This is a genomic window from Pseudoalteromonas sp. SCSIO 43095 (genome assembly GCF_023650455.1).
In the GTDB taxonomy this organism is placed as follows: domain Bacteria; phylum Pseudomonadota; class Gammaproteobacteria; order Enterobacterales; family Alteromonadaceae; genus Pseudoalteromonas; species Pseudoalteromonas tetraodonis.
Genome location: NZ_CP087995.1, coordinates 2,364,530 through 2,479,872, shown reverse-complemented (window position 1 = coordinate 2,479,872; position 115,343 = coordinate 2,364,530). Strand labels below are relative to the sequence as shown.

The window sequence follows — 115,343 nt, the reverse complement described above, 5'->3', positions numbered from 1 at the left end:
TTAGCTTAGCTTGAGTAACCGCGTTATTAATTCCTCCACAGGCCGCTATGTGGTTTTCTTTAATTAAAAACGCATCAAACAAACCAATTCGGTGGTTTGCACCGCCGCCACACTTAACTGCATATTTTTGCAGCGCTCTAAGCCCTGGAATAGTTTTACGGGTATCGAGCAGTTGCGTGCTAGTACCGCTTAACTCTTTTACATAATGCGCTGTAGTTGTGGCTGTGCCTGAAAGCGTTTGTACAAAGTTAAGTGCGGTGCGCTCGGCTGTTAAAATAGCGCGAGCAGACCCAGAGGCAGTAAACAGCGTGCTATTGGCACTGACAAAGTCGCCATCGTTCACGCATATATTTACAACCACACTTGGGTCGACTTGTTTAAACACTTCAATAATTAGGTCTTTACCACAAAAAATGCAGTCTTCACGGGTGATCACTTTCGCATTGGCTTGCTCTGCTTGCGGAATAAGCTGTGCGGTAATATCGCCTTGTTCAGCGCTTTGATAATTTAGGTCTTCATTAAGCGCTAAGGTAACAAGTTGGCTAATTAGGGTATGCGAAATAGACATGAAAAAGCTCATAATAGATAATTAATTAACTAAATTTTACTCTGTTTAATTACTAAATAGAAGCGGCTAACAACTAAACTAATAATTAACACGTTAATCATATTGTATCGTTTAGTATTACGCTATCTTTATGGGCTTAAATCTATTAGCATCTTGATATACATCAATTTTGGTTGATTAACCTGAGCGCTAGATAATAAATGTATCTCAAGCTGCTATTTTGAGTAAACACTGTGTTGAATATATTTACAATAGTGTTTTAATTTTTTCGGCAACGGGCAACGGGCAACGGGCAACGGGCAACGGGCAACGGGCAACGGGCAACGGGCAACGGGCAACGGGCTTGACACCAATCCCTACCATTTTACTCAAAGAGCATTTGACATTGGGCATATAAATTTAAATCAAATAGTATGAAAATAGATTCTTTAGGCGTTATAAATAATATTAGCCAGCGGGCGTGTAGCCACTTTGACGAGCGACCTGCTCAGTGCGATATTTCGCTGTTGGTTATTCATAATATTTCATTGCCCGCAGGGCAGTTTAACACTCCGTACGTTGATGATTTATTTATGGGGTGTATTGATTGTAATGCGCACCCTAGCTTTAGTGACCTAGAGGGGCTTAAGGTGTCAGCGCATTGTTTTATTAAGCGCTGCGGCGAAGTTATACAGTATGTGCCTTTTGAAAAACGTGCATGGCATGCGGGGCGCTCCTGCTTTGCTGGGCAACAAAATTGTAATGATTTTAGTATAGGTATCGAGCTTGAAGGCACAGATACAACTAACTATACCGATGCGCAATATCAAAGTTTAGCTGCATTGGCGCAGGCTATTATGCAGCGCTACCCAAAAATAACAGCCAGTAATATAGTTGGGCATTGCGATATAGCCCCTGGGCGAAAAACCGACCCTGGAGCGAGTTTTAACTGGCGTAAGTTTTTTAACCTAATTAAATAACTAGGGTCTGTTGACCTTTCAAGGTTAAATTTGCAGCAGTCTGTTTGGTATTTAGGCAAGGCAGCGCCTATGTGGTGTGGTTATTCCCCATAAATAGGCGCTAACGTAGCATCAATGCCAAACAGGCGCTGCCCTTCGGGTTCTGCCTAGGGACGATTTACTCTTTGTTGCTCGGTTTTGACTTAGCCCACTAGGTTACAAACCTCGCGCCGCGATTAAATCGCCCCTAGTTTGAACAAATTATAATCCGCAAAGGTCAACAGACCCTAAATTAAGCGAGTAACAACATGATTTTGGTTTCAATAATAATAGCACTGATACTTGAGCGTTTAGGTGCTCGCTCTGCGCATTGGCAAATGAGTTATTACGCTAATGGCTACTTAACTCGCTCTGTTAATTTATTGACCAATAAAGGGTTATTTGGCACGGCTACGGGGTTCTTAATTTGGTTATTACTGCCTGTGATTGCTGTTGGGTGTGTGTATTTTTTATCTGACTTTGCACTTTGGCAACTTGTTTTTAATGTGGCGGTGTTACTCGTTTGTTTTGGTTGTGCTAAGCAACGTGCTTTATATAAATCGTATTTAAATGCACTGACCCGAGGGGATCAAACCGCTGCGTCTTTGTATGCTTTGCAATTAGGGCAAAAACGCACAGAGGAGCAACAAGGCGGCGAAACCTTAGGGCAAACGCTAGCTTGGGTTAATTTCAGGTTTTATTGCGCGGTTATATTTTGGTTTGTGGTATTGGGCGTTGCTGGTGCTGTTTTTTATGCATTAGTACGTACCTTTGCCGACTTAGTCAGTGACAACCGCGATGAAGTTATTGCTAAGCATTTTAAACTTATCCACCGTTTACTATTTTGGCTTGATTGGCTCCCAGCGCGTATTACCAGTTTTGGCTATTTAGTGATTGGTAACTTTAATAAAGGGACTAGCTGTTGGCTGCATTACGTGTTTGACTTTTCAAGCCCTAATCGCAAGGTGGTTACTTATACGGCGCTAGCGGCTGAACAAGTTGAAGAGCGCTACTATGGTTGCACCTTTGAAGCCACCTGTATGATCAAACTGGTTAAGCGAAATGTACTTTTTTACTTAGTGTTAATTGCTTTAATGACTTTATTTGGTGGTTTAAGTTAAAGAGCAGGGGTTAGGTGTTAGGTAGAGATTAAGTCAAGCAATGTGTTTAGCTTGGCAGCTGGCGGGCTGCGAGCAGCGGGGAATGGGGGGATGGGCTTAAAACCTTTAACCTTTAACCTTTAACCTTTAACCTTTAACCTTTAACCTTTAACCTTTAACCTTTAACCTTTAACCTTTAACCTTTAACCTTTAACCTTTAACCTTTAACCTAGACCCTAGACCCTAAACATGCGCGAGGTAAATTCTCACTTACAATATAAAAGTATGTTTATATTAGGTGCTATGTTTTATCCTACTGCCGAACCCCGAACCCCGAACCCCGAACCCCGAACCCCGAACCCCGAACCCCGAACCCCGAACCCCGAACCCCGAACCCCGAACCCCGAACCCCGAAAATTAAAATTAGCTGGTCTGACCATTTGTTTTTCATCTTATTAACCTTTCTTTATCCTCTGCATTCTGTGTATTATTTGAACTTTGTTTAAATTACCTTACGCTGGCCTTACGGCTTTAAAACTGCTGTAAATTGACAGTAATTACGGTTTTTGATAACGTATGGCAAAATTTGGTATGACCAATTTACCTTTTGGTCAGGTCATTCAGTTAAAAGCCTTATTTAATGGGCTGTTAGCATTTATACAACGCGGACGTTGATTGATGTCTTTAAAAATTAAAGCGGCAAAATTATCTGATGTTATTTTACAACAACTTGAGAACATGATTCTTGAGGGGTCGTTAGCACCAGGAGAAAAGTTACCACCGGAGCGTGAACTCGCTAAGCAATTTGAAGTGTCGCGTCCGTCGTTGCGTGAAGCCATTCAAAAGCTTGAGGCAAAAGGGCTCGTAACCCGTCGTCAAGGTGGTGGAACGTATGTAAAAAATCAATTGGAAGAGGGGCTGACTGATCCGTTGTTTGATTTGATCAGTAAACACCCCGAATCGCAATTTGATTTATTAGAATTTCGTCATGCGCTAGAGGGAATTGCGGCTTATTACGCAGCACTTCGCGGAACAAGCAACGATTTTGCAAAAGTAAAACAGAGCTTTGATCAGATTGCATTAGCTAAAGATGAATTAAAGCAAAAAGCCAAAGCGATTAATGACTTTCATTTTTGCATTGCTGAGGCGTCTCATAACGTAGTGTTACTGCATTTAGTAAGAGGGATGCAAAGCTTACTTGAGCAGAATGTTTTACAAAATTTAACGGTGTTACTTAAAAAGTCAGATATAAGCAGCCAATTAGCCGAGCACAGGCGTTTATTAATGGATGCAGTGATTGACGGTAATCCTGAACAAGCTCGTTTAGCGAGTAATGCGCATTTAGCCTATATTGAAGAAGCATTGCTTGAAGCGGGTAAAGAGCATTCGCGAATTGAACGTAGTTTAAGACGCACCAAACAAAATTAAGCAAGTACATTCACTGTTAACTTGATTCAACAGTGAAGTATTCAATACATAAAATTAGTATTTTAAACATAAGGAAACCTCCATATGTCTGAAGTCAATAAAATTGACGTAGACGCGCTAGAAACACAAGAGTGGTTACAAGCTCTTGAATCGGTTGTGCGCGAAGAAGGTGTTGAACGAGCTCAGTTTTTACTTGAGCAAGTGTTAGAGCAAGCCCGTTTAGACGGTGTTGATATGCCAACAGGCATTAACACAAACTACGTTAATACGATTCCGGTTGATCAAGAACCTGCCTACCCTGGTGATGTAAATCTTGAGCGCCGTATTCGTTCAATTATTCGCTGGAACGCGATTATGATTGTATTGCGTGCATCGAAAAAAGATCTCGACTTAGGCGGCCATATGGCGTCTTACCAATCGTCTGCTGCATTTTATGAAGTATGTTTTAACCATTTCTTCAAAGCGCCAAATGACGTTGATGGCGGCGATTTAGTCTATTACCAAGGTCACATTTCTCCGGGTATTTATGCGCGTGCATTTGTTGAAGGGCGTTTAAGCGCTGAGCAGCTTGATAATTTCCGTCAGGAAGTAGACGGTAAAGGCTTACCTTCTTACCCTCACCCTAAATTAATGCCTGAGTTTTGGCAGTTCCCAACGGTATCTATGGGCTTAGGTCCAATTTCTTCAATTTACCAAGCACGATTCTTAAAATATTTAGATGGCCGTGGCTTAAAAGACACTAAAAACCAACGTGTATATGCGTTTTTAGGTGACGGTGAAATGGATGAGCCAGAATCACGTGGTGCTATTTCTTTTGCTGCCCGTGAAAAGCTAGACAACTTATGTTACTTAGTTAACTGTAATCTACAGCGCTTAGATGGCCCTGTAATGGGTAATGGTAAAATCATTCAAGAGCTAGAAGGGCTATTTAAAGGCGCTGGCTGGAATGTTATTAAACTTGTTTGGGGCAGCGGTTGGGATATTCTGCTTGCTAAAGACACCACAGGTAAATTACTACAGTTAATGAACGAAACTGTTGATGGTGATTACCAAACATATAAAGCAAAAGATGGCGCGTACGTACGTGAGCACTTCTTTGGTCGTTACCCTGAAACTGCAGCACTTGTTGCTGATATGACCGATGAAGAAATTTTCGCCCTTAAGCGCGGTGGTCATGAGCCTTCAAAGCTGTTTGCCGCTTTCAAAAAAGCAGAAGAAACGAAAGGTCGTCCAACCGTGATCCTTGCTAAAACTGTAAAAGGTTACGGCATGGGTGAAGCGGCTGAAGGTAAAAACATTGCGCACCAAGTTAAGAAAATGGATATGTCGCATGTGGCTCACTTACGCTCTCGTTTAGGCTTAGATGATTTAGTATCAGAAGAGCAATTAAAAGAGCTACCCTACTTAGAGCTTGAAAAAGATTCTCCAGAGTACAAGTATCTACATGCGCGTCGTGAGGCATTACAAGGTTACACGCCAACACGTATTGCTAAGTTCTCTGAAAAGTTACAGTTACCAGAAGTTGATGCGTTCAAGCCGTTACTTGAAGAGCAAAAGCGTGATATTTCAACCACTATGGGCTTTGTACGTGCTCTTAATATTTTATTAAAAGATAAAGGCATTGGTAAAAATATTGTGCCAATTATTGCCGATGAAGCGCGTACTTTTGGTATGGAAGGTTTATTCCGTCAAATCGGTATTTACAACCCACATGGCCAAAATTACACCCCTCAAGACCGTGATATTGTTTCTTACTACAAAGAAGCAACCTCAGGACAAGTACTACAAGAAGGTATTAACGAGCTAGGTGCAATGTCGTCATGGGTTGCTGCTGCAACATCATACAGCACCAACGACTTACCGATGATCCCATTCTACATTTACTACTCTATGTTTGGTTTCCAACGTGTTGGTGACATGGCATGGATGGCTGGGGATCAACAAGCACGTGGTTTCTTATTAGGTGCTACAGCGGGTCGTACAACGCTAAATGGCGAAGGCTTACAACATGAAGATGGCCACAGCCACATTCTTGCAAACACAGTACCTAACTGTATTTCTTACGATCCTACTTATGCATTTGAAGTAGCGGTTATTGTGCAAGACGGTATTCGTCGTATGTACGGTGAAAACCAAGAAAACATTTACTACTACCTAACGCTTATGAACGAAAACTACCATCAGCCGGCAATGCCAGAAGGCGCTGAGGAAGGAATTCGTAAAGGTATTTACAAGCTTGAAAGCTACGAAGGTAAAAAAGCCAACGTACAGCTATTAAGCTCAGGTACTATCATGACGGAAGTACGCAAAGCAGCGGCCATTTTAAGTGATGATTACGGTATTGCATCAGATGTTTACTCTGTAACGTCATTCAATGAGCTTACCCGTGATGGCCAAGATGTTGAGCGCTTCAACATGCTTAACCCAGAAAGCGAGCAAAAAACAGCTTACATTACGAGCGTATTAAACGATTCAGTCACTGTTGCTGCAACGGATTACATGAAAAACTACGCAGAACAAGCGCGTTCATTTATCCCAAGCAATAACTACAAAGTATTGGGTACAGATGGTTACGGTCGTTCAGACAGCCGTGAAAACCTACGTCGTCACTTTGAAGTTAACGCAAGCTACGTGGTAGTTGCGACATTATCTGAACTTGCTAAACGTGGTGAAGTTGAAAAGTCAGTGGTTGTTGAAGCAATTAAAAAGTTCAACATCGACACTAACAAACTTAATCCACTGTACGCATAAGAGGTTTGCAATGAGTATTGAAATTAAAGTACCTGATATCGGTGGCGATGAAGTAGAAGTAACCGAAATACTAGTGAGTGTTGGCGATAAAGTTGAAGTTGACCAATCACTATTAAGTGTTGAAGGCGATAAAGCTGCGATGGAAGTACCTGCTGCGCAAGCAGGTACAGTAAAAGAAATTAAAGTAAGCGAAGGCGACACGGTAACAACCGGTTCGTTAATTATGATTTTTGAAGGCGAAGAAACTGGTTCACAAAGTGAGCCCGAAGCGCCGGCTAAAGCTGAAGCTGCTGCACCTGCAGAAGCTTCAGGTTCTGACACTCAAGAAGTGACTGTGCCAGATATTGGTGACGACGAAGTTGAAGTAACTGAAATTATGGTTGCGGTTGGCGATAGCGTAGAAGAAGAGCAATCTATCTTAAACGTTGAAGGCGACAAAGCGGCAATGGAAGTACCAGCACCCTTTGCCGGCACTGTAAAAGAAATTAAAGTAAATACTGGTGACAAAGTGAAAACGGGCTCATTAGTATTTGTTTTTGAAGTGGCGGGTGGTGATAACCAAAGCGCTCCAGCAGCTGACTCAAAAGCACAAGAGAAGTCTGCTGAACAGGTATCGGCATCAAGCACTAAAGAAGTTAGCGTGCCTGATATTGGTGACGACGAAGTTGAAGTAACCGAAGTTATGGTTGCGGTTGGCGATAGCGTAGAAGAAGAGCAATCTATCTTAAACGTTGAAGGCGACAAAGCTGCAATGGAAGTACCAGCACCGTTTGCAGGTACTGTAAAAGAAATTAAAGTAGCGACTGGCGATAAAGTTAAAACGGGCTCATTGATTTTTGTATTTGAAGTAGCAGGTAGCACGCCAAGTGACGCGCCTGCAAAACAAGACGAGGCAAAGGCTGAATCTAAGCCTGCAGCTCAAGCAGAGTCAAAACCAACTGCTGCGCCTGAAAAAGCAAGTGCTGAGAGCTTTGAAAACAACAGCGCTTATGCTCATGCATCGCCAGTTGTTCGTCGTTTAGCACGTGAGTTTGGTATTAACCTTGCCAACGTTAAAGGCACGGGCCGTAAAAACCGTGTTGTTAAAGAAGACGTGCAAAACTATGTTAAGCAACTGGTTAAGCAAGTTGAGTCTGGTCAAGTGCCTGCAGCTAAAGGCAATGCCGGTGGCGGTGAGCTTGGATTAATTGCGTGGCCAAAAGTTGATTTTGCTAAGTTTGGTGAAATTGAAGAGAAAAAACTCTCTCGTATTCAAAAGCTGTCAGGTAAAAACTTACACCGTAACTGGGTACAAATTCCACATGTTACCCAGTTTGATGAAGCGGATATCACGAGCCTTGAGCAGTTCCGTAAAGAGCAAAACGCGCTTAACGAGAAGAAAAAGCTAGGTGTTAAAATTACGCCACTCGTGTTTGTAATGAAAGCAGCAGCCAAAGCGCTTGCTGAGTTCCCTACATTCAACTCATCGCTTTCAGAGGATGGCGAAAGCTTAATCCTTAAAAAGTACATCAACATTGGTGTAGCGGTTGATACGCCAAATGGCTTAGTTGTGCCAGTGTTCAAAGATGTTGATAAAAAAGGCATTATTGAACTCTCTCGCGAACTTATGGATATTTCTAAAAAGGCGCGTGATGGCAAGTTAAGTTCATCAGATATGCAAGGTGGTTGTTTTACTATTTCAAGCCTAGGTGGTATTGGTGGTACGGCATTTACGCCGATTGTGAATGCACCTGAGGTGGCTATTTTAGGTGTGTCTAAATCTGAAATGAAGCCTAAGTGGAATGGTAAAGAGTTTGAGCCTAAGCTAATGGTTCCACTTTCAATGTCTTACGATCATAGAGTAATTGACGGTGCACTTGCTGCACGCTTTACTGTTACTCTTGCAAGTTACATGAGTGATATACGCCAGTTAGTGATGTGATCACTACAGAGTGAGTAAAATCAAATCCCAGCCAGTTGTTTTTAGCTGGGATTTTTATCATTTGCAATGATACAATATTTGCACAAATGCCCTTTTCTGCCTTGCAGAAACATGGCAGTTAAATTTTGGGGCTGTGTCCCGTTCAAACAATAAAGGTAATAGCATGAGCAACGAATTAAAAACTCAAGTTGTTGTACTAGGCGGTGGTCCTGGTGGTTACTCTGCGGCTTTTCGCGCTGCTGACTTGGGCTTAGAAGTTACATTAGTAGAATCTCGCGAGACATTAGGCGGTGTATGTCTTAATGTTGGTTGTATTCCTTCTAAAGCACTTTTACACGTAGCTAAAGTGATTGATGATGCTGCAGAAATGTCATCTCACGGCGTTACTTTTGGCGCACCAAAAATTGACTTAGATGAAGTTCGTTCTTGGAAAGAGTCTGTTGTTAGCCAGCTTACAGGTGGCTTAGACGGCATGGCTAAAATGCGTAAAGTAAAAGTTGTATCTGGTTACGGTAAATTTACTGGTAGCAACACTTTAGATGTTGAAGGCGCTGACGGTAAAACAACCATTACCTTTGATAACGCAATTATTGCTGCGGGTTCTAAACCTGTAAACTTACCTTTCATCCCAGAAGATGATCGTGTTATTGATTCAACGGGCGCGCTAGAACTTAAAGATGTTCCTGAAAAACTACTTGTTTTAGGTGGTGGTATTATCGGTCTAGAAATGGGTACGGTTTACCGTGCACTAGGTTCTGCAATTGACGTTGTAGAATTTGCAGACCAGCTTGTTCCTGCTGCTGATAAAGACATCATTAAAATTTACCAAAAGCATGTTAAAGACAAGTTTAACGTGATGCTTTCAACTAAAGTCACTGGCGTTGAAGCAAAAGACGACGGATTATATGTTACTTTTGAAGGCAAAAATGCACCAGCAGAGCCAGTACGTTACGACAAAGTACTTGTTGCTGTAGGTCGTACACCAAATGGTAACATGTTAGACGCTGATAAAGCGGGTGTGAATGTTGATGAGCGTGGTTTTATTAACGTTGATAAGCAATTACGTACTAACGTAGAACATATTTTTGCAATTGGTGACTTAGTGGGTCAGCCTATGCTTGCGCATAAAGCGGTTCATGAAGGTCATGTTGCTGCTGAAGTTATCTCTGGTCAAAAACATTACTTTGATCCTAAATGTATTCCTTCAATTGCTTACACTGACCCTGAAATTGCATGGGCGGGTGTAACTGAAAAAGAAGCGAAAGAGCAAGGTTTAAGCATTGAAACAGCTGTATTCCCTTGGGCTGCATCGGGTCGTGCAATTGCCTCTTCACGTACTGAAGGTTCTACTAAGCTTATTTTTGATAAAGAAAGCGGCCGTATTATCGGTGGTGCTATGATTGGTATTAACGCAGGCGAAATGCTGGGCGAAATCGGTTTAGGTATTGAAATGGGTGCAGATGGTGAAGACTTAGCGCTAACAATTCATGCTCACCCAACATTGAACGAATCAATCGGCCTTGCAGCTGAAATTTTTGAAGGTTCAATCACTGATTTACCAAACAAAAAAGCAGTTAAAAAGAAGAAGTAATTTCTTCTAGTTAATCGTGATAAAAAACCTAAGCCTCGGCTTGGGTTTTTTGTTTTTATAGCCTCAGCGTTTAGCAAAAGGCTACTTGTATAGCGCAGCGTCTTTATGGTGCAAAAAGGTTGAAGTATGTCGATCTGCGAGTGTCGAGCAACGAGCTTAAAACCTCAAAATTAAACCTGTGCGAGGTTAGTTCACGCCTACAATATAAAAATTATGCTTGCAAAGAGCCCCGTGTTTTATTTTACTATCTGCCCGTTGCCCGTTGCCCGCAGATATCTATTTTCTTTTATTTTAGCTACAATGCGCAGCCATCAATTTATAGGTAATAAGCCATAGTGACTCAAGGTTTCAAAAATTCAGTTTTAGCATTACGTGCCCAGCAAATAAGTGAATCTCGACGCGAGTTTAATGCCCGAGGCGGTAAGATGGACCGCTGTGAGCAATGCTTAATTGCCAAGCATTACTGTATTTGTGAGGGCGCTGAGTACGCAAGCTGCAACGCTGCGGTATGTTTACTGATGTATCATAATGAAAGTTTTAAACCGTCTAATACAGGGCGTTTAATTGCTGAAATAGTCCCTGACAATTATGCGTTTCGTTGGGATAGAACCTCCCCAGATCCTGCTTTATTAACACTATTGAATAATGATAAATATCAGCCTTTTGTGATTTTTCCGGCAGAAGATGTTGAAGCAGATAGAGTAGTAACGCAAGTAGAGCCTGTTGCAGGTAAAACGCCTTTATTTATATTCTTAGATGGTACATGGCGTGAAGCTAAAAAAATGATTCGTAAGAGTCCTTATCTAGATAATTTGCCCGTGCTTTCTATTACCGCACAAAAGCTCTCAGATTACCGATTACGTGTAGCACCCCATGCTCACCAGTTAGGTACGGCAGAAGTGGCTATTATGGTATTGGCATTGGCTGGTGAGGTTGATGCAAGTACTAAATTAGAGCAGCATTTTATCAAATTTCGCGACGCCTATTTACTCGGTAAGCGCAACAAAGGCAGGCCGGAATAAAAAGCAGGGCACGAACATTCAAAAAACTGAGTTTAATGCTTGTTCATAGTTTGAATGTATATAATCTTGGCTGAGCGTTGATTTTCAGGCAAAAGAAAAGCGCGAACCATCTCTAGTCGCGCTTGCGGAATCTTCTAACTTTGTTGCATCCTGCAATTGAACCTAATCAACTCCAATTTTTACGTTCCGTGTTATTACAATATTACTTTCTAGTTCTATGTAATATAGGCTATCCGAGCCTGTCTCCCTAAATCCTTGAAACATCCTGTACGGTAAAATCTATTACCTATCCTTATTGCACATCCGAGTGCATTCCTTTTGCTACCATTCCGTTGTGTTGCCTTAATGGCCTGTCCGTCTTATTCCCTATCCTTTAGCAACAACTTTTCCGTGTTGTTATCCATTACGCATCATCCGGATGCTATCCCTTATGCAACAATCCATTGCGATACTCATCCTGAGCCTGTCCTTAAATCCCTGTTATCCTAAAAACCAAACCTTGGAATTCGAGTAGTTAGTCCGTTTCCATTTACTCGGTAAGCGTCGTTGCTTATTTATGGGTTAATTATAGAGAGTGATTTGCAGTAAATGTAGGATAAAACCGCTTATGGTTTAGGTTCTTACAAATGAAATATTTTTAAATTATATAAAATACAATGACTTGTTATGTTTTTGTGGTGTTATACAGAGTGTTTTTACTCATTAGCTGTCATAAGCGTAAGAGATGTCTTACAGGGGTTTTCTTTTTTGGGTGTATTTATCACGAAGCGATTATATAAAGTGTGCACTTTTTAGTACATCGCGGTAAAATTAATGATAATAATTATTAGTTAGGTAAGACAATATGAAAAAAACACTCGCGTTTGTTGTTGGATTAATTGCCTCAGCACCGGCTGTTGCAACTGATGTTGTGAATATTTACTCATTTCGACAACCTTTTTTAATTAAACCTATTTTAGACGATTTTACACAGCAAACGGGCATTAAAACCAATGTGGTGTTTGCTAAAAAAGGCTTAATAGAACGTGTTAAGCGTGAAGGTAAACACAGCAAAGCCGACTTAGTTTTAACCTCAAACTTTAGTGCCTTAATTCAATTAGAAGAGCTAAATCTTACGCAAACCATCGAAAGCAAGCAGGTTAATAATAATGTCCCAGCGGCATTTCGTGATGGCGATGGCCAGTGGGTGGCGCTCACTAAGCGCGTGCGTAATGTTTACTCTTCAAAAGAGCGTTTAGGCGCATTGCCTAACCTTACCTACGAAGCGCTTGCTGAGCCGCAATACAAAGGACAAATTTGTACTCGCTCTGGCAAACACCCATATAACTTAGGCCTTGTAGCTTCTATGATTGCTCATCATGGTGAAGCACAGACGAAAACATGGCTTGAGGGTGTAAAAGCTAATTTAGCGCGTAAACCTCAAGGTAACGATCGAGCGCAAGTTAAAGCGGTTAAAGAAGGTTTATGTAATTTAGCCTTAGGTAATAGTTATTACTTGGGAAAAATGCTGCAAGACGAAGCACAAAAACCATGGGCTGAAGCCGTTCATATTAACTTTCCAAATCAAACTGACCGAGGCTCACATATAAATGTATCGGGTGCAGTTATTACTAAGCATGCTAAAAACCCTGAAAATGCCTTGAAACTCATAGAGTATATGACCGACAATAAGGCGCAAAATATGTATGCCTCGCTCAATATGGAGTATCCGGTTAAGCCAGGTGTAAAACTTTCTAGTTTGGTTGCATCATGGGGAAGCTTTAAGGAAGACAGCTTACCGCTTGATGAAATTAGCAAATATCGTCCGTTAGCCCTTAAGCTAATTGATGAGGTGAAGTTCGATCTTTAATGACTTATAAATTTCAGCTGTCGAAATGGCAGCTTATTGCGTGGTCGACGGGGTTATTGCTGTCGACCCCGTTGTTTTTCCTACTATTAGAATCTTTACAAGGCGACTCAGAGGTATTTACCCACCTGTGGAATACCGTACTGTGGGACTATATAAGTAATACCGTATTACTGGTTTTAGGTGTAGGGCTGCTTAGCTGTTTTATTGCGTTACCACTGGGTTGGCTCACCGCTTATTGTCGTTTTCCTGGCAAACAACAGTTTGAATGGGCATTGATGCTGCCTCTTGCCATGCCTACTTATATTATTGCTTATGTGTACACTGATTTACTCGACTATGCGGGGCCGGTACAAATAACTCTAAGAGAGTGGTTTGGTTGGCAGTCGCCAAGTGACTACTGGTTTTTTGATATACGCACCTTACCAGGGGCTATTGTTATGATTGCGCTGGTACTCTACCCGTATTTATATTTAATTTTTAAAACTGCACTGCGAGAACAATCTTTTAAGTTAGTCCAAGCCAGTCAGTTAATGGGGCTAAATGCATGGAAAAGCTTTTTTAAAGTCAGCCTTGTATTATCCCGTGGTGCCATTGTAGCGGCCCTTGCTTTGATCAGCATGGAAACCATGGCTGATTTTGCCACCGTAAGCTATTTTGCTGTCAGTACATTAACCACCGCCGTATACGATACCTGGTTTGGCTATTATTCATTAACTGCAGCAGCAAAAATTTCAGGGGTGATGTTACTACTGCTGTTCTTAGCATTGATCACCGAGCGTTTTAGCCGTCGTAACCAAGCGGTGTTTGAGCGTCAATCGAGCGTGAACAGTGAAGCGCTTTATATCCTCAAAGGCAAGTCTGCGTGGCTAGCAACTGGGTTTTGTAGCTTTATTTTAATTATTTCGTTTATTATTCCGATGGTTGTATTGCTCAAATATGCAGTGATGTATTTTGATCAAGCGTGGAATAGTGAGTTTTTTAGCTATGCATGGCAAAGTTTAAAAGTGGCGGCTGTAGTCAGTGTGGTGACTATTATACTGAGTGTTTTAGTGGTGTTTTATCAGCGCATTGCTAAACAAAAAAATCCATTAGTACCCGGGCGTTTGGCCAGTACGGGCTATGCGTTACCCGGCACAGTATTAGCGATAGCGGTATTGTTGCCACTCACCCTATTAGAAAATACTATTAACCGCACTTTAGCTCCTTATGATTTAGATATTGGCTTATTACTTACTGGCAGCTTACTCACTATTATTTTTGCTTATATAGTGCGGTTTTACGCCGTTGCACACGGAGCTATTGAGTCGAGCTTTTCACGCATTAGTCCCTCCCTTGATATGGCAAGCCAGTCAATGGGAAAAAGCCAAGGGCGCACATTACGCTTAGTGCACTTACCTTTATTACGCCGAGGCTTATTAACCGCCGGTTTATTGGTCTTTATCGAGTGTATGAAAGAGCTACCCGCAGCTTTGTTGTTAAGGCCTTTTGATTTTGAAAGCTTAGCAACTCATGTGTTTCAGTATGTAAGCGATGAACAATTAGAGCTGGCCTCTATATCGGCTTTGTTTATTGTGGTGGTGGGGTTTATTCCGTTATATTTTATTAACCGTTCAATGGAGCAGCGTAGCTAAATGAGTAGTTTGATTTTACAAGGCGTGAGCTATGCATATAACGGGACTAAGGTGATAGATAATTTAGATTTAACCTTAGGTAAAGACGAAATAGTGTGTTTACTCGGAGCTAGTGGCTGCGGTAAAACCACCACACTAAAAGCCATTGCAGGATTAATTGAAGCCAAACAAGGGCAAGTATTTATTGATGGTAAGCTAGTCAGTGATGCTAATACGTTTGTTTCACCTGAGCATCGTAATATTGGCATGATGTTTCAAGACTATGCGTTATTTCCGCATTTAACGGTGGCTAATAATATTGCGTTTGGGCTAAGCGGCATGAGCAAAGCAGACAAACAAGCACGCGTTAGTGAAATGCTAAAGCTGGTACATTTGGTGGGCTGCGCCGATAGGTACCCTCATCAACTCTCTGGTGGGCAACAACAACGAGTAGCGATTGCGCGCGCATTAGCTTATAAACCTAGCTTACTGTTACTTGACGAGCCATTTTCTAATATTGATACCCAAGTACGATTTGAGTTAATTGCCGACATTAGGCGCATTATTAAGGCGCAGCAAGTATCGGCTGTGTTTGTTACTCACTCAAAAGAAGAGGCGTTTGCTTTTTCAGATACACTTGCGGTTATGCACCAAGGTAAAATTGCACAGCAAGGTACGCCAGAACAGCTTTTTGCTAAACCACGTTCAAAGGAGGTTGCAGAGTTTCTGGGTCAGGGCATATACTTAAGCGCCACCGCATTAACCGCCACTGAATATCAAACGCAGTTTGGGGTGGTTGAATCAATACAGCCACAGCAGCATGGCGTGGCCAATAAGGGCGTTATTTATGTGCGTCCGCATCAACTTGAACTTGTTAGTAATAACGATACGCAACAGCAATGTGAGCGGGTTAGTATATTAAGTAGTCGCTTTATTGGCTCTGCTTATGTATACACTGTGGTTATTGCTGAACAAGAAATAGAAGTTGCAGCCCAGTATGGCCAGTCATTTGAAATTAATGAACAGGTTATAATAAAAATAAAACCGCACACGGTGAATTTTTTTGAATCGTAATTAATCGCTGTGTTTTGCTCTAAAAAGTAAGGAATAACAATGGCGCAAGCGCAATCAGGGATTTGTGCTGAAGCAAACTTACACGGTTTGCACTTATTTTTTAATGTACTTGATGGTCACGACGAACTACTTCGCGCTAAGCTTAAAAAAGTGAGCGATATTGAAGATGAGTTTAGTGATCAGTTCTCTGAATCTATGCTTTCTTGTATGGTCGCCATTGGCGCGCAATATTGGCCACACATTCTGCCTGATTATATGCCAAGTGAGCTGCGAGGCTTTCCTAATATTACCCATAGCGATTTTGTGATGAGTGCAAGGCCATGCGATTTATTTGTGCAAATCCGCTCAGACAGAGAAGATGTAAACCACCTGTTTGCATTGCAAATATTAAAACTTTTCAACCCTGATGTTGAGCTGGTGGAGCAAATTCGAAATTTTCGTTTTTTAGATGGCCGTGATTTTAATGGTTTTATTTATGCGGGCGATACTCCGCATGGTCGTCAAAAACGGGTAACGGCCCTCGTTAATAAGCCCGATAGCTTTGAAGATCAAGGCAGCTATATTCATGTTCAGCGCTATAAGCATGACTTAACGTTATGGCAGCACTTGTCGTTGCAAGAACAAGAACAAATAATGGGGCGTACTCGTCTCGACAATACCCTAATAAGCCCCGCACTTGAAAGCAGCCATGCGACCCGAAGTGAATTAAAAGATGAACAGGGGCAAGCATTATTACTAAATCAAAGTATGCCTTATGGCGACGTGTATGAGCAGGGAATGTTAATGATTATGTGCTCGGCTAAAGGGGATGCATTCGAGAAAGTGCTCAACAGCCGTTTAGGGCAGGGGGAGCATTACGATCATTGGCTTGATTTTACTCAAGCAGATATGGGCTCTGCGTTTTTTGCACCCTCAGTGCGATTTTTAAAGCAGTTATAAAACAAGCCAGTAACGGCTACGTATTAGCATAGCCGTAACAATGATAACCAAACGTGTTTAAACCGTATCAAACAAAATACGCACACGCTCTAATGTGAGGTCTATTTCTGATACTTTCGCTGGCGCAATAAAAATAGTGTCATCGCCGGCAATTGTTCCTAATACGCCATCTGCTTTACCTAATGAGTCAAGTAAACGGGCAATTAGCTGCGCAGCGCCTGGGCTGGTGCGAATAATAATCATCATTTCGTTATGCATAATGTCAATAACTAACTGGCGTAACGGGCTTTTAGCGGTTGGTACACCCATTTCGGCAGGTAAACAGTACACCATTTCTTGTTTTGCATTGCGGGTACGTACCGCGCCAAACTTACTTAACATCCGCGACACTTTACTTTGGCTAATATTATCAAAGCCTTGTTCTTTTAATGCGTCGACTATTTCGCCTTGTGAGCCAAAATTTTCTTCTTTCAAAAGTGCTTTAAAGGCTTTTACCAATGCTTCTTGTTTGTCTTGTGGTTGCATAGTGTCTAGTTAGTTATGTTGTCGATACTGCAAATTCTACACAAAAATGCATATTTATGCAGCAGTTGTTTAGGTTTTGCTGCGTTTAAACAGCAAAGTTTACAACTATGGTCGAAAATATAGTTAAAATAGGCAGGATAAATTTGTTTTTAGTCGCTAATTTCTTTATCTTATGAACCACAAATATTTCCTTCCTCAAATCACGGAGAATTCCAATGAAAGTTGCTGTATTAGGTGCTGCAGGTGGTATCGGTCAAGCGTTGTCTTTATTATTAAAAACAGGCTTACCAGCTGGTTCAGAATTATCACTATATGATGTTGCGCCAGTAGTTCCTGGTGTTGCTGTTGACCTTTCTCATATCCCAACAGATGTAAAAGTTGAAGGTTTTGGTGCAGATGCACTAGATAAAGCATTAACAGGTTGTGATATTGTTTTAATCCCAGCGGGTATGCCGCGTAAGCCAGGTATGGATCGTGCAGATTTATTTAATGTTAACGCAGGTATCATTAAAACATTAGCAGAAGGCATTGTTGCTAACTGTCCTAAAGCGCTTGTAGGTATTATCACTAATCCAGTTAACGGCACTGTACCGATTGTTGCTGAAGTATTCAAAAAAGCAGGTACTTACGATGCTAAGCGTGTATTTGGTATTACAACACTCGATGTGATCCGTTCTGAAGCGTTTATTGCTGAACTTAAAGGCGTAGACGTAGCAAGTGTTAAAGTACCAGTGATTGGTGGCCACTCAGGCACAACCATTCTACCGTTACTTTCTCAAGTTGAAGGTGTTACTTTCACTGATGAAGAAGTGGCTACACTAACTCCTCGTATCCAAAATGCAGGTACTGAAGTAGTTAATGCTAAAGCGGGCGGTGGTTCTGCAACATTATCTATGGGTGCTGCAGCAGCACGTTTTTGTATGTCTCTAGTTAAAGGCCTACAAGGTGAAGACGTTGTAGATTATGCATACGTTGCTGTTGAAAATGGCGATGCAGAGTACTTTGCACACCCAGTACGTTTAGGCAAAAATGGCGTAGAAGAAATTCTTTCTTACGGCACTTTAAGCGCATTTGAAGAGCAAGCTAAAAATGACATGCTTGAAACGCTGAAAAAAGATATCAAAGAAGGTGTTGATTTTATGGCGTAATAGCCAAAATTAACCAATAAAAAAGCCTGCGTTTGCAGGCTTTTTTATTGCTCGGAATTATCTACACAGTATTACTTAGTGGTCGCGGTCAACCGCTATTCTAGCTAAGCTAATTAGTGCTTGCTTGTAACTCGACTCCGCTAAACAATCTAAACAGGCAATTGCTTTATTAGCTTCTTGCTCGGCTTTTTCCATTGTGAACTCAAGGGCATTGGTATGTTTGAGCGCAGCCAGTATCTCGTCAAGGTGCTCCATACCATTACAGTGCTCAATAGCGTCTCTTATTAACTGTGTTTGATGCTCACTACCGTGTTGCATTGCATATATAAGAGGTAACGTCGGCTTACCTTCAGCTAAATCATCGCCAATGTTTTTACCAAGTTGGTCGGCATCAGCGTTGTAATCTAAAACATCATCCACTAACTGAAAAGCAGTACCTAAATGCATGCCATACAAATTAAGTGCCTCTAGTACAGTATCGTCTTGGTCAGTAATAATGGCCGCAAGGCCCGTCGCTGCTTCAAATAGCTTGGCGGTTTTAGAATAAATAACCTGCATATAACTGGCTTCAGTGGTATCAGGGTCGTTGCAGTTCATTAATTGTAGCACTTCACCTTCAGCAATAATGTTGGTTGCATCAGCCAGTACTTGCATTATTTGCATTTTACCAAGACCCACCATTAGCTGAAACGAGCGGGTGTAAATAAAATCACCCACCAGTACGCTAGCAGCATTACCAAACTCAGCATTTGCTGTAGGTGTGCCACGGCGCAAATTAGATTCATCTACAACATCATCATGTAAAAGCGTTGCGGTATGAATAAATTCAATGATAGTTGCTAGCGTAATGTGATCTTTGCCTTGGTAACCTAGCGCTTTAGCCGCCAAAATAGCCAACATAGGGCGAACACGTTTGCCACCGCTGTTAACAATATACAAACCAAGTTGATTAACTAACGCCACATCTGAGCGCATTTGCGCATGTATTAGTTGATTGACGTCATTCATATCGCTTTCGATTAACGCCTGGATAGCTTTTATATCCATTGATCTCCGAGCCAATTTTAATGTGTGAACGGCGCAGATTGTACAACAAAAAATGCATTAGCTCGATATTTTGTGATGATTCCTTAAAAAAACACCCTTAATTAGGTTAAATGACCTATTAACCTTGTGAATAATTGATTAAACACCCTGGTTTAATTTTGAATCACCCTTGGTGGTTAATTGAACTACATAGGCTCGCTTTGCTATTGCTAATTTATTTTCTGTAACCGTTAAAAAGCGCTTGGCAAAGGGGGATTTTAATATAAAATAGGGGAAATATTGAATTGCTCTCAATGCAGCTACTTTTTATTCATTTAATTACAAAAAGAGGCTTGCTAGTTTTTACGCATTAGCGTAAACTTCGCGCCCTATTGAAGAATATTTTAGTTGCGTCGATTTGAGGGCGCACAGACGGAGTTAATTATGTACGCGGTTTTCCAAAGTGGTGGTAAACAGCACCGTGTGACTGAAGGTCAAACAATTCGTCTTGAGAAATTAGACGTTGAAACTGGTGCAGCAGTTGAATTTGATTCAGTACTTTTAGTTGCTGATGGTGAGAAGATCGAGATTGGTGTACCGTTCGTAAACGGTGGTAAAGTAACAGCTGAGGTTGTTTCACACGGTCGCGGTGAGAAGATTAAGGTTGTTAAATTTAGACGCCGTAAGCATTCTCGTAAGCAAATGGGCCATCGTCAATGGTTCACAGAAGTTAAAATCACTGGCATTAGCGCTTAATTAGAGGTACTTAGAAATGGCACATAAAAAAGCAGCTGGTAGTACTCGTAACGGTCGCGATTCAGAAAGCAAACGCCTAGGTGTTAAGCGTTTTGGTGGCGAATCAGTTCTAGCGGGTAGCATCATTGTTCGTCAGCGTGGAACTCGTTTCCACCCAGGCGCAAACGTAGGTATCGGTAAAGACCACACTATCTTCGCAAAAGCAGATGGTAAAGTTCAGTTTGAACAAAAAGGTCCTTTAAACCGTAAATACGTAACTATCGTAGCTGAGTAATCAGTAAGGTAGTTAAAAAACCCCGCCTTTGCGGGGTTTTTTGTTTTAAGCATGTTTAAATATATACCCAAGTGTTTTTATGCTCAGTGTGCTCTATAGGCCACTTAGGTATATAATAGAGTTATTAACAAGCCAATCCCTAAAGTGAGTAATCATGAAGTTTGTAGATGAAGTAGAAATTCGCGCAGAAGCTGGTGACGGTGGCAGCGGCATCGTGTCTTTTCGTCGTGAGAAATATGTTCCAGATGGTGGACCTGATGGCGGTGACGGTGGAGACGGTGGTAGTGTTTATCTACAAGCTGATGAAAACTTAAATACCCTTATTGACTATCAATTTGAGCGTTTTCACAGAGCAGAACGCGGTACAAACGGTCAAAGCCGTAATTGTACGGGTAAGAAAGGTGAAGACCTGATCGTTAAAGTGCCTGTTGGTACACGTATTATTGATGTTGATACACAGGAATCATTAGGGGATTTAACCCAAGATGGTCAACGAATTGTGGTTGCAAAAGGCGGTTTCCATGGCTTGGGGAATGCGCGTTTTAAATCAAGTACTAATCGTGCTCCACGTCAAAAAACACTTGGCACACCGGGTGAAGTACGTAACCTTAAGTTAGAGCTAATGCTACTGGCTGATGTCGGCTTACTTGGGTTACCAAATGCAGGTAAATCAACCTTTATCCGCAGTGTGTCAGCTGCAAAACCTAAAGTAGCTGATTATCCATTTACTACGCTGATTCCTAACTTAGGGGTTGTTCGTCCTGAAGCAAACAAATCATTTGTAATTGCTGATATTCCAGGTTTGATTGAAGGCGCGTCAGAGGGAGCGGGATTAGGTATTCGCTTCTTAAAGCATTTAGAGCGTTGTCGTGTGCTTTTACACATTATAGATGTAATGCCAGTTGATGGCTCTAACCCTGTTGATAATGCATTTGCAATCATCAACGAGCTACACCAGTACAGCCCTAAGCTCGCTGAAAAGCCACGCTGGTTAGTATTTAATAAAATTGATTTATTGCCTGAAGATGAAGCCAAAGCCTTATGTGAGCAAATTGCAGAAGAGTTGGGTGAGTCTGAAAATATTTACAGTATTGCTGCAATTAATAAATTAAATACGCAGCCATTAATTCACGACATCATGACGCTACTTGATAACATGCCTAAAGAGAAGTTTGTAGAAGTGGCAGACGAAGAGGTTGAATTTAAGTGGGATACCTACCATCAAAAAGCCACTAAAGGCGATGATGATGACTGGGATGATTGGGATGAAGATGATTACGACGTAGAAGTTGTCTACGAGCGTTAATAATTGTTTATATTTAAAAGGAGCTAACGCTCCTTTTTTATTTTTTTAATAATAAAGAATTAGGTGTTTAGTGTGATAATTTCAATGATTGCAGCAATGGCAAACAACCGTGTCATTGGCTTAGATAATAAAATGCCATGGCATTTACCTGGTGACCTTCAGCACTTTAAAAAAGTAACCTCTGGTAAACCCGTTATTATGGGGCGCAAAACATTTGAATCAATAGGCCGACCGTTACCTGGGCGACGTAATATTATTATTACTCGTAATAAAGACTATCACGCATCAGGAATTGAAACAGTAACCACACCAGAAGCTGCACTTGAGCTTGTTAATGATGTTGCAGAGGTGATGATAATTGGTGGCGGAAACATCTACCAGCAGTTTTTAGCGCAGGCGCAGCGCTTGTATTTAACCTTTATAGACTTAGATGTTGAAGGAGATACACAATTTCCTGATTATAAAAGTGTTGCAAACTGGCAAATTGAAGATGAAATGTTGATGACGCCCGATGATAAAAATAAATATAGTTATAAGTTCGTAACTTTGAATAAAATTTCTTAACATTATTGCCAAAATCTGAGCGTGTTGGTACAATATTAAACAGTCGAGTACGAAAAAAGTATTGATATAAGGTATCCAGTCAATGATTAAATTACCGAAGCTAGTTGTAATTGCTGCTATTGCAGCAGGTTCGTTCGCTTATACTGCGCCTGCAAGCGCTAATGATCAGTTAGCTGTTTCAATCTGTGAATACATTGCTGGTGATGATAAAAACCGTCTGCGTAGCAAATTAAAAAGTTCACGTGTGAAAGTTCGTAATATCTATGATGCAGTTTTCTGTAATGGTAATAACTTATTGCGTCACGCTGTTGCAAGTAATGCGGTTGATACGGGTGAGTACATTGTTAAAAACTTATCAAAGAGCTCACTTGAAGATGGTGCCGATATAGCCTGGGCTGAGGCAAATCATGCAGGATCACCTTTAATCCCTATTATTAAAGACCGCGCAGGCCTTTAATTAAAAGCTTAATTTAAAAAAACCGCGTTTATACGCGGTTTTTTATTAATTACCTAAAACATCCTTCCATTGAGCTTTTATCTATCCTTCCCTCTGAGTTAGAAGTGCGCCTTTCAACACAGCTATTTTCACTAAATAAAGACATTAACGGTAAATACAGAGCTCTAGGAAAGCTCTCAGGTAACGATACTGCGCTTTTAGACAATGCACTGAGACAAATGGCGGGCTCAGCGTCATCGCTTATAAATTATGTACAAAAAGCCTCAACTCAAAGTAGCCATGCTCTAAGCTACAATAAGTTGGCGAGTGACTATTATAGTGAAGTGGTTAATTTATCTTTATCGACCTATCAACTGCTAAATGATTACCAGCCTGAAATTGAAAAAAGCCTGCAACAAAGTGTAAAAAATTTAAACTTACTCGCTGCAAAAATTGCACAGTTGCCTAATTTAGGAGTGATGAATGAGGTTGATGAATTTGCTTTATTTGTAGATGAAGAGCCAGAAGATCTGGATGCTGATATAAAAGCGGAGTTGGTGAGTTGGCCTAAACGTTATTTGCGCGATTTAAGCAGTACTTTATCACAAGCAAAGCAGCGTAATTCTGGAACGAATGAGTTACGTGAACAAATTAGCGTGTTATCAAAAACAGTGATTGAAGCAGAGCAAACATTAAAAGCGCAGCAAGATACCGTTAAACAACAAGTATTTTGGGTGTTCGGAATCGCAATAGGTGGTTTAGTAATATTAGCTTTTGGTATTTATTGGGTGCAACGTAAACAGGTTTTACAGCCTTTGAGGCAACTACGAGATGGGTTTGCATTTTTAATCGAAAGTAATGAGTTAAAAAATATTACAGTGAATAATCCTAAAACAGTTGTTAAAAATGAAAGTTTACTAGTAAATATTCAACACATAGGTGAGCAGGTTAATCATATTAACGCGCAGGCTGCTGAAAATGCATAAAATACTTATGAGGCAATGCAGCAAAGTGTTGGTTTTGCTAAAAATATGCTTAATGCGAGTTCTGATACACAGCAACGTATTGAACAAGGTATGCACAGTGTGCAAGAGTTACTGAGCGGCGTGCAAGGCCGAGGTTTTGCGGTGGTTACTGATGAAGTAAGGCAATTAGCCATGCAAACCCAAGGTTCGTTAAAAGAGATTAACGATCAGCTGGCGTTATTAAGTGAGAACTCTCAAATGGTCTACTCACAAATTAATGCGTTAACTGAGGATGCCCAATTACAAACCGAAAATGCCCAAGAGCTTCAAGCAAACTCGGAAGGGGTCGCAAATAATGCTCAGCAGACAAACACAGTTGCAGTTGAAGCAATGGAGCTTGCAAAACAGCAAAGCAATTTCCTTAGTGACTTTACTCAATCAATGCATAATAAGAAAAGCCAAGTAAATGAGTTGAGTTAGTTGGTGTCTGATATTCGCTCGCAGCTAGCGCTGCAAATGGCAACAATTAAAAAGGGATTGGGTTTAGACAGTGATGCAGTTTAATCTCGGTATAAACTCGAAACCGTAAATATTAACCTGTATGCTAAAAGTCTACGTAGTTACCCAAAGGATTTAACATGATTGATCAAGGTCAAACAATACCCGCAGTTAGTCTATCTAAGCTAACCGATGACGGTATGCAAACACTGACAAGCAATGAATTATTTGCAGATAAAAAAGTCGTGTTATTTGCAGTGCCAGGCGCTTTTACACCAACGTGTTCGAATGCTCATTTACCTGGATATATTAGCTTGGCTGATAAAATTAAGGCCAAGGGAATTGACGCTATTTATTGTGTATCGGTAAACGATGCATTTGTGATGAAAGCGTGGGGTGAGTCACAAAATGCAGAACATATAGATATGCTTGCAGACGGTGATGCTAGTTTTACTTGTGCTTTAGGGCTTGAAAAAGATACCGCAGGCTTTGGTGGAATACGCTCAAAACGATACGCGATGGTTGTTGATAATGGTGTTGTTACTGGTCTATTTGTAGAACAAGGCAAAGAGTTTGTAATAAGCAGTGCTGAAGCTGTTTTAGCCAAGCTTTAACACTGACGACTTTAATCAGAGAATAAAAAGCCGATACAGTGTATTGGCTTTTTTTATCTAAAGAGGATGTTTTATGGCTGGTATTGACCGCTTAGCGTTAAACCAGAGAATGTTTGATACGCATTAACACTTAAGTGCCATGTTCCCGCTTGAGGATTACTAAAAGTACAAGTTTCGGCGTTACCATTTTTATATGGACGACAATCATAGCTTGAGCTTGTTGGCTGGCTACCAAATTTTACAAATAAATCTGCATCACCGGTGCCGCCTGACGTTGTAACAGTAAAGCTTGCCATACCCGCCGGTACATCTAGCGTGTAATGTTTCCACTGACCTGCATTTGCTGTGATATCAGACACTGTGCCACCACCTGCTTGAGGAGTGCCTGAACCACCACCTGTTGAACCACCCGTAATGTTACCGACTAAACTCACGCCACTGTAGGCTGAATAACCACGCAGCATTACATGGTAAGTGTCGGCTGTTGGATTATCAATAGAACATTCTTCACTGTTTCCACCTTTATATGGACGACAATCATAAGTGGTTGTGGTTGGTTTACTACCTGCACGTACATACAAGTCAGCATCCCCTGTGCCACCACTCATAGTGAAAGTAACATTGGTTGCACCACTTGGTACTGTCATAGTGTAAAAGTCTTGTGCACTTGCCGCACCGCTTAAACCGGTTTTGACTTCTCCATCAACAAGTTCGTTATCACCCGTTGTTGGCGGTGTACCATCTGATGCTGCAGCAACCGCAGCGGCCGCATCAACAATACCTGTACCACAGCTGGTACACGTAGAAGAAAATGGACGAGTGGTTGTTTTTAAAATACTTTCTATTTCATCAGGAGTCGCGTTTGGTTTTGCTTGTTTGATCAGTGCAGCAACACCCGCAACATGAGGAGCCGCCATTGAGGTGCCTTGCGAAAAGCCATAACTGTCGCTTGATGGTGTTGTTGAACCTGAATTGTAAGTTGATAAAACACCTTCAGAGTCATTGGCAAAGCTTTGCGCGCCACCCGGTGCTGCCATATCAATATTACTTCCGTAATTTGAGTAATAAGCGCGGCCACCATTACGGCCAACCGATGCAACATTAACAACACCATTACAGTTACCTGGGTTGTAGTTTGCAGAATTATCGTTATCGTTACCTGCAGCAATAACAACAACTGTGCCGTTGTTACGAGCAGTATTTATGGCATTTTGCGTGGTTGAACTACATGCACCCGCACCACCTAAACTCATGTTAATTACATCAGCAGGATTAGCATTTGCTGATGTACCCGATACATTACCACCTGAGGCCCAAATGATACCGTCAGCAATATCTGAGGTTAAACCGCCACATTTACCCAATACACGCACTGGTACTACTTTGGCGTCATAAGCAACACCAGCAACGCCTTCACCGTTATTTGTTACTGCAGCGACAGTGCCTGCAACGTGAGTACCATGCCAACTAGAGCCTTGTGCACCGTTATTACCACATTCACCAGCTGCAACTGCATCCCCTGGATCGCGAGCATCGTTGTCACGGCCATTGCCATCATTGGCGACTGATAGATTAGAGATCATATCGTAGCCTGGTAAAATATTAGCGTTTAAATCAACGTGAGGGCGGTAGCCCGTATCAAGCACAGCGACAACCACACCACTGCCTGTTGCCGTATCCCAAGCTGTTGGTAAGTTAAGTCCACCGGCTTGCTCATAGTAATGCCATTGATCATCAAAACGCGGGTCATTTGGTGTCGCAAATGGTTTTAGCATTTGATCGACTTCAATATATTCAACATTACCCGAATTAACCATTTCTTGCATGAACTGCTGGGCTTCTTCGGCGTTTAGTTTTTTATCGGCACGCATTACGTGATGGTTATTGAGTGCCATTGCGCGAACATACTTAGCTTTAACTTTGCCTTTTTTTGAGGTGAAGTTTTTTACAAAGCTTTGCGCTTTTTTATTCATCATTGCTGGTGATACATCAGCGGTTGAGGTACTCATCATATCGTTGTTATTTTTATATTTAATGATGAATTGAGTCTCAAAGCCACCTTGATTTTGTAACTTGGCTGAGGTTTCTGCCATTGAAGGTGCGATTGCTTGCGCTAGGTTAGCCATGCTTGAGCTGGCAGCAAAGAGTGTACTTATTGTTAGCGCAACAGCGCATTTTTTGAATGAATTATTAGAAGTCATAATTACCCTTAGTTTTATTATTATTTGTGAAAATCCACAAAGCGGGTACAAAGGTAAATTATCTGTTAACCACTTTGAAATATTAAATACGTATGTACCTATTTCATTTAGTTATAACCGCGTATTTAGTGCGCTTTCAGTTGTTTTGTATTTGTATTTATATTATTAATAATCCTAATGTATTATATTTTTTTTGGGTTTTTTATTATTAATTAACTTTTATTGATAAATTAAAAATAATAAAAAAGGGGGGTTGACCTTTGCGGATTAAAATAAGTTCAATCTAGGAAGAGATTAACCGCGGCGCGCGATTTGTAACCTTGTGGACTAAGTAAAAATCGAGCAAAGCTTACGCATCCTGTTTACGCTCAAGATAAACACGCTCTGGCTATCTGGTTATTATTGAAACTTTGTTATAATTCACAAAAGTTTTTAAGAGATAACTAAATGACTCACGTTGATGTGATAGTGATTGGTGCCGGAGCCGCTGGTTTAATGTGTGCGGCACAAGCAGGGTATCGCGGCCGAAGCGTCACAGTACTTGATATGGGTAAAAAGCCAGGACGTAAAATTTTAATTAGTGGCGGTGGGCGTTGTAATTTTACCAATGAAAATGCAAGCCCTAGCAACTATTTATGCGCTAACCCCCATTTTGTAAAATCGTGCTTAAGTCGCTACACGCAGCACGACTTTGTAGAGCTTGTAGACCGACATGGTTTGGCATATCACCATAAGACACTCGGGCAATTATTTTGTGACAATAGCGCACAAGACATTGTTGATATTTTACTAACCGAGTGTGAGTGGGCGGGCGTTACTATTAAACTGCGCAGCGAAGTGTTAAATGTCGCTAAAACAGCCACCGGCTATAGTGTGACCACTGAACAAGAAACACTTACTTGTGGGTCGCTTGTGGTTGCATCGGGTGGGTTAACCATGCCTAAACTGGGTGCTACGCCAATCGGCTATAAAATTGCAGAGCAATTTGGCCTAAAGATATTGCCGACTATGGCTGCTCTAGTTCCCTTTACCTTACATCAGCACGATAAAGACCGTTTTGAAGGGCTTTCGGGTATTAGTATTCCTTGTGAAGTTGCAAGCGAAGATGGCACCGTATTTAAAGAGAATATTTTATTTACTCATCGTGGGCTATCTGGGCCTGCTATATTGCAAATAAGCTCATTTTGGCGAGCAGGTCAGGCGGTAACGATCAATTTACTGCCTGAACTAGATTTAAAGCAACAGCTAGCTAATTGGCGAGAAACACAAGCGCAAAAATCGTTGAAAAATAGCCTCGCGACTATCCTACCTAAGCGCTTTGTAGAAATACTCCACGCCAGTAACGCCATTCCCGATTGTAATATTAATCAACTAACGCATGGCCAAATAGATGCGCTTGCTGATTATATTCATGCGTGGCAAATTAAACCAAATGGTACCGAGGGTTACAGAACCGCAGAGGTTACTTTAGGCGGCGTAGATACCGACGAGTTGAGCTCAAAGACATTTGAGGCTAAAAAAGCTAAAGGCTTATACTTTATTGGCGAAGTGACCGATGTAACGGGTTGGCTAGGAGGCTATAATTTTCAATACGCGTGGAGCTGTGGATTTGCCGCCGGGCAGTACGCGTAGTCGTTTTTAATCAATTATAAAATTTCGCTGGAAAAAGCGTATTAACACGCCACTTCATCTTTGAGGTGGCGTTTATTCCTGCTCTGTTTATAACTTAAGCTTTTAACTCGTCTGGGTAAGTTTATACTGCTGCATTTTGCATTTTGCTATTTGGTTTTTCGGGAATAGTCATTTCTATAATTCCAGCATCAATGGCTGGCTTTAAGTAGCGCTCTCTAAAATGTTTACGGTCTTTTAATCCAAGTAAATTTGTAGCTCTTGTCGGTTTAGTGGCTTTTCGCTTTGGATAAATATATTTAACCTGAACTCTGGATAATAAATCTATCTCAAGCAGTTATTGACGCGTAATTTCGCCTTGTTTTCACTGGAAATCTCTGGCTAGAGAAAATAAATATAAATATCAATTTTGATTCAATACGTTAGTAAATCTCTTAACCAAAGTTCAGGTTACATAGTTAAAAACCCCGATATCACGCAGTGCAGTCGGGGTTTTTAACTTCTAGTGGTTACTCTTCGATAAACGCTTCACCTTCTTTCATCCACTTAGCGGCTGGTTTGCCTTTAAGGTAATGATCAAAGTACTGCATCATACGCACTGAAAAATCGACCTGATTTGGAAATTGTTTTAGGTGATGCGGTTCACCTTCATATTGTAAAAAGGTTGCGTCTTTACCTGCGCGACGAAGCGCTAAGTAATATTGCACGCCTTCATGCCATGGCACCGCATCATCTTTGTCGCCAAACATAATCAAAATAGGCGTGTTTACTTTATCGGCAAAAAAGACTGGCGAGTTTTCAATATAAAGCTCAGGTGCTTCAAATAAATTTTTACCAATACGGCTTTGCCCTGTTTCGTATTGAAATTGGCGTGCAAGTCCAGATTTTAAGCGAATGCCACTGTAAGCACTGGTCATGTTTGATACTGGCGCGCCCGATACCACTGCTTTAAACATATCAGTTTGGGTGATCATAAATGCACTTTGATAACCCGCCCAAGAGTGGCCTTGTAAGCCTATTTTATTAGCATCGGCAATACCTAAATCAATCAGCTTTTGTGTGGCGTTGATCATGGTTTGAGTTGAGGATTTACCAGGGTGACCTATTTCAAAGCGAATATCAGGTAAAAAGATGGCGTAGCCATTTGAGGTAAACATCGGGAAATTAGGGCGATGATTTAATTCCATTTTTGGAAAGTCATACATGCGCTGGCTCATGTAGCGGTAAAAGTACACCACAACAGGCACTTTATCGCCTTTTTTATAACCGGCAGGCTTGATTAATACCCCTTGTAAATCTTCACCATCAAAGCCTTTATAGCTAATGAGTTCAGGTGTTTGTCCCCAAGCAAAGTTGCTTATCTGAGGGTTAAGGTTAGTTACGCGTTGTGGTTGTTTAAAGTTAGAGTCTGTTTGATAAATGTCTGGAAATTGCTGATAGGTTTGCTCAGTAAATAAGTATTTATCGGCATTTTTGGCTTTTTTAACTACATCAAAGCGCTTATTACCTGTAAGTAATTTAGTGACTTCAAGAGTTGCTAAATTAAGTTTTGCCACTTCACTTTGCTTGCTTTGTAAATTAATTGCAGAAAGCAGGAGCGTATCATTGTTGTTAAAGCCTACTTGGTTTTTATCAAGTTTGATCACTCTGTATTGCGTATTACTTTTTTTACCATTAGTTAAGCGTTTAGCTTGCTTGGTATTGACGTTAAATGACCAAATATCGTATTTGCTGTAAACCAGTATTTCGCTGCTATCGTTCAGCCAGCCTGCAAAACCATAACCAGGCTGCTTGGATGGATAGTCGTGTTTGTCATCGGCAAACGTGGCGTTAATCGCCTTGCTGAGTACGCTCACTTTATTATTACCTAAGTTTTTAAGCTGTACTTGGTTATTATCAAAGTAAGCAGCAAACTGCCCATTGGGTGCAAGGCTCGGCCTAAATGGATAGTCGTTAATGATAGAAGTCTGTTTACCCGTGTTTATATCAACAGCAAAGTAGTCAGCAAAAAAACCGCCATACATTACTTTTTCAAGATGCGCTAAATTTGAGTAGCCTAACAATGACGTGGCACGCTCAGTATTAAGCGCCAGCTCAGGCATATTTGGCGTGCTTAACTGAACGACTTGCTGTGAGTTTACATGGTATACCGCAGTGTAATGACGATTTTTATTATTTTCATTCCATTGCTGTTCTTCGCGCGGTTTTATTTGTGCATCATTGTTGTGCCATACATTTAGCCCTTTATGGTCGCGAATTACCTCAAAGTCATACAGTGATGACTCATCTGTGTATTCTTTTTGTTTAACTTTTGCAGTGAGTTTTGGGCGGTTTTCAAAGTATAAACGTGTACCATCTTCGGCCCAAGTTAATGTCGCGGTTTTGCCCATTAACCATTCTGGGTTAGGTGATTGCACAGTGGTTAGCGTGTCGTTTTGCCACAGCGTTAATTCGTACTGACGACGACGCTTATCATCGTTTACATAGTTGCCTAAGGTAAACGCAACGGTTTTTTCGATCGGGTGCCAGGCTATTTTGCTAGCAACCACACCGGGCTCATCAATTAACACGGTGCTGGTAAAATCATCGAGTGAGAATAAAGTAATTTGATTATTGCCGCCATCAACATAGCTTTGACTCACCAATAGCTGATCGCTGGTGGCACTAATGCCATAGGTAAAGGCACTTTCAAGAGTATGAGTGCGCTTATCACTTAAGTTGATGATAACCAGCGGATAGCTTTTATCTTTTTTGTCGGCAGTAATAGTGCTATCGTTGTCGAGTTTTTTATCGTCTTCTTCAGCGTTTTCATTTTTGCGATAGACCAGCCACTGGCCGTTATTAGCTAGCACGTAATCTTTTACATTATTAAAGCTTTGCTGCTCACCGGTTTGGGTGTTCACTAATACTAAGTTATTTTTTAAGTCACTTTTTTTCTTAGTGGTTTCTTTTTCAAGCAGAGTAGGCACCTGCGTAAATGCGACCCAGTTTGCCATTTTGCTAATGGTAGGACGGGTTCCTCGTTCCACCTCAGCAATAAGCTTATTGCTATTGAGTGAGTAGACTTTCCCTGTAGCATCCCCGCGATAAGGGGTTGCACTTAAAGATAGGATTTGACCATTTTCAGAAAGCTGCGTGCCTTTTGCAGATTTAAAATCAAATACATCTTTAAATTCTAATGGCTTATTAGCTAAAGCACTGGCGCTCGTTAAGCTGGTAATAAGTGCACAGCCTACAAGAGTGAGTTGTGTTTTCATTATAGATTCTCGTTTTTTAACATTATTTTATTGTAACGAGTTTTAATAACAATTCGAGTAGATACGATAAGTGGTAGCAGGGCAGAGATGAGAAGTTAAAAATAAAAGGTAAAAGGTAAAAGGTTAGATTTTCGGGCCACGGGATGCGAGGTGTTTAGCATCGGTAAAAAATAACAGTGGAAGTGGTTAATTTAACACCTTGTTAGCATCACTAACAAGGTGTTACTTCGAATCTTATAACCAAATTTTTTGAAGCTCTAGCCATTGTTTTTCAAATTGCTCGCTAGGTCGTGCACTAAAATTACTGCGCACAAATTGGTTCATTTTACCCTCAACGTAGGCAAGCAAAAAGTTAGCTAGCGTCAGTTCATCACTTTGAAAGTTTTTACCTTCACGTAATTTACGCTCTCTAAGAATCTGTTTGAATTGGGTTTCTAGCTTTTCAAACAAGCCTTGTACACGCTCACGAAGTCGCTCTTGTTCACCCTGTAGAGCGTCGCCTGTTAATATACGGGTTATGCCTGGGTTTTTTTCAGCAAACGTTAGCAGCAGTAATAGGGTGTTGTAAACACGCGCTTTGCTTTCTTTCTCGTTATCTAAAATAAGATTAATACGTGATAGCAGCGTGTCTTCAATAAATTCAATTAACCCTTCAAACATGCGCGCCTTGCTAGGAAAATGACGATAAAGAGCGGCTTCAGATACGCCAACTTCTGCGGCAAGTTTGGCTGTTGTAATACGCTGGCCTAGGCTGGTTTCTAACATTTGTGCGAGTGCTTGCAGTATTTGCTCTTTGCGATTACTCTTTTTTGTCGCAGGCATGAACATTCCTTTTTTAATAGTTATTTTTTTCAACATAAATGTGCGATAACACAGCTTTGTGCCAAGTGTTACAGCGCGCAATACTCAATGGGGTGTTTTTGCACGTATTACAGCGATACATTAGTAATGCGCAAGCGTTAAGCTATTTTAGCGCAGTAAAATTACACTAAAAGGCCACAAGGCGTCATCATGTTAATGTTTTATTCAGTTTGTTTCCAGCCTTTTTATAATCGCTTGGCAAGCTGTTCGATCACTTTAACCGCTATTTCTATTTTACTGGTTTCAGGTAAGTCGAGTTGTTCATTTTGCCAATAAAGGGTGAGTGCGTTGCGCTCTGAATTAAAGCCTACATCACTGTGCGATACATCGTTAGCACAAATCATATCGAGGTTTTTATTGGTTAGTTTCCCCTTTGCGTAATTAGCAACGTTCTGCGTTTCTGCGGCGAAGCCGACGGTGTAAGGGCGGTTTTGTGTGAGGTTTGCGACCGCGGCTATTACATCTGGGTTTTTAACTAAGCTAAGAGTGAGTTCATCGCCTTGTTTTTTCATTTTTTGCGTGGCGATACTTGCTGCACGATAATCGGCCACAGCGGCACAACCAATAAAGGCATCTGAGTGAGGCGCATATTTGAGTGACTCATGCAGTAACTGTTCAGCACTTTCTATATTAATTAAATTAACGCCTTGCGGTGCTGTAATAGTTACCGGGCCTGAAATTAAGTTTACGTGTGCGCCGAATGATAACGCAGCTTGCGCCAGTGCATAGCCCATTTTTCCAGAGCTGTGGTTTGATATAAAACGAACAGGATCGAGAGGTTCACGAGTTGGACCTGCAGTAATTGTAATTGTTTTACCTGCCAATAGCGCAGGTTTAGCAGGCTCAGTGCATAAGCTCACTAATTCATGCGGTTCAAGCATTCGCCCAGCACCGACATCACCACAAGCTTGCTCGCCTTTGCCTGGCCCCCATATAGCAACGTTGCGTGCTTTTAAAGTGGCTAAATTAGCTTGCGTTGCAGGGTGAGCGTACATTTGCTGATTCATTGCCGGCGCTATGGCTACTTTTGCGGGGGTCGCCAGTAATAAAGTCGTGAGCAAGTCGTCAGCAATCCCTGCGGCCATTTTCGCAATAATATTGCTGGTGGCAGGGGCAACTAAAATTAAATCAGCCCATTTTGCAAATTCAATGTGCCCCATAGCGGCTTCGGCTGATGGGTCTAGCAACGAGTCAGACACCATTTCACCACTCACAGCTTGCATGGTTAGCGGGGTGATAAAATGTTTTGCTGATTCAGTCATTACAACTTTAACGTCACAACCATGGTCTTTTAAGCGTCTTACGAGTTCAGCACATTTATACGCTGCAATTCCACCGCTAATACCCAGCACTATTTTTTTATTTGTTAAATTAATCATGGTTGTTCATCAATTTTATAAAATATGGTGGCCAAAATAACAAATTTTGAGCGTGACAGCTAAAATAAAATGCGTTTTATCGCGCTAATTTTTGATTTTGCATTACAGTTATACAGTACAGTAATCTTTCAAGGATGAATCATGCAATTAACGTCATTACCTAATTCGCTCCGCCCGCGAGAAAAACTGCTAGAAAAGGGCGCAAAGGCACTCTCTGATGCTGAACTATTAGCTATATTTTTGCGCACGGGCCTACCCGGCATGAATGCCATAGAGTTGGCGCAGCATTTGATTAACGAAAATAAAACCCTGCATAATTTGTTTAATGCCAGTATGGATGAATTTTGTGCGCAAAAAGGCTTGGGAATGGCTAAATATGTTCAGCTACAAGCAGTACTTGAGCTAAGCCAGCGTTACATGCAAGAGGGCTTTGTGCGCGACGCCGTTTTTAACTCTCCACAAGCCGTTTATGACTATTTAACGCTGCAAATGCGTGGATTGCAGCAAGAGGTATTTATGGTGTTGTACCTTGATAGTCAAAATCGTTTATTAAAAGATGAAATATTATTTTACGGCACAATTAACGCAGCCAGTGTATATCCGCGTGAAGTGGTAAAGGCGGCACTGAAAAATAATGCGGCGGCGGTGATTTTTTCACATAATCACCCCAGTGGTATTGCAGAACCGAGTCAGGCCGATAAGCTCATTACCAATAAATTGTGCCAAGCACTGCAATTAGTCGACATAAATGTGTTGGATCATATTATTATTGGTGGTGAAAGTAGTGTTTCGTTTGCCGAACGGGGACTGATTTGAGTTTATCGTTTACAGATATGTGCTAAAAATGAGCGGTTTAGTGCGTTTTGGCAAATTAGTTTAATTTAAATGCAGTTTTTACTTTCCCTAAGGGCATTCGATCTTTATAATTAGCCGCTATCAAATTTACACATGAGCTGGTTGGATAAGATCAGTATTTGATCTTTGCCTGTAAAAGCTGTATAAAGAGCGCCCTTCGATTTATCTCTAGGGCACAAATACATGGCCTTAGGGAAAATTAAGCTCGAGCGAAGTTATTGGAGATATATAGACATGTCTAAAGTATGTCAAGTTACAGGTAAGCGTCCAGCGGTTGGTAACCACCGTTCACACGCGAGAAACGCGACTAAACGTCGTTTCCTACCTAACCTACAAACACACCGTTTTTGGGTTGAAAGTGAAAAACGTTTTGTAACATTACGCACTACTACTAAAGGTATGCGTATTATCGATAAAAAAGGCATTGACACGGTTCTTACAGAAATCCGTGCTCGTGGCGAAAAAGTTTAAGGAACTGAATTATGCGCGATAAGATCCGTTTAGTTTCAACTGCTGGTACTGGTTTTTTCTACACTACCGACAAGAACAAGCGTAACATGCCTGAAAAAATGGAAATCAAAAAATTCGATCCTAAGGCTCGTAAACATGTGATTTTCAAAGAAGCTAAAATCAAGTAATTTAGTTTTCTTTCAGAAATGTAAAAACCCAGCTTATGCTGGGTTTTTTGTTTTTAAAATCTGCTCTATCATCCACCGAAACCATATCACCGTAATGATACCCATTGAATTAAATCGCTAATTGGCTTTTGTTAAGCGCCACGAATTATTCCGTAGATAATGGCATCAGTTGTTTATAACTAAAAAACATAAAGAGTATGAGCATTAAATAATTTTACGGGCTAAGTCGTTGGGTATTGTGTATTTAGAGTGCGGTTATGAGCTATTTAAGTATGCCTGAAGAGGAAGAAAGAGGTTTTACGGTAACTGACTAGGGTATGAGCTGTAAGTAGCTCTAAGGCTACTTACAGCGCGATATTTATACTTTAAAGTTCTCTACTGATATTCTTAGCTCTTCGGCTAATTTAGCCACTTCTGAACTTGAAATATTCGTTTGTACAGCGCCTTCTGCTGTTTGCTCGGCAATAGCAACAATAGACTCTAAGCGCTCACTGATCTCTTGTGATACTTGTTGTTGCTCTTGTGCTGCTGTTGATATCTCTTCACTGACATTATGCGCTTGTGATACTGCAAGGGTAATTGAATCCAGTGCACTATTGGCTAAGTCACTTTGCTCAACACACGAAACCGCGCGTTCTTTACCTTTTTCCATAGCTTTAACCGCTTCTTCAGCGCCCGACTGTAGTGACTCAATCATAGATTGAATTTCTTGGGTCGACTCTTGTGTTTTACTTGCAAGTGATCTTACTTCATCAGCTACCACGGCGAAGCCTCTGCCTTGCTCGCCGGCACGCGCAGCCTCAATAGCCGCATTAAGTGCAAGTAAGTTAGTTTGCTCCGCAATACCGCGAATAACATCTAAAATACTACCAATTGATGCGCTATCTTTGTGTAGTTTATTGATAACACTTGATGCTTCGTCTACCTCGTAGGCGAGTTGCTCAATGGTTGCTTTATTTTGATTTGAAATACCTTTAACGCGCTCCGCTTCTTTATCGGCATTTTTAATTTCGCTCAGTGCTTGTTGTGCACTATTACTCACTGTTTGTGATGTGCTGCTCATTTCAGTGGTTGCGGTTGCTGCTTGCTCTACTTGCGCTTGCTGATTACTGATTGCTTTGCTTGATTCACCGGTAATTGTTGAGGTTTGCTCAGAAGCGGCTGCAAGTTGTGTTGAACGTGAAATAATACCGGTGATTAAGCTACGTAAACTATCAATTAAGGTATTACAACTTTTCGATAATTCACCAAATTCATCTTTTGCGCTGTCATCTAAGCGTTGAGTCATATCACCACTGGCAACAATATCTAGAATACGATTTACTTCCGCTAATGGCTTAATAATACGGTTAACCGTAATGATGGCTACAAGCACAGCGATAATAGTCGCAATGATCATACCTATCCATGTCCATAAATTAGCTGAGTTTACGTCACTACGTACGCCTTCTTGTAATGTAAATGCAACGCCACTGGCTTGTAATACTAATTCGTCAATTTGGCTAAGCGCTGTTTTAGTCGCTTTTTCAGACTCTGCTAATTCACGCTCGGTTGTGCTTATTGCGTCAATAAGGCGCTTTTTATTCGCTGAAAGGCTATCGTTACCTAAAATATTGCTCTCTAGGGTATCTATATAACCCTTTAAGTCATTAAACAAGCTGCTGTGACTTTGCTCTATCGCCGGCTTTATTAATGAAACGGTACGAACGACTTCTTCAAAGTAATACACTTGCTCGTTTTTGATAATATCGAGCGTGTTAAGCGTTTTAACGGTTAGCATGTCGGTGCTGCTGGTAACCACGGACATAAAGTTATTTTCTAGATTATTAGCTGCTTGATAAGCGCGTGGATGATTATCCTCTAAACCATCAATATCAATAATATCAAGCACTATAGAGTTGGCATCTTCTGCCGCGAGCTCAATGGTGTCTAGTTGCGCTTTGAGCTTTTTGTTAAGCACTAGCTGGGTGTTTTTATCTTTAAGCAGGCTGCTTATGATATTTGAAAAGCTCTGATAGGTTTTTTCAACTTCAAGGCTACTTTTGTTTAATTGTGGATCGTCTTTAACAACTTGTTGTAGTTCGCGGTGTAATTTATCAAATATTTGTTTTTGTTCTTCTATTTGAGCTTTTAATGAGGCGAGTTCTTGAGCCGATGTAATATGGAAACTAGCTTGGGCGGCTTTACTCATCAAAATAAATTCAGCTTGTAATTGTGCACTTTTGTTCAATGCAGGGAGCGATAGCTGATTAACTTTTTGAGTTGAACGATCTATATTTGCTATTTTTATTAAAGAGTTACCGCCAATAATTAAAAGTAATAAAGTGATAAATATAAAACCACCCCAAATACGTTGACTCACTGTTAGATTCATATGGTTTTCCATTCAAAAATACGTCTATTAAAACTTATCGGCGCTTTCAACAATAAGTTAAGTAATTAAAAATAATCAATTTTTACTGTTAATAGTTAGTTGCTAAATTTACCGCGAAACTTAATTACAAACCAAGCATGCATAATACAAGTCTTCGATTAGGGATAAAAAATAATGTAAGGCGTTAACACTTGTTTATTGCCTATGTTTAACTCAATTAAGAGTATTACTATTTTTTTACACAATATTGTGAATGTTTTGTAATTATGCAATTTAACATCCACTTTTAAACTTAACAGATGTATTAACTTTTTTCAGTTTATTTAGACAAAAGTTGTGATTTTTCTGAAAATTTTTGCTTACTTTGTAGTTCTATTAGTGTCATTGAGCCACCCCATACGCAACCCGTGTCTAGAGCATAAAGGTGGTTGTAGGGCGTTTTGCCTTCAAGTGCTGCCCAGTGCCCAAAAATTAGGTCATGTTGAGCGTTCATAATGGCAGGATGAGAAAACCAAGGAATTAGTGATGATGAATTTGTTGTTGCTTCTTTTGCATTAAAATCGAGCAAATTATCAGGCGTAATAAAGCGCATGCGAGTGAAATAATTAACGATGTAACGAAATTTAGCAGCATCATCAAGTTGCTCAGTCCATTTTAGCGGGTGAGGCTGATACATGTTTTTAAAATAGAACTCGGCATTGTTTTGACTGTAACACTGTTGAGCAAATTGAGCGTGTTCAATAGCATGTACGCATGACCAATCAGGGTTAAGTCCTGCATGAGAGATAAAACAATCATACTGCTCTAAATAAAGAGCTAAAGGCTGAGTTTGTAAAAACGCAATGTAGTGGGGCAGTTTACTACTGTTAAACAGTGCAGTGAGTCTGTCTTTGGGGTTAGGTGTAACATTATTTAAATAACAGGCAATCATGTGTAAGTCATGATTGCCTAATGTGACGCTAACACTGTCTTGATGTTGATAAATAAAATCAAGGCACGCTTTCGAGTTTGGACCGCGAGCGACAATATCACCCACTAAATATAAGTGATCTTTGCTAGGGTTAAAGTCGACTTGCTTTAACAATAAACTAAATTCGTCAAAGCAGCCTTGTAAATCACCTATTGCGTAGTCGGCCATTGTTACCTGTTTTTGTCAGTGTAAGATATTAGGACAGGCTAAGCGGAATACGTTTATGGGTGCTTTAAATTCAGCACCAAACTCGTTACGTAAAATGTAATGTCCCTGCATGGTGCCTACCGGTGTATCTATTATTGCACCACTGGTATATTTGTAGCTTTCACCTGGAGCTATATCTGGGGTTTCACCCACCACACCTTCGCCTTGCACTTCTACTTCTTTGCCATTGGCATCAGTAATCAGCCAATAACGGCTAAGTAGTTTTGCACTGCATAAACTGTGGTTTTTTATAGTAACGGAGTAGGCGAACACAAACTTATCTAGTTCGGGTTGCGATTGCTCTTCCACATAAAACGTTTCAACAGATACCTTTACAGGTGATCCTATATTACTATTACTGCTTGTTGTCATAAATCCAGTTAGCTATATCAATAAATTGTTGTAACGACAGGCTCTCAGCACGCAAAGTAATATCAATGCCAATGCTGGTTAATTCGTCAGCTGTTAGAAGGTTGCCAAGGCTGTTACGCAACGTTTTACGGCGCTGATTAAACGCTTCTAAACAAACGGTGTTTAATATTTTAACGCTTTTAGCGGTGCGCTGCTGTGCCTTTTTAGGGATTAAGCGAATAACCGCAGAATCGACTTTAGGTGCCGGTTTAAAGCACTCAGGCGGTACTTCTACCACAGGCATCGCATGACAATAATACTGAGTCATCACACTCAAGCGACCAAAGGTTTTACTACCTGGGCCTGCTACCATGCGCTTTACCACTTCTTTTTGCAGCATAAAGTGCATGTGCTCAATATGATCGGCAAATTCAAACAAGTGAAACAACAAAGGCGTTGAAATGTTGTACGGCAGGTTGCCGAATACTTTTAGCTTTTTGTCATCTTTAACCAGGCTTGCAAAATCAAACTTCATTGCATCGCCTTGGTTTACGGTTAATTTTGGCCCTAAAAATGGGTGTTCAATTAAACGCTGGGCTAAATCTTTATCTAGCTCAACAACCGTTAAATGGCCACTTAAATCGGCAACAGGCTCGGTAATAGCGCCTAGACCTGGGCCAATTTCTACTAAATTATCTTGCGGTTTAGGATCGATAGCGGTGACGATTTTGTCGATAATTGACTCGTCGAATAAAAAGTTTTGGCCAAAACGTTTACGGGCGCGGTGTCCTAAGTGTACTTTATCGGTCATTGATTCTGTGCTTTTTCATGGGCGAGCTTAATTGCTTCGCGGATCGCTAATTCAAAACTGCCAACATCAGCATCGCCTGTACCGGCTAAATCAAGCGCAGTACCGTGATCGACTGAGGTGCGAATAAATGGAAGGCCGAGAGTTATATTCACTGACTTACCAAATCCTTTGTATTTTAGCACAGGTAATCCCTGATCGTGATACATAGCCAGCACTGCATCGGCTTCATTTAGGTATTTATCTTGAAATAGGGTATCGGCTGGTAAAGGCCCGATTAAGTTCATCCCCTCAGCTCTTAGTAGGTCGAGCGTAGGCGTAATCGTGTCGATTTCTTCGCGGCCTAAATGGCCATCTTCACCGGCATGTGGGTTTAAGCCACAGACTAAAATACGAGGTTGCTCAATGCCAAATTTAGTTTTCAAGTCATGGTTAAGAATATTAGCGACTTTAACTAGTCGCTCTTGCGTAATAGCACGAGAGACATAAGCAAGCGGAATATGTGTGGTTACTAGGGCAACACGCAAACCTTCAGTGGCTAATAACATAACCACATCAGCTGTACCTGATTGCTGAGCAAAGTACTCAGTATGGCCACTAAAAGAAATGCCGGCTTGGTTAATAATACCCTTATGAACAGGCCCCGTAACAACGGCATCAAATGTGCCATCCATATTCTTCTCGCTGGCAATACGTAATGTATCTAACACGTATTGTCCATTGGCGTCATTAAGCACGCCAAGCTCAACGGGCTCTGCTAAATTAATTTGCTTAATATATAAGCTGCCAGCCGCTGTTGGCATTGCTTTGGCTTGTTCATCAAATTCAATTAATTTAATGTTTAAACCCAAATGCTTAGCGCGTTGTTTTAGTAGCGATGCATCTGCAATCGCTACTAGTTGTGCATCCCAGCTGTGCTGTGCCAGTTTTAATAGCAAGTCTGGGCCAATGCCTGCAGGCTCACCGGGGGTTACCGCAATTCTTAAGGTCATAATTATTCGTCTATTGGGAAAATTTCAACGTGGGCTTGTTCGCGCATTTCTTGCTGCCAGTTAAAGCTTTCTTCTTTAAATTTACGATTAAACAACATGCCATGTGCACGATTGCGTTTAGCTTGCTCTGTCTTATCTGCAACACGTTTATCTAGTAACTGCACAATGTGCCAGCCAAACTGACTTCTAAATGGTTCGCTGATTTCGTTTTTATCAAGTGATAGTAACGTATCTCTAAACGCAGGCACGTAGGTGGTTGGATCAGTCCAATCGTATTGACCGCCTTTAAGTGCTGAACCTGGGTCTTGTGAATGCTCTTTAGCAAGTTCTGCAAAGTCAGCATCGCCGGCGCGTAAATCTTTAACAAAGCCTGCTAACATAGTGCGAGCTTTTTCTTCACTTAAAATAATTGAAGGCTTAATAAGAATATGGCGAGATTTAACCTCAGTGGTTTCTACTACTTGGCGGCCACGTACGTCTTGCACTTTAATGATGTGGAAACCCGCACCGGAACGAAGTGGACCAATAATCGCATCTTTCTTTTTACCTTTTACAGCTTCTGCAAATAACGATGGCATTTCGTTAATGCCCATCCAGCCTAATTGTCCGCCTTCAAGCGCTTTTGAGCCGCTTGATGATGAAATGGCAATACGTTTAAATTCTTGGCCATCTTCCAGCAGTTCAATAACTTTGTCTGCGCGTGTTTTTGCTGAGCTAACGTCGTCTGCACTTGCACCACTTGGAATATCGATAAGTATGTGACCAATATCGTATTCTTCGGCATTTTGGCCTTGGCTATCCATAATTTTTAGTAAGTTATCAATTTCTTGGTCGCTTACATATATACGGCGGTCTACGTTTGCACGTGTAACTTGTTGCGTGGTTATCTCTTTACGAATTTCTTCGCGGTAAGCTTGAAAGCTCTCACCCGACGCTTCAATAGTACGACGCAAATCAGCAATTGTACCGCCTTGCTCTTTAGCCATGTTGGCAAGTGTTTGGTCAAGCTGGCTATCTGAAATTTCTAAGCCCATGCGCTCAGCCATCTGCATCATCAAGGTTTGATTTACTAAACGCTCAATCGCCTGAACACGTAGTGTTTCGTCTTTTGGCAGCTGTTGGTTTTGTTTTTCTGCTTGTTTTTTTACGCGATCAACAATAGTGTCTACTTCACTTTTTAAAATAACGCCTTGGTTTACAATACCAATTACTTTGTCTATTTCGACAGGGGCGGCAAATGCACTTTGGCACAAGCTGAACGTTAAAACTGCTGATGTTAATAATTTTTTTAAATTCATATTCTTTTTACTACTCTTACTAATAGTACTGTTGTAATGCTAAATACGGCTAAATTAATATAGTTATTTGTAAATTTTTACTATAAATAAAGCAGTTTAGTCATTAAGAAAATACGGCCTACGATAACCAAAAATACCTTGTTGTAATAATTTTTGAGCATCGTAACGGCTTTTACTACCAAGCCCTTTTAATACAAAATTCAAACGAATGCTCGAATCAAAAGTGGCTTGGGGTTGCCCAATTGACTGATTTAAATCAGTTTCAATTTGGCGATGGCCAGTAATTTGGAACGCCCAACAGCACGATTCATACTGTAATCCACTCAATACTTCAATACTGCGGTTATTATCAAGATCGCGATGGTAACTTGCAATAAATTGCCACTCGTCACTGATAGGGATGCTTGTAAATAAGCCCGCTTGCTCGATTGTATTTCCTGAGACATCATTTGCATAGCGATGGTTCAATTGAACCAGCTGATTATCGTCACCTTTATAGTCTAAGGTTAAATTTGACTGGATAATTTGCTTGCCATCCGTGTCGTACTGAATACCACCCGATAAATACCAGCGGCGGTGCCAATGTAACATGGTTTGCGCTGCAAACAAGGCATTGTAGTTACTACCGCTATTAAGTCCTTGCTCTGTAGGCTTGGCTGAATCACTTAAATAAAATATTTGGCCTGCGCTGAAGTTAAATACTTCTTCATTTTTCTTATCAAATAAACGCGTTGTAGCCCCTAATGTAAATTGATTAGCTGCGGCAATTCGGTCAACACTTGAAAAACGCGCATCCCTGAATAAACCAAAAAAGTCATCTTGTAACTTGGTGGTATCGTATAAGCCAATGTCAGACTGATCTTTATTAGGCGTATATAAATACTGAATTTGTGGCTCTAGAGTTTGAATACCATCGTCAATAAAAATTGAGGTGTCGCGCTCAAAGTTAAGCTGAGAATATAAGCGCACTTTAGGCAAAGTACGCGAAACATTATCGCTATACTGTGTACCCTGTAAATCACCGTCTTGTTTATAGTTAGTTTGCAATAAGCTCACTTCAGATAAAAATGACCAGGCATACTCTTTGTAATCAAAGCGTGCTTTAGGTTCGATGTGCACGCGAGTAGCTTGGTCAATTACCGCAGAGCTGTTAGTAAAATGGCTCAGCTCGCCTGAAACACTAAAATCGAAATAATCAATTTTCCAAGGGGTGGTTTGGGTAAAGCTAATTTGTGGTAACGCCGTGTATGATTCTAAGTGGTCACCGAGTACTTCAAAGTTTTGCATCTTTATATCAGTACGCCACATTTCGCCCATATGGGTTAGCGAGCCGGTACGATAAAGCTGCGTATCGGTTTTACTTGCATAGGTTGAGTTTAAATCAGTGAGGTAGTTATCATCACTAACATTGGTAATATCAATACTGGCTCGCCAGTCTTCACCAATATAACTTTTTTGTTGCCAATGAAACAAAAAACGCTCGTTAAGCTCAGGCTCTGAGTCATCTTTATTTAAATATTCTACAGCCACTAAACCTTGGTGCTCTGGGGTTAAATATCTAAATTCAGTTTGTAATTGTAGCCCCTTACGTGACATATAACGCGGGGTAATAGTGGCATCATAATTAGGGGCAATATTCCAATAATAAGGCGTAATCGTTTCTAATCCATAGCGATCTGAACTTGAAAAGCTGGGCGTTAATAAGCCTGACTTACGGCGCTCATCGAGTGGGAAAGTAAAATAAGGTAAATAGAGTACCGGCGTATCTAAAATACGTAGCACGGCATTGTAGGTTTCGCCCCAGCCTTCTTCACGTGATAAGTTTATTTCATCGGCTTCAATAGCCCACACAGGCGTATTACCTGGACACGCAGTAAAGCTTGCATTCATCAGCATTAAGCCAGACTTATCGACGGTGAGCTTTTCCGCGCCGCCTTTGCCTTGTTGTTGTGTTAGGCTATATTGTGCGCCTAATAAACTAAATGCTGAGTTATTTAAATCGGCATTTAAGCCCGAACTTTGTACGTGGCTTACATAATCGCGATAGGTAATTGGGCCAGTGGCATTAAGCAGGCCACGTTGTTTATCAATAAGTGCTGATTGTGCGGACAAACTCATGTTAACGGTGTTAATATCAACATTGCCAGTAAATTCAGCGCTTTGCGTTCCTAAAAGCTCAACGTCATCAGCGCTGATATCAACCGTTCCAAGCTCAAGGCCAGCAAGCGGTTGCCAAGCTCTGGTTTGCATTGAAGTGCCACAAAAATTGTGTGTCAGTTCAGTTTCGGCAAGCGATGGTGCGCTCAGTACGCTTAGCATCAAAATGCCCCAGGTTTTGCTCATTTATCGACCTTTATGCTCTGTGATTAGTTACAAGCTATACATAATAAAGGAAAACAATGGCAAAGTAATTAGTGAAAAATAGATAGCTTATAAAATGACACGCTTTGAGAGTTTACAACAGTTTATTAATACTCACTTTAGTGAGCAATCCTATGCGCTTAATGCAATAACTGCAGATGCCAGTTTTCGCCGTTATTATAGGTTAAACGCTGAAAATAAAAACTTTATTGTGATGGACTCCGATCCAAAAAAAGTTAACAACGTCCCTTATATTGCATTAAACAAGGTGTTTTCTGAGCAGGGGTTTTTATTGCCATCCATTATTCATAGTGACGAGCAGCAAGGTTTTTTTATTCTAAGTGATTTAGGTAGCACCCATTTAGCTGACTTGCTTGATGATGCCAATCGCAGCGAGTATTACCAGCAACTGATCAGTTTAAGTGCCAAGTGGGCAAAAACTCCAGCTGCGCCGTCAATGAATCCGTATGACCGTGACTTTATTGCATTAGAGTTGGATATTTTTAAAAATTGGCTGGTTAATGATTTTATTAGCGCAGAGCTCAGCGCTGAGCAGCAACAGACTTGGCAAACAAGTACAGCGCTGCTAATAAATACACTGCTTGAGCAACCCACAGTCACAATGCACCGCGATTATCACAGTCGGAATATTATGCGCTGCGAGCAGCAATGGGCGATTATTGATTATCAAGACGCGGTACAAGGTCCGTTATGTTATGACTTAGTCTCACTTTTAAGAGACTGCTACTTTAAATTGCCTAAAGACGAGCTGAATCATTTACTTGAGTTTGGTTACGACGAATTTAAACGCCAAGGTTTAATAGCTAACGAGTCATTTGCAGAATTTAAATATTGGTTTGATTTAACGGGTTTACAACGCCATTTAAAAGCGGCGGGTATTTTTTGTCGTTTATATTTGCGTGATGGTAAACAAGGTTACTTAGCAAACATACTCCCTACACTTGAATACGTAATAGAGGTGGCGGCACAATACCCTGAGCTTAGCGACTTATCGGCTTTGATAAAAACTAGCGTGGTGCCAAAGGTGCAACAGCGGTTAAAAGAGGAACAACCATGAAGGCGATGATATTAGCCGCTGGGCGCGGTAAACGTATGATGCCGCTCACCGCACAGTTACCTAAGCCTATGTTATGTGTAGCGGGAAAACCACTGATTGAGCATCATATTATGCGCCTAAAGGCTGCAGGTATTACTCAAATAATAATTAACCTTGCGTGGCAAGGAGATAAAATAAAAACCTATTTTGCTGATGGGCGCGCGTGGGGCGTGACTATAACCTATAGCCAAGAAGTGACGGGCGGGCTTGAAACCGCAGGCGGTATTATTCAAGCACTTCCCTTATTAGGGGAGTCATTTATTGTGATTAATGGCGATGTTTACAGTGACTATGATGTCAGTGCATTAATGCAGCTACATTTACAGCCTAAAGAGGCGCACATTGTATTGGTTGAAAACCCTGCGCATAATCCTGATGGCGATTTTACACTGAGCCACTTACCGACAAGTAGCCTGCGGTATACCTTTTCAGGCATAGGGCGCTATCAAGCTGACTTTTTTGAGGGGCTAGCCCCAGGCATTCGGCCATTAGGCCCTTTGCTACGTGAAAAATTAAATGAACATTTAGTCTCCACTGAACTCTATATTGGCCAATGGGACGATGTAGGAACGCCAGAGCGCTTATCGGCTCTTAACCAACAACTAGCGCCATAAGCTAAATATAAAACATTAGAGGTAAGTTTTAAAATGTGGGGAAAAATTCTCGGTTTCTGTTTTGGTTTTATGTTTGGCAAAATATTTGGTGCCATTTTAGGCTTATACCTAGGCCATATGTTTGATAAAAGCTTAAAAAAAGACTTTGATAAAGCTGGCGGCTTTTCTAACCTTTTTAAGGGCGATGATGTTAACGAACGCCAAGCGTTGTTTTTTTCGAGTTGCTTTGCGGTAATGGGGCATATTGCCAAGTCGAATGGCCGTGTTAGCGAAACCCACATTAAAGCAGCGACGCTGTTTATGGATGAAATGGGCTTAAAAGGCGAAGAGCGCCGTGAAGCGCAGCAGGCGTTTCAATCGGGTAAAGACAGCGACTTTTCTCTCAAAGACACGGTTTATGACTTTAAAGAACGTTTTGCTAAACGTTACGATTTACTGCAGTTATTTTTAGAAATTCAAATCCAGATGGCGTTTTCTGACGGGGTACTTGCTGCACAAGAAAAGCAATTATTACAAGAAGTTAGTAAGCAGCTAGGTGTGTCTAAAGCACACTTTGCCTTTGTATTAAAACGTTATCAAGCAGAGTTTAACTTTAGGCAGCAACAACAGCGTTTTAAACAGCAGCAAAGCCAAAGTAGCAGCTACCGTGAAGGCTCAGGGCATCATGTACCGCCAAGTAATGATATGAACCGTTCGCAAGCATTGGCCTTATTAGGGTTAAATAAAGACGCATCGCAACGTGATATTAAAGTAGCCTACCGAAAGCTCATGGCTCAGCACCATCCTGATAAGCTCGTATCGCAAGGGTTACCTAAGCATATGATGGAAGTCGCGGTTAAAAAAAGCCAAGATATTCAAGCGGCATACGAGTATTTAAAAAAGGCGGCGTAAAAACCCGTCTATTTCTTTGCTTAGCCGCGCATGTTGCTGCGGCGCATCGCGTAATCCAAACAACTGACGTTGGCGATAATCAAACTTTGCATTTCGGTTAACCCAACGCTGGCGGTTTTTAAGATTCATTAAGATGTCATTACTGTCTGTAGCAAAATAAATATCTAACAAAGCAGGGGCGACCAAAGATGTTATTTGGCTTAACTTTGCATTGCGTTTTGTATTAGGAAGGTAGCTACTTAAACTAATGAAGGCGTTTATTTTTAAGTCTGAAAATTCAGCGTAGTGCTCCAACAACACCCCAGCACTGGTGCCTTGTGCTATAACAACAATATTCTCAGACTCCATCGCAGCTTGTTGGTATAAAGCTTCGTAGCGAGCGACTAGTTTTAATTTATAGTCATCTACCACTTCAGTATTTACTTGTTCAACATAGTCAGCATGATGGGGCTGTTTTTGTGTACTGGTGTCTGGCTTAGTATTGGCGTTGGCTGTTTCATTATTTTTGCCCACAGGATCATTAATCGTTTTTGCTGCATCATCTTGAGCTGCTTGCCAATCAATATCAGGAACTGTCATTGCATAAGAGGTATACCCTTGATTATTCAGCTCTTTACGTAAAAAATTTATGCCTGCATTGTTTGTCGGCGTTGATTGCCAGTCAGGAATAAGTATTACAACACCTCTAAAGTCGGCACTTATATATTCACTGTATAAAGTTAAAAACTCAGTATCACCAGCTAAAATAGGTTTTACTTCATCACTTTGGGCTAGGCGAGAGATATCCGCATCAATATTTTTTGAAAAGGGAGGAGGAGCGATATACTCAGCACTCAGTGCTTGAAAACCGATTAACGTACAGCCAAGCACAAGAGCAGTAATAATGGCTTTAAACATCTGCGGAATAAACATAAATAAGCTTTTTATTTAAATCTTATTCATGTATCGGCGAAGCACGCTTAAAGTTTAGCTATTTACAGTAAATAGCTAAAAGATTAATCCGTGTTAAAACTCGCTCTCAGCTTCAAAAGTAAGTACTTGCTCCGTTACAGGGTGTTTGAGTTGTAGCATTTGTGCATGTAGCTGTAACCGAGGAGCAGCAGCAAGTGCGTCTTTATGGGCGTAGAGGCGATCGCCTAAAATAGGGTGGCCTAAGCTTAGCATGTGCACGCGCAGCTGATGTGAGCGCCCTGTAATAGGAGTAAGCTCTACACGGGTTGCCTGTGCTTCACGTTCAAGCACTTTAAAATGAGTGAGCGAAGGTTTGCCATTGTCATGATCAACCATTTGCTTAGGACGGTTCGGCCAGTCACAAATAAGCGGTAAGTCAACTGAGCCGGTTTCAGTTTCAAGTTGCCCGTAAACACGTGCAATATAACGTTTTGCTGTTTCGCGTTCTTGAAATTGCATACTTAAATGCCGATGAGCGGCTTTGTTCATTGCTAAGCAAAGTATGCCTGAGGTAGCCATATCTAAACGGTGAACAATTTTAGCACTAGGAAAAACACGATTGACGCGATTGATTAAACTATCGGCATGTTTTGGGTCTTTACCTGGGACGGTGAGTAACTCGCTAGGCTTATTTACAATAAGTAAATCATCATCTTGAAACAGTATAGTTAAATACGGGCTCATAGGGGGATTGTAGTTAACTAACACGGCAAACCTCAGTGATTTTGAAGTGCGCTATTTTAGTGGAGCGAGGGCAAAGGCTCAAGTAAAAAGCGCGATATAAATATCGCGCTTTTTTCAATGCACACGCTAGTTGATCTTTAACTAACGACTGACAGCTAGATTCTCTAGTGCGAAACCACAATCAAACGAATCGCATCAAGTTTTAACTGCGCTTTTTCAATATGTGCAGTTAGCTCATTGCGTTGTTTATCGTAAAAGGTAATTTCCTCTTGGCGAATGTTTGGATTAATTTGCTTCAGTGCAACTAATCGCTGTTGCTCTTCGCTTAACGATGTTTGCATTTTTACTAATGACTCGGCACGGATAACATCCAATTTTTGTTGTGCCATGTCTTTTGCGGTGTTGATCATTGGATGAACCGCACTTTGTAATGCACCAGCTAATTTACTCGCAGTTTGACGACCTACCGCAGATAGTTGCTGATTAAAGCCATCAAAACCAACATTTTCACCTAAGTTATTACTGCTCTTATCGAGTAAAATACGAATTGGCGTAGGGGGTAAAAAGCGGCCAACTTGCAGTGCTTTTGGTGCCATGGCTTCGGCAACAAATATTAGCTCAACAAAAAAGGTGCCTGGTGGTAACTTTTTGTTTTTAAGTAACGCCACCGATGAACTACCAAAATCATCATCACAAATCATATCCATAGTGCCTTGCACCATAGGGTGATCCCAACTAATAAAGTGCACATCTTCCTGAGAAAGCGCTGTATCGCGGTCAAAGGTTACTGTCATACCATCGTCTTTTAGCGATGGGAACGAAGCGTTTAACATGTGCTCAGTGGGCTTTAAAATAATGGTGTTTTCACCTTTATCTTCTTGGCTTACACCAAAGGTGTCGAACACGTTGATCATGTAGCTTGGCAGTTCAAACTGGTTGTCGAGCTTTTCAATGTCAGCCACAAGTGAATCAGCAGCACCCTGTCCCGATGAATGTAGCTCTAGCAAGCGATCTCGACCACTTTCCATTTGTTTACGTAATACTGCGTTTTTTTGTGCTACTTGCTCAAGGAGTGGATCTAGCTCATCTTCATCACAATTATGAGCTGCAATGTACTCAAGTAAATCTTCGCTGAACTCTTTATACAGCAACTGCCCAGTGGTTGATGTGCTTTCAAACGCATCTAAGCCTTCGTTATACCAACGCAGTAGTACTTCTTGTGCCGTGTTTTCGAAATAAGGCACGTGAATGTTCACATCTTGTGTTTGCCCTATACGGTCTAATCGACCAATACGTTGCTCAAGTAAATCGGGGTTGAGTGGTAAATCAAATAACACTAAGTGATGTGAGAACTGGAAGTTACGACCTTCTGAACCAATTTCTGAACACAGTAATATTTGTGCGTTATCGTATTCATCGGCAAAGAATGCCGCAGCGCGGTCACGTTCAATAATCGACATGCCCTCGTGGAACACAGAGGCTTTAATTGCTTCGCGTTCACGTAATATTTGCTCAAGGCTAATCGCTGTTTCGGCTTTAGCACAAATAAGAAGTACTTTTTCACGCTTGAGTGTTTTTAGCGTTTCAATTAACCAATCTACGCGAGGGTCAAATAATCCCCAACTTGCGCTTTCACCTTCAAATTCTTGAAATATTTTTTCAGGGAAAAGTGCACGTTGCGCAGTGAGCTCGGCATTTTGAATGCCACTCATATTACCCAGTACGGTCATTGCTGTTTTGTATTGCTTAGGTAATGCCATTGGGTAGGCATGTAATTTACGGCTAGGGTAGCCATCAATGCCACTGCGGCTATTTCTAAATAATATGCGCCCAGTGCCATGGCGATCCAGTAACATATTGAGTATTTCTTTACGTGCAGCAAGGTCGCCTTGTTGGGCTTTTTCAAGGATATCGGTGATATCTGTTTCTTTTAATAGCTCAATTAATGTGGCTTTTGCGCTGTCATCCAGTGCTTGTTCTTGTAATAGCTGATTAGCAGCTTCGGCAACGTCTTTGTAGTTTGCTTCTTCTTCTTTAAAAACGTCATAGTCGTAAAAACGATCTGGGTCGAGCAGTTGTAAACGAGCAAAATGACTACGATGACCCAGTTGATCTGGTGTTGCTGTTAATAAAATTAGCCCAGGAATATCTTGGCTCAGCTCAGCCATACGTTGGTATTCGGCACTGGGTTTATTGTTGTTAATGCTTAAATGATGCGCTTCATCGATTACTAATAAATCCCAGTCGGCCAACGTAGCTTGTTCAAACCAGCGTTTTTTCTTGGTTAAAAACTCAAGGCTAGTAAGTACCAGTTGCTCGGTATCAAATACATTGGGTGAATCAGCAAACGCTTCGTCGCAGCGTTCTTCATCAAAAATTGAAAAACGTAAATTAAAACGGCGTAGCATTTCTACTAACCATTGGTGTTGTAAGTTCTCAGGCACAACAATAAGTACACGGCTGGCACGACCGGTGATAATTTGTTGATGTAAAATCATGCCCGCTTCGATGGTTTTACCTAAGCCTACTTCATCAGAAAGCAATACCCGTGGTGCAAAACGTTTACCGACTTCTTGAGCAATATAAAGCTGATGCGGAATAAGGTTAGCGCGTTGACCGATTAAGCCTTTAAGAGGTGATTGCTGACGTTCAAACTGATGTAACCAGGTTTGATAGCGCAAAGTATACCGATCAAAACGGTCTACTTGGCCTGCAAATAAGCGGTCTTGCGGTTTATTGAACTTGATAAAGTGATCTAAAAAAGTTTCTTTTAATTGTACTTTTTCACCGTTATCAACACGCTCTCCGTGATAGCACAGTAACTCACCCTGCACTTCAATAGACTCGACTTGTAATTCCCATTCTTCAACGCTTCGGATCACATCCCCAGGATTAAATGCTACGCGGGTTACCGGTGCTTCTGCAGAAGAATAAACACGGTTTTCACCACTGGCAGGAAATAAAATACTGACCTGGCGGCCATCAATGGCAACAACGGTGCCCAATCCTAAATCTGACTCTGTGTCACTTATCCAACGCTGACCTAAGGAAAAATTCATGTATGTCTCGTCTATGAAGAAAAAGGCGGCTATGTTACCTGTTAGATAACACCACTGCAAGGCGCTATTTGCCTGACTTTTAATTAATTTTATAAGTATGAATTATTACCAACCCAAAGCGCTCATTAGTGCGTCGATTTTGTGGAAAATTCAAACTAAATGATATTTGTCATAAAACAGACTTTTATGACAAATAGACTAAACTCAAATTATATCTAAGTAATTAATCAAGTTTATTAGTAACCACTGATTAGTTTATTGGGTATAGCATAAAAATCATAAAACGTAAGGAAAGTACTATGGGAAAAGCTTCAAATTTTGATAGTAAAATGTATGTGCTAGATACCAATGTATTACTTCACGAACCCCTCGCGTATTTGTCATTCCAAGAGCACCAAGTGGTTATCCCAATGACCGTATTGGAAGAACTTGATCATATAAAAGATAGAAAACACGATGTGAGCCGCGATGCGCGAGTGGCTATTCGTGGCCTTGATGGGGTGTTGAGTCAGGCAACTCCCGAACAAATGCTACAAGGTGTGGCGCTGCCAAAGAATAAAAAAGGCGGATCGACAGGCAGCTTAATTATTGTAAACGACCATTTATTTGCCGATTCTATTTCTGGTTTGCCGGGCAATGAAAACGACCATCGTATTATTAATTGTGCGGTGCATTTACAAAACCAGCATAGCGATAAAAAAGTCATATTAGTAACTAAAGATATTAACATGCGCTTAAAAGCCAAAGGGGCGGGGCTTAAATATGTTGAAGACTATCGTACTGATCAGTTAATTGACGATATTGATTTACTCACCAGTGGTTATAAAAAAATTGAGGGCGATTTTTGGCAGCACGTCGGTCAGTGTAATACTGAGCAACACGGACGCGAAACAGTTCATCATATCCCTAAAGATTTAATTCCTGATGTGTTTTGTAATGAATATTTACTTGATGATGGCGATCAGTTTGCCGCTAGAGTTAAATCGTATGATGGTGAGCATATTACCATTAAAGATATTGGTGCAGAGCGGTTGATGCATCAAAGTGCATGGGGAATAAAACCAAAAAATATTTACCAAGCAATGGCTCTTGATGCCTTGCTCGACACGTCTATTGAGCTTGTTATTTTAACCGGCCCAGCGGGATGTGGTAAAACTTTACTGGCACTTGCGTGTGCGCTAGAAATGGTGATTGAAAAAGGTATTTACGACAAAGTCATTGTAACCCGTAATACCCCTGAAATTGCAGAATCAATTGGCTTTTTGCCTGGTACCGAGGAAGAAAAAATGGCGCCTTGGTTGGCTGCCATAACCGATACCTTAGAAGTGCTGCATAAAGGTGATGAAAACCCAATTTCGAGCCGTAATTACATTATGGAAAAAGCCAACATTCAGTTTAAGTCGGTGAATTTTATGCGCGGACGCAGTATTCAAAATGCGGTGGTGATTTTAGATGAAAGCCAAAACTTAACGGCTTCTCAGCTAAAAACTATTATTACTCGTTGTGGGGAAGGAACAAAACTAATTTGTACTGGGAATTTAGCTCAAATAGACAGTAATTATTTAACGGCGGTTACTTCGGGGCTTACCTATATTGTAGAGCGGTTTAAACATTTTGAAGGTGGTGCTACCGTAAATCTTAATGGGGTAGTACGCAGTCGACTGGCTTCGTTCGCCGAGGAAAATTTATAACTTGCGCTTAACATCTTGGCTCTATAGTCTACAGTTTTATTTTTGAGCTAATAATTAGGTAGGTCGTTGAATTTTTTACCGCTAAAACATTATCATCGCTCTGTTTTTGTGGCGTTAGCAATCCCTTTATTGGTGGCCTCTTTTTTGTGTTTGCATTTTTATGATATAAAAATGGACCGTGCAATAACAAAAAAGACCACCGATTTTAGTGCGTTATCGGCGCAGCTTGACCATGATATGCAAGCCATGGACGATTTACTTAATGCGATGTTTATAATGTATGACAAACACGCCCCACAACCAGCGAATCAGGCCTTCACAAAAAACATTAATCAATACGAGCATTATTATTATAGCCAGGTAGCACATTTTAATGGCGAAATAGTAGGAAAAGGCCAATTCAGCTATTCCGAACAGGCATTATCTCGCTGGCAAAAAGTCATGTCGCTGGCTCCGTCTTTCAACACTGCCTTAGCGCTGCTGTCGTCGCTGCATTCTGTAGCCTATGTTGATGAGCGCGGCTTTGCTTATTTAGCTCGGCGTAACAATACACAAAGTTATATTTTAACGCAGGTGCTTAATGGCGATTTTAAACCCTTACCTTCAGCGAACACACTCACTTCAAGTGCCGTTATTAAAGTAGACAATAACGCATATTTTGCAGTTGGCCGACAGCGAGAGCTTAACTCCTCAGATTATATTGTTTTAATATATGACTTACAGGCTATCTCTAGTTGGTTGAAAAAAATAACCTCAAAGCAAGGCGAGTATGTTTTTATCAACCAAGAGAATGAAATTATTGCCAGTTCACAGCAGCCAATTAATCAAGCCATAAAGTTATCGACCTATTGGCCTAATATTAAAAGCCCCTCACAAAAGAGTAATGCGCGAGCAGACTCATTATTTTTAATTCAACCTTCAAAAAAGAACCCTATTCATCTGGCGTTTCTTGCTGACAAGCACACCCTCTCAAGCGGTATCGTGTATGAAGTATTGATAGAGTTTATTTTGTTAGTCTTATTTTTATGTTTGATGTTTTACATCTTTTTTTGGTTAAGCAAACGTATATTTATCAAACCTATGACCGAGTTGATACGTTATTTAGAGCATCATAACGATGACAATAGCGGGTATTTAAATTACCAAATACCGTTAAACTGGCAACCTTGGTTTGCGCGGGTAAAAGCTATTTTTTCGAAAAATGAGCACTTAGTTATTTCTTTGCAAAATGCTAATCAAAAGTTAGATGATCAAGTGCGGCAACAATCGCAAAAGCTAAAACATAGCGACCAAGCAAAAGAGCGTCATTTAGCGTTATTAAACACAGTACTTAATAGCGTGCCTGATTTTATTTATTTTAAAAATACAGAAGGCATTTTTTTAGGCTGTAATAAAGCGTTTGAGTTGTTTATTGGAAAAACTCAAGGTGAACTCCTTGGGCAGCAAATACACAACATAAGTAACGAGTATGAACAAATTAGTTTGCTGGAATATCAAGTATTACAGCATAAAATGCAAATTCAGCAGCGCATAGATGTTGCTGAGCGAACTTATCAGTTAACCATTGCTCCCTTTTACAATGAACAGCAGCAATTATTAGGAACTATGGGGGTTGGCCGTGATATTACAGAACAACAACATACTTTGTATGCATTAAAAGAGTCTGAATCTATATTTAGAAGCGCAATTGAATTTGCCGCAAATGGGGTGTTTTTACTGTCGCTTGAGTACGCTATTTTACAAGTAAACAAAGCCGCACGAAAATTATTTTCCAAGCATGATAAATTAACCGATACTCCTTTTTATGCGCTTTTTAATAATACACAATGGAAGAAGCTTGAAGCGTTACTACAGCAATTATTAAATAATAAAAAAAGGGTGTTTCACTTAACCTTGGCTCATACCCGATTAAATGCCTGGTTACAGTTGAGTATGTCGTTAATTTGGAATGAAAATAGCCAGCCGCTTTATTATGTTATTCATATTCAAGATGTTACAGAGCTTACCAAAGCCAAAGATGATGCAGAGCGTGCCACGTTAGCTAAAAGCCGTTTTATTGCTAATTTAAGCCACGAAATACGCACCCCCCTCAATGCCGTGTTGGGGTTATTGGATATGCTCGCAGAGCACGGGTTAACGCAGCGGCAAATTCAACAAACTAGCCAAGCAAAATATGCGGCTAATAATTTGTTGCAGATGCTAAATAGTATGCTTGATTTTGCCCGCGTTGAAAGTAAAGAAGCAACACTGCAATTAGCGCCATTGTGCTTAGTTGATTTGATTGACACCTGCGAAAGTTTAATTTTACCTTTATGCCAAACAAAACAGATACAGCTAAAAATCGACATAGACTCGCAAATTTCTCCATTTTTAGTCGGCGATACAATTCGTTTGCAACAAGTATTAGGTAACTTACTTACCAATGCCGTTAAGTTTACCAATAAAGGCAGTGTGACATTAAAAATGACATTACAGCCGAGCCAGGGCGATAAAGAGCAGCGTATTTGTTTTCAGGTTATCGATACAGGAGTGGGGATTGCTCAAGCGGATCAACGCCGTTTATTTGATGCCTTTACACAAGGTGATGAATCATCTACTCGCTTGCATCAAGGGGTTGGCTTAGGGCTGGCAATTGTAAAGCATAGTGTGGCATTAATGGGAGGTGAAATTGCACTCAGTAGTGATAAAGGCCATGGCTGTCATTTTTACTTCACGCTTGATTTAGCGACAGATACCGAGAAATCAGCAAGCTTTACAGATAGACTATTACTGATCACCAGCGCGAAGAGTCAGTTGCTTAATCAGGTTATTACCGCGCATCCTTTTTTCAATAATCAAGCTCTTGAAATAGTCGTAACTGATCCTGATTGTTTGCAACAGGCGCATACCATTGTAATCGATGCTGATGACGTACCTGCCTTTCTCACGTCAGCAATAAAAGCAGTATTACACACTCGTACTACTTCACTCATCGTTATAGCGCACTCGCAACCGAGTCAGCTTTCAATAAATGACTCTTTTATTAGCCAGTATTTACCGCGCAGTGCACTGGCGCAGCGGTTACTTAGTTTAACCCCTGAAAAGTTAAAGAAAGTAACTCAATATAAAGCGGATAAACCACAGGAAGAAATAGCGGGAACCTTAGTATTAGCCATAGATGATAACCCGCTCAACCTCGATATTATTAGCAGTATATTGTGTAAAGCCGAAGTGAATGTTGTGACTGCTAGTGATGCTAAACAGGGGGTTGAATGGGTGAATATATTGCGCCCCGATTTGGTTTTAATGGATATTCAAATGCCGGGTATTGATGGCTATCAAGCAACCCAAATAATACGCCAACAGTTTGACGCCCAGCAATTGCCTATTTTTGCATTAACTGCACATTGTGAGCCTGCCGATATTGCACGCTCATTGAATAGTGGTATGAATAAACATTTAACTAAGCCCGTGGTTGCGCCTATTTTATTGGCATCGATAGCTGATTTAGGCATATCTAAGCCTTGCTTTTTTGATAAAACCTTCGCTTTGACACAGTTCAATAATGATGAGAAGCTATTGCAAAGCATGCTTACTAAGTTAGCGGTGTTAAATGAGTCATATTCAGCTGAGCTTCAAAAAGACATACCTACTATTGAAATGGTACGCTTAGTGCATAGTCTAAAAGGGATAGCAGGAAACTTAGGGTTTAACCGATTATTATTATGTGCTCAACATACTGAGCAATTATTAAAAGTGGGCGACAAGAACGCCAATGCTGCAATTAAAGAGCTGATAATACAGTTAAAACAAGTTCATATTTTTATAAAAATTTTAGATGTAAGCAATGATAAATAAAGCAAAAATATTAATTGTAGATGACGATGCGCATAACCGAATCATTTTAGAAAAAACCTTAAGCGATGAGCATGATGTTTACTTAGTGACAAGCGGTGAAGACGCGCTGGAGTTTGTTAAACACACGCAAATAGACTTAATCATTTTAGATATCATGATGCCTGGTATGAATGGTTATGAAGTGCTCGTACAGCTAAAAGAGAACAGTATAAGTCAGGCTATTCCTATTATTTTTATCTCTGCAAACAACCGTCATGAAGATGAGGCAAAGGGGCTAGAGCTCGGCGCAATGGATTATATTGGTAAGCCATTTAGTGCCGCTATTGTGAAAGTTAGAGTGCGGAACCAGCTATTAATTAAGCAAAAAAATGATTTGCTAGAAATGCTTGCCTCTATTGATGGCTTAACAGAAATACCTAATAGACGTTATTTAGATGAGAACTTAGAAAGAGAGTGGCGTAGAAGTAAGCGTAACCACTCTCCTTTGTGCGTTTTACTCATAGATATTGATCATTTTAAACGTTATAACGACTACTATGGCCACCGAGCTGGAGACGAATGTTTAAAAACAGTGGCAAAAACGTTAGCCACGCAATGTGAGCGTGGCGGTGATTTTATTGCGCGTTACGGCGGTGAAGAATTTGTGGCCGTATTACCAGAAACCAATCAGCAAGGTGCAATTGCTTTTGCCAACAAGTTACGTAACGCCGTTAATGATTTGAATATTGAACATAATGCGTCTTTAAACGCTACACACGTCACCATTAGCATCGGTATTGCTTCTAGTGAGAGTAGCCAAGCTTACACTGAAAAAGCATTGTTAGAAGAAGCTGACTCCGGTTTGTATAATGCGAAAAAGTTAGGGCGCAATCAAATTAGCGCCCAATAAATGTTGTAGTTACTTAGTTTGTCAGCATTTGCAGTGCTGAGGCACCAATACCAACTAATTTATCATTTTTAAATACCAACGGTGTGCATTCATCTTTAGTCATTTTACCATCTGAATGGATGCTGTGCGTTGCATAAAATAAGACTTGGTAAACATCCTCTTCTTTTTTTAGTAATTCGGTGAAGTCAGGTGTTTTTAGGGCTTTTAATACAGACTGATAAGAGCTATCCATTGCCAAGCCTGAAATAATTTCACGATTATTCTTATGTGTTGCCTGCCAGCTAGAAGAACTATTACCAGCCCAATGACCCTCCGCTTCGCCATCGGATACAGCAATAACACAGCCAGTTAAAAAAGGAGCGGTAAGGGCGGCGATTAAAAGTGTTTTTTTCATTTTTTATTATTCTAGATGATTAATTACAGACTTTAGAGCAAAGACTAGGCCAGTTTTTTAATCTTTAAAAATCAATTATTTATTTTTAAAGTGATTTTTTGAGTTAGTGGCTTTTTTAAGAAATAAAATTAAAAGCCACTTTTTAGTTATTTTGACTAACTTAATTTAACGGCATTAAACCAAGCGATTACGCGACTCTTGTTGACTAAATGCAGCGATATTTAAACTCACTTCTTTAACCAAGCGCGCAATAGATTCGGTACTGGCCCACGCTATATGTGGGGTTAGTAGTAAGTTATCTCCCGTGTAATTGGCCAGTGGATTGTTGTGCTCAGCAGGCTCTTTGGTTAGTACGTCAACACCTGCACCAGCAATCACATTAGTTTTTAAGGCTTGTGCTAAGTCGGCTTCGTTTATGATCCCCCCGCGCGCGGTGTTAATAATAAGCGCAGTTGGTTTCATCATTTTTAATTCATTAAGCGTAATTAAGTCACGCGTTTCATCATTAAGTGGGCAATGTACGCTGATAATATCCGCTGTTTTTATTGCGGTTTTAAAAGGCGTGCGTCCTTGGCGACACTCAGCACCTTTGCGCTCTGCAACAATGACATGAGCACCAAAGGCTTCAGCCACTTTAGATACAGCATTGCCCAGAGTTCCCCCACCAATAATGGCTAATGTTTTACCCTGAAAATCATTAAAGCTGTAATCAAGGCGACAAAACATTTCACTTTTTTGCCATGCACCTTGTTGGCAGTCCGCTTGGTAGCGATGAGTATTGCCTAATAAGTTAGTAATTAACGAAAAGGTGTGCTGCACAACCGAGGGGGTTGAATAACCAGCAACATTGGTTACCGCAATGCCTAAATCTTTCGCGGCATTTAAATCAACATTATTGGTGCCGGTAGCACTAACACAAATAAGTTTGAGTGATGTTAATTGTGCCATGGTGTCACGATTAATCACTACTTTATTGGTGATTAACACCTCTGCATTTTGGCTATGTGCTAGCACTTGCTCTGGGCTAGTTAGCTGATGCACGGTAAGCTTTCCCAGTGCTGAGATACAATCAAGTGAGGTGTTTGCCAGTGTAGCGTTATCAAGAATTGTTATGTTCACGGTGTGTCCTAATAGTGTATGTGTTAAGGGAATAATAACCCCTTTACGCGAAGTGCTTGTGATAAAAAGAGTATCATCTATTTGAATGTTATTGGGTTTATCATGTTGCGTTTACATTAGCAGTTGTAGAGCCATATTTAAATGTGGTCTGCCCACTGAAGCTTAACTGGCATGTTATTATGAGCAACTGCCTTGCTAAGTTAACTTGAATAAAGTGCTGTTAGTAAGGTCTACCCATTTAAATTAATAATTAATAGCCATAGTCTATACGTATGCGTTGTTAGCAAGACAGCTAGGCTCAGCGTTAAACTATAACGCTATGAAAACTCAGTAAATCGAACTTTAGTATTGCTAGTTTCGTATTTTTGGTTGAGTTATAATCAAAATCAGACACAGCGGGGCGTTTTAACGCGCCGTTTTTAACTTTGTAGATGCAGTAAATGATTGAATTAGAAGATAAGTACGCAGATATAAGACCTTACAATGACGATGAAGTTGCCGCCTCATTAACGCGATTAATTAACGATAATGCGTTTATTGATGTAATTGCAAAATACAATTTGCCACGCTTTATATCCGCAGTTGGGTTTTTAGCACGCGCTATAATAAAGCATCAGTTGCGCAAAAAGTGGGGCAAAGTTAAAACGGTTGAAGATGTACAAAATGAAGTGGCACATTACTTAAATATATTAATAAAACGTACCACCTCAAAAGTCACTTTTTCTGGCTTAGAAGACTTAGACCCTAATCAAGCCTATCTTTTTGTTTCAAACCACAGAGATATTGTACTTGACCCTGCACTGGTTAATTGGGGCTTATTCCAGCATAAAATGAAAACAGTGAGAATTGCGATTGGCGATAACTTGCTGCAAATTCCTTACATTACTGAGCTTATGCGCTTAAATAAAAGTTTTATTGTGAAACGCTCAGCGAAAGCCCCAAAAGAGATGTTAAAAGCGCTGACTCAGTTATCGGCTTATATTTATGATTCACTCAGTAGCGGGCACTCAATTTGGATTGCCCAAAAAGAAGGGCGCGCTAAAGATGGGGTTGATCAAACTGATCCTGCGCTTTTAAAAATGTTGCAACTTAATGGCCGTAAACAAAAGAAAGAATTTGGCGAATACATTAAAGAGCTCAAAGTGGTGCCAGTTGCAATCTCTTACCAATACGAGCCTTGTGCTATAGCTAAGGCAAAAGAGCTATATCATAAACAACATCATGGGAAGTATGTTAAATCGGCGGGTGAAGATATTGCCAGCATTGTTGAAGGGTTTAGTTCAGCCAAAGGGCATGTGCATTTATCGTTTGGTCAGCCTATTGAGTCAGGTTGTGACAGTGCCGATGAACTGGCAAAAACCATTGATAAGCAAATTATTGATTCGTTTTACTTACACCCAGGCAACTTTATTGCTGCTGGCTGCACTGAGGCGGTGATCAATAAAAATGACGCAGTACAATTTGAAGAACGTTTGGCCAAGGTGCCAGAAGAGTTAAGGGCTTTGGTTTTAGCTATGTATGCCAAGCCATTTCATCGAAAAACACAAGTAGATGAACAAAGCTGTGAGCAGTAATTAACAGCTTAAGCTAACAACAAAGCAGCAATTTATTTGCTGCTTTTTTTTTGCACAAAAATAGCGCTATACTCAGGCTATGCTTTTAATACCGGAGGGTAAAATGCAACAAATTGAAATATTTGATATTCCTAGCCCTTGTAAAGGTATTTGCTTAGTTAATAATCGCGGTTATTGCAAAGGCTGTTATCGCAGTCGCGATGAGCGTTTTTCATGGAATTCGTTAACGAATTCCCAAAAGAAAAAAGTATTGAGTTTATGCCAGCAGCGCTATAAACGTTACTTACAGCAAAAAAATAAAGTGGCACAATCATCACCGCAAGCAGATCAACAAGGTTTTGATTTTTAAAAGTGTAGGTTGTATTTTGACCTGAGTTTTGCAACTGTGCCGTTATTGTGTAACTTATCCAGTGTTACTTCTAGCTGGGGAACAATATCCGCATGACTGTGATGTAAATAATGATAAAGCGGGTAGGTTGCAACGACTTGTTTTTCATAGCAGCCTAAAGAGGGAGGAATGGTTTTATTTGCCATCGCAAAATCAATAAGTAACGCTCCTTGTACTTTTTGCTGGATCAGTAAGTTAAGCTGCGTATTATTATTTTTAACTTCAATTACCTTACCTTGAAAATCAATACTGTCTAAATATCGCTGTTGTACAGGGTAACTGGAAATAATAGCAACGCTATCTATGGTTTTAGTGGAGCTGGGCTCACAGCGTTTATAAAGTTCAAGGTTAAATTTAAAGAGTGGATAGTTAACTCGAATTAAATTTTTATAGGCACTTTCAATACTGATATCGCGAGCAAGCTGCCCATCTAACATGCCATTATCTGCTGCAAATAGTGCATTTTGACGATTAAAATCGACAATATTTAGTTTAAAGCCCATATCTGTATAGGCCAATTGTAATAGCTCAATGGTATAGTTTGCTTGTTGAGTGTTTTGCGGGCGATTAAATGTGTAGCTATAACTGTGCGCAAAAGACATATTACTAAAAACTAAGCACAGTAATACCAGCAATCCGTTAAAGCGTTTAAGCACGTCAGTATTTCCAATTAATTGCGGCAAGATAATAAGCAGCAATAATAACAAATTGTCTGTCTTTTGCACAGTTTGCATTAGTAATCTTGCAAAAGTTACCACCAACAATTATTGATTACGTTGAATTATTTACAGTCGCTTATTTTTATTAGTTATAGAGTTAGTTTTTTATAAGCTTAAACGTATAATCTACGTTTTATTGAGCGAGGGGCTGTTGACCTTTGCGGATGGAAATTTGTTCAAACTAGGGGCGCTCGGGCGAGTTGTTTAACCTAGTGGGCTAGTAAAAGCCGAGCAAAGCCTCCGTATGCTGCTCACGCCACTTACCTGTATTCATGCAGGCAACAATAAGTTTATAGCCACTAATAATTGGAGTGAATATGAGTTTTAATCTGTGTAACTTGCCGCGAGAGCAAAAGTATCAAATTCAGTTAGATTACGAGGCCTCATTTTGGGCTTATCAAATTAAGCGCGGTAAAAAAACGCGTGAGCAAGTGTACGACACTCTGCATAGTCGTCCTGTTGCAGAGCAAGGTGTTTTAAAACAAAAATTTGAGCAGTATTTGGCCATTATGCTTAGCTAGGGTTTGCCTACTATGCTTGTAATTAAACAATTAGAATCAATTAAAACGCCCTTAGTTAATAAGTTTTATACGTTATATAACGTCCGCGGCCGTGCTAATAAACAGGATCAGGTCTGGGTCGCTTACGATAATAATACGATTATTGCCGCCTGCCGGTTACAGAATAAGCCCACATTTTTATTTTTATCAACGGTGTTCGTGGCTCCTTCTTATCGTTCAAAGGGGGTGGCAACCCAGTTATTAGTTGCCCTTTTAAATGCGCAAACAGAACCTGTTTACACCTTTGCTTATCAACGCCTTACTGATTTTTATCAAGCACTTGGTTTTAACCAAGTGTTAACATATACTCCTGCATTATTAACGCTATTTGATGCTTATAAGCACCGAAATATTACCGCATTGAAATATCAATAAAACATAAATTAGTAATAGGGCAAGCATGGGTATGAGTATTAATGGGTTTATCACAGCCATATTTGTGCTGTTTATGCTCATAAGCGTTGAAGTAACAGCGCAAGTAAAACGATTATCCCCAAGCGAAGGCTTATCTCAAAGTTATGTTAATACCATGCTTATCGATAACAATGGGTATTTATGGCTCTCTACTGAAGGAGGCCTTAACCGTTACGATGGCTATCAAGTTATTACAATCAATGGCCCTAATGGTGAGTTAGAAGAGGCGAACATTGATCGCATATATCAAGATCAGCAAGGGCATATCTGGATTGCCTCCTTATTAGCAGGCTTGTTCAGATACGATCCGAAAACGGATACCTACCAACAATACATAGAAAAACCTGTCACAGAAGAGCAAATACTACAGCAGTCCGTTTTTACTATGTTAGCCACCGATGATAAAACCTTATGGATTGGACAAGGCCGAGAGTTTGCAAAACTCGATATAGACAACGGCTCTATTACCTCCTTATTTACACTTCCTGAGCAATTTGAAAATGCGTTTGTGCGTACTTTGTTTCATTATAACGGTTATATTTTTATAGGTAGCACAGACGGCGCGTATGTTTTTAACATCGCAACACAGCAGGTAAGGCCACTCGAGCACTTGAGTGAAACGGATGTACATATTTATCAAAATAATGTGAAATCATTTGCGCTAGGTAATAACAATCAGTTACTTGTTGGTGCGGTTAAGGGCTTATACGCTGTTGATATTAGTAATTTAGAGGTAATGTTTAACAACCGCGAACAATCATTTACAAGCCAAAAATTACTGGCCGATTTGAATGTTTGGGATATTGATAATCAGCAAGGAGTGCTCGATTTAGCAACAGATAAAGGCCTGCTTTGTTTTAATTTAACTACTAAAAAAGTGGTAAAAAATAAACGTATCCAGCAGAGTAAGTACACCCTCGCCGATAACAGTATTATTGATATGGTGAAAGATAAATCGGGCGGAATGTGGCTAGCCACTAAAACCGATGGTGCGTTTTATTTATCGGGCGACAATTACAAGTTTTATAATGTAGAGGGAAATGCACTGATTGGGGATGGTTTATCACATCATTCGGTATGGTCAATTAAGGAGTTCCAAGAAAAGCTATGGTTAGGCACACACAATGGTTTAACTGCGGTTGATTTAAAAAGTAATCGCTCAAAGGTGTATTTAAAAGATTATAAAGTCGATTTACTGACCACAGAGTTTACTATTTTCAAAATTATGCCTTACAAAGATAAACTCTGGCTGCACTCAAACCGAGGATTATTCATTTTTGACCCGCAAACTCAGCAACTTACCCAACCAAAAACTAACAGTCCTACCAATCAGATTTTTTTAAATGATTGGATGCATGGCCTGACATTGCTACCAAACGGGGATTTGTATTTTGTGCACCCAGATCATGGTATGTTTAAATATAATATTGATAGCCGACAATTAGTTCACTTAAAAGGCGAATTAGCACAATTTGACCCTTTTTTAGCGCATGGCTTTTTACCCCCATTACCGCATCAACCCGAGAAGCCATTATTTTTTAGTGGTGGCGTTTTATATCAATTTAACCCCAATGATTTAAGTTTAAACACCATTTATAAAGTGCCTAAACACCATGAAAATGTAGCCGTTAGTATTCTTTCCTACGTGGTAGATGGGCAAGGCATACTTTGGCTATCGTTATCTAATTTTGGGCTGATTGGTATAGATGTAACGACCTATGAGTTAGTGCACACAATTGATTTAGATAAAAATAAACTAGGCACCTTGTTGTACGATATGGTTCTTGATGAAGAGGGAATGATTTGGATGAGTAGCCATAAAGGAATATGGCGACTAAATCCTGAAACAATTCATTTTCAGCAATTTACAACATCAGATGGGGTGCTCTCTGCTGAGTTTAATAATGGCGCTATGGCTAAGTTAGCGGATGGTCGAATTGCCTTCGGTAGCCTCAAAGGTTTTACCTACTTTGATCCTAAAGACAATAAAAATAGCCAAGGTTTATTAGATCAGGTCAATATCACGCGCATCAACTTAATGTCTCGGGACTTGTCTATAAATTTACAGCAGCCATTAAAAAATATCACTTTAAACCATGATGATATCGGGCTTGAGATTGCATTTTCAGCGATGTCATTCAGCTTCCAAGAGCGCATTATTTATGAATATCAGCTCGATAAAGGTAAAAAAAGTTATACCCGAAATAATCGGGTGGTGTTTCCTAAATTAAACCCAGGCAGCTACCAGTTAAAAGTCTGGGCAAAAGATCCACTGACCGGCAACTATACTGCGCCAGCAACGTTAAATATTAAAGTGAAATATCCGCTATGGCGTGCTCCATACTTTTTAGCGCTTTATGCCATTTTATTGATCACCATAGTGACTGCATGGGTAATGAGGCGCAACAAAATACAGCGTATCTTATTGGCAGCACACAAAGAAAGCCAAGACAGTGAAGCGCGTTTAAAGCTTGCACTAGAGGGAAGTGAGTCCGGGGTATGGGATTGGCAGGCGAGCCAGTTAAATATTTATCAGCCTAGATTAGTCAACGAATTAGGCTACGAAGATGACTCGGTGAGTTTAGATGACTACCTAGAAAAAATTCACCCTCAAGAGCGTGCTATTTTTAGGTTGGAGTGGTTAGAATTTTTATCAACAGATAAAGGGTATTTTAATTGTACCTACCGATTACGCCACGCCAAAGGTCATTGGCGCTGGTACAAAGACTTTGGCAAGGTGGTTGAATGGGACAAAAAAACGCCGCAAAAAGTAGCCGGTACGTATACCAATATGACACGTGAAAGGGTGTTTGAAGAGCATGCACGGTTATTTACCGCCGCGTTTGAACAAACCCGAGATTGGGTGTTTATCTTAGATAAAAACTTTAATATACGTGCCTCAAATAAATCGCTGCAAAGCGCTTTTGGCTTATCAGCAGAGCCTCGTTCAACCCGTGCGCTTAATTTGGGAATGTCCCGCAGTAGCTATTTTGATTATTTACGAATTATGCAAAAGCTTGAAGTGGGCGAACATTTTTCATGTGAAGACACTGTCGTTCTGGCAAACAAAGAGCAACGCCATGTACTGGTTAAAATAAGCGCCGTGGCTGATGAAAGCCAAAGGCTGAGTAGTTTCGTGATTATTTTAACGGATATTCATGCACAAAAGTTAGCTGAGAGCGAACTGCACATACTAGCTAATTACGATTCACTTACAGGGCTGCCAAATAGAACCTTGTTTAACGACAGAGCTATACATGCCATCGATCAGGCGCGCCGCCATCAGTGTAAAGTGGCTTTGTTACACGTTAATATAAAACGGTTTAAGTATTTTAATGATTCATTTGGTACAGAAAACGCCGATGAGATAATAAAGCTGGTGGCAAACCGCTTGAAAACAGCATTACGCCGTTGTGATAGCGTCGCGCGTTTAGGCGGTGATGAATTTGTAATTCTAGTTGAAGATATTCAGCAAATAGAAGAAGTATTACTTATATGCACCAAACTAATGGATTGCGTGAGTAAAGACATTGTTATGAATCAGCAAAGCGTCAATGTGCACCTAAGTATTGGTGTGGCTATTTTCCCTGATGATGCCGCGCATTATAAAGCACTGTTGAAAGCATCAAATGTGGCGCTTTATTATGCTAAAGATGGCTTGGAAGGGTGTTATAAGTTTTACAAACAAGAAATGAATCAACGTGTTGAAAAGGCGATGCATTTAGAATCACAGTTGATCAAAGCTTATCATGAACATGAATTTTGTAATTATTATCAACCCATTATTAATGCGTCTACGCAAAAAACAGTGGGCTTTGAGGTGTTACTACGCTGGCCTGATAATCAGTTAGCGAGTACACAAGAGTTTGCAAACGTAGCTGAAAATATAGGTTTAATCACTAAAATAATGCTACAAACATTTAAGCGTGCTTTGGTGCAGTTAGCTCGTTGGCGTAAAGTGTGTCCTGATCTATACCTATCAATTAACCTCTCAGCACTGGATTTTGAATTTATCGGACTCGTCCCTGAAATTCGCCAAGCACTAAACAATGCAGCACTGCCGCCCGAGGCTATTGTATTTGAAATAACAGAGTCTATTTTAATGCGAGACTCAGAACATGCGCTTAAAAATATGGACTTACTAAAGCAATTAGGCTGTAAGTTGTACATGGATGATTTTGGAACAGGGTATGCCTCGTTAACTTATTTGAAGCGCTTTCCGATTGATGTATTAAAAATAGATCGTAGCTTTGTGCAAGATATTGGTATTGATTCGGATAACGAAGCGATTATTCAATCTACACTAGCTTTAGCAAGCAGTTTAAGTAAAGAGTGCATTGCTGAAGGGGTTGAAAGCGCACATCAGTTGGCTTTTTTAAAAGCGCAAGGTTGTAGCTACTTTCAAGGTTACTTGTTTAGTAAAGCGGTGCCTAAAGAGCAGGTGCTTGAGCTTATTGAGCACGATTGGCATCCTGTATTCTCACAAGCTTAAAGCGCCGCTTAATACATTATTTTATTAAGGACGTTTACCACAGTGACGGCAAAATAAGTGTAAGCTGCGTTTATTTAGCTCCGCTTTTATTGCTTTATTGGCCTCTAGCTTACTTAGCCCTAGTTTGTAGCGTAACTCCTCAAGGTGATGCATCTGCTCATCAGTGAGCTTACCATCGGTTATTTTCTCGTGGGTGGCATCTTCAAAGAGCTGGCGACGTTTGCGTATTTGCTCTGAGAAACTCGACGCTAATAAACCGGTTGGTATGGCAACCATCCCCATACTCACCAACGTGATTACGCCACCAAATAGTTTACCAATAGGCGTTATAGGCACAACATCACCATAACCAACCGTGGTAAGGGTTGCCATTGCCCACCACATGGCAGCAGGAATAGAGCCGAACTTGTCTGGTTGAATGTCGTGCTCTAATAAATAAATACCGCAAGAGGCTAAAATAAGTAACACAGACATAATAAAAAATGCCGCCAGTAATGAACTCGACTCATCAATAAACGCCTGCAATAACAATTGCATTGCTCGTGAATAACGAGTGAGCTTAAATACCCGCAACAACCGCAGTACCCGTAAAAAACGCAAATCGATAGCAAAGAAAAACATTAATAAACTAGGCAAAATGGCAATTAAATCGATAATTGCCAGAGGTGATAAAATATATCGAATCCGTTTTTGTGTGTTTGAGCAATTCATGGAGGCGTACTTTACGCGATCGACACAGGTCCAAGCACGTATTAGGTATTCAGCACTAAATATAGCCACTGATACCAGCTCCAAGATTAAAAACTCGCTATAGTACTCGGTTGCGATGCTGCGCACCGACTCAAGTACAATCGCCACCACATTAATCATAATGATACTGATCAGTATGATATCTAAAATGTGTCCCGCTCGCTGATACTTACCTGACGCTTCAAATACTTGGTTTATGGTTTGTCTTAGTTTACGCATAGTACCTATTATAATGTGAGCAGCATATTGATACTGCCTTCTTCAAAATCACGACTTATTTTAAATCCGAGTTTACGAGCTAACTCAATCATGCCGGTATTTTCTGGCAGTGTGATACCTTCAACCGTTTTCACGCCTTGGCGTCTGCAGTGAGAAATAGCCGCGTTCATTAAAATACGCCCTAACCCAAGCCCTTGGCAATCAGAACGTACCACAATGGCAAACTCTGCTTGTAAATTATCGGGATCCATAATCACTCGCGAAACCCCTAATGTGTGTTGTTGCTCGTCTTGTGTTTGGGTAACAATAAATGCCATTTCGCGGTCGTAATCAATTTGCGTCATTTTAGCGAGTTGATCATGGTTAAATTGTGGCAATTCACCAAAAAAGCGCTTGTACCTATCTTCTTTGCTTAAGGAGCGGTCAAACTCTTGATGTGCTTGCTCATCTTCTGGTTTGATTGGTCTGAGCGTTGCTAAGGTCTTATTTTTTAGGGTCACCGTTTCAACCAACTCAATAGGATAAGGGCGGATTGATAAACGTTTTCGGTGCGCCTGAACCTGATACTGATTTAGGTTCATGGTGGCATCAAGGACTAAAAACTGCCCATTACTGGCTAAAATAGGATTAAGCTCTAATGAGGTGATATCAGGTTGATCAACAACGAGTTGAGAAATTCGGGTCAGTAGCGCACATAAACGATATTTATCTACTTTTTCTGGCAGAATGCGATCTTTAAGGACTCCCTTATCATGGGCGGCGGCAATTAAATATTTAGCTAGGTTCATATTCAGTGGTGGCAAGGCCACCGCCGCTTGAGCGTACTCAAGCCCTGTGCCAGCTTCACCTAATAAAATAACTGGCCCAAAATTAGGCTCTGTTTTAATGGCTATGCGCAGCTCATTGGCACCTGCTCTAGGCGCCATTTTTTGTAACGAAAAGCCATCAATAATAGCATCAGGGTAGGTGTTTTTTATTCTTAACAGCATGGCAAATGCCGTTTGTTCTACCTCTTGCGCATCATTGAGGTTGAGTACTACGCCACCGACTTCAGACTTAGAGGGAATGCTGGGGCTCATCAACTTTAATGCGACCGGAAAACCTAGCTCTATTGCTTGCTCTTTTGCCTCAGTAGGGGTGTAGGCTACTTCAGTTTGGATACAGTCTATACCGTAGCTACTTAAAATTTGACTCGCTTGATGGGTTGATAAGTAATGTTGCTCATCATTTAAAAACTCTTTAATAGCTGCTTTCGCTGCTGCTTTATTAATAGTCGCATCATCGGTGTTTGATTCTGGCGTTTGGGTTAAATGTTTTTGGTTACGACGATAGCTTACCAAGTGCATAAAGGCACCTACTGCGCCTTCTGGGGTACGATAGGTCGGGATGGCGTTATTTGCGCAGATGCGTCTGGCTGCGAAGGCGGCATCTTCTCCCATGAAATTAGTGATCACATACGGGCGTGCCATTTTTGGTAATTTGTTTAGTGCCTCAACAATAACCTGAGCGTAATTTTCACTCGGGGCCAATGCCGATGGAGTATGAATGATCAGTAAGTTTTTAACTTCTTTAGCATTAAGCAGTATTTCTAATGCGTGTTTGTAACGCACTGGCGCAGAATCGCCAAATATATCGACAGGGTTGGATGTTGTGTCTGAATGTGGGATCACTTTATTGAGTGCTTCGCGCGTTTTATCACTAAGCTGAGCAAGTTTACCTGAGCTTTGAATAAGTTCATCAACGGCCATCACTCCAGGGCCGCCGCCATTAGTTAATATAGTTAGCTGCTCTACTTGCAATAATTTGGGGTGCATTGCTAAGGTTTGAGTGGCGGCAAAAAGCTCGCGCAAATCATTTACTCTTAACATCCCTGCGCGTTGAAACATGGCATCATATACTGCATCTGAGCTTTGTTTTCCGCCGGTGTGTATTTCAGCAGCAAGAGCGCCTGCACTGGTTCTGCCCGTTTTAATAGCAATAACGGGCTTAGAAAATGCCGCCGCACGCGCGGCAGAAATAAAGCTGCGAATATCATTAATGTTATCTATGTAAAGTAGGATAGCTTTGGTTTTAGCATCGCGGCCTAAAAAGTCGAGTATTTCGTCAAACTCAATATCTAAACAATCTCCCATAGATATAAAGTATGAAAAGCCAATTTCTTTATTTTTAGCCCAATCAAGAATCGTTGAACAAACAGCCGCTGATTGTGACACAAAAGCCAGTTTACCTGGCGTGGCAACAGTGTGCGAAAAACTCGCGTTTAAACCTATATGCGGAATAAGTAACCCTAAGCAATTTGAGCCAAGCAGCGTTACCTTATGCTTCACAGCATTATCTTTAAGTTCTTGTTTTTGTGCGCTTGTTAGGCCATCAGCAATAATAATAGCGCTATGACACCCCAGCGTACCTAGCTGCTCAATAATTTTCATTAAGGTGTTTTTATTGGTACAAATAACGGCTAAATCAGGTACTTTGGGGAGAGCCTCAATACTTGGGTAAGCTAATACGCCATGCACTGCAGTATGATTGGGGGTAACGGGCATGATGGGCCCTTTAAACCCGCCTTGTAATAAATTACGCATTACCACATTACCAGCCCGAGTAGGGGTGTTTGATGCCCCAATAACAGCGACTGAGCTTGGATTAAAAAACTGGCTAATACGTTTTAGACTCATTGCGTTTCCTTGGCTGATTAAGTTTTGCTATCTATACCCTTTCAATGTAACCTGTTTATTATGTTTTTTCGAGCGTGAATGTGCTTATTATTGATATTAGGGTCTGTTGACCTTTCAAGGTTAAACTTGCAGCAGTCTGTTTGGTATTTAGGCAAGGCAGAGCCTATGTGGTGTGGTTATTCCCCATAAATAGGCGATAACGCAGCATCAATGCCAAACAGGCGCTGCCCGAAGGGTTCTGCCTAGGGGCGATTTACTCTTTGTTGCTCGGTTTTTACTTAGCCCACTAGGTTACAAACCTCGCGCCGCGATTAAATCGCCCCTAGTTTGAACAAGTTTTAATCCGCAAAGGTCAACAGACCCTAATCAAGGAGATTAAGGTGAATAAAATATCGAATTTAAGCGTTGTTATGGCAGCGGCGTGTTTAAGCATTGGCCTAATTGCATTGGGTTTTATTGTAAAAGGGGCTGCGCTTGATATTAAAGGGATGGAGCGCACGGTGCAGGTAAAAGGGTTAGCTGAACGAGAAGTTGTGGCAGATACCGTTATTTGGCCTTTACAGTTTAACGATGCCGACAACAATCTTGAAAAGCTTGTTGAGCGAGTTGAGCAAAAAAATGATGCGGTGATTGCTTTTTTAAAGTTACACGGCTTTGATGATGAAGAAATATCGACAGGTACTCAATCTATTATAGATAAGCAAGCCCGTGAATACGCGAATGATAATCAAAAGTTTAGGTATGTTATTAGCTCAAATATTATTGTGTATTCAAATGCTCCTGATAAAGTTAAAAACGCACTGAGCAAAGTGAGTCAGTTAGCTAAACAAAATATAGCTATTGTGCAAGACAACTATCAAACCCGTATTGAGTATATTTTTACTGGGCTTAACGATATAAAACCAGCCATGGTGCAAGAAGCCACAGAAAAAGCTCGTGAAGTGGCAGATAAGTTTGCTAAAGATTCAAATTCACGCTTAGGTAAAATTAAAACCGCTCGCCAAGGGCAGTTTAGCATTAGCGATCGGGATTCAAACACGCCGCAAATTAAAAACGTACGTGTTGTTACCAGCGTAGAATATTACTTATCAGATTAGAGCCGCCACTTGTTCAGTAGAGCGCTGTAAATAAGCGGCGCTCAGTAGCAAGGTTATCTCGCTTGGGGGATTATTTTTTAATGCCTCAAGTATTTGTAATTTTGCTGCAGGATTTTGTTTTTGCTCTATTTCCATTAATGCGAGCAAGGCCGAAAATTCATGTTTTATCGGAAAGTTTGGCTTATGTGCATAGGCAATGTAACTGGCAACCGGAGTGAGCCCTTGCTTATTTGTATGTGCTAACGCATGTAGTAACTCTTCATTAGATTCAAATAACATCAACGAGCGAACATAGTTAAAAGGCAGTTGTGTGGGCATTGCTTGCTTAAATACATTATGCAGGGCGTTATTGCCAGTGTCGTCTGTACTAATAAACCCCTTATTTAATTTAAGTGCAGGCGTAAAAAAGCTCAGCGCATCTAAACTGGTTAGTTTTTCAATAAACGGCGCTGGTGGCGTATTGGTGGTTAAAATACGCATGGCGATGTTTTGCATAAAATCGTATTTAATACTCATGCGTAGCGCACTTTCAAACAGGTAATTAAGCTGTATTACTTGCTGTGCCTCAGTGAGCTTTTTAAAATCGTTATCTAGTTCATCAAACTGCTGTTGTTTAATACGCGCATTGAGTAGCTGTATGCTTAGATCCATTCTGTTCTCCTTGAGTTCCAACTTTATCCTAGCTTAATTTTTTGCTTTATAAAACAAAAGGCCGCAATTGCGACCTTTTATACCTTTAAGTAAATACTTAAAAATTAAGCTTGTTTGCTGGCAATCCACTCATTAACGAAGTTTTCTAGTACGTTTAATGGTACAGGGCCATTTTTAAGCACTACATCGTGGAACTGGCGGATATCAAACTTATCGCCAAGTTGCATTTTAGCATCTTCACGTAGTTCTAAAATTTTCAGCATACCTACTTTGTAAGCCGTTGCTTGAGATGGCATTACAATGTGGCGCTCAACCATTTTCACACCGTCAGAAGTCGCGTTAGGAGTGTTGTTAACGTAGTAATCAATACCTTCTTGACGAGTCCACTTCATTGCGTGAATACCGGTATCAACCACTAAACGACATGCACGCCATAATTCCATGGCTAAGCGACCAAAATCTGAATACGGGTCTTCGTAAAGGCCCATTTCTTTTGGTAGTAATTCTGAGTATAACCCCCAGCCTTCAATGTAGGCTGTGTAACCACCAAATTTACGGAACTTAGGTACCCCTTCAAGTTCTTGTGAAATGGCAATTTGCATATGGTGACCCGGAATCCCCTCATGATAAGCCAAGGCTTCCATTTGGTAAGTAGGCATTGCTTCCATGTCGTATAGGTTGGCGTAGTAAATACCTGGGCGAGAACCATCTGGCGCAGGTTGCTGATAAAACGCTTTACCTGCCGCTTTTTCACGGAATGCTTCAACACGTTTTACAATCATGTCGGCTTTTGGTTTTACAATAAACAGCTCATCTAAGCGTGTTTTCATGTTATCAATTAAGCCTTTAGCTTCGCTTAGGTACTGCGCTTTACCAGCTTCAGTGTTAGCTAAATAAAATTGCTTGTCGGTTTTCATAAACTGCATAAAGGCGTTTAAGTCGCCCTCAAAGCCGACTTTATCTTTAATGGCACGCATTTCATCATGAATACGTGATACTTCAGCAAGGCCAATGGCGTGAATCTCTTTTGCTGTAAGGTCTGTCGTGGTGGTGCGTTTCAGTGCGTTATTGTAAAACACTTCGCCATCAGGGAATTTCCAAGCACCGTCACGGTCATCAGCACGTTTTTCTAACTGTGCAATGTAGTTGATTAACTTAGAGTAAGCAGGTTTAACTGCCGATTTTAATGCATCAGTCGCTTCACTAATAAGTGCATCTTTTTCAGCTTGGTCGATTTCTAATGCATTCACTTTACGTTTAAAGTCAGCCAAAAGAGTTGAATCTTCACCTTGTTCAAACGGCGCACCTTTAATGATGTTTTTGCTTGAATCAATCACGTGTGGAAATACAAATTTAGGGGCGATGATGTTTTTATTGGCGCGAATTTCTAAGTCGGTAATCAGTTGTTCGAATACACCCGGAACCCCGTTTAAACGGGCAATGTAATCGTTGGCTTCTTTTACGTTGCTAATTTGATGCTGGTTAATTAAAAAAGCCGGCACCATAGAATGTGTACCAAACATTTGGTTTACTGGGTAGTTATGGTAACGCCATTTGAAATCAGCAATGCTGGCTTCTAAATCTTGTTTTTTTAAATCATAACTTACTTGAGTAGCTGCATCTAATTGCGCACGGTCAATGTTGTTGAGCGTGACTAAATCGGCTTTAGTTTGTGCCAAGTCTTTTAGCGCTTTTTCTTCGCTGTTGTCATCCCATTTATCGTAATCTTTTTTGATGCCCATATAGGTTTGATAAACTGGGCTACTCATTACATCACGATTAAAAGTGTCTTCAAAAAAAGCATTCGCTTTATCAATTTCACTTTGTACAGGTTGAGCTTGAACCGCCGGTGCAGACGTTGATTGTTGTGTTGCTTGTTGGCAACCGGCAAGCAGTGCCACGCTGATGGTGGCAGCAATTAAAGTAAGTTTACGCATTCGTTTCCCTTTTGTTGTTAGAAACCTATTATTGTCACTAAACAAATAACGCAAGTAGATCATTTAAAAAACGTTGGCCTTGGAGTGTAACGTGCCAGTGGCTGTCTGTTTTTGTTAGTAAACCGGCATTAATGGCTTTATCTAGTGCATGCTGTTGGCTTTGCAGTGGTTGCTGCGTCAGCGCATTAAAATCATTTATAGGGCATGGCTCTATTAAACGAAAGCGATTCATAAAAAATTCAAACGCTAAGTCGTCTTGCTCTACTTGCCAGCTTTTGTACAGGTAGGGTTTAATAATATCCATGTAGCCCCGAGGGTGTTTTACTTTTTCAGTGCGTGTTATCACCCCCGTTTTCGCATCAGTGACCTTACCATGAGCGCCGCAGCCAATGCCAAGATAATCGCCAAACCGCCAATAATTCAAGTTATGTTGGCATTGATAGCCAGGTTTTGCATACCCTGATATTTCATATTGCTGATAGCCAGCTTGTGCTAATAATGCTTGGCCTTGCTCTTGAATATCCCATAAGGTTTCATCTTGTGGCAAAGTCGGCGGTTTTGAAGCAAATTGCGTATTGGGCTCAATCGTGAGCTGATACCAAGAAATATGCGGTGGATTGAGCGCAATAATTTGTTTTAAATCACTCAGTGCATCATCAAGAGACTGCCCTGGTAAGCCATGCATTAAATCAAGATTAAAGCTATTTAATCCCGCTTCATTGGCTTGTTGTGCTGCATAACTGGCTTCATCGGCACCATGAATTCGACCTAGAGCTTTTAACTTATCATTTTGCATGCTTTGCACACCGATAGAGATACGGTTAATGCCTGCTTTTACATAATCTTTGAAACGGCCAGTTTCGACTGTGCCGGGATTTGCTTCAAGGGTAATTTCACAGTTATCGCTTAAGCCAATTAGGCTATCTACTTCCTTGAGTAAACGGGTGTATGCCGCGCCGGTTAATAGACTTGGTGTGCCGCCGCCAATAAAAATACTGTGAATCTTACGCCCTTGTACTAAGTGTAAATCAGCTTTTAAATCGTCGATTAAATGCTGTACATACTCAGTTTCAGGGATGTCACCTTTTTGCCCGTGGCTATTAAAATCGCAATAAGGGCATTTTTGCACGCACCATGGCACATGCACATATAAACTCAGTGGAGGAAGGTTCACAGGCCGCCTTTGTGTTGTAGCTCTTGCAGTAACATTTTAAGTGCTTGCCCACGATGACTTAGGGCATTTTTTTGCGCTTTTGTAAGCTCTGCACTGGTACAATTTTCTGATGGCACAAAAAAGATAGGATCGTAGCCAAAGCCACCTTCACCGTGTTGGCTAAGGGTAATTTCGCCCTCCCAGCTAGCACTGCAAATAAGTGGGGTAGGGTCGTCGGCGTGACGCATCAGTACTAACACACACCAAAAACGAGCGCGTCGGTTAGGGTTATCGCCTAAATCAGCCAGTAATTTATCGATATTATCTTGATCACTTGCGCCTTTACCTGCAAAGCGAGCAGAGTAAACACCGGGTGCGCCATTTAAGCTATCAACTTCTAATCCCGAATCATCAGCAATAGCCGGTAATCCAGTTATTTTAGCTGCATGACGCGCTTTAATTATCGCGTTTTCTACAAACGTGGTGCCTGTTTCGGCCACGTCACTGACATTAAAGTCGCTTTGTGGTACTACATTAATGTTAAGCGAGCTGAGCATGTTAGCCAGCTCATTTACTTTGCCGGGATTGCCGGTTGCAAGTACTAAGGTGTTGGTCATATTTAATCTACGTAAAATTTTTGCTGAAATTTTAATGTTTGGAACTGGTTACCTTGTTGGATTTCAATTTCAAAACGTAAAATCTCTTCGTTGGTGTAATCTACTTGTGCTAGGTAATAAACAGAATCGCCTTCAACCACTTCTTTAAAGTTAAGGGTTTGCTTGTTACCTAATAAGTTTTTAGCGGTGCCTTGTAATGTCGCTTTTTGCGCTGTTTTATTAGCATCATTTTTTAAGATAGAAATATTAACAATGCCTTTATAGCCACTGCGTTCCAGGCCGTACGTTTTGGCTATTTGTGGCTGAATAAACGTTGATGGAAAGGCTATATAATGAACTTGCCAAGGGCCTAGTTCTTTATATTGAGCGCCTTGTTCTTGTGCGCTGTGCGCATTAAATGCTAAAGCGAGACAAGCAATAAAACAAAACTTTATTAAACGTTGCATAGTTAACTCCTGAGTATGTAAAAAGAGGCACTAGGCCTCTTTTATATTACGTTATGCTTAAGCTAAAAGGTCCATTAGCAGCATTTGTAAAAACTGAATGCCGATGATTAGTACCAGTACCGATAAATCTAAGCCTCCTAGTGGCGGTAAAACTTTACGGATAGGCTTTAACATTGGCTCAGTAAGCTGATGGAATGCCGCTTCAATTGGGTTATAGCCTTGGCTTACCCAGCTTAAAATAGCGCGGATAATTAACACCCAAAAGACTAAATTTAAACCTTCTTTTAAAACAGTTATTAGCGCCTGTATAAGCACAGGTTGAATAGCCCAAGAGCTATAAATAAGCCACATTAGGGTACTTATTTTTGCCGCAGCCACTATAAATGCCAGCAACAAAGAGGCTAAATCAAGCCCGCCTAGCCCCGGAACGATTTTTCGCAGCGGGTTAACTGCAAACGAAGTGGCTTTCACCACAAATTGGCTCATCGGATTGTAAAAGTCGGCTTTTGCCCACTGTAGCCAAAAACGCAGTAGTACCACCATTAAAAATAGATCAAACAAGGTGCTAATTAAAAATTGCATGGCATTCATAGTATAACCTTCAATAAAAAATGGTTTTAAAGTTCTTGTTCCATTTGCACTGCACGCGCAATACACGCATCCATTGCATCGCCTACGGTTTTAGTTAAACCTTGTGCTTTTAAATGCTCAACAGCTGCATGCGTGGTACCGCCTTTTGATGTCACATTTGAACGTAATTGTGAAATGCTAATATCAGTTTGGCTAAGTGCCATTTCAGCTGCGCCAAGGGCGGTTTGCTGCACTAAGCGGCGTGCGTCTTCATCACTAAACCCAAGCGCTTTGGCTTTTTCTTCAATGGCTTCCATAAATAAGAAAAAGTAAGCCGGTGAAGAGCCGGTAACAGCTATCACATCGTTAATTTGTGATTCTTGCTCTACCCATACAACAATACCGGTACATTCAAATACTTGCTGTACAAACTCATGCTCGCTTTGGGTTTCGCCTGCACCATATAAGCCAGATACACCACGGCCAAGTAATGATGGCGTATTTGGCATACAACGTACCATTTTTACATCTTGACCAAGCATTTCACGTAAGCGCTTAACGGTTAACCCTGCCGCGACTGAGATAAATAATTTATCGCTAAAGTCGACACCTGAATCTTGAAATGATTGACATAAATCGCCCATCATTTGTGGTTTAACAGACAAAACAATGACATCGGCATCGCGCATAGCTTCGTTATTGTCACTGGTGGTTTGCACTTTGAAATCGGCAGCTACCTTAGCTAGTTTTTCTTGGTTGCGGTTAGTCGCAATAATATTATTTGCGTTAAAGCCGTTTTTTACCATGCCACCAATGATGGCGTAGCTCATATTACCTGTGCCTATAAATGCGATTTTTTTATCTGACATATGTCTGTTATCACCTTTTAAGTTCGTGTTCCAAAAATATCTGTGCCGATCCTCACCATGGTTGAACCTGCCGCTATGGCAGCTTCTACATCGTTACTCATCCCCATCGACAACGTATCTATATGAGGATATTGGGTCTGTAGTTTATCAAAGCAAGTTTGTAATTGCTCAAAATATTGAATTTGCGTGTTTGCATCGTCACTTTTAGCGGGAATAGCCATCAGTCCGCGCAACTGTAAATGGGCACATTGGTCTATATATTGCGCCAGCTCAGTGATTTCATTGGGGTGACAACCAGACTTTGCTTCTTCTTCGCTAATATTGACTTGAATAAGTACATTCAGTGGCGGCATTGTCTCAGGGCGTTGACTGTTTAAGCGCTTGGCTATTTTAAGTCTGTCTACACTTTGCACCCAAGCAAAATTGGCAGCGACTAAAGCACTTTTATTTGACTGAATAGGGCCAATGAAATGCCAAACAATATCGCTAAATGTGTCTAGTTGCGCTATTTTATCTACAGCCTCTTGAACATAAGATTCACCAAATTGACGTTGCCCTTGATCATAAGCTGCCATAATATCAGTAGCGGGTTTGGTTTTAGATACTGCAAGTAACGTAATATCGTTACTATTACGTTGTGCTTTGTGCGCTGCCTCTGCAATTCTAGCGTAGGCGGATGTGAGTCGTTCTGCTATTGTAACCATATATTTATCAGTTAGTTGTGGAGTCATAAATGGATATCACCGAATTATTGGCATTTAGTGTGCAACATAAAGCATCAGATTTGCACTTATCATCAGGGGTATCACCTATGATACGTGTTGATGGCGATGTGCGACGTATTAATATACCAGCACTTGGAGATAAAGAAGTCAGCAGTCTGGTTTATGACATTATGAACGATAACCAGCGTAAGGACTATGAGCAAAATCTCGAAGTGGATTTTTCTTTTGAAGTCCCTAATTTAGCACGTTTTCGTGTAAATGCCTTTAACTCTAATCGTGGCCCTGCTGCTGTGTTTCGTACTATCCCGAGTGACGTACTCACTCTTGAAGATTTAGGCGCACCTGAAATATTTAAACAAATTTCAGATAACCCACGAGGCCTAGTGTTAGTCACAGGCCCTACAGGTTCAGGTAAGTCGACCACGCTTGCGGCGATGGTCGATTACATTAACCAAACTAAGCATCATCATGTGCTGACTATTGAAGATCCTATCGAATTTGTTCATGATAATAAACTCAGCTTAATTAATCAGCGGGAAGTTCATCGTGATACACATAGCTTTTCTAATGCACTACGCAGCGCACTTCGTGAAGACCCTGATGTTATTTTGGTTGGTGAGCTACGAGACTTAGAAACTATTCGCCTTGCTATGACCGCTGCGGAAACGGGTCACTTGGTGTTTGGTACTTTGCATACGACCTCTGCACCTAAAACCATTGACCGTATTATTGATGTATTCCCTGGCGAAGAAAAAGATATGATCCGCTCTATGCTCTCTGAGTCATTACGTGCAGTTATTTCGCAAACACTGATAAAAAAAGTAGGGGGAGGGCGAGTGGCTGCACATGAAATTATGTTGGCAACGCCTGCTATTCGTAATTTAATCCGTGAAGATAAAATTGCACAAATGTACTCATCAATTCAAACCGGTGCGTCGCAAGGCATGCAAACCATGGATCAATGTTTAACAAGCTTAGTTAACCGTGGCATTATCACTCATTCAGCGGCATATACAAAAGCGCAAGATAAGACACAGTTTAGCGCTTAAGGAATTATTATGACTTTATCTTTAAATCACTTTTTACAAATAATGGTCGACAAAAAAGGCTCTGATTTATTTGTATCGAGCCAACTTCCTATTAGCGCTAAAATTAACGGCGAGTTAACTCCTCTTAATGACGATAAATTAACAGATGAGCAAGCGCTGGAATTAGTCGAATCAGCGATGAGTGAAAAACAAAAAGCAGAGTTTCATAACACTAAAGAATGTAACTTTGCGGTTGCAACTAGCGAAGGGCGCTTTCGTATTTCGGCTTTTTGGCAACGCGACAGAGCGGGCATGGTTATTCGCCGAATCGTCACTAAAATTCCCGACGTTAAAGAGCTTGGATTACCTTCTGCATTGACCGATGTGATTATGTCAAAGCGCGGACTCGTGTTATTTGTGGGTGGTACGGGAACCGGTAAATCAACGTCTTTGGCGGCACTTATTGGGTATAGAAATCGCAATCAACGTGGCCATATTTTAACCATAGAAGATCCGATTGAATTTGTGCATGAGCATCAAAAAAGTATTATTACCCAACGTGAAGTGGGTTTAGATACTGAAAGCTTTGAATCAGCACTTAAAAGCTCTTTGCGCCAAGCGCCTGATGTTATTTTAATTGGTGAAATTCGTTCGCAAGAAACCATGGAATATGCGTTGAGCTTTGCAGAAACGGGTCATTTATGTGTTGCCACCCTGCATGCTAACAATGCTAACCAAGCGATTGACCGTATTATGCATTTGGTACCAAAAGAAAAGCACGATAAGCTTAAATATGACTTAGCATTAAATTTACGCGCTATCATTGCTCAGCAACTTATTCCGACCTCTGATGGGGAAGGGCGTGTTGCTGCCATTGAGGTATTACTTAATACGCCAATGGTCAGTGAGCTAATTAAAAACGGTAATATTGGTGGTATTAAAGAAACCATGGCCAAATCAACAGAGATGGGCATGCAAACCTTTGACCAAGCGCTGTTTGAGCTTTACAGGCAGCAACGTATTAATTATGCCGATGCGCTGCATCATGCGGATTCGCCAAATGACTTACGCTTGATGATTAAACTACGTAATAACGAGCAGCAAGGCGCAGGCTTTTTGCAAGGTGTGACCATTGATGGCCTTGATGACAAAGGCATATGACCTAGATACAAAAAAAGCGCCTTAGGCGCTTTTTTTATGTGGGTTAAGTGCTTTATTCACCATAACTGGCTTCAAAAAAACTCTCTAGAATGATCACCGCAGACATATTATCTACGTTACCTTTACCTAAATTTTTATAGCCACCACGTTCAAACAACCGTGCCTTTGCATCTGCAGTCGTTAAGCGCTCATCTTGAGTATGAACTGCAATGCCGTAATGGTTGTGCAAACGATTAGCAAACTTTTTAGCTTTAAAGGTAACCTCTTGTGAGGTGCCATCCATGTTTAGCGGTAACCCGACAACCATTAAATCGGGTTGCCACTCTTTTACTTGCACTGCAATGTCATCCCAATTAGGAATGCCATCTTGGGCTTTCACCGCTTTTAAGCTGGTAGCGCTGCCTGTGAGCTCTTGACCAATAGCTATACCAATACTCTTGGTACCAAAATCAAATCCCATAACTGTACGCTCACCTTGCGGCTTTACTGTTTTTTTAGTCATGTTTATCTTTTATGTTATTACGCATGTCCGGCTTCGGGGCTTAATTGGCCAATATCAAAACCAAGCATAGAGACTGCCATTTCCCAGCGTTTTTCTACTGGAGTATCAAAAATTATCTTAGGATCGGCTTTAATGATCAGCCAGCTATTATCTAGTAGCTCTTGCTCTAATTGACCTTGTTCCCAACCGGAGTAGCCTAAAGTAATAATAAATTGTTCGGGTGCTTGGGCTGTGGTTAACGTGGCTAACACATCTTTTGAGGTGGTGATCATAATATCACTGCTCAACTTTTGGCTTGCCGAGTACCCAGGTTTAGGTGAATGTAGCACAAAGCCACGGTCTGTTTTTACCGGCCCGCCAGCAAACACAGTCACTTGCGCAGCATGTTGAGATTTATCGTTATCAATATCAATTTTGTCGAGTAACTCACCTACGGTGACATCAATCGGCTGATTGATCACCAATCCCATAGCGCCTTCTTCGTTGTGTTCACAAATATAAGTGACGGCACGTTTAAAAAAAGGGTCTTGCATTGATGGCATTGCGATTAAAAAGTGATTTTCTAATGACTGCATAAGTTTTACCCTTTTAGTTATTGAATCTTGAGTATGGCATAGTCCCATGTTTTAACACTAAAAATTTATTCGAGTTTTCAGCGATGACACAATAAGCGTCATCGCTTTATATCTTAGAGGTGGTTCAGTGATAATTTATTTATTAAGCTTTTTCTCTATGGCGTCAAATAAAATGCCGGTAATTGAAATATCGTAAGCGGCTTCAATTTCTTTTACGCAGGTTGGCGCTGTTACGTTAATCTCAGTTAACTTATCACCAATAATATCTAAACCTACAAATATTAAGCCTTTTTCTTTCAAAGTAGGGGCGACCGCCTTTGCAATCTTAAGATCTGATTCGCTAATTGGGCGTGCTTCGCCACGACCGCCTGCGGCTAAATTACCGCGTGTTTCGCCATTTTGTGGAATACGCGCTAAGCAATAAGGAATCACTTCACCATCAACAACCAATACGCGCTTATCGCCTTGAGTGATCTCTGGGATATAATTTTGCGCCATGGCAAAGCGGCTACCATGCTCGGTTAAGGTTTCGCATATTACGCCTATATTAGCATCATCGGCTTTTACTCTAAAAATAGAGGCGCCACCCATGCCATCAAGCGGTTTTAAAATAATATCTTTATGCTGGGCTAAAAACTCACGGATTTGTTTTTGGCTGCGCGTTACTAATGTATCTGGCGTGTGTTCACTAAACCAAGCTGTAAAGAGTTTTTCATTGGCGTCGCGCAAGCTTTGTGGTTTATTAATCACTAATGTGCCTGCTTGCTCTGCACGCTCTAAAATATACGTTGCGTAAATATATTCAGTATCAAAAGGCGGATCTTTACGCATTAAAATAACGTCTAAATCAGCCAGCGCTATGGTTTCTTTTTCTTCAAGTTGGTACCACTTTTGAGCGTTATCAAAAACTTGAGCTTTGGCTGCAGTGGCGTAGGCATTGCCTTGACGCAGCGATAAATCATCCATTTCCATGTAGTAAATTTCGTAGCCACGGGTTTGTGCTTGCATCATCATTGCAAAACCGGTGTCTTTTTTAATATTAAATCCACTAATAGGATCTGAAATAATACCTAACTTAATTGCCATGCGCTGTGCCTTAATTTATGTGTTTTTTACAACTGTAATCTTGATATGTGGGTGCTTTTAGTTATTTCAATTAGCTAAATCGCCAAATTGTAATTGCAGTGCACTTAAAACGGTTAACGCTGCTGTTTCTGTGCGAAGTACTCGCGGACCTAAGCGAATATCTACAAATTCTTGTTGTTTAGTTTGCGCCATTTCATCATCGGTAAATCCCCCTTCAGGGCCCACTAAAAATCGCACGCCACCATCAGGAACAGTAATGGTTTTAATGCTGTGCTCGGCGCGCGGGTGTAAGGTTAATTTAATTGCATCGGTTTGCTGTTCAAGCCAGTGTTTTAAATCTACGGGAGGATTAATGGTTGGTACAAAGTTGCGCCCGGACTGCTCTGCAGCAGCAATGGCTATTTTTTGCCATTGCTGGTGTTTTTTTTCTAGGCGGTCGCCACTGAGTTTTACGCCGCATCGCTGGCTAAAAATAGGTGTTATTTCAGTGATCCCTAATTCAACCGACTTTTGAATGGTAAAATCCATTTTATCACCACGAGATACACACTGGCCTAAATGAATCTTTAATGGCGATTCAACGTCATGAGGATTAAATTCGAGGGGCATAACAACCACGGTTTTTTTACTCACTTCAATAATTTCACTGAGAAATTCACCCCCTTCACCATTAAACATAGAAACCTGTTCGCCCACTTTCATACGTAGCACACGACCTACATGGCCTGCAGCGTCATCGTCAAGATTTAAAGGGGTGTTGAGAGCAATCGGTGATGATTGATAAATATGGGGCACTCGCATGGCAAATCACTTTTTTACATAAGAAGTTATATCCCTCTATGGTAAGTAAGCAAAGGCTTGGGTGCAATTATTTATTTTTCATGTTCGGGGGTTAAAAGCGCTGTTAACTCTTGTGCAGTTTGAGCTGTGTCTGTATCACACGATAAATGGTTTGAATGGCATTCATCTTTTATGAGCTTAATTTCATAGCCTTGATCTGTTTGAATAACCATATAGCGTTTTTCATGCCGTGAGTTATAAATAAAGCGCTGTGTATCATCGGCGAGCAAGTAGTCTGTTTGGTTAAACAGTACCCTCAGAATATTGTGGTGTTCGTGTAGGTAGCTGGCCAGCTCAGAAATGCTTATTTCGTTTTCAATATCGCAATAGCAATAACCTTTAACGAGTTCATCAAATATCATTTTAACCAGTTTTTGGGTATTAGCCCCAGCGATAACGATGTCTTTTTTAGCTGGAACATTTGTATTTATATAGTGTTTAATGAATGGCTAAATTCGTTGCCTATATCAATTAAGAGATAACTCGCTGTTTTTATTTCCATATGCCTAAAGTCCCTGTTAATTTACCAGACTATTAAATAGGGACGTTTAGTAACGGCTTAATTTAACCAGTTTGGTACTAAATTGAAAACATACTTATAAGTAAGTAACCAATAGCACAAAATACAGCAAATTCAATACACGCAATACCAATATTATCTTGATGATCAACCTCAAGTGCGGTGTCGATATTAGGCATTGAAATAATTTTTATAATATACGTTAAACAGTATAGTAACAGCCACATCACACCGCAATGCATTACCAAGGTAAATAAGTTTTCTACCATTTTACCATTTTGAAATGCCGCACTAGATAAACCAGCATACGCCGCAAGTGCTAATCCAATTGACTTACCCGCATAGCGAATACCAATAGAGGTATTTTCTAAGCCAAAATTACTTTGCAATGAGGCGCCTTGATTTGCTTCAGCAAAGCGGTATTCACGTATTTTACTGTCCAAAGCAAACATTCCTTGCAACACAAAAAAGCTTACTGAGGCAATTAATAAATTACTAAACCCCTGAGTATGTGTCCATGTATATAAACCCAGCGCTAAAATACAATTGGCAATAAGCATCCCCGAGTCAACCAGCGCAGCACAGACGTTTTGCTTTAGTATTGCGGCTTCCTCATTAAAGCGGCGTAATATCCATTTACGATGGATTAAATGCCCCATTTTTATAAATGAAAAGAGCAGCACAATTAACAAAATCACTTTTAATGGATTTGATTGTGCGGTGCTAATACTAATTTCATCAAATAAAAACGCCATGGTGGCTATAACAACAGATATTTCAGAGGCAAAACTAATCCCCATTGCAAAGTTATCATGCTGCGCCAACTCTTCTTTAAGTGCTTGTTTTGCTTTTATTTGAGTAACAATTCTTAAACTGATGATGATGACACAAATAACCACAAAACTAATAGCAATCGCAACTAAACTAGTGTTAGATAATGACAAATATGACATGGTGTTCCTAAATAGATTTACCTTGATAGGTTTTTAACCATTCTAGTATGGTTATTGGTGAGATAAAAGAGGGTATTGATGAGTAACGACACGCAGCTTCCTATTGAATTACAAAAACTCGGTGAAACACGCTTTGCCGCGCTGTACCCAGAGCAACAAAACCAGCAGCAGATAATACGGCTATTGGCGTTAAGTGATTTTGCTTGGCGCAGCTTAAGCTCTCAACCTGCGCTACTGTCTTGGTTACTGTGTGAGCACGAAATTAAAAATAGAGAAATTTTAGACCCTTTTGCACAGCTAGATATAACTAAAATAGAAGAGAGTGAGTGCCATAAGTTACTGCGCCAATACCGAGAAAAATACTGGTTAAAGGTGGCTTTTTTAGATTTATGCTGCAAAAACCCAATTGAAAATAGTATTGAATATATTAGTGAACTTGCTGATAAACTGATCGACAGTGCTAATCAATGGGCTTATAAAAATGTCGCTAAAACCAATGGTGAGCCATTAGATGAGCACAACAACCCGTTACCGTTAATGGTATTAGGAATGGGTAAACTAGGTGGACAAGAACTCAATTACTCATCTGATATCGATCTTATTTTTGCATATCCTCGCAATGTTAAAACCCAAGGTGGGCGTCGCTCGCTTGAAGCACCTGTCTTTTATACTAAAGTTGCCCAAAAGCTAATTACAGCACTTAATCAATGTACGGTTGATGGCCAAGTTTTTCGTGTAGATATGCGTTTGCGACCATTTGGGGAAAGTGGTCCGTTGGTAATGAGCTTTAATGCCATTGAAGATTACTACCAAGAGCAAGGGCGTGATTGGGAGCGCTACGCGATGTTAAAAGGGCGCTTAATTGGCACGCCTAACATTTATTGGCAGGAGTTTAATACGTTATTAAAGCCTTTTGTGTATCGCCGTTATATTGATTTTTCGGTTATTGAGTCGCTAAGAAAAATGAAGCTTATGATTGCCCAAGAGGTGCGTCGTAAGCGCTTAACCAATAATATTAAGTTAGGTGGTGGTGGCATTCGCGAAGTGGAGTTTATTGTTCAGGCTTTGCAAATGGTGCGAGGTGGCAGAGAGGCAAACTTACAAACGCAATCTTTATTAATGGCATTAAAAGAGTTAACACTAAGCCAAGTTATTGATGAGCTTGAAGCTAAAGATTTAAAAAGCAATTACTTATACTTACGCAAAGTAGAGCAATACCTACAAATATTTGATGATCAACAAACACAAACACTGCCCGATGATGAGCTAAATCAACAGCGACTCAATGTGTTGCTCGCTCAGGCCGATTTTGCTGCAACGCTTGTGAAAATAGAACATGTGATGAGCCAAATACATAACGAATTTACACAGGTTATAGGCGAAGAAACTGAACCACTTGATACCTGTGAAGGGGCGTTTATTAGTGCTTGGGATCACGGCGATGTTAGCTTTTTAAATGAGCTCAGAGATGAATGGCAAACACCATTACACGACTTTAAACAACGAGTTTCTAAAGCTAAAGTCGGCAATCGTGGGCGCGATATTCTTGATAAATTAATGCCTGCATTACTTAAACAGTTAAACGACTTTAATGCCAGTGCTAGCGCCTTTGCAACGGTATGCCAAATATTAAATAAAATTATTTCGCGCACCGCTTATCTAGAGTTGCTGTATGAAAATCCAGGAACGCTAAAACAATTGGTTTTACTTTGTTGCCACAGTAAATGGATTGGCGAGCATATTTCATTATACCCCATTTTGCTCGATGAACTTATCGACCCAGCTGTGCTTTACAAGCCAACCCCATTAACTGCGTATAAAGATGAAATAAGGCAGTATTTTTTACGCATTGAACATGACGATTTAGAGCAGCAAATGGAAGCGCTGCGTCAGTTTAAGCAAACCCATCAATTACGCATTGCCGCAGCTGATGCGACGGGCGTTATTGATGTAATGAAAGTAAGCGATCACTTAACAGCATTGGCTGAAGCTATAGTCGATCAGGCTGTAAATATTGCGTGGTACCACTGCGTAAAACGCTTTGGTATGCCACCTAACACCGATGATGAAAACAAGGGGTTTGCGGTTATTGCGTATGGTAAAACTGGCGGTTTTGAGGTGGGTTATGACTCTGATCTCGATTTAGTCTTTGTGCATAACCATGATGGTACAAGCTACACCAATGGTGATAAAGCGATTGACTCAAGGCAGTTTTATTTAAAACTCGCACAACGATTAATGCATTTATTTAATACCCGTACCGCCTCAGGTATTTTATATGAGTTAGATACTCGTCTGCGTCCAGAAGGTGCATCAGGGCTATTAGCTATTAACCTAGAAAGCTTTAATCATTATCAGCAAACGCAAGCATGGACATGGGAGCATCAAGCCCTGGTTAGAGCCAGGCTGATTTTAGGCCAGGCTGAATTAGTAACACGGTTTGCACAAATTCGCGCCGAGATATTGTGCCAACAACGTGATGAAGATACTTTAAAGGCAGACGTGATTAAAATGCGCGAAAAAATGCGTGCCCATTTGGCTAAAGGCAATGCGCAGCAATTTGACTTAAAACAAGATGTAGGTGCCATGACCGATATTGAGTTTATAACGCAATACTTGGTATTAAAACATGCCCATGAGTTTACCCACTTATGCGATAATTCTGACAATGTGAGAATTTTAACTGATGCGGCTAAAATTGGCTGTATCAGCGATATTCAAAAACAGCAGCTTATTAAAGCGTATATAGACTATCGCTCACGCTATCATGTATTGAGCTTAGACCAGCAAGGTCGCTGCGTTAAACGCGAAGAGTTTAGTGAAAATATCAATAATGTTAGCACTGTTTGGAAGGCAATATTTGGGCTAGATTGAGCAATTTAATGTTATGCGCTCAGCAATATTTGAGCGCATATCAACAAAATTAAACCCAATGTAGTTAATTGCTTAGCTTTAAACAGTTTGAGCGTACAAATTCAGACGGTAGCTCGGTAATAACCGCTGCACGTTGTTCAGGGCAGAAAAACGCATACACTTCATTTGAAAAGTCATCATTAATAGAGCGGCTAACGCGGTATAAAGCGGAGTTAAAACTGCTATCTATACGAAAGTGATCTTTTATTACGTAATCTTTGTCTAAGTACCACATTAAAGTAATACCTTCGTTATTAGCGTATTGGGTCAGTACAGTACGCAAGGTTGAATCACGTTGAAAACGACGCGGGCCCTACTTCTCCGCTCCAATTTAAAGGCATAGGCTCTACTACAAAAGAGCGTTGGTTTAGCGCTCTATCAAGGCTAAGGTCGGGTTTTTCGAGTTCAATTATAAATTTGTGATTGTCTTTATTGACAGAAACTCTATTTCGAATTGATGCATAAAACCGCGATAACCCTTCGGCCGCAGCGTTATTGGTTTGTTGATAATTAAATGACGACGAACCATTTAGTAGAAAATAGATGGCTGCACCAATTAACAATAAAGCTAAAAGTATATATCTAATCCAAAACCACATCGCTGTCACTCGTCTTTGTTATTTTAGTAACCCATCTTTAATAAAAAGAGGGGGCGTCTTTATCGGGTCGTGTTTTAAAGCGTCTATGTAGCCACATATATTGTTCAGGGGCGGCATTTATTGATTGTTCCATGCGCTGATTAACACGTGTTACATCGGCTTTATCATCGCCGCTCGGGAAGTTTTCAAGCTCAGGCACGATTTCTAAGTGGTACTTTCCGTTGTTATCCCTATAAGCAATTAAGCTCATTGTTTCGCAGTTTTTACTACCTGCAAACATTAGTGTACCAGTGGTGGTTGCTGTATCGGGTACTGCGTAAAAAGGCACAAACTCACAGCGGTTACGGCCATAATCCTGATCGGGTAAGTAATAACACAGTTTTTTATTTTTTAATGATTTTAATAATCCTTTTACGTCTTTTTTTCCAACCATGTATTCATTAGAGCGAAGACGCCCATTGGTGGTAAAGTATTCCATAAGCGGATTATTATGTGGGCGGTAAAAGCCAATACCTTGGCACTTCAAACCCATTACACGACTTGTCATTTCAAGGTGAAGTATATGTGGAACAAGTAATAAAACGCCTTTTCCTGATTGTTGTACGCGCTCAAAGTGCTCAAGCCCTTTTATTGATCCCAATACTTTTTTGACCCGCCATTGTGGCCACCACCAAGCCATACCGGTTTCAACCATAGCAATACCGGTATTTTCCATATTTTTAAGTACCAGCTGTTGTTGCTCGGCTTCGCTCATTGTGGGGAAACAGTGTTTAATATTAACTTCAGCAATATGCCTTCTGCGCTTCATATATTTATGAACCAAGCGTCCTAGCTGCTTACCCATAGCTAATTGTAGTTTTTGCGGTAACCATGAAATGAGATATAAAAATAAGACACCAATCCAAGTTAGCCAATAACGAGGACCTAAAAAAGAGGCTTTAAAAGGGGATGAGTTGACCACAAAAATTTCTCTAAAAAATAAAAGGCTAGTTTAACGCTATGCGCTCAAAAATACAAAAAGCCAGCAAAAAGCTGGCTTTAGTAATTATTTATAATGAAGTCGTGTGTTTAGTTAACGGTATTTAAACCTTGGTTTATACCCACTAAGTCTTCGCGGCTTAATGTGCCTGTTGCTTGTTTTAGACGAAGCGTTGACACAACATAGCGATAACGCACATCAGCAAGATTACGCTTTGCGTTGTATAAATTTTGCGTACTGACGAGCACATCAACAATGGTACGTGTACCCACTTCAAAACCCGCTTCCGTGGCTTTTAATGCGCTTTGTGCTGAAATAACCGCTTGTTCAAGCGCTTTATAGGTCGCAATATCAGATACCACTTGGTTATAAGAAGTAATAACAGAGCGAGTTACTGCGCGATAATCCGTTTCAAAATCTTGGCTCGCAGCAACGTAAAATGCACGTGCTTGATCTGTTGCAGCAACCGTTGCGCCACCTGAGTAAAGTGGTACGCTAAAGTTAAGTCCAACAGATGTTGAATCTGAACGAGGCTGGTCGCCATTTAACTCACTATCTGTTAATGAGTCGCCGTAACTAGCATTTAAAGTTAGTTTTGGGTAATGCCCTGCTTTAGCAAGTTCAATTTGCTCTTTAGCGATATCAACCGTTATTTTTGATACTTGCAGATTTAAGTTTTTGTCTTTCGCTATTTTAACTAAATCCGTTGCAGGCGTACTTGGCTTAACAGTAGAAAATGTTTCGGTGTTTAACATATCTAGCTTTGCGTGGTACTTACCAGTGATCTCACGTAGCTGCTCACGGGCTGTTTCTACCGCATTATTAGCAATGATCTCTTGCGCTACTGAGTTATCAAATTGTGCTTGTGCTTCATGTACATCGGTAATAGCCGTTAAACCTACAGCGTAACGTTGTTTAGTTTGTTCAAGTTGGCGCTCAATGGCACGTTTTTCAGCTTGTACAAATTCAAGGTTATCAATAGCGCTTAATACGTTAAAATAGCCTTCAGCCACACGTACTATTAAATTTTGTTTAGCAAAATCGTACTGGCCACTAGCTTGAAGTGCTTGTTTGTCGGCTATACCTAATGAATTCCATGCGCCTAAATCAAATAACGTTTGGCTTAAGCTAATACCACGAGAAAACTCGTCGTTTTCAGCATTAATTTTATCAAGAGAAGATAAATCCTCAGATTGTCTGAAGGAAGTTGAGTCAGACTTTGTGTAACTCATAGTCAAGCCAATTTGCGGTAATAGTGCGCTCATAGCGCGATCGCTTTGGTATGATTGAGCATCAGCTTGGGCTTTTGCTTTTAAAACGGTAGGATCGTTGGCTGTTGCGATTTCAAAAACTTGAAGTAAATCTTCAGCATTGGCTACGGTTGAGCCCAATGCGCATGATAAACTAACCAGTGCTGCAAGGATGTTCTTTTTCATGTGATGTTCGGTCCTTAGACAATTTTTGTACTAGTAGCATGTTAACCTGTTTTACTTAATAACTAAAAAAAAAATTAGTAAAACAACGTTCTCAAGTGTAACAGAATATATACCTAAATGACGTTGATGTATTTGCACCCTCAAAAAGGAAAGAATAGATGGCGAATAAAAGTCGTATTAAATTTACCCATGACGATGTGAGATTAAAACCAATTGAAAATTTGTATGATGGTTTTTTTAAAATAAACCTTTATCAATTTAAGCATGCCTTATTTGCGGGTGGAGAGTCTGAGGTAATTCGTCGAGAAATTCTTGAACGCGGAGATGCGGTCGCAGTTTTACCTTATGACCCAGTAACTGAGCAAGTGCTGCTAATTGAACAAATTCGAATTGGCGCAATTAAAAGCAAACACACGCCTTGGCTGTTAGAATGTATAGCGGGCATGACCGATGGCAGTGAAGATTACGAGTCGGTTGTTAAAAAAGAAGCGTTTGAAGAAGCTGGGCTTAATTTAACAGAACTTGAGTTTATGTTGTCTTACCTTTCAAGCCCCGGCGGTACTACAGAGCGTTTGTTCTTATATTTAGCTCACGCCGATTTAAGCCAAATGAGTACTGGCATTTATGGGTTAGAAACCGAAGGTGAAGATATTAAAACCCATATTATGCACTTAGACGAAGCACTTGAGCGACTCAATCGTGGTGAAATAGATAATGCGGCTACGGTAATTTGCTTGCAATGGTTAGCACTAAATCGCGACAGAATACGTAAGAAGTGGGCATAGTTTTTAATTTTTTAATAGTAATGGCGGTATTTTGACAGCACTTTTAACGACTAATCGATACATTCAAAGCCTTCCAAAGTATTTAACACTTTGTGAGCATAATTACGTACGCCTTTTAAAATTACTACCTAGTGAACGAGCGATTGGCAGTGTTAGAGAAATCAAACTGGGCCACAGTGAATTTGCCATCAACATAGATGACAATGCCAAGTACACCCTTGATGTATCTATTAAACAGTTATCAGGAATGGTAAGTGGTATTTCGCCTTTGTATTTAACAGTGCGCTTATATAATGATGCTAAAGTAGCCGAAATTGTCCATCATGATTACCACCAACGAATCAAACCTTCCTATGGCTACCCTAATCCTAAGATGCATCAAAAAGATGAAAAGTATCAGTTGAATGCTTTTTTATGTGATTGGTTGGTTGCCTGTGTAGAGCGAGGTCAATCAACACTTAATTGGGATGTAAATAATGGCTTGGTTTGATGATACGTATTATTTTGAGCAAGCCCAGCTTCGTATAGCCCATATAACGGATTGTCACCTTTTTAGCGATAAGCAGGGCGAGTATTTTGGGGTTAACACCGCAGAACATTTTACTAGGGCACTTACAGATATAGCAAAACAGCAGCCTGATGCCTTGATATTTGGTGGCGATTTAACCCAAGATCACAGCTTTGATTCCTATTTATTATTTGCTGAACTGATTCATAATAGTGACCTTGATTGCCCCGTATTTTGGGTGCCTGGTAATCATGATGAAATTGAACAGCTCAATTTAATTAGTGGCGGGCAAATACAACGCGCTAAACATATTGTGGCGCAAGGGTTTGAACTGATATTAATTAATTCTAAAGGAAATACCCCTGCTGGGTGGGTGACGCCCTCGCATTTAGAGGAAATTATGGCGTGTTTAGTCGATTCAGATAATCGTCATATTGCATTTTGTCATCACAACCCATTGCCTATTAATGGCTACCTAGACAAACACATGCTAGAAAATGGGCCGCAGCTATTAAATTTATTAGTTAATAATGGCCGCGTTGATGCGCTGTTTCATGGGCATGTTCACAATGACTACCAACAGCAATTTAGAGAGCTTGATATTTACGCGACACCGGCCAGTTCCGTGCAGTTTACAAAGCACAGTGCTACTTGGCAGCAAGAAGATAAAGGGGCGGCTTATCGTATGCTGCACTTAAATGCTGAGCAACAAAAGGTGCATATACGCACGGACGTGGTATGGTTAAACGAGTAATCTATATTCACGGTTTTAATAGCTCTGAAAAATCATATAAAGCTGTGCGCTTTCGTGAGCTTATGGCACACTATGATGTTGATTATTGTGTGCCACGCTTAAATCATGAACCTATAGAGGCGATTATAGCGCTTGAACAACTATTAACACCGAATACCGTATTATTGGGCAGCTCCTTAGGTGGCTTTTTTGCCACGTATTTATCGCAGCGTTATCAAATTCCTGCGGTGGTAATTAATCCTGCCGTTGCCCCATATACATTATTAGAGCCTATACTTGGGCCTAATTATAATCCGTATCAAGATTATAATTACCAATTACAATCTCGTCATATAGATGCGTTAAAAGCATTAACGGTGACAGAGTTAAAACACCCTGAACTGTTGTATTTATTACAGCAAACAGGGGATGAAGTGTTAAATTTTCAGCACGCAATAAAGTATTACTCACAATGTAAACAGTTAATTGAATTTGGCGGCGATCATAGCTTTAATGGCTTTGAGCGAGCTTTTTCAAGCATTGTCGATTTTCTTAAAATCAGATATTAGCGTATATAAAGATAAAAACTATGACTCAACAAAATTATAACGCCGAAGCTATTGAAGTACTTAATGGATTAGAGCCGGTAAAACGCCGCCCAGGCATGTATACAGACACATCGCGCCCCAATCATTTAGGCCAAGAGGTTATTGATAACAGTGTTGATGAAGCAATGGCCGGGCATGCGACGCGTATTGATGTCATTTTGCATGAAGATAACTCACTTGAAGTGAGCGATGATGGTCGGGGGATGCCGATAGATATTCACCCTGAAGAAGGTATTCCTGGGGTTGAACTAATATTCACCAAATTACACGCAGGTGGTAAATTTTCAAATAAAAATTACCAGTTCTCTGGTGGTTTGCATGGGGTAGGTATCTCGGTCGTTAATGCGCTATCTACCCGCGTGGAAGTAACGGTTCGCCGTGACGCACAGCAATTTAGAATGGCTTTTGAGCATGGCGATAAAGTTGAAGATTTAAATATTATTGGCTCAGTGGGTAAACGCAATACCGGTACTACCGTGCGCTTTTGGCCAGATACCAGCTATTTTGATTCTGCTAACTTTTCACTGACTAAGCTTAATCATTTATTAAAAGCCAAAGCGGTACTATGCCCAGGTTTGCGTATTAAGTTTGTAAATAAACAAACGAAAGAAACCCAAGAGTGGTTTTATGAAACCGGCTTAAAAGATTACTTAGTAGAAGCAGTTAAAGGCTATGAGATACTGCCTAAAGACCCATTTGTAGGTGAATTTTCAAGTTCTATTGAAGGCGCTGATTGGGCCGTTGTATGGATGCCTGAAGGCGGTGAGTCAACAGCCGAAAGTTATGTAAACTTAATTCCTACCGCACAAGGTGGCACCCACGTAAATGGCCTGCGCCAAGGGCTTTTAGAGGCGATGCGTGAATTTTGTGAATTTAGAAACTTATTACCACGTGGTGTAAAGCTCACCCCAGATGATATTTGGGAACGTTGTAGTTATGTATTGTCGGTAAAAATGCAAGACCCACAATTTGCAGGGCAAACCAAAGAAAAACTCTCATCACGTTCATGTGCTGCGTTTGTATCGGGTGTCGTAAAAGATGCTTTTAGCTTATGGCTAAATGAGCACACTGACACTGCAGAGTTACTTTCTGAATTGTGTATTTCAAATGCACAGCGTCGCTTACGCGCGGCTAAAAAAGTAGTTCGTAAACGTGTTACTTCAGGCCCTGCATTACCAGGCAAACTGACCGATTGTAGTGCTGCTGATAATGACCGCACGGAATTGTTTTTAGTAGAGGGTGATTCAGCGGGTGGCTCAGCTAAACAAGCGCGAGATCGTGAGTTCCAAGCAATCATGCCACTAAGAGGTAAAATTTTAAATACTTGGGAAGTAGAATCAGGGCAAATTTTGGCCTCTCAAGAAGTGCATGATATTTCAGTGGCATTGGGTATTGACCCCGATTCAAGTGATTTATCAGGGCTGCGTTACAATAAAATATGTATATTAGCGGATGCTGACTCGGATGGACTGCACATTGCCACTTTATTGTGTGCCTTATTTGTGCGCCACTTCCCACAATTGGTAAAAACTGGGCATGTGTATGTTGCTATGCCACCGCTGTTTAGAATTGATATTGGTAAAGATGTTTATTACGCGCTTGATGAAGATGAAAAAACGGGCATTTTAGCGCGTATAGAAGCAGAGAAAAAACGCGGTAAGGTAAACGTGCAACGCTTTAAAGGCTTGGGTGAAATGAACCCGCTACAATTGCGTGAAACAACCATGGATCCAAATACCCGTCGTTTAGTGCAGCTAACACTTGATGAAGAAGAACAAACAATGGAAATGATGGATATGTTACTTGCTAAAAAGCGTTCATCAGATCGCCGCCAATGGCTTGAAGATCACGGTAACAAAGCACAAGTTTAATAAGCCTTTGGGCTACAGGAGAGGCAAATGAAAAGACTATTTAGCACACTGTTGTTACTCTGCTTTATGTCATCGCCAGTGATGGCGAAAAATATTCTCGACAAGCTGACGGCTGCCCCAGGGTTTGAAATCAGCTTATTTGCTGATGATGTTGAAAATGCTAGGCAAATTGCAGTATCAAGCCGAGGTGTAGTGTATGCAGGTTCGCGTAATGCGGGTAATGTGTATGCATTGATTGATCATAACAGCGACGGCGTTGCAGATAAAAAAATAGTGATTGCAGAGGGACTGAATATGCCCTCGGGTTTAGCGATTAAAGACGGTGACTTATATGTCGGTGAAGTGCACCGTATTATTCGTTTTAAAAATATCGATAAACACCTCAAAAACCCTGAGTATGAAGTGTTTTATAGCGATTTACCGTCAGAGCGCCACCATGGCTGGAAGTTTTTACGCTTTGCGCCAAACGGCGAGCTGATTATTCCGGTGGGTGTTCCCTGTAATATTTGCGAAGAAGATCCTCGGTTTGGTCGTATTTTTTCGTTAAACACCGACACCAAAGAAATAACCACTTTAGCCAAAGGTGTGCGCAATACTGTAGGCTTTGACTTTCACCCTAGCACGCAAATGCTATGGTTTAGCGATAATGGCCGCGACATGATGGGGGATGATATTCCACCCGATGAGCTAAACCGCATCACTAAAGAAGAAGAACATTTTGGTTTTCCATACGTGCATAGCGGCGTTATTGTTGATCCGGAGTTTGGTGAAGGCAAAAACATTGCTGACTACACTCAACCTGCATTGGCATTAGGTGCGCATGTTGCGCCATTAGGTATTCATTTTTATACCGGCAAGCAGTTCCCTGATAGCTATAAACAACAGTTATTTGTAGCTGAGCACGGTTCATGGAACCGCTCTAAAAAGGTCGGTTATAAAGTGGCAGTGGCAACTATAGAAAATGCCAAGGTAACAAAGTATACGCCACTGATCACCGGCTTTATGCAAGACGAAACGACATTTGGACGCCCTGTTGCATTTGCACAATTAAATGATGGCAGTCTATTGGTAAGCGATGATTACGCAAACGTAATTTACCGCGTAAGCTATAAGAAAAACTAGGTAAGCTTTAATGAGTGATACAGATACCTTGCTAATGCAAGGAATTGAACAACAAACAATGGGGCGTTTTACCGAAGACGCCTATTTAAATTATTCAATGTACGTGATCATGGATCGTGCCTTACCGCACGTTGGTGACGGCCTAAAACCAGTGCAACGTCGTATTATTTATGCGATGAGTGAGTTGGGATTATCGGCAAATGCAAAATACAAAAAATCAGCCCGTACCGTGGGTGACGTATTAGGTAAATACCATCCTCATGGTGATAGTGCCTGTTATGAAGCCATGGTACTAATGGCGCAGCCGTTCTCTTATCGCTACCCCTTGGTTGATGGTCAAGGTAACTGGGGTGCAGCTGATGATCCTAAGTCATTTGCGGCAATGCGTTATACCGAAGCGCGTTTATCTAAATTCTCTGAGGTATTACTTAAAGAATTAGGCCAAGGGACCGTTGATTGGACGCCAAACTTCGATGGCACCATGGATGAGCCTTTAGTGTTGCCATCGCGCTTACCGCATATATTACTTAATGGGGTAACTGGTATTGCTGTGGGTATGGCAACCGATATACCGCCGCATAATGTGCGTGAAGTGGCCAGTGCCTGTTGTTTATTACTTGATAAGCCAAAAACAGAGCTCGAAGAGTTACTGGATTTAGTGCATGCGCCAGATTACCCAACCGATGCTGAAATAATTACGCCTAAAGCTGATATTCACAAAATTTATAAAACCGGCCGTGGCTCAATTAAAATGCGTGCAGTGTATTGTGAAGAGCAGGGCGATATCGTCATTACCGCTTTGCCGCACCAATGTTCGGGTGCAAAAGTACTTGAGCAAATTGCAGCGCAAATGAACGCTAAAAAGTTACCAATGGTGGCTGACTTACGTGATGAGTCTGATCACGAAAATCCAACCCGTATTGTGATTGTGCCGCGTTCAAACCGAATTAAAGCTGAGCCATTAATGGCGCACTTATTTGCAACAACCGATCTTGAAAAAAATTACCGCGTAAACTTAAATATGCTGGGCTTAGATGGCCGTCCACAAGTTAAAGACTTACGTAGTATTTTAACTGAATGGCTGACTTTTAGACGTGAAACAGTGCGTCGTCGTTTGCAATATCGACTCGATAAAGTACTCGCAAGATTACATATTTTAGAGGGCTTGCTTGCTGCCTTTTTAAATATTGACGAAGTTATAGAAATTATCCGCTCTGAAGATAAGCCTAAACCATTATTAATGGAACGCTTTGAGTTAACCGATATTCAAGCGGAAGCCATTTTAGAATTAAAACTTCGCCATTTAGCAAAACTTGAAGAGTTTAAAATTCGTGGTGAGCAAGACGAATTAGCCAAAGAGCGTGACAAATTAGAGCAAACATTAGGCTCAGACCGTCGCATGTCGACGTTGCTTAAAAAAGAAATTCAAGAAGCCGCAGAAATGTATGGTGACGATCGTCGCTCACCTGTTATTGAGCGTGTGGAAGCCAAAGCTCTGAGCGAAAAAGATTTAATCCCTTCAGAGTCTGTGACTGTTGTTCTATCTGAGAAAGGCTGGGCACGTGTTGGTAAGGGGCATGACTTAGATGTAGAAGGGTTAAATTACCGCGCCGGTGATGGCTATAAAGCATCAGCGCGAGGTAAAAGTAATCAACCTGCAGTATTTTTAGATTCAGCAGGGCGTGCATTTGCGACCGATGCCCATAGCCTTCCTTCTGCAAGAAGCCAAGGCGAGCCGATGACAGGGCGCTTTAACTTAACCTCAGGCGCAAGCTTTGAGCACGTAGTTATGGGTGAAGACGCTCAAGTATTGCTAATGGCTTCTGATGCCGGTTATGGCTTTATTACTGACTTTAAAGATTTAGTCAGTAAAAACAAAAACGGTAAAGCCTTAGTGAGTGTGCCAAAAGGTGGTGTGTTGTTATCGCCAGTACGGGTTAATGACGTTGCCAGTGATTACTGTATGGCAATTTCTAACGAGGGGCGAATGTTGTTATTCCCACTGCGTGATTTACCTAAGCTAGGTAAAGGCAAGGGCAATAAGATTATTTCTATTCCGGGCGCTAAAGTACAAGCGCGCGAAGAGTTTGTAAAAGTATTAGCTGTTGTGCCGCAAGGGAGCAGTGTTACGCTGCATGCAGGTAAGCGTAAATTGACGCTTAAACCAAGCGACCTTGAGCATTACCATGGCGAGCGAGGCCGCAGAGGGAACAAGTTACCTCGTGGTTTACAGCGCGTTGATGAAGCCGTGGTAGAGTTGACGCCGCAGCAAGTTGATGAGCCAAATTCAGATACTGAGCAAAGTTAAAACACTCGGAAAATTAGACTAAACTAGATAACGGCTTACTTAGGTAAGCCGTTTTTTTATGACTGTTTTATTTCAGCGAACGCTTGTGCGCTATTTTCTCGTCTGCGCAACAAAATAACGTTATAATAAAGCAATATATGATTGTGGTTATATTGGAGAGGCGCACTTGCTAGCTGTTATACGTATTTTAATAATGCTGTTGTTTATATTATTAAGTTGTTTTTTTGGTTTGTTGTTATCAATTTTTAGACCATTTCATCCTAGTAATGTGCACGTTATTGCAAGTTGGTTTGGCTCAATGGCTAAAATGCTTGGGGTTAAATTAGAACTAAAATATCATCCTGATGCGCTTAAGGTGGGGCCTGCTGTGTATGTAGCGAATCATCAAAATAGCTACGATTTATTTACTATTCCAGCTATGGTACCAAAAAATTGTGTGAGCGTTGGCAAAAAAAGTCTTAAATGGATCCCATTTTTTGGTCAGCTTTATTGGTTGTCGGGTAATATTTTAATCGACCGATCAAATCGTTCAAAAGCTGCTGGCACAATCTCAAAAGCAGCGGCTAAAATAAAACAAAAAGGCTTATCGGTGTGGATGTTCCCTGAGGGGACGCGTAGTTATGGTCGTGGTTTACTCCCCTTTAAAACCGGTGCATTTCATACCGCAATGAGTGCAGAGGTGCCTGTTGTGCCAGTATGTATGAACACAACCGATAAAACCATTAAACTAAATCGCTGGGATAATGGTACAATTTACATTGAAATGTTAGCCCCCATAGCACTTGATAACAGTATCAGTGCCCGTGAACATGCTAAAAGTGTGCACAGTATTATGGCTGCTAAAATAACAGAATTAGATGCTCAAGTGAGAGAGAAATAATGGAAAACTGGCGTGAAATAAGTGAAGACATCGTAACTTCACTACTTGAAGATGGTTCTGATCCAGAAATTCTTTATGAAGTAGAACACCACTTTGTATGTGAAGACTTTACTAAGTTAGAACAAGCGGCATTGGCTGCGTTTAAACTAGGTTACGATGTAGAAGAGCCAGCAGAACTTGAGCTTGAAGACGGTGAAAAAATTTGGAGTTTTGACATTGTTGTTGAAGCCGAATTAGATGTCGACGTGATAATGGAAGACGTTGATAAACTCGCGCAACTTGCTGTTGAATGCGATGTTGAATACGATGGTTGGGGCACTTACTTTCAAGAGTAATGGTTACCAATGCAAAAGGCGAACAATGTTGTTTAATGCGGATCGTTTAAGTTAATTGAACGATCTTTCAGAGGCTTCATAATAGGCTACAACAAAAGTTGTGGCCTATTTTTATGTCTGAATTTATTAAAGAATTACACCTTACTACTGAATTTAGCCAAGATCGTGATATTGATTCGTTTACTAAGCATATTCCCCTTGAGTGGATTGAAGCAGCCGTTACTCAAACAGGGAGAGCCTCTGTGCGTAAACGACGTTTCCCCGCCGAGCAAGCTGCTTGGCTTGTATTAGGGATTGGTTTATTAAGAAACCGCTCAATATCTGAAGTCTGTGACAAACTAGAGCTCGCTTTTCCTGACGCTAAAGGAGAACTTCCACCATTGGCGACGAGCAGTATTATAAAAGGGAAAGAAAAGCTAGGCGCAGCACCTATGAAACACCTTTTTAAACATACAGCAACGCAGTGGGAGCAGTCGCAAACTTTTGATGACGTGTGTGGTTTAAAGCTGCTCAGCATTGACGGTACACAATTTAAAACTCAAGATACACCGAGTAACCGTCACTTTGGCTATGCTAAATCGACAACAAACTTCCCCTCAGTACTTGCTGTGACCTTGATGTCGACAAGAACGCATTTAATATCCGATGCAGCGTTTGGCCCCATTACTCAAAGTGAAATTCATTATGCTCAACAGCTTGTTGGCTCAGCACCTGAATATTCATTGACGCTATTTGATAGAGGTTTCTTTTCGGCTGAACTATTTACGAGCTGGCAAGGCGTTAGCGAAAACCATCATTGGCTTACACCCATCAAAAGCAAAATGCGCTATGAAATAACGGAGTCATTTAGCGATTACGACCACTTAATAACAATGCCTATTTCACCACAAGCTAAGAAATCAGCCCCTTACCTAGGTGATACATGGCAAGCAAGGCTTATTCAAATTCCGACACCTAAAGGGGAAATAAAAGGGTTCATCACCTCATGCGTCTGTCCAGAAAAGTACCCGCTGAAAGCGCTACTCGATGTGTATTGGCAACGATGGGAAATAGAGCGAGGCTATGGTGAGCTCAAGCAGTATCAACTATCAAATAAACCAGCATTACGGAGCCTGAAACAGGAAGGTATTTATCAAGAGCTCTGGGGTATTCTGACATCATATAATATCGTGAGACTTGAAATGGCAGAGATGGCTAAAGCCCATAAAGTTGAGCCATTACGCATCAGTTTTATTAACGCATTATATCTCATACAAGACGAGTTTTTATGGTGTTCAGGTCGAAGCCCAGGGACAATCCCTAAAAAGCTAAAAGAACTACGTGAAAACGGTAAACGGCTAATATTACCGGAGAAAAGAAAGCGAAAAGCTTATCCGCGAGCGGTGCTGGCAAAGACACAAAAATATCCGGTTAGATATAAACGAAAAAACACCACTCGTTCTTAAACGAGTGGTGTTAAACAATGTTGTTCGCCTTTTTTGTGCCTTGTTGGAGCTGTATTGTAATTACAGCCACTTTTTATTTTTAAAGTAAATACCAATCCCACCAGTCAAAACAATTAAAAACACCACAAATGCAGTGAATGCATAAGGGCTTTCTGTTCCAGGTATACCGCCGACATTGACCCCCAATAATCCCGTTAGAAAGCCCAGCGGTAAAAATAAAGCAGCCACCACCGACATTACATACATCCGCTGATTTAATTGCTCAGAGACCTGATTTGTAATGGTTTGTTGGATAACAAGTGCGCGCTCTATTGAACTATCGAGCTCTTCTAAATAGCGAATAAGTAAATTGGTGGTTTCATTTAGCTTGGCTTTATCATCGTCAAAAAGCCATGGGTAATGATTATTAACCATGCTACTGAGTGCTTCTTTTTGTGGTTTTAAGTAACGTTTTAGCGCGATGGTTTGACGGCGAAGTTGCGACAAGCCTTGGTTATCAAACTTTTTACTGGGCTCATCAATTTCCTCTTCAAAATCATCTAAGCTTTCATCTAGCTCATCAATTACTGTTTGCATACGTGAAGTGAGCTTGTGCGCTAATGTACACACCAATTCAGAAATACTGCATGGCCCCTCATTATTATTCAACGAGGCTAGAATATCTTGCACTGATAATAATCGGCGCTTACGCGTGGTGATCACCACATCGTTATTTAAAAATAACCGAATAGATACCATGTCTTCAGGGCTTTGTGCTGGGTTTAAGTTGATTCCGCGTAAAAATAACATATGGCCATTCGTTGTTGGCGTTATTCGTGGACGCGGTTCATCAGCAGTGAGTGATTCCAGTTCATAGTCGTTTAACAGCCCGCAGTTTTTTAACCAATCCACCGCATCTGTTTGGCTGTAGTCCATATGCACCCACAGTTTTCCATCAGTAGGTTGCCATTGGTGTAATTGCTTGCTGTTTTCTATGGGGCGTGCACCGCCTTTTTCATCAAGAATAAGTGCATGAAGTAAGCCATTAATCATAATAATTTCTCATCGGTAGTATGTTTTTAATACAGTTAACTGTAATGTATTTAGGATCTGTTTATCTTTCAAGGTTAAATTTTCAGCAATCTATTTGATATTTAGGCAAGGCAGAGTGTGGTTATTCCCCATAAATAGTCGATAACACAGCATCAATGCCAAATAAGCGCTGCCCGAAGGGTTCTGCCTAGGGGCAATTAACTCTTTGTTGCCTACATGGATGTAGGTAAGGGGCGTGAGCAGGACGCGGAAGCTTTGCTCGATTTTTACTTAGCCCACTAGGTTACAAACCTCGCGCCGCGATTAAATTGCCCCTAGTTTGAACAAATATTAATTCGTAAAGGTCCACAGACCCTAGTTAAATAAAATTTAGCTTTACTTTGTATATGTTAAACTGAGTTTAGCAACAAAAACTTATGTTTTAGCCTATGGTTAAATGCATACGTAAGAACTGCATTGTTAAACGAGTTAACTTAAAAGGTCAATCAAATCGGCTTATCGAGTAGATGAATTTATTTTGTTGGTGTTTTATTTGCTGTAGCGTATAAAACACTTTTTTTACTAAGGGCACATTTATGACGACAAAAATAACAGTTGGTTGGCGTGAGTGGTTGAGTTTACCCGAGCTGGGCATCGAGCAAATTAAAGCAAAAATAGATACCGGTGCACGTACTTCCTGTATTCATGCAATTAATATTGAAGAATATGAAGTGGAAGGCGAAAAATGGGTTAAATTTATAGCCCAACCATTGCAAGAAGACGAGCAAACGCAAATTACCTGCAATGCCAAAGTTAAAAAAATGAAGTACGTTACCAGCTCTAGTGGCCAAAAAGAACTGCGTTACTTTATTGAAACTACACTACATGCTGGCGAATTTAGTTGGCCAATAGAAATTACATTAACAAGTCGTGCGTCAATGAAGTTTAGAATGTTATTAGGGCGCACAGCTATGGAAAATCGTATAGTCGTTGATCCGGCTTTATCACATTTATTATAAGAATTCGTTGAGTAGCAACATACTTATATGTGCTTGCTCAACATAATTTAGTTAAGGTTTTAACTATGAAAATTGGTATTTTATCTCGCAACAAAAATTTATATTCAACGCGTCGTTTAATTGAAGCGGCTGAGCAACGTGGTCATGAAGTAAAAGTGATTAACGCGCTACGTTGTTATATGAATATAAACTCAGATCAACCTGAAATCCATTACCGCGGCGAAAACCTAAAAGATTTTGATGCCATTGTTCCGCGTATTGGCGCATCAGTTACTTTTTATGGCTGTTCTGTATTACGCCAGTTTGAAATGATGGGGGTTTATCCGGTCAATGAGTCTGTGGCTATTTCTCGTTCGCGCGATAAATTACGTTCTCTACAATTATTATCACGCAAAGGCGTAGGCATGCCGGTAACAGGCTTTGCTAGCAAGCCAGATGACGTAAAAGACTTACTCGAAATGGTAGGTGGCGCACCGGTCGTTATTAAGCTACTTGAGGGTACTCAAGGTATTGGTGTGGTACTTGCTGAAACACGTAAAGCGGCTGAAAGTGTTATTGAAGCGTTTATGGGTTTAAAAGCCAATATCATGGTACAAGAATATATTAAAGAAGCGGGTGGTGCTGATATTCGTTGCTTTGTACTCGGAGATAAAGTGATTGCTGCAATGAAACGCCAAGCACAGGAAGGCGAGTTCCGCTCAAACCTTCACCGTGGTGGTAGCGCTACACTGGTGCGTATTACGCCAGAAGAGCGTAAAACAGCGGTAGCAGCGGCAAAAGCAATGGGCTTAAACGTTGCTGGCGTTGACTTACTTCGCTCATCTCGTGGTCCTTTGGTTATGGAAGTAAATTCATCGCCAGGTCTTGAAGGGATTGAAGTGGCAACAGGTAAAGACATTGCGGGCATGGTGATTGATTTCATCGAGAAAAATGCTGCAAGTAAAGGAACGGCAACTCGTGGCAAAGGTTAAAATTAACCGACCTTTCACCCTATTAGGTGAAAGTATTGGTGTAGGTGAACGTAAAACACTTGCGCTAGAAGCTGCAAAGCTTTACACCCATTCACCGCTTAATATTCCTATTGAAGTGGTTAACGGTGTAATGGAAGGCCCTGTATTGATGGTGTGTGCGGCTATACACGGCGACGAACTAAATGGGGTTGAGGTTGTGCGCCAGTTACTGGCTAAAATCGACCCTAATCAGTTGCGTGGTACATTAATAGCGGTCCCGATTGTGAATGTATTTGGTTTTATTCATAAATCGCGTTATTTGCCCGATCGCCGTGATATGAACCGAAGTTTTCCGGGGTCTGAGCGTGGGTCATTAGCAGGTCGTATGGCGTATATGTTTTTTAACCAAGTAGCTGTGCATTGTACGCATATTATTGATTTGCATACGGGGGCGATTCACCGTACTAACTTACCGCAAATTCGCGCTAATTTAGCCGATGAAGCAACAGCGCAAATGGCTAAAGCCTTTGGTACGCCTGCGGTTATAGATGCGTCATTACGTAATGGCTCGCTGCGTAGTGAAGCCGCTAATTTAGGTATACCTGTTATTACTTATGAGGCGGGTGAAGCACTGCGCTTTGACCCTATTGCGATTGCTGCAGGCGTGCAAGGGGTTGATTATGTTATGCGACATTTAAAAATGATACGCGGTAAACGTCCTAAAAAACTGCCTGATCCTGTGATTGCAAGTTCCACTAGTTGGGTGCGTGCAGAAGTAGACGGCATAGTAAGAGCGCAAGTATCGTTAGGTGAGCGAGTAATGAAAAGCCAAGTGCTTGCTTATATTAGCAGTCCGCTTGGCGATTCAGAGCTTGAACTCCTTGCTCCTCGAAGCGGTATTATTATTGGCCAGCAAACTATGCCACTGGTAAATGAAGGCGATGCCGTATTCCATATTGCTTATTTTGCACATGCAAATAGCTTGGTAGAGCAGCAGTTAGAAACGTTTATTGATGAGATAAATGATTTAGATGATGAGCTGAAAACGGCTGAACTAAATAATTAATACCAATTTGCTCAATTAAGTGAATTGGTATGACTCTATCTGTAGATATAAAAAACCGCCTTAGTTTTAAGCTAACGCGGTTTTTTAATAGGTGTTGTTTAGCTACGCGGTTTAGGGCCAATAATGCGTTTAATTTTAGGCGCTTTTGTTGGTTTAGGCTCCGTATTAAGCACTAACACCGGGCGGGTAACAAATAAGTTATTAGGGTAAATCACTCTGTGGCCATCAACGTGTTCGAGTAAGACATTCATCAGCCCCATTTCAATAATACGCCCTTCAATGGCGTTGGCTCCATCCACAATTCTTACCCAATAGCCTACACGGCAGTCATTTTGAATAAACATCAGTAAAAACGCGGTTAAGTTACTCAGTAATGACCACGCCGCAAATAATGCAACGCCTAGCATGGCAAATAAAGAAGAGCCTAATACCAGTAAACCACGCAGTTCTATTCCCCAAAAAACTAATACTAAACACAGCATCACAAAGGCGAGTATTATTTTTAGTAGTAGCTCTGCACGGTACTTTCGGTGTAAATCTATTTTACCTCTGATAGCTTTTTCGAGTAATTTTTTAGTTACTTTTAATAGTAGCGGAAAGCTCAAAAGGGCAATCACGGTCACGATAAGTTTATATTGTGTGCCCAAAAGCTTTAAAAGGGTGATTAATTCCAAAATGTATTCTCACAATAATGATAGGCGCAAAGTGTAACGTTTAACGTAGGCGCGCAGTAGTGATTTTAAAAAGAATTTTTGACGCTGAGCAGCCATTGTACCGAGTCAACATCATCATATTTATTTAGCGGCGCGGCTATATCAAGGTGGATCATGGTACCCGCATTGGCGCGACTTGGCGCAAGGCGCAAACCTAAGCCCACATTTTTTAGCACGGGTGTGTTCTCAACTTGATACTGAGTGTTCGAGTCGTTATTATACCAAGCTCGACCAATATCTAAAAAGGCTGCCCCTCCCACTTTAAACAGCTGTAGTAAGTCATATTCCCAGTAATAGCGCTTTTCTAAACTGACTAAAAAACTCCGATCCCCATGTTGAAATTCCATAGGATAGCCACGAAGTCCAGTTTCGCCCCCTAGGGTGAGCTGTTTATCATTAGTGAGGTTTTTTGCGTATTGCAGCCTTGCTTTTACATACCAAGATTGATCAATACTGGTATTTAAATAATATTGAATTTGGCTAGTAGTGAGCAAGTTTTCGAGCTGTTTTTTCTCGTTATTCCAATAGCCTTGAATATCTGCATGAAAACGCCAAAGGGTATGGTTAGTGCTAAAATGGGCTTTGTTAAAATTAAACGAGTACACAGCGCGGCTATCGTCGTTACTTATTGATTCATCGGAGTAGCCCAGGGTGGCTTTGATATTCCAACCTAAATTTAAATCCTCAGTACGATAAATACTGTCAAAGTTACGTACTTTTATAAAGTTATCTTCAAACCAATGGCCGCTGATGTAGGGGTAACTTAAGCTTCTGTTTTCAGCCACTGCTGTAGTGGTAGAGTCAATCGCTTTGAAAGTGTGTTGCTCATCAATATAACCAAGGCTCAAGCGCTGGGTCCAGTTATGACTAAGGGCTTTAGAATGGCCAAAAAATACCTGGTTTAGGTCGGTTTTTTGTTCAAACTCACTAAACTTTTCACCTCTGATGTATAAGGCTTCTTCTCGTTGGGTTGAGTAACTCAGGGCGCCATAACTATAGGGCGTATGGATGGCATAAAACGGGTAGGTTAGTTCAACTAAATGACTTTTGCCGTCGCTGTTGTCGGCATACTCTAAACGCCCTCGGTAGCGAGTTGATAAGATATTAGGATCATCGTAAACAAATAAATAACCATTTCGGTCACTGTTTGTTTTACGTGCAAACGATAACCGTTTGCCCCAACCAAATAAGTTAGATTCGCGAAAACCAATACTTGATTTATTTTCACCACCACTACGGCTAAAACTAAGTTCGGGCAGTAAAGTCCATAAGTCTCGAGTAATTACTGTTACATCAATATTTCCATCACAATTTTCGTCAGCAATAATTTGTGCATCATATAAATAACTTTGTTTTCTCAGTAACCGCTCAGATTCGGCCAGCGCTTTTGGATTAAAGGTATCGCCTGACTTAAACAGTAAAATACTCTTAATTACCTCAGGCTCGGTTTGTATGTGTGCCCGATTGGCGAAACGAAATAATGCATTGTTTTCAGCCTCTAGTTCAGTATTAAATACATTAAGCTGTTGCAAAGTGATGGAGGCAATTTTAGTGTTACTTTGTGCTGTGAGTGTTGGAGTTTGAGATGTAATTTGACGACGCAAATTATTTTCATGAGTTTGTGATGAGTCGTCACTAGGGCAGCTTTGGGCTAGTGGCGCTTCTTGCGCACAAACGCTGAGCATAAACATACTCGAAATAGAAAGGCTAAAACAACTACGTGCAATCCATTTTCTATTTAACATTGACCCTCTTTAGCGCTATTTTGCAAAATAAAACACTTACTCTTAGCTTACATCATTGTTATTGATATGTAAGTAAAAGACAGATTTAGTTTTATTTTTATAGCGATTATAAGGTATTAGCTATGCATTTAAGTTAAATAAAATGTTAACGCTGCCAATAGGTTGTCGGCATCTTGCCCTTCACCATTAATCCACACACTTTGGCTATAATGCTCAAAATTTAAATTAAACGTGTGGTTAGCATAGTTAAAACGCAGTTGATGGCGATCTGCCCCAGCGGCATACTCATTAATGCTAATTTCATCGCTGTGCAAAAATAACGTTCCCCACAATTCAAAGTCTTCATCGTGCGGCAGCTCTGTCGGTTTAACAATAATACATTGATGTGTGTGATCGTATTCAAGTTCGGTCATAAGGGGCTTATTGCGTTGCTAGGTAATGTCGAATTGCGGTTAAAAACTCACCGCCATACTTGTTTAATTTAGTAAAACCAACCCCCGACACTTTTAAAAATTCACTGTCGTTAGTGGGCATAAGCTGCGCCATTTCGGCTAGCGTTTTATCGTTAAAGACTACATAAGGCGGCACATCATCGGCATCGGCTAACTCTTTACGCAATGCACGCAGGCGAGCGAATAGTTTTTTATCGTAATTAAACTGCGCTAACTTATCCTGATAAACGTGTTTAGCTTGTAAGCGAGGCTCGGCCAATTGCAGTGCATATTCACCTTTTAAAATAGCGCGTGCAGCTTCAGTTAAACGCAATGAAGCGCCTTGGGTTATATCTTGGCTTAATAGCCCTTGATGAATAAGTTGGCGTAAAATACTGAGCCAAAACTCACTGCTTTTATCTTTACCTATGCCATAGGTGCTGAGTTCATGGTGGTTGTTATCACGAATGCGGCTAGTATTCGCGCCACGTAATAATTCTACAATGTAACCTAACCCAAATCGTTGCTGTGCGCGATACACACACGAAAGTGCTTGCTGTGCGACCAATGTGCCATCAAAACTTTTAGGTGGATTTAAGCAAATGTCACAGTTACCACAGGGCTCGCGTTGGTACTCACTAAAGTAGTTCAATAATATTTGACGGCGACAGGTTTGTGCTTCGGCAAAGCTGGCCATGGCATTAAAGCGCTGCTCTTCTACGCGGCGGCGCTGTTCATCGTCAATATCTTCAAAAAAGCGTCTAACCCGACCTATATCGGCAGGGTCAAAATACATGATGGCCTCTGCAGCAAGCCCATCTCGTCCAGCACGGCCTGTTTCTTGGTAATAAGCTTCAATACTTTTTGGAATGTCGTAATGCAGAACAAAGCGTACGTTAGGCTTGTTAATTCCCATACCAAAGGCAACGGTGGCAACCACAATTTGAATATCGTCACGGGCAAACCCGGTTTGCACAAACTGACGTTGCTCGTTACTCATTCCCGCATGGTAAGCGGCAGCATTAAGGCCTGCATCAGCAAGCTTTTCAGCTATATCATCAACACGTTTACGACTGGTGCAATAAATAATACCACTTTGATTTTTTTGCTCTTTTAAATAACGCAGTAATTGCACCATAGGTTTAAATTTTTCTTCTATGGTGTAACGAATATTAGGACGATCAAAACTGCCGGTATGAATGTAGGGCTGTTGTAGCTTGAGTTGCTCAACAATATCAAAGCGAGTCGCTTTATCGGCAGTGGCAGTGAGTGCCATCATAGGCACATGTGCAAAGCGTTGTTTAAGCTCATTTAAACGAAAATAATGCGGTCTAAAATCGTGACCCCAATGAGAAACACAGTGTGCTTCATCAATAGCAAACAAGCTAACATTCAAATGAGAGAGCCGCTCTAAAAAGTCGCGTTGTAGCACTTTTTCAGGAGCTACATAAAGTAGCTTTATCAGCCCTTGATGCAATTGCTGATACACTAATTGTTGTTCTTCGCGAGCTAGGCTGTTATTGACATAAGCGGCCTTAACTCCCAGTGCTTGTAACTGGGTGACTTGATCTTGCATTAAAGAGATCAGTGGAGAAATAACAATGGTGACTCCCTCTAATACCAACGCGGGTATTTGGTAACACACCGATTTACCACCACCGGTGGGCAGTAATACTAATGAATCTTGGCCATTAATGGCGGCATCAATTACTGCACTTTGACCGTCGCGAAATTCACTGTAACCAAACACTTGTTTGAGTACAGTTTCGGGTTTACGCACAAGCGTATTAGGAGAAGGAGTTAGTGTATTCATCGGCGCTATTTTAGTGGTTTTTTATCAGGATGTCTTTAGCTTTCATTACTTGGTACACACATCTGTAGTGATAAACTAAAATCTGCAGGGGGTTACAATAGCCTCAAGCTGTGCTTTACTCATCGTACCACTGAAAACATAGAGAATAATAATGAATAAAGAAATGTTGATCGATCAAGTAGGGGCGCTGTTTGTTAATAACATGCCCTTTAACCAGTTTTTAAAAATAGCAGTAGAGTCACTTAGTACTGAACAAGCTAAAATATCATTTCCTTGGCAAGACGTATTAATTGGTAATCCGGCGCAAAAGATTCTTCATGGTGGAGTGATTTCTGCGGTGCTCGACAATGTAGGCGGAATGCTTGCTGCAGCAAGTGTAATAGGAAAACTAGACGATGCCGACTTACCTAGTGTGCATAAAAAGTTAGCCACACTGGGCACTATAGATTTACGTACTGATTATTTACGCCCAGGTAAAGGGGAGGTATTTATTGCCAGCGCCACACTTATTCGCTCAGGAAATAAAGTGTGCGTGTGCCGAATGGAGTTACATAACGAGCAGTCGGTACAAATAGCGTTTGGAACGGGCACGTATTTAGTTGGCTAAAAAGTGAGAGGGGGTTAAACTTACGGCCTTTTAAATCATCAAGTGGTTACTATGTCGATTGATACCGAGCAGCGAAAGGGCGCCATTTTTGCCTGCCTCGCCTTTTTTATGTGGGGCCTAGCACCCATTTATTTTAAGATGATCCAACATGTATCAGCATTTGAAATTTTAATGCATCGTGTTATTTGGTCAGTGATGTTTCTTATTTTGGTGGTGAGTATGCTCAACTACTGGAATAAAATTAAACGCATTTTAATCCAACCTAAATTAATTCTGATGCTAGTTGTTACCTCTACCTTACTGGGATTTAACTGGGGGTTGTTTATATGGGCCATTAATAACAACCACATGCTAGATGCCAGCTTAGGCTACTATATCAATCCTTTGTTAAATGTATTACTTGGCATGGTGTTTTTAAACGAGCGGTTACGTAAGCTGCAGGGAGCAGCTGTTGCCTTGGCTTTTACAGGTGTTTTATTACAGTTAATTAGTTTTGGTTCATTTCCGGTTGTGGCATTTTCGTTAGCGACTTCTTTTGCGTTATATGGCCTATTACGAAAAAAACTACAGGTTGATGCCCTGCCAGGCATTTTAATTGAGGCATTAATATTATTACCGGTGGCACTGACCTATTGGTGGTTAATGGTGCCGACTGAAACGTCTAATTTACCAGCGAATGATTGGCTAACTAATGCGCTATTAGTAAGTGCAGGTATAGTGACTACACTGCCATTGCTGTGTTTTACCGGCGCGGCTAAGCGATTGCAATACACTACGCTTGGTTTTTTTCAGTACATAGGGCCTAGCTTAATGTTTATTTTAGCAGTGGTGTTTTATGGTGAAGTGTTTGATGCTGAGCGTGTAATTACCTTTGCGTGTATTTGGAGTGCACTGGCTATTTTTAGTTGGGATTCATATCATCAGTCGCGTAAACGCAGAAAAGCAGCCATTGTCGCCTCAGGTGTGGTTTAGTTAAACTAAACCACTTTATTACGCCCCGACTCTTTGGCTTTGTAGAGCTTTAAGTCGGCTTGTTTTAATAGTTCGTCAATTTGATAGGTTTCACTGTGGCTGAAGCCTATCGACAGCGTAAACTTGATTTGTGCTTGGCTAAACTCATGGCTATTAAGCTCAATAAATAATCGAAAACTTTCTAGTCGTTTTAGTGCTTCTTGCTCGGTCAGTTCAGTAAAAAATACCGCAAATTCTTCTCCGCCTAAACGGGCAACCAATTGGTTTTCAAAATATTTATTAAAGCATACAGCCAGCCCTTTAAGCACTTCATCTCCGGCATCATGGCCATAGGTATCATTAATAGCTTTAAAATGGTCAATATCAAGCATAGCTAACATGGCTGGTGCTTTTGCTTTTTTAAACTGCTTTAATGACTTGTTAGCCTCTTCAAAAAAGTAACGACGATTAGGGAGTTTAGTTAAGTAATCTGTATTGGCTTGTCGTTTTATAGTTTCGATATGCTCTAGCATATCGACGTTTTGGCTTAACCGGCAGTAAAATTCTTCACTGTTAAATGGTTTGTATAAATAGTCATTTGCTCCATTTTTTAAAAATAAGGCAGATAAATTAGACGAAGTGATACCTGAAATACCAATTATGGCTTTTTCGTCATTACTATAAATGCGTCTAATTTCATTACATAGCTCAATACCGCCCATATTAGGCATTTCTTTGTCGGTAATAATCACAGAAATATCGGGGGTGCTTTCAAGCTCTTTAAGCGCCTCTAGGCCATCGGCTGCTTGTAATATTTGATATTTGTGACGTGTTAATAAACTACATATGTATTGGCGTGTTGACGCAGAGTCATCAACAACCAATACTTTTACATGCTTATTACGGGGTAGGCGGTAAAGCTGCTTCTCTAAATACTCATAGGCTTGTTTATTGCCTTTAATGATGTAATCAATAATGGGGTATTTTTCAACGGTATCACGGGTATGCTTATCGATATTGCCTGTCATCACTATGGTAGGAATATCTGCTGCAATGGTACATGGAACCGCTTCACCTTGTGGCGCGTCAGGTAATATGAAGTCGACCACTGCGCAAAAATAATGGTGCTTACTTATTAGCTCTTTAGTCTCAGCCAACGATTGAGCAATATCAACCTCGTAGCCGACTTTTTGCGCGATATGCTTTTGCACTCGCGCAATAGTCGGAGTGTCTTCAACAATAAGTATTCTGTGCGTCACGTAACAGCCTTGTTTAAATTTTGCAAAATTGTTTGCTTATACAAGTTGTAACTGCTAAAACGCCAAAAAGCAACTATTGTAGTGACTTATAGATTGTCTGCCTCAGAATAATAATCTTGGCTTATTGGTGTTGGCCCTGAAATTTTTGAGCGTCCAAATAATGTATGGAATTTTGTTTTGCAGGTTGTTAACTTTAAATATTTAACCCATGCTCGCTCAATTGGGTTACTTGGCTCTATTATGCCACTGACAGCATTTACAAATTGTTGCTGATGTTCGTTTTGTGGCTCAACTGTTTTGTTATACAGGCTTTTTAAAACAACACCATGCTGTTCTAAAATACTTGCCTCTAACAGGGTAAAGTGT

At 40.7% G+C, this 115,343-nt stretch carries 97 protein-coding genes and 3 pseudogenes (2 of these 100 running past the window's edge); 53 read left to right on the top strand and 47 right to left on the bottom strand.

The features are described from left to right. Positions 1-568: the 5' portion of a carboxylating nicotinate-nucleotide diphosphorylase gene (gene nadC / locus LOC50_RS11655; protein WP_250653259.1), read on the bottom strand. The gene continues 278 nt to the left of window position 1, outside the view; 568 of the gene's 846 nt are visible here — the first part of the coding sequence; it begins with the start codon at positions 566-568; its stop codon lies beyond the left edge, outside the window. Between the two features lie 413 nt (positions 569-981). On the opposite strand from nadC, the gene ampD reads away from it, so the two are divergent. The 11 genes from ampD to LOC50_RS11600 all read left to right on the top strand — a co-directional run bounded on the left by ampD (position 982) and on the right by LOC50_RS11600 (position 16,830). Then, the gene (ampD, locus tag LOC50_RS11650) at positions 982-1,527 is read left to right on the top strand and encodes a 1,6-anhydro-N-acetylmuramyl-L-alanine amidase AmpD (RefSeq protein WP_250653258.1); all 546 of its coding nucleotides are present in this window, start codon (positions 982-984) and stop codon (positions 1,525-1,527) included. Positions 1,528-1,814: 287 nt separating this feature from the next. Then, positions 1,815-2,666, top strand: coding sequence for a beta-lactamase regulator AmpE (gene ampE / locus LOC50_RS11645; protein ID WP_033103693.1), 852 nt, complete (start codon positions 1,815-1,817; stop codon positions 2,664-2,666). 657 nt (positions 2,667-3,323) lie between these two features. Next, complete coding sequence (gene pdhR, locus LOC50_RS11640) at positions 3,324-4,073, top strand: pyruvate dehydrogenase complex transcriptional repressor PdhR (protein WP_008114937.1); 750 nt, start codon at positions 3,324-3,326, stop codon at positions 4,071-4,073. A gap of 84 nt (positions 4,074-4,157) precedes the next feature. Beyond that, positions 4,158-6,824, top strand: a complete 2,667-nt coding sequence (gene aceE / locus LOC50_RS11635; protein ID WP_214553519.1) for a pyruvate dehydrogenase (acetyl-transferring), homodimeric type — start codon at positions 4,158-4,160, stop codon at positions 6,822-6,824. Positions 6,825-6,834: 10 nt separating this feature from the next. Next, a complete protein-coding gene (aceF, locus tag LOC50_RS11630) occupies positions 6,835-8,745 on the top strand; it encodes a pyruvate dehydrogenase complex dihydrolipoyllysine-residue acetyltransferase (protein ID WP_250653257.1) in 1,911 nt (636 codons plus the stop codon). A 163-nt stretch (positions 8,746-8,908) separates the two neighbouring features. Next, positions 8,909-10,336, top strand: a complete 1,428-nt coding sequence (gene lpdA / locus LOC50_RS11625; RefSeq protein WP_033103967.1) for a dihydrolipoyl dehydrogenase — start codon at positions 8,909-8,911, stop codon at positions 10,334-10,336. A gap of 335 nt (positions 10,337-10,671) precedes the next feature. Then, complete coding sequence (locus tag LOC50_RS11620) at positions 10,672-11,358, top strand: tRNA-uridine aminocarboxypropyltransferase (protein ID WP_250653256.1); 687 nt, start codon at positions 10,672-10,674, stop codon at positions 11,356-11,358. A gap of 844 nt (positions 11,359-12,202) precedes the next feature. After that, positions 12,203-13,207: a Fe(3+) ABC transporter substrate-binding protein gene (locus LOC50_RS11615; protein ID WP_250653255.1), complete on the top strand. Its 1,005-nt coding sequence runs from the start codon at positions 12,203-12,205 to the stop codon at positions 13,205-13,207. After that, entirely contained in the window at positions 13,207-14,838 is a 1,632-nt protein-coding gene (locus tag LOC50_RS11610) for an ABC transporter permease (protein ID WP_250653254.1), read from the top strand. The genes LOC50_RS11615 and LOC50_RS11610 overlap by 1 nt, the downstream gene beginning before the upstream one ends. Continuing rightward, the gene (locus tag LOC50_RS11605; protein WP_250653253.1) at positions 14,839-15,891 is read left to right on the top strand and encodes an ABC transporter ATP-binding protein; all 1,053 of its coding nucleotides are present in this window, start codon (positions 14,839-14,841) and stop codon (positions 15,889-15,891) included. Positions 15,892-15,930: 39 nt separating this feature from the next. After that, positions 15,931-16,830, top strand: coding sequence for a Dyp-type peroxidase (locus LOC50_RS11600; RefSeq protein ID WP_036980231.1), 900 nt, complete (start codon positions 15,931-15,933; stop codon positions 16,828-16,830). A 57-nt stretch (positions 16,831-16,887) separates the two neighbouring features. Here LOC50_RS11600 and argR read toward each other — a convergent pair whose 3' ends face one another. Further along, on the bottom strand, positions 16,888-17,355 hold the full coding sequence (argR, locus tag LOC50_RS11595) for a transcriptional regulator ArgR (protein WP_008114955.1): 468 nt from the start codon (positions 17,353-17,355) through the stop codon (positions 16,888-16,890). 215 nt (positions 17,356-17,570) lie between these two features. Between argR and mdh the strand changes: the two genes are divergently transcribed. Further along, a complete protein-coding gene (gene mdh / locus LOC50_RS11590) occupies positions 17,571-18,503 on the top strand; it encodes a malate dehydrogenase (RefSeq protein ID WP_013465922.1) in 933 nt (310 codons plus the stop codon). Between the two features lie 75 nt (positions 18,504-18,578). Here mdh and ispB read toward each other — a convergent pair whose 3' ends face one another. Beyond that, complete coding sequence (gene ispB / locus LOC50_RS11585) at positions 18,579-19,550, bottom strand: octaprenyl diphosphate synthase (RefSeq protein ID WP_036980230.1); 972 nt, start codon at positions 19,548-19,550, stop codon at positions 18,579-18,581. Between the two features lie 423 nt (positions 19,551-19,973). On the opposite strand from ispB, the gene rplU reads away from it, so the two are divergent. The 7 genes and pseudogenes from rplU to LOC50_RS11545 all read left to right on the top strand — a co-directional run bounded on the left by rplU (position 19,974) and on the right by LOC50_RS11545 (position 24,942). Beyond that, positions 19,974-20,285: a 50S ribosomal protein L21 gene (gene rplU, locus LOC50_RS11580; RefSeq protein WP_004587921.1), complete on the top strand. Its 312-nt coding sequence runs from the start codon at positions 19,974-19,976 to the stop codon at positions 20,283-20,285. Between the two features lie 16 nt (positions 20,286-20,301). Then, positions 20,302-20,559 (top strand): 50S ribosomal protein L27, encoded by a 258-nt coding sequence (rpmA, locus tag LOC50_RS11575; RefSeq protein ID WP_008114963.1) that lies wholly within the window; start codon positions 20,302-20,304, stop codon positions 20,557-20,559. Positions 20,560-20,713: 154 nt separating this feature from the next. Continuing rightward, positions 20,714-21,865, top strand: a complete 1,152-nt coding sequence (gene cgtA / locus LOC50_RS11570; RefSeq protein WP_013465920.1) for an Obg family GTPase CgtA — start codon at positions 20,714-20,716, stop codon at positions 21,863-21,865. A gap of 72 nt (positions 21,866-21,937) precedes the next feature. Beyond that, positions 21,938-22,429, top strand: coding sequence for a type 3 dihydrofolate reductase (folA, locus tag LOC50_RS11565; RefSeq protein WP_171034710.1), 492 nt, complete (start codon positions 21,938-21,940; stop codon positions 22,427-22,429). An 82-nt stretch (positions 22,430-22,511) separates the two neighbouring features. Beyond that, positions 22,512-22,886, top strand: a complete 375-nt coding sequence (locus tag LOC50_RS11560; protein ID WP_054201942.1) for a DUF3718 domain-containing protein — start codon at positions 22,512-22,514, stop codon at positions 22,884-22,886. Between the two features lie 77 nt (positions 22,887-22,963). Further along, a pseudogene (locus tag LOC50_RS17495) lies at positions 22,964-24,394 on the top strand (methyl-accepting chemotaxis protein); the annotation flags it as partial. Positions 24,395-24,468: 74 nt separating this feature from the next. Next, complete coding sequence (locus LOC50_RS11545) at positions 24,469-24,942, top strand: peroxiredoxin (RefSeq protein ID WP_250653250.1); 474 nt, start codon at positions 24,469-24,471, stop codon at positions 24,940-24,942. A gap of 71 nt (positions 24,943-25,013) precedes the next feature. Here the strand turns inward: LOC50_RS11545 and LOC50_RS11540 are convergent, their stop codons facing one another. Continuing rightward, a complete protein-coding gene (locus tag LOC50_RS11540) occupies positions 25,014-27,143 on the bottom strand; it encodes a S8 family peptidase (RefSeq protein ID WP_250653249.1) in 2,130 nt (709 codons plus the stop codon). 447 nt (positions 27,144-27,590) lie between these two features. Here LOC50_RS11540 and LOC50_RS11535 point away from each other — a divergent pair, with 447 nt between their 5' ends. After that, the gene (locus LOC50_RS11535; RefSeq protein ID WP_250653248.1) at positions 27,591-28,775 is read left to right on the top strand and encodes a BaiN/RdsA family NAD(P)/FAD-dependent oxidoreductase; all 1,185 of its coding nucleotides are present in this window, start codon (positions 27,591-27,593) and stop codon (positions 28,773-28,775) included. 121 nt (positions 28,776-28,896) lie between these two features. Here the strand turns inward: LOC50_RS11535 and LOC50_RS17490 are convergent, their stop codons facing one another. The 4 genes from LOC50_RS17490 to coaBC form a co-directional block, all read right to left on the bottom strand. Continuing rightward, entirely contained in the window at positions 28,897-29,067 is a 171-nt protein-coding gene (locus tag LOC50_RS17490; RefSeq protein WP_350309920.1) for a Fic family protein, read from the bottom strand. 214 nt (positions 29,068-29,281) lie between these two features. Further along, positions 29,282-32,029, bottom strand: coding sequence for a S9 family peptidase (locus tag LOC50_RS11530; protein ID WP_250653247.1), 2,748 nt, complete (start codon positions 32,027-32,029; stop codon positions 29,282-29,284). A gap of 234 nt (positions 32,030-32,263) precedes the next feature. Then, positions 32,264-32,851: a nucleoid occlusion factor SlmA gene (gene slmA / locus LOC50_RS11525; protein WP_036980222.1), complete on the bottom strand. Its 588-nt coding sequence runs from the start codon at positions 32,849-32,851 to the stop codon at positions 32,264-32,266. 224 nt (positions 32,852-33,075) lie between these two features. Next, entirely contained in the window at positions 33,076-34,269 is a 1,194-nt protein-coding gene (gene coaBC, locus LOC50_RS11520) for a bifunctional phosphopantothenoylcysteine decarboxylase/phosphopantothenate--cysteine ligase CoaBC (protein WP_036980221.1), read from the bottom strand. A gap of 141 nt (positions 34,270-34,410) precedes the next feature. Here coaBC and radC point away from each other — a divergent pair, with 141 nt between their 5' ends. From radC to rpmG, 3 genes are all read left to right on the top strand, one after another. Then, the gene (gene radC, locus LOC50_RS11515; RefSeq protein WP_013465906.1) at positions 34,411-35,085 is read left to right on the top strand and encodes a RadC family protein; all 675 of its coding nucleotides are present in this window, start codon (positions 34,411-34,413) and stop codon (positions 35,083-35,085) included. A 273-nt stretch (positions 35,086-35,358) separates the two neighbouring features. Beyond that, the gene (gene rpmB / locus LOC50_RS11510; RefSeq protein WP_008464111.1) at positions 35,359-35,595 is read left to right on the top strand and encodes a 50S ribosomal protein L28; all 237 of its coding nucleotides are present in this window, start codon (positions 35,359-35,361) and stop codon (positions 35,593-35,595) included. Positions 35,596-35,606: 11 nt separating this feature from the next. After that, positions 35,607-35,762, top strand: a complete 156-nt coding sequence (rpmG, locus tag LOC50_RS11505) for a 50S ribosomal protein L33 (protein WP_004587947.1) — start codon at positions 35,607-35,609, stop codon at positions 35,760-35,762. A 358-nt stretch (positions 35,763-36,120) separates the two neighbouring features. Here rpmG and LOC50_RS11500 read toward each other — a convergent pair whose 3' ends face one another. The 7 genes from LOC50_RS11500 to lptD all read right to left on the bottom strand — a co-directional run bounded on the left by LOC50_RS11500 (position 36,121) and on the right by lptD (position 45,105). Beyond that, a complete protein-coding gene (locus tag LOC50_RS11500; RefSeq protein WP_138627218.1) occupies positions 36,121-38,136 on the bottom strand; it encodes a methyl-accepting chemotaxis protein in 2,016 nt (671 codons plus the stop codon). A 319-nt stretch (positions 38,137-38,455) separates the two neighbouring features. Then, entirely contained in the window at positions 38,456-39,274 is an 819-nt protein-coding gene (locus LOC50_RS11495) for a symmetrical bis(5'-nucleosyl)-tetraphosphatase (RefSeq protein WP_138627217.1), read from the bottom strand. A 15-nt stretch (positions 39,275-39,289) separates the two neighbouring features. Beyond that, entirely contained in the window at positions 39,290-39,685 is a 396-nt protein-coding gene (apaG, locus tag LOC50_RS11490; RefSeq protein ID WP_250653246.1) for a Co2+/Mg2+ efflux facilitator ApaG/CorD, read from the bottom strand. Then, positions 39,669-40,475 (bottom strand): 16S rRNA (adenine(1518)-N(6)/adenine(1519)-N(6))-dimethyltransferase RsmA, encoded by an 807-nt coding sequence (rsmA, locus tag LOC50_RS11485; RefSeq protein ID WP_008113221.1) that lies wholly within the window; start codon positions 40,473-40,475, stop codon positions 39,669-39,671. The genes apaG and rsmA overlap by 17 nt, the downstream gene beginning before the upstream one ends. Further along, a complete protein-coding gene (gene pdxA / locus LOC50_RS11480) occupies positions 40,472-41,464 on the bottom strand; it encodes a 4-hydroxythreonine-4-phosphate dehydrogenase PdxA (RefSeq protein WP_250653245.1) in 993 nt (330 codons plus the stop codon). Before pdxA ends, rsmA begins: the two co-directional genes overlap by 4 nt. Positions 41,465-41,466: 2 nt before the next feature. Next, positions 41,467-42,762 carry a peptidylprolyl isomerase SurA gene (surA, locus tag LOC50_RS11475; protein ID WP_036980216.1) on the bottom strand — a complete coding sequence of 432 codons (1,296 nt, stop codon included), beginning with the start codon at positions 42,760-42,762 and terminating at the stop codon, positions 41,467-41,469. Between the two features lie 96 nt (positions 42,763-42,858). After that, on the bottom strand, positions 42,859-45,105 hold the full coding sequence (gene lptD / locus LOC50_RS11470) for an LPS assembly protein LptD (RefSeq protein ID WP_138564017.1): 2,247 nt from the start codon (positions 45,103-45,105) through the stop codon (positions 42,859-42,861). Positions 45,106-45,199: 94 nt separating this feature from the next. On the opposite strand from lptD, the gene LOC50_RS11465 reads away from it, so the two are divergent. From LOC50_RS11465 to djlA, 3 genes are read left to right on the top strand one after another with little or no spacing between them, the layout of a single operon-like run. Continuing rightward, positions 45,200-46,201 carry an aminoglycoside phosphotransferase family protein gene (locus tag LOC50_RS11465; protein ID WP_138564019.1) on the top strand — a complete coding sequence of 334 codons (1,002 nt, stop codon included), beginning with the start codon at positions 45,200-45,202 and terminating at the stop codon, positions 46,199-46,201. Further along, positions 46,198-46,854 (top strand): N-acetylmuramate alpha-1-phosphate uridylyltransferase MurU, encoded by a 657-nt coding sequence (gene murU, locus LOC50_RS11460; protein WP_036980213.1) that lies wholly within the window; start codon positions 46,198-46,200, stop codon positions 46,852-46,854. Before LOC50_RS11465 ends, murU begins: the two co-directional genes overlap by 4 nt. Positions 46,855-46,887: 33 nt before the next feature. Further along, positions 46,888-47,745 (top strand): co-chaperone DjlA, encoded by an 858-nt coding sequence (gene djlA, locus LOC50_RS11455; protein WP_008113211.1) that lies wholly within the window; start codon positions 46,888-46,890, stop codon positions 47,743-47,745. Here the strand turns inward: djlA and LOC50_RS11450 are convergent. From LOC50_RS11450 to rapA, 3 genes are all read right to left on the bottom strand, one after another. Then, the gene (locus LOC50_RS11450; RefSeq protein WP_250653244.1) at positions 47,728-48,657 is read right to left on the bottom strand and encodes a DUF3530 family protein; all 930 of its coding nucleotides are present in this window, start codon (positions 48,655-48,657) and stop codon (positions 47,728-47,730) included. The two genes, djlA and LOC50_RS11450, sit on opposite strands and share 18 nt — an antisense overlap. 93 nt (positions 48,658-48,750) lie before the next feature. Beyond that, positions 48,751-49,404 carry a bifunctional tRNA pseudouridine(32) synthase/23S rRNA pseudouridine(746) synthase RluA gene (gene rluA, locus LOC50_RS11445; RefSeq protein WP_028835629.1) on the bottom strand — a complete coding sequence of 218 codons (654 nt, stop codon included), beginning with the start codon at positions 49,402-49,404 and terminating at the stop codon, positions 48,751-48,753. 140 nt (positions 49,405-49,544) lie between these two features. Continuing rightward, positions 49,545-52,439, bottom strand: a complete 2,895-nt coding sequence (gene rapA, locus LOC50_RS11440; protein ID WP_250653243.1) for an RNA polymerase-associated protein RapA — start codon at positions 52,437-52,439, stop codon at positions 49,545-49,547. A gap of 299 nt (positions 52,440-52,738) precedes the next feature. On the opposite strand from rapA, the gene LOC50_RS11435 reads away from it, so the two are divergent. The 3 genes from LOC50_RS11435 (at position 52,739) to LOC50_RS11425 (ending at position 58,856) form a co-directional block, all read left to right on the top strand. After that, positions 52,739-54,130 carry a PhoH family protein gene (locus tag LOC50_RS11435; RefSeq protein ID WP_069439845.1) on the top strand — a complete coding sequence of 464 codons (1,392 nt, stop codon included), beginning with the start codon at positions 52,739-52,741 and terminating at the stop codon, positions 54,128-54,130. Positions 54,131-54,196: 66 nt separating this feature from the next. Then, entirely contained in the window at positions 54,197-57,967 is a 3,771-nt protein-coding gene (locus LOC50_RS11430; RefSeq protein ID WP_250653242.1) for a PAS domain-containing hybrid sensor histidine kinase/response regulator, read from the top strand. Then, entirely contained in the window at positions 57,957-58,856 is a 900-nt protein-coding gene (locus LOC50_RS11425; protein WP_036980207.1) for a GGDEF domain-containing response regulator, read from the top strand. Before LOC50_RS11430 ends, LOC50_RS11425 begins: the two co-directional genes overlap by 11 nt. Before the next feature lie 13 nt (positions 58,857-58,869). Here the strand turns inward: LOC50_RS11425 and LOC50_RS11420 are convergent, their stop codons facing one another. Together LOC50_RS11420 and LOC50_RS11415 are read right to left on the bottom strand one after the other, a co-directional pair. Further along, positions 58,870-59,250 carry a DUF3192 domain-containing protein gene (locus LOC50_RS11420; RefSeq protein ID WP_069439848.1) on the bottom strand — a complete coding sequence of 127 codons (381 nt, stop codon included), beginning with the start codon at positions 59,248-59,250 and terminating at the stop codon, positions 58,870-58,872. Positions 59,251-59,424: 174 nt separating this feature from the next. Next, entirely contained in the window at positions 59,425-60,369 is a 945-nt protein-coding gene (locus LOC50_RS11415; protein ID WP_250653241.1) for a D-2-hydroxyacid dehydrogenase, read from the bottom strand. A 440-nt stretch (positions 60,370-60,809) separates the two neighbouring features. On the opposite strand from LOC50_RS11415, the gene LOC50_RS11410 reads away from it, so the two are divergent. Together LOC50_RS11410 and LOC50_RS11405 are read left to right on the top strand one after the other, a co-directional pair. Then, positions 60,810-61,943, top strand: a complete 1,134-nt coding sequence (locus LOC50_RS11410; protein ID WP_248473763.1) for a 1-acyl-sn-glycerol-3-phosphate acyltransferase — start codon at positions 60,810-60,812, stop codon at positions 61,941-61,943. A 103-nt stretch (positions 61,944-62,046) separates the two neighbouring features. Continuing rightward, on the top strand, positions 62,047-62,292 hold the full coding sequence (locus LOC50_RS11405; protein ID WP_013465866.1) for a DUF1289 domain-containing protein: 246 nt from the start codon (positions 62,047-62,049) through the stop codon (positions 62,290-62,292). On the opposite strand, the gene LOC50_RS11400 is transcribed toward LOC50_RS11405, so the two are convergent. Further along, on the bottom strand, positions 62,289-62,933 hold the full coding sequence (locus LOC50_RS11400) for a transporter substrate-binding domain-containing protein (RefSeq protein ID WP_248473809.1): 645 nt from the start codon (positions 62,931-62,933) through the stop codon (positions 62,289-62,291). The genes LOC50_RS11405 and LOC50_RS11400 overlap by 4 nt on opposite strands. 434 nt (positions 62,934-63,367) lie before the next feature. Between LOC50_RS11400 and LOC50_RS11395 the strand changes: the two genes are divergently transcribed. From LOC50_RS11395 to LOC50_RS11385, 3 genes are read left to right on the top strand one after another with little or no spacing between them, the layout of a single operon-like run. Next, positions 63,368-63,571 (top strand): DUF3283 family protein, encoded by a 204-nt coding sequence (locus LOC50_RS11395; RefSeq protein WP_013465864.1) that lies wholly within the window; start codon positions 63,368-63,370, stop codon positions 63,569-63,571. 12 nt (positions 63,572-63,583) lie between these two features. Next, positions 63,584-63,985: a GNAT family N-acetyltransferase gene (locus tag LOC50_RS11390; protein ID WP_069439852.1), complete on the top strand. Its 402-nt coding sequence runs from the start codon at positions 63,584-63,586 to the stop codon at positions 63,983-63,985. 25 nt (positions 63,986-64,010) lie between these two features. Then, a complete protein-coding gene (locus tag LOC50_RS11385; RefSeq protein WP_250653240.1) occupies positions 64,011-68,516 on the top strand; it encodes an EAL domain-containing protein in 4,506 nt (1,501 codons plus the stop codon). Between the two features lie 24 nt (positions 68,517-68,540). On the opposite strand, the gene LOC50_RS11380 is transcribed toward LOC50_RS11385, so the two are convergent. Together LOC50_RS11380 and LOC50_RS11375 are read right to left on the bottom strand one after the other, a co-directional pair. Continuing rightward, a complete protein-coding gene (locus LOC50_RS11380; protein ID WP_250653239.1) occupies positions 68,541-69,485 on the bottom strand; it encodes an ion transporter in 945 nt (314 codons plus the stop codon). Between the two features lie 8 nt (positions 69,486-69,493). Beyond that, complete coding sequence (locus LOC50_RS11375; RefSeq protein WP_248473765.1) at positions 69,494-72,160, bottom strand: bifunctional acetate--CoA ligase family protein/GNAT family N-acetyltransferase; 2,667 nt, start codon at positions 72,158-72,160, stop codon at positions 69,494-69,496. Positions 72,161-72,540: 380 nt separating this feature from the next. Here LOC50_RS11375 and LOC50_RS11365 point away from each other — a divergent pair, with 380 nt between their 5' ends. Next, on the top strand, positions 72,541-73,257 hold the full coding sequence (locus LOC50_RS11365; RefSeq protein WP_036980198.1) for an SIMPL domain-containing protein: 717 nt from the start codon (positions 72,541-72,543) through the stop codon (positions 73,255-73,257). Here LOC50_RS11365 and LOC50_RS11360 read toward each other — a convergent pair. The 8 genes from LOC50_RS11360 to LOC50_RS11325 form a co-directional block, all read right to left on the bottom strand. Beyond that, a complete protein-coding gene (locus LOC50_RS11360) occupies positions 73,249-73,908 on the bottom strand; it encodes a hypothetical protein (RefSeq protein ID WP_036980197.1) in 660 nt (219 codons plus the stop codon). The two genes, LOC50_RS11365 and LOC50_RS11360, sit on opposite strands and share 9 nt — an antisense overlap. 104 nt (positions 73,909-74,012) lie before the next feature. Next, a complete protein-coding gene (locus tag LOC50_RS11355; RefSeq protein WP_069439856.1) occupies positions 74,013-75,845 on the bottom strand; it encodes a DUF885 domain-containing protein in 1,833 nt (610 codons plus the stop codon). A gap of 37 nt (positions 75,846-75,882) precedes the next feature. Beyond that, complete coding sequence (hemW, locus tag LOC50_RS11350) at positions 75,883-77,019, bottom strand: radical SAM family heme chaperone HemW (protein WP_069439857.1); 1,137 nt, start codon at positions 77,017-77,019, stop codon at positions 75,883-75,885. After that, positions 77,016-77,615: an XTP/dITP diphosphatase gene (locus tag LOC50_RS11345; RefSeq protein WP_069439858.1), complete on the bottom strand. Its 600-nt coding sequence runs from the start codon at positions 77,613-77,615 to the stop codon at positions 77,016-77,018. The genes hemW and LOC50_RS11345 overlap by 4 nt, the downstream gene beginning before the upstream one ends. 2 nt (positions 77,616-77,617) lie before the next feature. Next, positions 77,618-78,061, bottom strand: a complete 444-nt coding sequence (locus LOC50_RS11340; RefSeq protein WP_036980192.1) for a DUF4426 domain-containing protein — start codon at positions 78,059-78,061, stop codon at positions 77,618-77,620. A gap of 57 nt (positions 78,062-78,118) precedes the next feature. Continuing rightward, positions 78,119-78,652, bottom strand: coding sequence for a YggT family protein (locus LOC50_RS11335; RefSeq protein ID WP_069439859.1), 534 nt, complete (start codon positions 78,650-78,652; stop codon positions 78,119-78,121). A gap of 26 nt (positions 78,653-78,678) precedes the next feature. Then, positions 78,679-79,500 carry a pyrroline-5-carboxylate reductase gene (gene proC, locus LOC50_RS11330; protein ID WP_036980188.1) on the bottom strand — a complete coding sequence of 274 codons (822 nt, stop codon included), beginning with the start codon at positions 79,498-79,500 and terminating at the stop codon, positions 78,679-78,681. A 17-nt stretch (positions 79,501-79,517) separates the two neighbouring features. Beyond that, positions 79,518-80,231 carry a YggS family pyridoxal phosphate-dependent enzyme gene (locus tag LOC50_RS11325; protein ID WP_069439860.1) on the bottom strand — a complete coding sequence of 238 codons (714 nt, stop codon included), beginning with the start codon at positions 80,229-80,231 and terminating at the stop codon, positions 79,518-79,520. 2 nt (positions 80,232-80,233) lie between these two features. On the opposite strand from LOC50_RS11325, the gene LOC50_RS11320 reads away from it, so the two are divergent. Both LOC50_RS11320 and LOC50_RS11315 read left to right on the top strand, forming a co-directional pair. Continuing rightward, positions 80,234-81,274, top strand: coding sequence for a type IV pilus twitching motility protein PilT (locus LOC50_RS11320; RefSeq protein WP_013465851.1), 1,041 nt, complete (start codon positions 80,234-80,236; stop codon positions 81,272-81,274). 9 nt (positions 81,275-81,283) lie between these two features. Next, positions 81,284-82,414 (top strand): PilT/PilU family type 4a pilus ATPase, encoded by a 1,131-nt coding sequence (locus tag LOC50_RS11315; protein ID WP_036980184.1) that lies wholly within the window; start codon positions 81,284-81,286, stop codon positions 82,412-82,414. 52 nt (positions 82,415-82,466) lie between these two features. On the opposite strand, the gene ruvX is transcribed toward LOC50_RS11315, so the two are convergent. The 6 genes and pseudogenes from ruvX to LOC50_RS11285 all read right to left on the bottom strand — a co-directional run bounded on the left by ruvX (position 82,467) and on the right by LOC50_RS11285 (position 86,890). Next, the gene (ruvX, locus tag LOC50_RS11310; protein WP_013465849.1) at positions 82,467-82,916 is read right to left on the bottom strand and encodes a Holliday junction resolvase RuvX; all 450 of its coding nucleotides are present in this window, start codon (positions 82,914-82,916) and stop codon (positions 82,467-82,469) included. Positions 82,917-82,933: 17 nt separating this feature from the next. Then, entirely contained in the window at positions 82,934-83,491 is a 558-nt protein-coding gene (locus LOC50_RS11305; protein ID WP_013465848.1) for a YqgE/AlgH family protein, read from the bottom strand. Positions 83,492-83,626: 135 nt separating this feature from the next. Beyond that, a complete protein-coding gene (gshB, locus tag LOC50_RS11300; RefSeq protein WP_013465847.1) occupies positions 83,627-84,577 on the bottom strand; it encodes a glutathione synthase in 951 nt (316 codons plus the stop codon). A 66-nt stretch (positions 84,578-84,643) separates the two neighbouring features. After that, the gene (gene rsmE / locus LOC50_RS11295) at positions 84,644-85,378 is read right to left on the bottom strand and encodes a 16S rRNA (uracil(1498)-N(3))-methyltransferase (protein ID WP_069439861.1); all 735 of its coding nucleotides are present in this window, start codon (positions 85,376-85,378) and stop codon (positions 84,644-84,646) included. A gap of 71 nt (positions 85,379-85,449) precedes the next feature. Then, positions 85,450-85,919, bottom strand: a pseudogene (locus LOC50_RS11290) (hypothetical protein). A gap of 77 nt (positions 85,920-85,996) precedes the next feature. Further along, on the bottom strand, positions 85,997-86,890 hold the full coding sequence (locus LOC50_RS11285; RefSeq protein WP_036980180.1) for a DUF350 domain-containing protein: 894 nt from the start codon (positions 86,888-86,890) through the stop codon (positions 85,997-85,999). Between the two features lie 78 nt (positions 86,891-86,968). On the opposite strand from LOC50_RS11285, the gene glnE reads away from it, so the two are divergent. Further along, positions 86,969-89,764, top strand: coding sequence for a bifunctional [glutamate--ammonia ligase]-adenylyl-L-tyrosine phosphorylase/[glutamate--ammonia-ligase] adenylyltransferase (gene glnE, locus LOC50_RS11280; protein ID WP_036980179.1), 2,796 nt, complete (start codon positions 86,969-86,971; stop codon positions 89,762-89,764). A 64-nt stretch (positions 89,765-89,828) separates the two neighbouring features. On the opposite strand, the pseudogene LOC50_RS11275 reads toward glnE, so the two are convergent. From LOC50_RS11275 to tolC, 3 genes and pseudogenes are all read right to left on the bottom strand, one after another. After that, positions 89,829-90,402: pseudogene (locus tag LOC50_RS11275) on the bottom strand (toxin co-regulated pilus biosynthesis Q family protein). 37 nt (positions 90,403-90,439) lie between these two features. Beyond that, positions 90,440-91,363: an LpxL/LpxP family Kdo(2)-lipid IV(A) lauroyl/palmitoleoyl acyltransferase gene (gene lpxL, locus LOC50_RS11270; protein ID WP_250653238.1), complete on the bottom strand. Its 924-nt coding sequence runs from the start codon at positions 91,361-91,363 to the stop codon at positions 90,440-90,442. Positions 91,364-91,470: 107 nt separating this feature from the next. Further along, the gene (tolC, locus tag LOC50_RS11265) at positions 91,471-92,817 is read right to left on the bottom strand and encodes an outer membrane channel protein TolC (protein ID WP_248473772.1); all 1,347 of its coding nucleotides are present in this window, start codon (positions 92,815-92,817) and stop codon (positions 91,471-91,473) included. Between the two features lie 158 nt (positions 92,818-92,975). On the opposite strand from tolC, the gene LOC50_RS11260 reads away from it, so the two are divergent. The 10 genes from LOC50_RS11260 (at position 92,976) to LOC50_RS11215 (ending at position 103,412) form a co-directional block, all read left to right on the top strand. Then, positions 92,976-93,602, top strand: coding sequence for an NUDIX domain-containing protein (locus LOC50_RS11260; RefSeq protein ID WP_250653237.1), 627 nt, complete (start codon positions 92,976-92,978; stop codon positions 93,600-93,602). A 31-nt stretch (positions 93,603-93,633) separates the two neighbouring features. After that, positions 93,634-94,092 carry a DUF1249 domain-containing protein gene (locus LOC50_RS11255; RefSeq protein WP_250653236.1) on the top strand — a complete coding sequence of 153 codons (459 nt, stop codon included), beginning with the start codon at positions 93,634-93,636 and terminating at the stop codon, positions 94,090-94,092. Continuing rightward, complete coding sequence (locus LOC50_RS11250) at positions 94,079-94,864, top strand: metallophosphoesterase (protein WP_248473775.1); 786 nt, start codon at positions 94,079-94,081, stop codon at positions 94,862-94,864. Before LOC50_RS11255 ends, LOC50_RS11250 begins: the two co-directional genes overlap by 14 nt. Beyond that, complete coding sequence (locus LOC50_RS11245) at positions 94,849-95,412, top strand: YqiA/YcfP family alpha/beta fold hydrolase (protein WP_248473776.1); 564 nt, start codon at positions 94,849-94,851, stop codon at positions 95,410-95,412. Before LOC50_RS11250 ends, LOC50_RS11245 begins: the two co-directional genes overlap by 16 nt. A 20-nt stretch (positions 95,413-95,432) precedes the next feature. After that, positions 95,433-97,322: a DNA topoisomerase IV subunit B gene (gene parE, locus LOC50_RS11240; RefSeq protein ID WP_008110594.1), complete on the top strand. Its 1,890-nt coding sequence runs from the start codon at positions 95,433-95,435 to the stop codon at positions 97,320-97,322. 27 nt (positions 97,323-97,349) lie between these two features. Then, positions 97,350-98,444 (top strand): PQQ-dependent sugar dehydrogenase, encoded by a 1,095-nt coding sequence (locus LOC50_RS11235; protein ID WP_250653235.1) that lies wholly within the window; start codon positions 97,350-97,352, stop codon positions 98,442-98,444. Between the two features lie 10 nt (positions 98,445-98,454). Then, positions 98,455-100,752 carry a DNA topoisomerase IV subunit A gene (gene parC, locus LOC50_RS11230; RefSeq protein WP_069439869.1) on the top strand — a complete coding sequence of 766 codons (2,298 nt, stop codon included), beginning with the start codon at positions 98,455-98,457 and terminating at the stop codon, positions 100,750-100,752. Positions 100,753-100,918: 166 nt separating this feature from the next. Next, positions 100,919-101,632, top strand: coding sequence for a 1-acylglycerol-3-phosphate O-acyltransferase (locus tag LOC50_RS11225; RefSeq protein ID WP_036980160.1), 714 nt, complete (start codon positions 100,919-100,921; stop codon positions 101,630-101,632). Then, positions 101,632-101,967 (top strand): ribonuclease E inhibitor RraB, encoded by a 336-nt coding sequence (gene rraB, locus LOC50_RS11220; RefSeq protein ID WP_008110603.1) that lies wholly within the window; start codon positions 101,632-101,634, stop codon positions 101,965-101,967. The genes LOC50_RS11225 and rraB overlap by 1 nt, the downstream gene beginning before the upstream one ends. Positions 101,968-102,080: 113 nt before the next feature. Next, the gene (locus LOC50_RS11215; protein ID WP_036979639.1) at positions 102,081-103,412 is read left to right on the top strand and encodes an IS4 family transposase; all 1,332 of its coding nucleotides are present in this window, start codon (positions 102,081-102,083) and stop codon (positions 103,410-103,412) included. 60 nt (positions 103,413-103,472) lie between these two features. On the opposite strand, the gene LOC50_RS11210 is transcribed toward LOC50_RS11215, so the two are convergent. Next, positions 103,473-104,444, bottom strand: a complete 972-nt coding sequence (locus LOC50_RS11210; protein ID WP_250653234.1) for a zinc transporter ZntB — start codon at positions 104,442-104,444, stop codon at positions 103,473-103,475. Between the two features lie 575 nt (positions 104,445-105,019). Here LOC50_RS11210 and LOC50_RS11205 point away from each other — a divergent pair. The 3 genes from LOC50_RS11205 to LOC50_RS11195 all read left to right on the top strand — a co-directional run bounded on the left by LOC50_RS11205 (position 105,020) and on the right by LOC50_RS11195 (position 107,458). Beyond that, positions 105,020-105,442: an ATP-dependent zinc protease family protein gene (locus LOC50_RS11205; protein WP_008110607.1), complete on the top strand. Its 423-nt coding sequence runs from the start codon at positions 105,020-105,022 to the stop codon at positions 105,440-105,442. Positions 105,443-105,507: 65 nt separating this feature from the next. Then, positions 105,508-106,413, top strand: a complete 906-nt coding sequence (gene rimK, locus LOC50_RS11200; RefSeq protein WP_008110610.1) for a 30S ribosomal protein S6--L-glutamate ligase — start codon at positions 105,508-105,510, stop codon at positions 106,411-106,413. Continuing rightward, positions 106,400-107,458 carry a succinylglutamate desuccinylase/aspartoacylase family protein gene (locus tag LOC50_RS11195; RefSeq protein WP_036980155.1) on the top strand — a complete coding sequence of 353 codons (1,059 nt, stop codon included), beginning with the start codon at positions 106,400-106,402 and terminating at the stop codon, positions 107,456-107,458. Before rimK ends, LOC50_RS11195 begins: the two co-directional genes overlap by 14 nt. Before the next feature lie 98 nt (positions 107,459-107,556). On the opposite strand, the gene LOC50_RS11190 is transcribed toward LOC50_RS11195, so the two are convergent. From LOC50_RS11190 to recQ, 4 genes are all read right to left on the bottom strand, one after another. Continuing rightward, positions 107,557-108,132 carry a mechanosensitive ion channel domain-containing protein gene (locus LOC50_RS11190; RefSeq protein ID WP_036980154.1) on the bottom strand — a complete coding sequence of 192 codons (576 nt, stop codon included), beginning with the start codon at positions 108,130-108,132 and terminating at the stop codon, positions 107,557-107,559. A gap of 65 nt (positions 108,133-108,197) precedes the next feature. After that, positions 108,198-109,916, bottom strand: a complete 1,719-nt coding sequence (locus tag LOC50_RS11185) for a BamA/TamA family outer membrane protein (protein ID WP_036980152.1) — start codon at positions 109,914-109,916, stop codon at positions 108,198-108,200. Between the two features lie 128 nt (positions 109,917-110,044). Beyond that, positions 110,045-110,329 (bottom strand): DUF3630 family protein, encoded by a 285-nt coding sequence (locus LOC50_RS11180; RefSeq protein ID WP_013465829.1) that lies wholly within the window; start codon positions 110,327-110,329, stop codon positions 110,045-110,047. Between the two features lie 7 nt (positions 110,330-110,336). After that, a complete protein-coding gene (gene recQ, locus LOC50_RS11175; RefSeq protein WP_028835655.1) occupies positions 110,337-112,160 on the bottom strand; it encodes a DNA helicase RecQ in 1,824 nt (607 codons plus the stop codon). 151 nt (positions 112,161-112,311) lie between these two features. On the opposite strand from recQ, the gene LOC50_RS11170 reads away from it, so the two are divergent. Together LOC50_RS11170 and rarD are read left to right on the top strand one after the other, a co-directional pair. Next, the gene (locus LOC50_RS11170) at positions 112,312-112,767 is read left to right on the top strand and encodes a thioesterase family protein (RefSeq protein WP_028835656.1); all 456 of its coding nucleotides are present in this window, start codon (positions 112,312-112,314) and stop codon (positions 112,765-112,767) included. 51 nt (positions 112,768-112,818) lie between these two features. Next, the gene (gene rarD / locus LOC50_RS11165) at positions 112,819-113,739 is read left to right on the top strand and encodes an EamA family transporter RarD (protein ID WP_250653233.1); all 921 of its coding nucleotides are present in this window, start codon (positions 112,819-112,821) and stop codon (positions 113,737-113,739) included. 5 nt (positions 113,740-113,744) lie between these two features. On the opposite strand, the gene LOC50_RS11160 is transcribed toward rarD, so the two are convergent. Beyond that, positions 113,745-114,977, bottom strand: a complete 1,233-nt coding sequence (locus tag LOC50_RS11160) for a response regulator (RefSeq protein WP_138626501.1) — start codon at positions 114,975-114,977, stop codon at positions 113,745-113,747. Between the two features lie 86 nt (positions 114,978-115,063). Continuing rightward, positions 115,064-115,343, bottom strand: partial view of a MaoP family protein gene (locus LOC50_RS11155; protein ID WP_008110628.1) — the 3' portion only. It continues 95 nt past the right edge of the window; 280 of the gene's 375 nt are visible here — the last part of the coding sequence; its start codon lies beyond the right edge, outside the window; the stop codon is at positions 115,064-115,066.

Coding starts and splice junctions, on each gene's coding strand:
- ampD (WP_250653258.1), top strand. CDS start 982: ATGAAAATAGATTCTTTAGGCGTTATAAATAATATTAGCCAGCGGGCG.
- ampE (WP_033103693.1), top strand. CDS start 1,815: ATGATTTTGGTTTCAATAATAATAGCACTGATACTTGAGCGTTTAGGT.
- pdhR (WP_008114937.1), top strand. CDS start 3,324: ATGTCTTTAAAAATTAAAGCGGCAAAATTATCTGATGTTATTTTACAA.
- aceE (WP_214553519.1), top strand. CDS start 4,158: ATGTCTGAAGTCAATAAAATTGACGTAGACGCGCTAGAAACACAAGAG.
- aceF (WP_250653257.1), top strand. CDS start 6,835: ATGAGTATTGAAATTAAAGTACCTGATATCGGTGGCGATGAAGTAGAA.
- lpdA (WP_033103967.1), top strand. CDS start 8,909: ATGAGCAACGAATTAAAAACTCAAGTTGTTGTACTAGGCGGTGGTCCT.
- LOC50_RS11615 (WP_250653255.1), top strand. CDS start 12,203: ATGAAAAAAACACTCGCGTTTGTTGTTGGATTAATTGCCTCAGCACCG.
- LOC50_RS11610 (WP_250653254.1), top strand. CDS start 13,207: ATGACTTATAAATTTCAGCTGTCGAAATGGCAGCTTATTGCGTGGTCG.
- LOC50_RS11605 (WP_250653253.1), top strand. CDS start 14,839: ATGAGTAGTTTGATTTTACAAGGCGTGAGCTATGCATATAACGGGACT.
- LOC50_RS11600 (WP_036980231.1), top strand. CDS start 15,931: ATGGCGCAAGCGCAATCAGGGATTTGTGCTGAAGCAAACTTACACGGT.
- argR (WP_008114955.1), bottom strand. CDS start 17,355: ATGCAACCACAAGACAAACAAGAAGCATTGGTAAAAGCCTTTAAAGCA.
- mdh (WP_013465922.1), top strand. CDS start 17,571: ATGAAAGTTGCTGTATTAGGTGCTGCAGGTGGTATCGGTCAAGCGTTG.
- ispB (WP_036980230.1), bottom strand. CDS start 19,550: ATGGATATAAAAGCTATCCAGGCGTTAATCGAAAGCGATATGAATGAC.
- rplU (WP_004587921.1), top strand. CDS start 19,974: ATGTACGCGGTTTTCCAAAGTGGTGGTAAACAGCACCGTGTGACTGAA.
- rpmA (WP_008114963.1), top strand. CDS start 20,302: ATGGCACATAAAAAAGCAGCTGGTAGTACTCGTAACGGTCGCGATTCA.
- cgtA (WP_013465920.1), top strand. CDS start 20,714: ATGAAGTTTGTAGATGAAGTAGAAATTCGCGCAGAAGCTGGTGACGGT.
- LOC50_RS11560 (WP_054201942.1), top strand. CDS start 22,512: ATGATTAAATTACCGAAGCTAGTTGTAATTGCTGCTATTGCAGCAGGT.
- LOC50_RS11545 (WP_250653250.1), top strand. CDS start 24,469: ATGATTGATCAAGGTCAAACAATACCCGCAGTTAGTCTATCTAAGCTA.
- LOC50_RS11540 (WP_250653249.1), bottom strand. CDS start 27,143: ATGACTTCTAATAATTCATTCAAAAAATGCGCTGTTGCGCTAACAATA.
- LOC50_RS11535 (WP_250653248.1), top strand. CDS start 27,591: ATGACTCACGTTGATGTGATAGTGATTGGTGCCGGAGCCGCTGGTTTA.
- LOC50_RS11530 (WP_250653247.1), bottom strand. CDS start 32,029: ATGAAAACACAACTCACTCTTGTAGGCTGTGCACTTATTACCAGCTTA.
- slmA (WP_036980222.1), bottom strand. CDS start 32,851: ATGCCTGCGACAAAAAAGAGTAATCGCAAAGAGCAAATACTGCAAGCA.
- coaBC (WP_036980221.1), bottom strand. CDS start 34,269: ATGATTAATTTAACAAATAAAAAAATAGTGCTGGGTATTAGCGGTGGA.
- radC (WP_013465906.1), top strand. CDS start 34,411: ATGCAATTAACGTCATTACCTAATTCGCTCCGCCCGCGAGAAAAACTG.
- rpmB (WP_008464111.1), top strand. CDS start 35,359: ATGTCTAAAGTATGTCAAGTTACAGGTAAGCGTCCAGCGGTTGGTAAC.
- rpmG (WP_004587947.1), top strand. CDS start 35,607: ATGCGCGATAAGATCCGTTTAGTTTCAACTGCTGGTACTGGTTTTTTC.
- LOC50_RS11500 (WP_138627218.1), bottom strand. CDS start 38,136: ATGAATCTAACAGTGAGTCAACGTATTTGGGGTGGTTTTATATTTATC.
- LOC50_RS11495 (WP_138627217.1), bottom strand. CDS start 39,274: ATGGCCGACTACGCAATAGGTGATTTACAAGGCTGCTTTGACGAATTT.
- apaG (WP_250653246.1), bottom strand. CDS start 39,685: ATGACAACAAGCAGTAATAGTAATATAGGATCACCTGTAAAGGTATCT.
- rsmA (WP_008113221.1), bottom strand. CDS start 40,475: ATGACCGATAAAGTACACTTAGGACACCGCGCCCGTAAACGTTTTGGC.
- pdxA (WP_250653245.1), bottom strand. CDS start 41,464: ATGACCTTAAGAATTGCGGTAACCCCCGGTGAGCCTGCAGGCATTGGC.
- surA (WP_036980216.1), bottom strand. CDS start 42,762: ATGAATTTAAAAAAATTATTAACATCAGCAGTTTTAACGTTCAGCTTG.
- lptD (WP_138564017.1), bottom strand. CDS start 45,105: ATGAGCAAAACCTGGGGCATTTTGATGCTAAGCGTACTGAGCGCACCA.
- LOC50_RS11465 (WP_138564019.1), top strand. CDS start 45,200: ATGACACGCTTTGAGAGTTTACAACAGTTTATTAATACTCACTTTAGT.
- murU (WP_036980213.1), top strand. CDS start 46,198: ATGAAGGCGATGATATTAGCCGCTGGGCGCGGTAAACGTATGATGCCG.
- djlA (WP_008113211.1), top strand. CDS start 46,888: ATGTGGGGAAAAATTCTCGGTTTCTGTTTTGGTTTTATGTTTGGCAAA.
- LOC50_RS11450 (WP_250653244.1), bottom strand. CDS start 48,657: ATGTTTATTCCGCAGATGTTTAAAGCCATTATTACTGCTCTTGTGCTT.
- rapA (WP_250653243.1), bottom strand. CDS start 52,439: ATGAATTTTTCCTTAGGTCAGCGTTGGATAAGTGACACAGAGTCAGAT.
- LOC50_RS11435 (WP_069439845.1), top strand. CDS start 52,739: ATGGGAAAAGCTTCAAATTTTGATAGTAAAATGTATGTGCTAGATACC.
- LOC50_RS11425 (WP_036980207.1), top strand. CDS start 57,957: ATGATAAATAAAGCAAAAATATTAATTGTAGATGACGATGCGCATAAC.
- LOC50_RS11420 (WP_069439848.1), bottom strand. CDS start 59,250: ATGAAAAAAACACTTTTAATCGCCGCCCTTACCGCTCCTTTTTTAACT.
- LOC50_RS11410 (WP_248473763.1), top strand. CDS start 60,810: ATGATTGAATTAGAAGATAAGTACGCAGATATAAGACCTTACAATGAC.
- LOC50_RS11405 (WP_013465866.1), top strand. CDS start 62,047: ATGCAACAAATTGAAATATTTGATATTCCTAGCCCTTGTAAAGGTATT.
- LOC50_RS11400 (WP_248473809.1), bottom strand. CDS start 62,933: ATGTCTTTTGCGCACAGTTATAGCTACACATTTAATCGCCCGCAAAAC.
- LOC50_RS11395 (WP_013465864.1), top strand. CDS start 63,368: ATGAGTTTTAATCTGTGTAACTTGCCGCGAGAGCAAAAGTATCAAATT.
- LOC50_RS11390 (WP_069439852.1), top strand. CDS start 63,584: ATGCTTGTAATTAAACAATTAGAATCAATTAAAACGCCCTTAGTTAAT.
- LOC50_RS11385 (WP_250653240.1), top strand. CDS start 64,011: ATGGGTATGAGTATTAATGGGTTTATCACAGCCATATTTGTGCTGTTT.
- LOC50_RS11380 (WP_250653239.1), bottom strand. CDS start 69,485: ATGCGTAAACTAAGACAAACCATAAACCAAGTATTTGAAGCGTCAGGT.
- LOC50_RS11375 (WP_248473765.1), bottom strand. CDS start 72,160: ATGAGTCTAAAACGTATTAGCCAGTTTTTTAATCCAAGCTCAGTCGCT.
- LOC50_RS11360 (WP_036980197.1), bottom strand. CDS start 73,908: ATGGATCTAAGCATACAGCTACTCAATGCGCGTATTAAACAACAGCAG.
- LOC50_RS11355 (WP_069439856.1), bottom strand. CDS start 75,845: ATGCGTAAACTTACTTTAATTGCTGCCACCATCAGCGTGGCACTGCTT.
- LOC50_RS11345 (WP_069439858.1), bottom strand. CDS start 77,615: ATGACCAACACCTTAGTACTTGCAACCGGCAATCCCGGCAAAGTAAAT.
- LOC50_RS11340 (WP_036980192.1), bottom strand. CDS start 78,061: ATGCAACGTTTAATAAAGTTTTGTTTTATTGCTTGTCTCGCTTTAGCA.
- LOC50_RS11335 (WP_069439859.1), bottom strand. CDS start 78,652: ATGAATGCCATGCAATTTTTAATTAGCACCTTGTTTGATCTATTTTTA.
- proC (WP_036980188.1), bottom strand. CDS start 79,500: ATGTCAGATAAAAAAATCGCATTTATAGGCACAGGTAATATGAGCTAC.
- LOC50_RS11325 (WP_069439860.1), bottom strand. CDS start 80,231: ATGACTCCACAACTAACTGATAAATATATGGTTACAATAGCAGAACGA.
- LOC50_RS11320 (WP_013465851.1), top strand. CDS start 80,234: ATGGATATCACCGAATTATTGGCATTTAGTGTGCAACATAAAGCATCA.
- LOC50_RS11315 (WP_036980184.1), top strand. CDS start 81,284: ATGACTTTATCTTTAAATCACTTTTTACAAATAATGGTCGACAAAAAA.
- ruvX (WP_013465849.1), bottom strand. CDS start 82,916: ATGACTAAAAAAACAGTAAAGCCGCAAGGTGAGCGTACAGTTATGGGA.
- LOC50_RS11305 (WP_013465848.1), bottom strand. CDS start 83,491: ATGCAGTCATTAGAAAATCACTTTTTAATCGCAATGCCATCAATGCAA.
- gshB (WP_013465847.1), bottom strand. CDS start 84,577: ATGGCAATTAAGTTAGGTATTATTTCAGATCCTATTAGTGGATTTAAT.
- rsmE (WP_069439861.1), bottom strand. CDS start 85,378: ATGCGAGTGCCCCATATTTATCAATCATCACCGATTGCTCTCAACACC.
- LOC50_RS11285 (WP_036980180.1), bottom strand. CDS start 86,890: ATGTCATATTTGTCATTATCTAACACTAGTTTAGTTGCGATTGCTATT.
- glnE (WP_036980179.1), top strand. CDS start 86,969: ATGAGTAACGACACGCAGCTTCCTATTGAATTACAAAAACTCGGTGAA.
- tolC (WP_248473772.1), bottom strand. CDS start 92,817: ATGAAAAAGAACATCCTTGCAGCACTGGTTAGTTTATCATGCGCATTG.
- LOC50_RS11260 (WP_250653237.1), top strand. CDS start 92,976: ATGGCGAATAAAAGTCGTATTAAATTTACCCATGACGATGTGAGATTA.
- LOC50_RS11250 (WP_248473775.1), top strand. CDS start 94,079: ATGGCTTGGTTTGATGATACGTATTATTTTGAGCAAGCCCAGCTTCGT.
- LOC50_RS11245 (WP_248473776.1), top strand. CDS start 94,849: ATGGTTAAACGAGTAATCTATATTCACGGTTTTAATAGCTCTGAAAAA.
- parE (WP_008110594.1), top strand. CDS start 95,433: ATGACTCAACAAAATTATAACGCCGAAGCTATTGAAGTACTTAATGGA.
- LOC50_RS11235 (WP_250653235.1), top strand. CDS start 97,350: ATGAAAAGACTATTTAGCACACTGTTGTTACTCTGCTTTATGTCATCG.
- parC (WP_069439869.1), top strand. CDS start 98,455: ATGAGTGATACAGATACCTTGCTAATGCAAGGAATTGAACAACAAACA.
- rraB (WP_008110603.1), top strand. CDS start 101,632: ATGGAAAACTGGCGTGAAATAAGTGAAGACATCGTAACTTCACTACTT.
- LOC50_RS11215 (WP_036979639.1), top strand. CDS start 102,081: ATGTCTGAATTTATTAAAGAATTACACCTTACTACTGAATTTAGCCAA.
- LOC50_RS11210 (WP_250653234.1), bottom strand. CDS start 104,444: ATGATTAATGGCTTACTTCATGCACTTATTCTTGATGAAAAAGGCGGT.
- LOC50_RS11205 (WP_008110607.1), top strand. CDS start 105,020: ATGACGACAAAAATAACAGTTGGTTGGCGTGAGTGGTTGAGTTTACCC.
- rimK (WP_008110610.1), top strand. CDS start 105,508: ATGAAAATTGGTATTTTATCTCGCAACAAAAATTTATATTCAACGCGT.
- LOC50_RS11185 (WP_036980152.1), bottom strand. CDS start 109,916: ATGTTAAATAGAAAATGGATTGCACGTAGTTGTTTTAGCCTTTCTATT.
- LOC50_RS11180 (WP_013465829.1), bottom strand. CDS start 110,329: ATGACCGAACTTGAATACGATCACACACATCAATGTATTATTGTTAAA.
- recQ (WP_028835655.1), bottom strand. CDS start 112,160: ATGAATACACTAACTCCTTCTCCTAATACGCTTGTGCGTAAACCCGAA.
- LOC50_RS11170 (WP_028835656.1), top strand. CDS start 112,312: ATGAATAAAGAAATGTTGATCGATCAAGTAGGGGCGCTGTTTGTTAAT.
- rarD (WP_250653233.1), top strand. CDS start 112,819: ATGTCGATTGATACCGAGCAGCGAAAGGGCGCCATTTTTGCCTGCCTC.